The organism is Glutamicibacter sp. 2E12 (assembly GCF_050030965.1).
Classification (GTDB): Bacteria; Actinomycetota; Actinomycetes; order Actinomycetales; family Micrococcaceae; genus Glutamicibacter.
This window is the reverse complement of sequence record NZ_CP188297.1, coordinates 1535480-1650146: the sequence shown is the minus strand read 5'-3', so window position 1 is coordinate 1650146 and position 114667 is coordinate 1535480. Positions and strand designations below refer to the sequence as shown.

Below are 114667 nucleotides of genomic sequence, written 5' to 3'. Positions count from 1 at the left end.
GCTGCGGCTCATGGCATGACCTCGCGCAGCCGTGCAGCAGTCTGCTCGGCCGGGACGTCGTTGATGAAAGCGCCCATGGCAGCTTCCGATCCGGCCAGGAACTTCAATTTGTCAGCGGCCCGGCGCGGGCTGGTCAGCTGCAGGTGCAGCCGTGAGGCCTTGCGGGCCACGGGCTCCAGCGGAGCCTGGTGCCAGGCGGCGATGTACGGGGTGGGCGTCGGGTACAGCGCGTCGAATCCGCGCAGCAGGTCCCGGTACATCACGGCCAACTCGGCTTTTTCGTCCGCATTGAGCGCGGCGAAGTCCGGCACGTGGCGGTGCGGCACCAGGTGCGCTTCCAGCGGCCAGCGGGCCGCGTAGGGCACGAACACGGAGAAGTGCTGGCCCTGGGCGACCATGCGCGTGCCCTCCTTGCGCTCGAAGTCCAGGATGTCGCCCATCAGGGTGCGCCCGGTCTTCTCCAGGTGCGCGATGCCCTGGCCGGCCATCTTGGCGGCGGTTGGCGCGAGGTACGGGTAGGCGTAGATCTGCCCATGCGGGTGGTGCAGGGTCACGCCGATATCCTGGCCGCGGTTCTCGAACACGAACACCTGCGCAATGCCCTCCATGGCGGACAGGGCGGCGGTGCGCTGCGCCCAGGCCTCGATGACGGTGCGCGCCCGGGCATCATCCAGCGATGCGAAGGAACCGGTGTGCTCGGGGGTGAACACCACGACCTCGCAGCGCCCGTAGGCCGGGGCCGGCTGCTGCACCGGTGCGGCCGCTGGAATCCGGCCCAGTGCCGGGCCCAGGGACGGGAAGCGGTTCTCGAAAACCACCACGTTGAAGTCCTCGGCAGGGATTTCGCTCTGCCGCCCGTGGACGCTGGGGCACAGCGGGCATTCTTCCTTGGGCGGGAGGTAGGTGCGCGACTGGCGGTGGGCCGCTACGGCCACCCAGTCCCCGGTCAGCCGGTCGTAGCGCAGTTCGCCAGGCTCCCCGCGCGGATCCAGCGGCCGGGTGTCGGCCACCGGTTCGGGCACGGCGGCATTGGCGTCGGCGAAGAAGATCGCCTCGCGGCCATCGGCCAGGTGATGGACCCGGTGGGTCGGTTCATGTGCTGCGGAGCCCTGCGGCATTGCAATCTCTCCAGTTGACTCGTGGTGGTTCCAAAGGTGGGTGGCGCCTGGGGTGCTAGCGCGGCTGGACCGGGCCGATCAGCCAGCTGGCTTCGTGGCTGGCGCCCGGTGCCAGGGCGATGACGTCCTGGCCGGAGTTGTAGCCGCCCGGCGGGCAGGTCATCGGCTCGATGGCCAGGCCGGTGCGGTCCAGGGCCGGATCATCGCGGTCGGCGGTGTGTATCTGGACCCACGGGCAGGCTTCGTCCCAGGTGATGTGCGATCCGACGCCCCCGGCGTCGGTGATCTCCGCGCGGAAAGAACCGTCCGCGCGGGCAGCCAGGCCAGTGTAGGCATGGTCGATGAAGAGATCCCCGATGGGCTTCGGGGTGCGGAAATCCAGCTCGGTGCCGGCGGCCTGAACCGTGTCGCGCGGCAGCAGGCGCGGGCCTTCGGTCAGCTGCACCTTGCCAGCTGGCAGGGTGAAGGTCCATTCATCCGCCTTCTTGCCCGGGGCGACCAGGTAGGCGTGCGAACCCCAGCCGAAGGGCGCGGTGCCCGTCCCGAGGTTGGCGGCGGCAGCGACGGTGCGCAGCCCGCCGGCCTCCAGCCGGTAGCCGATCACCAGCTGCACCTCGTACGGATAGCCGGCGCTCGGGGCGATGACGGTGCGCAGCTGGGCGAAGTCGGCACGGTGCTCGATGATCTCGAAGCCGGTATCGATCACCAGGCCGTGCAGGGCATGGCCGCGCTCCGGCTCGGTGATCGGCAGCTGCAGCTCTTGGCCTTCCCAGCTGTAGGCCCCGTCGATCACCCGGTTGGGCCACGGGGCCAGGATGGCGCCGGCGAAAACCGGGCGCGGCCCGTGCGGGTCGAAAGCGCGCACCAGCGGGCGGGAGCCGTACTGGAGGGAAACCAGGGTGGCGCCCACCGTGGCCACTTGCGCGGTGAAGCCATGGGCTTGCAGCGTCAGCACCGTTCCATTGGCGGTGTCCTTCAGGGGCAGTGCGAGGCGGTCCATGTCTTCATCCTTCTTGCTGGGCCATCGAAAACGTCGGGCACGCATGGGCCCTCCCGCAATCGCGTGCGGGAGGGCCCATGGCACCAGCGGCAGGCTAGTTGCCAGCGCCCGCGCGGCGCTTGTTGTAGATGTCGAAGGCGACTGCCAGAAGCAGCACAACGCCCTTGACGATCTGCTGGGTGGAGGCGCCCACGCCCATCAGCTGCATGCCGTTGGAGAGCACCGCCATCACCAGGCCGCCGACGATCGCGCCGGTCACCCGGCCCACGCCGCCGGTGGTCGAAGCGCCGCCGATGAAGCAGGCCGCGATGGCGTCCAGCTCGAACATGTTGCCGGCACCAGGCTGGGCGCCGTTGGAACGCGAGGAGAAGACCACGCCGGCCACGCCCGAAAGCAGGCCCATGTTGATGAAGATCCACATGTTGATCTTCTTCACGTTCACGCCCGAAAGCTTCGCGGCGGACAGGTTGCCGCCGATGGCGTAGACGTGGCGGCCGAAAACGGTCTTGGTGGTCAGCACGTGGTAGCCCAGGATCAGGGCAGCCAGGATGATCAGCACGATCGGCATGCCGCGGCTGGTGGCGATCTGCCAGAAGAACCAGAGGATGATGATGCCCGAGATGATGTTCTTGGCCAGGAACATGGCCATGGATTCAACGCTCTGGCCGTACTTGGCGCGTCCAGCGCGGTTGCGCCACTGCGAAACGAACAGTCCGGCCACGGCGATCACGCCGATGATCACGGTGAACAGGTCGAATCCGTTGCCGCCCAGCAGCCCGTTGAGGAAGCCGCCGGCGATCTGGCCGTATTCGCCGGGGAACGGCGAGAGCGACACGTTGCTCAGCACTTCGTAGGTCAGGCCGCGGAAGAGCAGCATGCCGGCCAGGGTCACGATGAACGCGGGAATGCCCACGTACGCCACCCAGAAGCCCTGCCACAGGCCGCACAGGGCGCCCACGGCGATGCCGGCGAGCATGCCGACCCACCAGGGCAGATCCCCCTTGATGACAATGACCGCGGAGACCGCACCGGTCAGCGCCACGAGGGAGCCGACCGACAGGTCGATGTGCCCGGCGACGATCACCAGGATCATGCCCAGGGCGAGGATCAGCACGTAGGAGTACTGCAAGATGATGTTGGTGATGTTGATCGGGCTGAGCAGCAGCCCGTTGGTCAGGATGGTGAACAGCACCACGATGAGCACGAAGGCAATGTAAATGCCCGAGGTGCGCAGGTTCTTGGTGAAGATATCCTTCAGCTCGCTTGTGATGGTCATCGGGTGCTTTCCTTCTCGATGGTCATGAGTTCCATGAGGCGTTCCTGGGTGGCTTCGCTGCTGGGCAGCTGGCCGGTCATTCGGCCGTAGGCCAGGGTGTAGATGCGGTCGCAGATGCCCAAGAGCTCTGGCAGTTCGGAGGAGATCACCAGCACGGCCTTGCCGGCAGCCGCCAGCTCGTTGATGATGGTGTAGATCTCGTATTTGGCGCCGACGTCGATGCCGCGGGTGGGCTCGTCGAGGATCAGCAGCTCGGGTGCGGTGTGCAGCCATTTGCCCAGCACGACCTTCTGCTGGTTGCCGCCCGAGAGGTTCCCGACCTTCGCCATCACGTTCGGGGTCTTGATGCGCATGGACTTGCGGTAGTGCTCGGCAATCTGGATCTCCTTGTTGCCGTCCACGAAGCCCTTGGAGGAGATCTTGTCCAGGCCGGCCGCGGTGGTGTTCACGCGGATGTCCTCGATCAGGTTCAGCCCGAACTTCTTGCGGTCCTCGGAAACGTAGGCGATGCCGGCCTTGATGGCCTTGCCCACGGTGGAGGTGTCCACCGGCTTGCCGTCCATCTTGACCGTGCCGGTGATGTTCCGGCCATAGCTGTGGCCGAAGATGCTCATCGCCAATTCGGTGCGCCCGGCGCCCATCAGTCCTGCAATGCCGACGATTTCGCCGGCGCGGACCTCCAGGTTGGCGCCTTCCACCACGGTGCGGTCCTGCTGGACCGGGTGCTGGACCGACCAGTCCTGGACCTCGAAGACCACGTCGCCGATCTGCGGTACGCGTTCCGGGTAGCGGGAGGACAGTTCGCGGCCCACCATGCCGCGGATGATGCGGTTCTGGTTGGACTCGGGATCGGCCATGTCCAGCGCCTCGATGGACTGGCCATCGCGGATGATCGTGGTGGTGTTGGCAATGTCCTCGATCTCGCCGAGCTTGTGCGAAATGATGATCGAGGTGATGCCCTGTTCGCGCAGTCCGCGCAGCAGGTTCAGCAGGTGCTCGGAGTCGTCGTCATTCAGCGCGGCGGTCGGTTCGTCAAGGATCAGCAGCTTGACGTTCTTGCTCAGCGCCTTGGCGATTTCCACCAGCTGCTGCTTGCCCACGCCCAGCTGGCCTACCGGGGTGACCGGCAGTTCGTCCAGGCCCACGCGGGCCAGCAGGTCCGCGGCGCGGTGGTTGGTCTCGTTCCAGTCGATGAAGCCGCCGCGCGCGGTTTCGTTGCCGAGGAAGATGTTCTCGGCCACCGACAGGTACGGCACCAGCGCCAGCTCCTGGTGGATGATCACGATGCCCTGGGCTTCGGAGTCCTTGATGTTCGAGGCCTTGAGCTCTTCGCCTTCGAAAATGATCTGGCCCTCGTAGCTGCCGTGCGGGTAGACCCCGGAGAGCACCTTCATGAGGGTGGATTTTCCGGCGCCGTTCTCTCCGCAGATAGCGTGGATTTCGCCCTTGCTAACCGAAAGGTTGACGCCGTCCAGCGCCTTGACTCCGGGAAAAGTCTTGGTGATGTCCTGCATGTGCAGGATCGTGGTGTCCATAGTGCAGACGTCCTTGGTGTGTGCTGTGAGCGGTGCATCCGGTGGGCCGGAGGGCGGCTTGCCCTCCCGCCCACCGGATTGCGGCCTGGGAGACTACTTGGTCTGGCCGGCCTTGACTTCCTCGGCCGTGTAGTACTCGGAGTCGACCAGCAGGGAGGTGATGTTGTCCTTGACGACGATGTCCGAATCCAGCAGGTAGGAAGGAACAACCTTCTTGCCGTTGTCGTAGGTTTCGGTGTCATTGGCTTCCGGCTCGCCGCCGCCTGCGTAGGACTTCACTGCCTCGACAGCCTGGGTAGCCAGCTTGCGGGTGTCCTTGAAGATGGTTGCGTACTGCACGCCATCGTCGATCAGCTTCACCGAAGCGATTTCTGCATCCTGGCCCGAGATGATCGGCAGGCCGGCCTCGATGGTCTTGCCGTAGCCGGCGTTGGACAGTGCGGTGATGATGCCGCGGGAGATGCCGTCGAATGGCGAGAGGATGCCGTCGATCTTGGTCTTGCCGCCCTGGTAGTGGGCGGTGATCAGGTCTTCCATGCGCGACTGGGCTTCTTCCTGGCTCCAGCGCAGGGTAGCTGCCTGCTCGATCTTGGTCTGCCCGGACTTGACCGTCAGGGTGCCGTCATCCAGGTAGGGCTTGAGGGTATCCATGGCGCCCTTCCAGAAGAAGTGCGCGTTGTTGTCGTCGATCGAACCGGCGAAGAGCTCGACGTTGAACTTGCCCTCCTTGCTGGTGCGCTTGCCTTCCTCATCGGCCAGGCCCATGCCGGTCAGCAGCGAGGTTGCCTGCTGGACGCCGACGTTGTAGTTGTCGAAGGTGACGTAGAAGTCGACGTTCTCGGTGCCGTTGATCAAGCGGTCGTAGGAGATGATCGGGATGTCCTGGTCCGCTGCGGCCTGCAGCTGGGTGGACAGCGCGGTGCCGTCGATGGAGGCGACTACCAGGATGTCGCTGCCCTTGGTGATCATCTGGTCGATCTGCTGCTGCTGGGTGGGGATGTCGTCATTCGCGAACTGCAGGTCGACTTCGAAGCCAGCGGCTTCCAGCTGGGACTTGACGGCTTCGCCGTCGGCAATCCAGCGCTCGGAAGTCTCGGTTGGCATTGCCACGCCCACCTGGATGTCCTCAGGTGCAGTCGACTCGCCTTCGCCGGCTCCTGCTCCGCCGCCAGCGCCACCGCCGCTGCACGCTGCCAATGCGCCGACCAGTGCCAGCGATCCCATGGTCGCCGCGGCCTTGCGGGTCCAATTATTCCATGCCATCTTTTCCTCCTTGAAAGGTTGCCATATCTGCGAGTGAGACTGGACTCACACTATGTTAGCGCTAACACAGTGATTTCAGCCACCCTCTATGTAAATAAATTAAGATTCCTTACTCATTGGTAATGCACGCCCCGCAACGGGGCGCGCATTACCTGGGCAAGGGTTGTTCGAACCGCTAGAAACCCTGCGCCAAGCGGTAGTAGCTCTGGTTCACGCGAATCTGCTGCGCGAAGTTCCGGCGGGTGGTTTCCTCATCGATAACCAGCAGCTCGGTGCCTGCGATTTCGGCGAAGATCTCGAAAGCCTCGATCCCCGCGGCCGTGGACATCACCGTGTGGTGCGCACCGCCGGCAGCCAGCCAGGACTCGGCGGAAATATTGAAGTCCGGCCGCGGGCTCCACACCGCGCGCGCCACCGGCAGGTTCGGCAGGTCCGCCGGCGGGGTGACCACATCCACCACATTGGCAGTCAGGCGGAAGCGCTCGCGCATATCGGCCATGGACACGACCACCGCACCTTCGGCAACGTCCGCGTTGAAGACCATGCGCACCGGATCCTCGCGGCCGCCGATGCCCAGCGGGTGGATTTCAACCCGCGGCTTGGAGGTGGTCAGCGACGGGCAGACCTCGAGCATGTGGGCGCCGAGGATCAGCTCCTTGCCGGGAGTCAGGTCGTAGGTGTAGTCCTCCATCAGCGAGGCGCCGCCCGGCAGGCCCTCGCCCATGACCTTGGCGGCACGCACCAGTACCGCGGTCTTCCAGTCGCCTTCGGCGCCGAAGCCGTAGCCCTTGCCCATCAGGCGCTGCACAGCCAGGCCCGGCAGCTGCTTGAGCCCGCCCAGGTCCTCGAAGTTGGTCGTGAACGCCATGGCGCCGGCCTTGGCCAGGAACGCTTCCAGCGCGATTTCCTGGGATGCGGCATAGCGCAGCGACTCGTGGCGGGCACCGCCGGCGCGCAGTTCGGGCACGACGTCGTATTCGCGCTCGTACTCGGCGACCAGCGCATCGATGTCGGCCTCGGCCACGGCCTGGACCGCTTCGACCAGGTCGTTGACGGCCCAGGTGTTCACCGAGACGCCGAAGCGGATCTCCGCCTCGGTCTTGTCCCCCTCGGTCACCGCGACGTTGCGCATGTTGTCGCCGAAGCGGACCAGGTTCAGGTTTTGCACGGCGTTGAAGCCGGCAGCGCCGCGGATCCAGGTGCCCACGCGGCGGGATACGGCAGGGTTGGAGACATGGCCGACCACGGTGGTGCGGGCCGCGCCCAGGCGGGTGGCCAGGTAGGCGTACTCGCGGTCGCCGTGGGCGGCCTGGTTCAGGTTCATGAAGTCGAAGTCGATCGAATCCCAGGGCAGTTCGACATTGGCCTGGGTGTGAAGGTGCAGCAGCGGCTTCTGCAGGGCCTTCAGGCCGTTGATCCACATCTTGGCCGGGCTGAAGGTGTGCATCCAGGTGATGACGCCCAGCACTTTGTCATCCGAGTTTGCTTCCAGCATTGCGCGGCGGATCGATTCGGAGTCCTTCAGGACCGGCTTCCACACGATCCTTGCCGGAACGTCGGCGGACGCATCCAGCGCCTGCGCGACCTCGGTGGACTGCTGCGCCACCTGGCGCAGCGTCTCTTCGCCGTACAGGTCCTGGCTGCCGGTGAAGAACCAGATTTCTTGGGTGTTATATGCCTTGGCCATGATGTCCTTACTGTCCGTAGACGTTCTGGTAGCGCTCGTAGAGCGAGTCGATATGCTTCTGGTCGATCGCGACCGGGTTGCCCAGCTGGCGCGAGATGTGCACGGTTCGAGCCACTTCCTCGCACATCACTGCGGCTTTGACTGCGGCCTTGGCGTCCTTTCCGATCGTGAAAGGACCGTGGTTGCGCATCAGCACGGCCGGGCTGCGGGACTCGCTCAGCGTGGACACGATGCCGCGGCCAATCGAATCATCGCCAATGATGGCGAAGGGGCCTACCGGGATCGGGCCGCCGAATTCGTCGGCCATCATGGTCAGCACGCAGGGAATTTCCTCGCCGCGCGCCGCCCATGCGGTGGCGTAGGTGGAGTGGGTATGCACCACGCCGCCCACCTGCGGCATGTGCTCGTAGGTGTAGGCATGGGCCGCGGTGTCCGAGGACGGGGCGCGGGTGCCATCGAGCAGCTTGCCGTCCAAGGTGCAGACCACCATGGACTGCGCGGTCAGCTCGTCGTAGGCGACGCCCGATGGCTTGATCACGAACAGGTCCGCGGAGCCGTCGGCGATTTCCGGGTGGCGCACGCGCTGCGACACGTTGCCGGCAGTCCAGACCACCAGCTCATAGCGCGGCAATTCGGCGTGCAGGTCGGCAACAATCTGGCGGACCGTGGCCACCTCGTCCTGCATTGACTGCGGGTAATCCGCCAGGATTCGTGGTTGATTCATCGGTTTCTCTTTTCGTCCGAAACTGTGTGCGATGCCTAGATGGCGGTAATGGCGGTGCGCTGAATGGCCAGGCCGGCTTCATAGGTTTCCAGGTAGGCCTCGAAGCCGGCACGGTCATCGGCCTGCGGCTCCGCGAGGCTCAAAGCGGCACCGGCGAAGACTTCGGAATCCAGGAATTCAGGCAGGGACTGCTGCAGGCCATCGAGGACTCGGCGCCGGTACGCTGCCAGGACGGCGATGCCCCATGCACCTCCGTGTCCGGCGCTGTCCCCGACAAGGACGGGAGTGTTGATCGCAGCGGCCAGCAGCCGTTGGGCCACCCCGGCGGTGCGGAAGATGCCGCCATGGGCAAACATCTGCTTGACCTCGACGCCTTCGGCGGCCAGCACGCGCAGTCCGAGGCTCAGCGTGGCGAACATGGCGTACACCTGAACACGCACGAAGTTGGGCAGGTTCAGCGTGGAGTCCGGGGTGCGCAGGATGGCCGGACGGCCTTCGGCAAGACCCGCTACCGGTTCGCCGGAAAGATTGTTGTAGGCCAGGAGCCCCGCACCATCGGCAGCACCCTGAAGGGCCGAACGCAGCAGGGTTTCGAAGACCGCGTTGTCGTCGGCGTCGCTGCCCAGCGCCCGGGCGAACTGCCCGAAGACCTGGGCCCAGGCGGCAAATTCGCTGGCGCCGTTATTGCAGTGGACCATGGCTACCGGATGCCCATCGGGCGTGGTGACCACGTCGATTTCGTGGTGCACTTCCTTGAGCGGCGCGTCGAGGACCACCATCGCGAAAATGGAGGTTCCGGCGGAGATGTTGCCGGTGCGCTGGGCTACCGAATTGGTGGCCACCATGCCGGTTCCGGCGTCTCCTTCCGGTGGGCACAGCGGGCTGCCAGACTGGAGCTGGCCGGTGGGGTCCAGGAGCAAGGCCCCGGCTTCGCTAAGCGTGCCAGCATCTGCACCGGCGGGCAGTGCCGCGGGCAGCATTGAGGAAAGCCCTGCGGTCGCGCCATGCCGGGCAGCAACCGCGTCAAAGGCGGAAAGCATCCGTGCATCGTAGCTGCCGGTGGCTGAATCGATGGGGAACATTCCCGCGGCATCGCCCACGCCAAGCACAAAATTTCCGGTGAGAAGCTCATGCACGAATCCGGCCAGCGTGTTCAGGCGGGAAACTTTCGACACGTGCTCTTCGCCGTTGAGCAGCGCTTGGAAGTAGTGCGCTACGGACCAGCGCTGCGGGATATTGAAGTCCAGTTCCTCGCTGAGCATCGCCGCCGCTTTTGCCGTGGAGGTGTTGCGCCAGGTGCGGAAGGGAACCAGCAGTTCCCGGTCGGCGTCGAAGGCGAGGTAGCCATGCATCATCGCGGAGATTCCAACGGCTCCTAGCTGCGTTGGGCGTACTCCGTGGCGCTCTTGGGCATCTGCCAGCACCTGGGCCATAGAGTCCTGCAGGCCGGCGACGATGGCTTCGCGGGAGTAGGTCCAATTCCTGTTTTCGTACTGGTTCTCCCAGGCGTGGCTGCCGCTGGCAAGCTGCTGGTGGCCGGGGCCGATCAGGCTGGCTTTGATATTCGTTGAACCGAACTCGATGCCCAGCACGGCTTCGCCGTTGCTGATGATCTCGCGGGCGGTTGGCCCGTTGAGCTGTGTTGCCATGAAATCTCCGTTCGCACAGCTCGGTGAGCAGCGCCATAGCCATCGTTTCCTGCTCCACTCGCGAAAAATGCGCTGGCAGAACAAAACCTCGATCCAATGTTAGCGCTAACAATTTGTGATCCGCAATACCGGATCCCGGACTCGGGGAATGAAGCGCTTGGCTAGCGGGCGGTGGGCGGTGCGGTACTCGCCCGGATTACCAGCGTTGGCGCAATCACTTTCGGGACCCTGTCAGCCGTGGCGCCTTCCAGCAATTCCATCAGCGCAGCATGGCCGACATCGCGGAAAGGCTGGCGAACCGTGGTCAGCGAAGGGATCAGGAAATTGGAGATTTGCAGGTCGTCGAAACCGATAACCGAAACGTCATTGGGCACTTCCAGCCCGGCTTCCCAGAAAGCACGCAGAACACCGGTGGCAAGGTAATCATTCGCTGCGAATACTGCCGTAACTTCGCCGGCGCGTATCGGGTCAACCAGACGCTGGCCTGCCTCATAGCCGCTCTGGGCCTGCCAGGATTCAGCTGGCACCTCAACAATCGGGGCCTTGGCTTCCAGCATTTTTTCCCGCCAGCCGACCTGCCGTTCGGTGGCGTCGAACCAGCCGGTCGGCCCGGACACGTGGACGATCTTGCGGTGCCCCAGGGCCAGAAGATGGCCAGTGGCCAAGCGCGCGCCTTCACGCTGGTCGATGTACACGTAATGCGCCGGATCCGCGTCGGGAACCTCCGTGCGAGCGGCCACGACCACCACTGGAATCGTCAGGGCAGCATCATCCAGGGCATCGATCACCTTTTCGAAGGGCGCAACCATCACCACGCCATCAACGCCCTGGTCCACCAGGTGGCTGAGGGCTTCGCTCGCGCTGTGCGCGTCATAGCGATCCAGTGCGGTAACGGTCACGAAATATCCCTGCGCACGGGCAGCGGCCTCGATGGCCAGCACGGTGGATTGCGGTCCGAAGAATTCGCTGCCGATGGTCAGAATGCCGATAGTGCTCGAGTGCGATGTGGCCAGTGCCCGCGCGGCTCGGTTGCGGCGATAACCCAGCTGCCGGATGGCATCCAGCACCTGGTCGCGGGTTCCCGCCCTGACGTTTGGATGGTCGTTGAGCACGCGGGAAACCGTCTGATGGGACACCCCGGCCAAGGCCGCCACATCCGCCATCGACGGGGGCCGGTTTCCTGGGCGCCCTTCACCGGGCTGAGCAATGTTCACAACGGTCATTATTGCAAACACCTTCGAAACAGCCACTGTCGCGGGCGAATATCCAGTCAATCAGCGAGCCGGATTACTGCATTCCCTTGAAGGTATATAACGCACTTTCGCCTTGAACCATTGAAAAACCGGTGATGAACAGACGTATCCTGCACTCGCAGACCAGGCTGGCGGCGGCTCGGAAAAAACTCATGGAGAATTTGCCCGAGCGTATTACTTTCCGGGGAGCAGTGGGCATATGATCTTGGAAGCACCTTTGTACTGACAACTGTACATTTCGTTTCCACGCATGCATTCCACACGCCAAGGAGGACCAATGGCAAAACTGTCCATGAATGTCACAACAAGTTTCTACGGGAATGTTGCCACCGACATTGCAACGGCACGGTCGGCCGGATTCGGCGGCATCGAGCTGCAAAGCCCGAAACTCTATCGCTATCTTGATGCCGGCTTTTCTGTGCACACGCTTCCAGAAATGCTCACGGGCCTTGAAGTGACAGGAATCGGCGCAGTCCTTGACCTTGAACGCCAAGGCACCGCACGTGATGACATGCTCCGGGAAGTCAGGCGGATGGCCGAAATCGCCACAGTGGTCGGCGCACCGATCCTGCAAATGTGCACCGGGCCAGTGGACTGGAATGTGGTCAAGGATTTCAAGTCCGGAAAACTCGCAGCATCTGATGCTCGCTACCGCGGGACACTCGGTCTTTCGGAACCGGAGGCCATGGCCATTGCCGCCGATAATGTATCTGCTGCCGCCGGGATCGCCGCAGAGCACGGGCTGGAGATCTACTTGGAACCGCTGGCTTGGTCGAATATCAATCGGTGTCGACAAGCCCTGGAAATTATTGAGCGTTGCGGCCGCGAGAACGTCGGCATCGCCTTGGACACCTGGCATTTCTGGACTGTCGGGGACACCTTGGAAGAAGTGGCCGCGTTGCCCAAGGAACTGATCAAGGCGGCCCATATTTCCGACGGGTTGGATCTGGATCGGCGCCATGAGGTTCCGGCCCAGGACGTGCACCGCAATGTCGTCATCGGCGGTGGCGCCATCCCATTGCAGCAGTGGGTGGACGCGATCAAGTCCACCGGCTATGACGGCTGGTGGGTTTCCGAGATGTTCTCTGACCGCGCCAATGAGCACGACTTCCACAAGGTTGCCAGCACCATGCGCAATCTTCTGGACATCATGGTCTCCTGACTTCAACCAACTTCACGAGGTGCCTTCAATGCAAAGATTCGCCCTGATCGGCGCCGGCTTCATCGGCTCGGTGCATGCACACAACTTGGCCGCACACCCGGAGATCGACTTTAAACTGGTCTACGACATTGACCCTCAGCGAGCTGCTGCTCTGGCCTCGCGACATGGCGCCAAGGCAGCAGCAACGCTCGACCAGATTTTCGGCAATGACGGCCTGGACGCAGTGTTCATCGCGTCATCAACGGATTCCCACGCCCAGAACCTCCGCCTTGCAGCCGATGCGCGCCTGGCGGCTCTCGTCGAAAAGCCAATCGACCTCGACTTGGAAACGGCAAAGGCGACGGTAGCCTACGTCGAGCGTTCAGGAATCAAGGCCATGGTCAATTTCAACCGGCGCTTCGATCGCGCTCACGCAGAGGTCAAGGAGCTCGTGCACTCCGGGCGAATCGGCGATCTGGCTTTGCTCCAGTTGACTTCGCGTGGCCCAGCATTGCCACCACTGGATTACCTGAAAAATTCTGGCGGCCAGTTCCGCGATCAGGCCGTGCACTTCTATGATTTGGCACGCTGGATATCAGGCCAGGATCCCCTGCAGGTGCACGCCTTCGGCTCGGCCCTGTCCGCCCCGGAGATTGCGGAATTTGGCGATGTGGACACTTCGATCAGTTCGCTGCAGTTCCCTAGTGGAGCGATGGCCCAAATAGATTGTGTGCGCCATACGAATTACGGCTATGACGAACGCATCGAAGCGCTGGGGTCTGAAGCCATGGCCGCATCTGAACGGCAACCCTCGGGGCACGTCAGCCTGTTCCAGGGGCAGCACGCGCAATCCCACGGGCTGCACGGCAACTGGTTCGACAGGGTCCAGCCAACCTATGCCGCCAGCTTGGGAGCCTTCGTTCAGGCACTGGACGAAGACCGGGAAGTACCTGTCACGTTGCGTGAGGGGCTCAAATCCCAGGCCGTCGCCCAGGCCGCGGTGCGTTCCATCGCTACTGGCCATAGTGAAATGATTGACTACTCGCTCTAAGCACTGGGACAGCTAAGGCCTGGGCTTCTTCACCATCGCGAAGAAGCCCAGGCCTTAGCTGCGGTTGGGTCAGGCTGTTGCTTGAGAGTTCGCGCCCGCCTCTGCCTCTGCCAGCTCTTCATCATGTCCACCAAGCTGTTCAAGCTCATGAGCCAGTTCAGCGAGTTCAGCGCCACCGGCCATCTGGGCGGTCAGCTCTTCGACGGTGATTTCCGACTTCGAGTAGTACCCGATGGAGCGGCCGCGTTTCAGCAACAGGAACGAGTCCCCTACCGGATACGCGTGATGCGGGTTGTGCGTAATGAAGATGACACCCAACCCGCGGTCGCGCGCCTGGAGGATGTAGCGCAGCACCACGCCGGACTGCTTGACGCCCAAGGCGGCGGTAGGCTCATCGAGGATCAGGACCTTGGCTCCGAAATATACCGCGCGAGCGATGGCTACGCACTGGCGTTCACCGCCGGACAGCTGGCCGATCGGCTGCTCGACGTCACGCAGATCAATGCCCATGTCGGAGAGCTCCTGCTTGGTGATGTCCTTCATTTTCTGCACATCAAGCTTCTTGAACAGCCCAACCCCGGTGGTCAGTTCCGAGCCGAGGAAGAAGTTGCGCCAGATCGGCATCAAAGGAACGACCGCCAGGTCCTGGTACACCGCGGCGATGCCGGCATCCAGTGCGACGCGGGGACTCTTGAGCTTGATGGCCGAGCCATGCAAACTGAACTCTCCTTCATCGTGCTGGTGCAAGCCGGCGATGATCTTGATCAGCGTGGACTTGCCGGCGCCGTTATCCCCGAGAACGCAGGTGACCTTGCCCGGATCCACCACCATGTCGACACCGCGCAGGGCGATGATGCTTCCGTAGTGCTTGCCAACTCCCTTGAGGGTCAGCAGGTTGTCGCTGATCTTGGGCTCGAGCTTCTCGAGCAGGTCTTCGGTCTTCTTATTCTTGCGAGTCTTCATGATTTTTGTCCTTGGCTTCCTACTTGCTGGATTCCGCACGCTTTTTCACCACGATGTTGACCACCGTAGCCAAGAGCAGCATCAGGCCAAGGAAGAACTTGAACCAGTCCGGATTCCATTCCGCGTACACGATGCCCTTGTTCGCCATGCCGAAAATGAACGCCCCGATAGCGCCGCCAATGGCTGAACCGTAACCGCCGGTGAGCAGGCAGCCGCCGATGACCGCGGCAATGATGTAGAGGAATTCATTGCCGATGCCTTCGCCGGACTGCACCGAGTCAAAGGCGAAGAGGTTGTGCATGCCCAGCACCCAGCCGCAGAATCCAACGGCCATGAAGAGTCCGATCTTGGTGCGGACCACTGGAACGCCGACGGCGCGAGCGGCCTTCTCATCCCCGCCTACGGCGAAGATCCAGTTCCCGATCTTGGTTCGGAGCAAGATCCAGGAAGCGATGATCACCATGGCGATCCAGATGAACACGGTGATCTTGACGTCGATCCCGGCGATATTGACTGAAGAGGCAAAGACCGCCTTTGCGCTCTGGAATCCTTCGATATCCGCAATAGATGGAGAGGACACCGAGCCGCCAATGGCTCGCGTCAGGCCCAGATTCAGGCCGGTGAGCATCAAGAAACTGGCCAGCGTCACGATGAAGGATGGCAGCTTGGTCTTGATCAGGATGATTCCGTTGATGAAACCGATCAGCAGCGAGACGACCAGGGCCAAGGCAATGCCGACCCAGACGTTGAGACCGAAGTACCAGGAGATCATCGATGCACTGAGCGCCGAAGAAATGACGGCCACACCGGTGGATAGATCAAACTCGCCACCGATCATCAGCAGTGACACGCCAACGGCCATGATGCCGATGGTCGAAGCCCCATAGAGGACGGTGGCCAAGGATGCGGGGGCCAGGAAGACCGGAGCGACGACGGCGAAGAATACGAAGAGGGCGATGGCGCCCACGAGAGCACCGATCTCCGGACGGCCCAGAAGGATCGACAATGCGCTTTTCTTGCCGACGCGCTCGTCCAGAGCCGGAGATTTTCTCTTTTGAGAGGGTGAAGCTGTTATAGATGACATGGGATTTCCTCCGTGTCCAGGCTGCGCGCCGGATCGCCGCTACCGGCAGATCAGGCGCGCGCCGAGGGGATGTGGCTAGCGGACGCCTTCTTGGGCGAAACTGGTAATTTGCTCAGCGACGGCTTTGTCTACAACAGCCGGGCCGGTCAACGTCGCCTGTCCACCGCCGATGGTGAAGCCGCCACGGTTGTTCTGCCACAGCGCATCAACTGCCATGTAGCCCTGCAACCAAGGCTGCTGGTCAACGGTGAACATCACATTGCCCTTGGTGATTTCTTCAACCAACTGCGAGTTCATGTCGAAGGAAGCTACCTCGACCTCGGACTTCGCCGTGGCTTTAGCCTTGAGCAGTGTCATCGTGATGGGTGCGCCCAGGCCGATGATCGCGTCGGCTTGCTTATCGGCTTGGAGCTTTGCGGTTGCCGTTGATTCAACCTGGGTCATGTCAGTGCCCTGCACGTAGAGTATTTCGGTGTCTGGGACGATTTTCTTCACGCCGGCGCAACGTGCTTCAAGCCCAACGTGCCCCTGTTCCTGGATGACGCATATCGGCTTCTTGATTCCCGCCTCCTTCAGCTTTTCGCCAGCGGCCTGGCCTGCAAGCTGCTCATTGGAACCGAAGTGGGCAAATGCTCCGAGATCCTTGAATCGGGCTTCACCGGCATTCAAGCTGACAATGGGGATCCCGGCATCGGCAGCCTTGCCTAGCGCTCCAGCCATGGCGTCGGGCTTGGCCAGGGTCACGGCGATGCCGTCGACGCCCTGGTCAATAGCCTGCTCGATCAGCTGGGACTGGCGTCCGCCATCAGGATCACTCAGATACTGGAGTTCTACGTTGTCCTTGGCCGAAGCTTCTTCAGCGCCCTTTCTAAGAATGTCCCAGAAGGTATCTCCTGGAGCCGCGTGGGTGATGACCGCGATTTTGATGCGGTCAGTAGCCGCCACCGCACCGCCACCGGCATTGCTTTCCGGTTCCGGTGCACGCCCGCCAGTGGACGAGCAAGCCGCCAGCCCCAATGCTGGAATGATGGCGAGCGTGATTGCGAGTTTGCGCCAAATTGGCTTTCCCATATTCGTTTCCCCTTCAGGAATCCCCGGCGCACCCCGATTGTCCCCTGGGGCGGGCCGCCTTAACAAGATGTTCCGTGACTTGAATCACAAGATGCCTAAAGTGTGCGTGACGAAAAGCGATCCGTCAAGACTTTGTTAAGACATAAGGATGTGAAGACGAGTAATTTGCCGACCTCGACAAGCACGGCGAAACGCCGCTTTCACAGGGTTCAACGGTGCAGCTGCGACGAGGAGCGCACGATAAGCCGCGGTGGAATCATCAACTGACGTGCAAATTTTCCTTCCGGATTCCGCATCAATTGGAGCAGCAGCCGCACGCTGCTGCGACCGAGATCTTCCGAATCCGAGCCGATGCTGGTCAGCGAAATTCTTCCCAGCGACGATAGGGAAATATTGTCGTAGCCAGTCACCGCCGCAGACACGCCAGCCTCATCCAGAGCCTGCAGCGCCCCAATGGCGGAAAGATCATTGAAACAAGCCAGCGATTCAGGCCGTGCTCCCGAGGCCAGCAACCGCGCTACGGCTTCATGCCCGGCCTGAATCGTTGGCCCGGCTTCCACCACCTGTACATGCTGGCGCAAGCCATGGCGCAGCATCGCCCGATGATAGGCAGCTTCGCGCGTCGCAGAAACCGGACCAGCGCCACCGGCTATATGGGTAATCCGCGCATTTCCGCAATCGACCAAGTGGTCAACCACCATGCCGAAGCCCTGCTCATCATTAACCGAAACCGCGCCAGTGCCTGATTGGGCCTGGCTCCCGCCGCCAACAAATACAGCGGGAGTCTCACCCAAGGCGGCTTCGAAGCTGACTGCGTCATCGGCTGATCCGACGACGAGGATTCCGCTGACCCGCAAATCGCGCAAGGTCTGCAGTTCCGCGGGCCCAACGCCCTGCCCGTCGTGGATCGCGGCCGCACTGAACAGCACGTCAAGCCCTGCTGCTTGCAACTGTTCGCGCACCACTTCCGCGACGCTCAGAACCCAGGGATTATGCAGTTCCCCCAGGACGACGCCAATGGCATGCCGGTTCTCGGCCGAAAGCGAGCGCGCTGCCAGGTTGGGCTGATAGCCCAACTCGCGGATGGAGTCCTCGACCAGCGAACGCCGCATCGAACTGACCTTGCTAGGATCCGAGAGCACCAGGGAGACCAAGGATTTTGAGACCCCGGCATGCTTGGCGACGTCCCGGATCGTGGGGCGGCGGCGCGACGAGTCAGGCATGGCGGTCAGTATTGCACACTCGCAGCGCGCACCGGCTCATCCAGCGCCTGCCACGTGCCGCTTGCGGCAGATGCTTCGGCCGCTTCGACCACTGCGGCTGCCGCCACCGCATCGGCGATGGTGGAGTTCGTTTTCTCGCCACCGGCGACAGCCAGCAGGAACTTCTTGGCCTCGATGGTCTTGAGGTCGTCAAAGCCCATCGCGTTCCCTGGGCCTGGCTGGAACCGGGAGTATTCGCCATGCTTTGGCGAGCCGATCACCGTCGTGAATCCCTGTTCTTCGTTGTCTCGACCGAGCACGACTTCCAGTTCATTCATGCGTTCAAAATCCCACTTGACCGAACCTTCCGTGCCGTAGATTTCCAGCCGGTAACCGCACTGCGGTCCCACAGCCACCCGGGATGCCTCGATAGTTCCGATCGCGCGGTCCGCCACGCCTTCTGGGCTGAAACGCACCAACGCTGCGGCGTAATCCTCATTCTCGACTTCACCTTGGTCACCGCCTTCGATCAGGTCGAAGTGCGTGCCCTGGCCCATGGATAGTTTCGGCCGGGACGGAATCATGACATTGGTGGATGCGGAAATACCCTGGATGGGGCCGACAACATGGCTGCATAGATCAGCTGCATGGCTGAACAGGTCAGCAAGCACCCCGCTGCCGGCCAGCTCCCGGTTGAAGCGCCACGATAAAGCGGCCCGGGGGTCTGCCGCATATCCGGCAAGGAAGCTGGCGCGGACATTCGTGATGGATCCCAGCCGGCCTTCTTGCACCAGCTGGCGGGCGCGTGCGATAGCTGGCGCATGCCGGTAGTTGAACCCGACCGAGGTGACCACGCCATTGCGGATGGCGGCTTGCTCGATAGCCTGCGTTTCGGCAAGGCTTCGACCGGCGGGCTTTTCGATCCAGAAGTGCTTGCCGGCCTCTGCTGCGGCGATCGCCATGTCGGCGTGCAGGAAGTTCGGAGCGCAAATCGAGACGACATCCACCTCGGGATCGGCTAGTACCTGGTGGTAGTCCAGTGTTCCGCGCTCGAAGCCCAGTGTTGAGATCGCGAAGTCGACTCGCGACTGTTCGGTGTCCGCGGCTATGACCAGTCTTGGCTTGATGCCCAGCTCTGGATAAGCATAGGGCACCGAACTGTAGGCGCGAGCGTGCAGCTTGCCCATCCATCCCACCGAGATCAGCCCCACGCCGATGCTGCGCTGTTCATTCATGATGTTCTCCTGTCTGCGGCGTTTAACGCCGTGATTCTCTGTGGCCGCCGCGGCTCGCCTCAAGTCTTGGACCGTTCCAAAAAACCATATGTGCCACTGGAATCCTCGGGCAATGGAATCTGCCGAATTTCTTATCAGGACAATTGGACAATCAAACCTGTTGTCCAATTCCCCTTGTCGGACCTCATCTCTGACTCGAACCCCGCGGTTGGCAACACCGCTGGGGATCACCAACTAGCGTGGAGAATGCTTTGGAATGAATGGATTTCCAGCCAAAGGATGCCCAAATCATGAACTTTCATATATAGTTTGTCCTGTCAAAGCGACATATCATGACAAAGTCGCCGGCAAGGAGCAACTGTGAGCACACCACTGAGCATCAAGATCGACCGATCTTCGCCCATTCCCCTCTACCACCAGGTAGCGCAAGGCATCGAAGGCGCGATCCGCGACGGTTCGCTGGCCTCGGGCACTCGACTGGAAAATGAAATCGAGCTGGCCCAGCGGCTGCGGCTTTCACGGCCCACCATTCGCAAGGCCATGGATGACCTAGTCCAGTCCGGCCTGCTGGTGCGCAAGCGTGGTGTGGGAACGCAGGTTGTTTCCAGCCAGATCCGCCGGCATCTTGAGCTGTCCAGCCTGAATGACGACCTTGAGCGCGCCGGGAAGAAGCCTTCTACCACCCTGCTCAGCTTCGAGCACATTCCCGCTCCGCCGGAGATCCAGGATCTTCTTTCGTTGCCCAAGGACGTCTCTGTCTACCACTTCACCCGGCTGCGTTCTGCCGGAGGCAGCCCGCTGGCCCTCATGGAGAACTGGGTTCGCGACGACATTGTCGAGCTGGACGAAAAGTCCTTGCAGGCCCATGGCCTCTACGAGCTCCTGCGCGAAGCAGGGGTGAACTTCCGCCTGGCCCAGCAGCGCATCGGGGCCACGACCGCAGATGAAGCCCAGGCCAAGACCTTGGACGCAGCGGCCGGTTCGGCCCTGGTGACCATGCAGCGCACCGCGGTGGATGACACTGGGCGCAACGTGGAAACCGGCTCCCATGTTTATCGAGCAGACGCCTACAGTTTTGAAATGACCTTGGTGCAACGCTAGGCACCTGTCCCCCGCCGTCGAAAGGATCGACTGATGACCGATTGGATTTACCCTGCAGGTTCGGCCGCTAACGGAGAATGGAGCATCTCGCTCGGTGCCCATGACTCAGCCGTTTCCATAGACGGCTGGGCACACACCGGACTCAAGGTAGCTGAGCTGGCCCCTGGCCAAACACTTGAACTGGAGGCCTGCGGCGAAGAACGGATCGTGGTCCCGCTCAGCGGCGAATCATTCACTGTCGCCATGGCAGGAACCGAACATGTTCTCAAGGGTCGCGAATCAGTCTTTGCTGGACCTGCTGATGTCCTCTACACCGGCATCAACACGGCGTTGTCCATCAGCTCCGCCAAAGGGGGCCGGGTCGCCGTCGCACTGGCCCCGGCCAAGCAGTCCTACCCGACCCGGCTGATCAGGGCAGAAGAGACCCCTGTGGAGCTGCGCGGCGCAGGAAACTGCTCCCGCCAGGTCCACAACTTCGGCACCCCGGCCGCCCTGGAAGCGGACCGATTCATCGTCTGCGAAGTCATCACTCCGGCGGGCAACTGGTCTTCCTACCCTCCGCATAAGCATGATCAGGAGAAGGAAGGCGAAACCAGCCTCGAGGAAATCTACTACTTCGAGACGCAGCTAGCCCAGGGCATGCCCGCCGAGGCGGCAAGCGATCCCATCGGCTACGCGCGCGTTTATGCCTCGGATGAACGCCCCATCGATGTAAATGCCGAGGTCCGCACCGGGGACGTTGTCCTGGTCCCCTACGGCTGGCATGGTCCGGCCATGGCCGGGCCGGGATACGACCTCTACTACCTGAACGTCATGGCCGGCCCGGGGCGGGTGCGCGATTGGCTGATCAGCGATGATCCCCACCACGGCTGGATCCGCCAGACTTGGGATTCGCAGAACATGGATTCGCGCTTGCCTTTCGGCGCTGGCGCGTAGCTTCTCGGAACGCACGCCAAGTGGCGGCAGCAGGTTTTCCTGCTGCCGCCACTTGGCTTTAGACTCTCATTCCGATGCTCGGTGCATGATGGCTAGCGCGCCACGGGCTTGGACAGCGGTGAAAACGCCTGGGCAAAGGCCGCGATGGCTCCTTCGGAATCTGCGCTGGCGTAGGCCTCCATGCCGATCGGGCCAGAATAACCCAGCTCGGCCAGCACACGGGCGACGGCCAGATAGTTGATCTCCCCGGTGCCCGGCTCGCACCGTCCGGGTACGTCTGCGACCTGGATTTCCCCAATGTGCGGAAGCGCCGAGCGCACCAGTTCGATGAGGTTCCCCTCGCCAATTTGGGCGTGGTACAGGTCCAGCATCATCTTCACGTTCGGGTGCCCGACGGCCTTGACCAGGGACATCGTGTCCTTGGCGCGTCCCAGCGGGATTCCAGGGTGATCCAGGATCGTGTTCAGGTTCTCCAGCATGAAGGTGACCTGGTGCTCTTCGCCGATGCGGCCCAGTGCTTCCAGCGTTCGCGCTGCGGTGAGCCACATCTCTCCGGTAGCCCGGAATTGCGGGCTGGCCGCCTGCCCGTCAACGAGCTGGGCCGGATGCACAACTAGCCGGTGGATGCCCAGCCGCTGGGCTGCCGGGATCAATTCCTTGGCGGTGCGAACAACTTCGCCCGCGCTGTCCGGATCGCAGAGGCTGCCTGCGCTGTAGCCTGTCATGGAGCCGAAACGGGCGCCGGTGGCCGCCAATGCCGGCAGGTCCTTGCCCCGGATATCCCAGAGTTCTATTTCAAAGCCGGCCTCGTCCAGGCGCTTCACCCGGTCGATCAGCGGAAGGTCCAGGAAGACCATTTCGGCACAGACCGCCAGTTGCCCGTTCATGGGTTCACCGCAAGGCGGGTGGCGGATTCCAACTTGACCGGCAGCCCGGATTCTGCGGATTCCAAGGCCGCCAGTGCGATGCGCAGGGCTGCGCGGGCGTCGGCGCCGGTGGGGACCGCCAGGGCCGCATCAGCCGTATCCTCGCGCAAGCCCCGGATCTTGCGGGCGAAGACCGAGAGCTGCTCGCGGTAGGCCTGGGCGAATAGCTCGATGTTCAACCGTTCGGTTGGCGCATGCGCTCCCTGGCTGTCGAAGCTGGCCGCGGCCAGCTGCACCGGATTGCCTGCCTGCACCATGCCCTTTGAACCGAAGACTTCTCCGCGCACGTCATAGCCGTAGCTGGCCGAGAAGTTCGCCTCGGCCACGGCGATTGCCCCATTGGAGTAGCGCAGGCTCACCACGGCGGTATCCAGCAAACCGGAGCCCCGGTGCTCAGGGGCCACCAGCGCATCGGACATGACGTGGACTTCCACTGCTTCGGCTCCCGGGTTCAACCAGTTCAGGGTGTCAAAATCGTGGATCAGGGTTTCAGTGAAAATGACGTGGGAACGGATCTTTGCCGCGTTGGGCAGCCCGCCGGCCACTTCTGGATCCCGGGTCAGCGAGCGCAGCAGTTGCGGGGTGCCAATAACTCCGGAATGCACCTGTTCCGCCACAACGGCGAAGTCCCGGGAGAAGCGCCGGTTGAAACCGATCTGCAGCAGCACTCCGGAAGCCTCCACGGCGTCAAGCGCGGCGTCCAAGTCCGACAACGCGTGCGCTGCCGGCTTTTCGCAGAAGATGTGCTTTCCGGCTGCGGCGGCTTGGGCGATCAAGCCGGCATGGAAGCTCGAAGGCGCCCCGATAACCACGGCGTCCACGCTGTCGTCGGCAAGCACGTCGGCGATGTCTTCGGTGTAATTCGGGCAACCAAGCTCAGCGGCCAGTTCAGCGGCCCGGCCCGGCGCCGGGTCCGCTATGACATGCAATAGCGCATCCGGCAGATGCTGCGCCACGGTGCGGGCGTGGAATGCTCCGATCCACCCGGTACCGATAACGGCCAGGCGCAGCGGCTTTACTGAAGTTTCTGGCAGGGTCTGGTAAGCCATGAAGTCTCTCCTAGAACGTTCTAGATTTAGTGTTCAGGAAAATCATGGCACACTGGATAGCAACTGTCTATAACGTTCTAGAAGAAAGTTCCGCCCATGCCGACACCCCCTGCAAAACGCCCCACACTGGCCGACGTCGCCCGCGCCTCTGGGGTCTCGGTAGCGCTGGCCTCGATTGTCATGCGCGATGCCGAGGGTGCCAGCGAAGAATCCCGGTCCCGAGTCAAGCAGGCGGCCGCGGAGTTGGGCTACCGCCCGGATTCGCGCGCGCGGTCGCTGCGCAGCAGCCGCAGCCGGACCATCGGTCTGGCCCTGGCGCTGGGAGAACCGTTGCATGCGGAGTTGGCCGATGCCCTGTACGAGCAGGCAGACCAGAACGGCTTCGAGATCATCCTGGGCGCTACCGGCAAGCACCGCGATGAACGCCGAGTGCTCAATACGCTGATCGATGCGGGAGTCGAAGCGGTGATCGGCCTGTTCCCGGAACTTCCGCCGGCTCAACTGGTCCACGCCTCCAAGCAGCTTCCCATAATCAGCCTGCTGCGCACGATTGACGGCATCCCATCCGTCATTACCAACGAAGCTGCCGGCGTTGAACAAGCCGTCCGCCATGTGGCCCAGCTCGGCCACACACGGCTGCTGCATCTGGATGGCGGATCTGCCATCGCGGCGCAACAGCGGCGCGATGCCTTTGCCGAATCCGCCGCCCGCGCCAACGCGCACGGCCAAGTGCTCCCAGCTGGCCCCGATGACGCCACCGCTTTCACGGTCCTGCGCGAATACCTGGAAGCGACTACCCCAGCCGAACGCGCCACAGCGGTACTGGCCTTCAATGACCGTGCGGCGCTCGGCGCCCGCCAAGCAATCGACCTTGCCGGCCTGCATGTTCCCGAGCAGATCTGCCTGGTCGGCTATGACGACAGTGAATTCGCCAGGCTGGCGCACGCCGATCTGACCAGCGTTCGGCAAGATGTCGCGGCACTGGCCCAAGCCGCCATGCACGCGGCCCTGAACGCCCCGGGCGCTTCCAGCACCCATGCCCCGCAGCTGGTAGTGCGAGGCAGCACGGCAAGGCCCCGGGCATAGCGGCGAGCCCAGCCCCTTGCCATGCGGCGGGGGCTGGGCTTGCCAGCTCAGCGATGCGCCGGGATTCAGGCGTTGACCACAGGCTTGACGTGGTAGATCGCTCCGGTGGAAACATCCTCTTCCAGCGCTTCCAGCGAGCGTCCACGGGTTTCAGGCACCTGAGTGGCTACGAAGAACAGTGCCAGCACACCGATGCCAGCGAAGATGAAGAAGGATCCGGTAATCCCGATCCCGGAGACCAGCGACGGGAAGAACAGTGCCAGCACGCCGTTGGTCGTCCAGCCGAAGAATACCGAGATGCCAATGCCCAGTCCGCGCATATGCAGCGGGAAGATTTCAGCCAGCCATACCCAGACGGCCACGTTCAGGAATGTCTGCATGGACATCACGAAGGCAACCACCAGGATCAGGATCACCACTGGCCGGATCGGGCTGCCAACTGGCAGCAGCATGCCCGCGATAGCCACCAGCAAGTGGCAGGTGGTGGTCAGCGACAGGCCAATCAGGAACGTCTTGCGGCGGTCCATGCGGTCCATGTTGCGCAGGGCGATAATTCCGCCAATGACAGCAACCACGCCAAAGGCGATATTCGCCAGTACTGCCTGCTGCTCTGACATCCCGGATTCTTCCAGCACGCGCGTGCCGTAGTACATGATCGAGTTGATGCCCGTGAGCTGCTGAGTCATGGAAACGCCGATGCCGATGGCGATGATGCGCATCAGCCATTTGTTCTTCAGCACCGCTTTGATGCCCACCGGCTTGTTAGCCAGCTTTTCCTCGTCGGCGACAATCTCGATCTCGTGGACTTCGGCCAGTGCGCGTTCAGGCGAGCGCACGGTCTTGAGCACCCGCAACGCCTCGGCATAGCGGCGCTTTTCCACGAGCCAGCGAGGGGATTCAGGCATGCGCAGCATGCCGAAGAACAACGCCAATGCCGGCAAGGCGCAAATCGCGAACATGATACGCCAGATGCCATCCACGGTCCCGCCCAGAACGGTTCCAATGATCGCGTTCATGACGAAGGCGGCCAGCTGGCCCGAGACGATGGCCAACTCATTGCGGCCGGTGATCGAGCCGCGAATTTCATACGGTGCCAGTTCAGCCAGGTATACCGGTACGACCGTAGATGCGCCGCCGACGGCCAATCCGAGCATGATGCGTCCGGCAATCAGCATGCTGTAGCCAAAGGGCGAGAACGTTCCCAGTTCCGGTCCAGCAGGCGAAAAGACAACCAGCAGGCTTCCCGCGAAGAAGAGGACTGCCAGCATGATGATGGTTTTCCGCCGGCCCCACACGTCAGCGATCTGCCCACCGACCAGTGCGCCAATTGCGGCGGCGAAGACCAGCGAGCTGATCACCACGCCAATCTGCAGGAGATTCAGGCCCAGCTCGGCGGCCATCGGGCCTTCAGCACCGTTGGCAACACCTGTGTCATAGCCGAAAAGCAGGCCGCCGAAACAGGCAACGATGGAGATTAAACCGAGACGTTTTGCATGGGGGCCCGGACTAAGGGGCGGCAGACTCGACTCTGCAGAAGCACTCTGCGCACTGGACATGGGGACTCCTTTGGATTGCCCGGGTGGAAGCGTGGCTGGCCTGCGGCCATCCATCGGATCAACTGCGATCCGGCTTCCTCCACTCGGTGCGGCGGGGGCCATTGAGCATTATTCCGGCCCCGTCGATAATTGAAAGTGATGGGCTTCACAGCCCTTATGTAAGGACAATACGTCATCAGTGTTTTCCGGGCAAGCATTCTTGGACATTTTGTCCTGGCGGATACTGCTTTTTGGACTGCCGCAGCCTCCCGGTCCGCCACTTCCCGGGACCATGCCCACAGATCATCACGGCATTTTGCGGCTCTTGCTGGATCCGCCTTCTGCGCAGGATGGCCCCTGGCAGGACGACGAAAGCCGAACCCTTGCGGATTCGGCTTTCGTCATGTTGCAATTCGGCTCGGGAAGCCGGTTTGGCTAGGCGCGCACGGCACGGGCAGCGTCAACGCGGCTGCGCATCTGCTCCAACTGGTATTTGGCGACTGCTACGGCGTTCTCGTTCTCGGCAAAAACGCAGGAGACCATCACGCTGTCCTGGCGGTCGGCAAATCCGTTGGCCACGAGGCCGGAGAAGAATTCGTCCCAGTTCACGTCGCCATCGCCAAGCTTCAGATGCTGGTGCACGCGCACCGCATTGCCCGGCGGGTTGGTGATGTAGCGCAACCCGTGCGAGGCATGATGGTTCATGGTGTCCGCCACGTGCACCACGCGCAGCCGCTCTCCCACTGCCTGCATGATATCCAGCGGCTTGTCCTTCATGTGGAAGGAATGCGAAGCAACGTAGACGAAGGACAGATTCGGCGAGTTCACCCCGCGGATCACCCGCCAAGCGGCCAGGCCTTCTTCGACAAAATCATCCGGATGCGGGTCAATGGCCACATTGATGCCCTCGCGCTCAATGATTGGCACGAGCTCTTCCATGGAGCGGTAGAATGCCGCCTCGGACTCCTCGGCGCGTTCCGGCCGCCCGGAGAATTCAGTGTTCATCTGGTTCACGCCGAGATCCACGGCAATCTGGATGGCGCGCTTCCAGTAGCGCACCGCGGCCTGGCGCAAATTCTCATCGGGCGAGGCCCAGCGCAGTACCGGCAGCACCGAAGCGATCTCCACCCCGGAAGCCCGGCAACGGGCCGCGAGCTGCGCGACCAGGTCATCGTCGGCCTTGGGGTGGGTGAAGAACGGAATCATGTCCGCATGCGGTGTCAGCTGGATGCTGTCATAGCCCAGCTCCGCTGCCAGTTCCGGGAACTGGAGCAGCGAATGGGTGGAATGGAACGGGGTCGGGTCCAGTGCGTATTTCATGATGCCCTTAGCTGTAGAGATCCGGCTTGCTGTTCAGCTTGACTGCCACCTTTTCGCCGGTGCGCTGGGCCTCGACTCCAGCCTCGCAGCAGGCCGCAGTGGCGTAGCCGTCCCAGGCGCTGGGCCCGCCCAATTCGCCTCGCAGCGCGGCGTCCACCCATGACTGGATTTCGGTATCGTAGGCGGCGCCGAAACGCTCCTCGAAGCCGGGGGCGACCTTGCCGCCCCACTGCCCGGCGGTACGCACATACGGTCCAGCGTCATTGCCGATGGACACGATGCCCTCCTCGAAGGAAGCCTGGGTCGCCACCTCGTAGCCGAACTTCGCGTTGACGTAGATCTCCACGTCGGCGAGCACTCCGGTCGAGGTTTCCAGCAGCACGTGCTGGGGGTCGTGCTGGCCGTTGGGAGCATTGCGGGTGGCCTTGCCCAAGCGCACCTGCACCGAGGTGATCTCGTCACCGGTGAAGTAGCGGATGGCGTCGAATTCGTGGACCACCGAGTCGTTGATCAGCATCTCATTGGTGAAGCCCTCCGGGGTGGAGGGATTGCGGTGCTGGTGGTGCAGCACCAGCAATTCGCCCAGGCTCTCGTCCTCGATCAGCTGGCGCAGCTGCCGGTACTCGGCGTCGAAGCGCCGCATGAAGCCCACTTGGATGCGCTTGCGGCCCAGCTTGGCCTCGGCCTCGACGATCTCCCAGGAGGAAGCGGCATCGGGGGTCAGCGGCTTTTCGCACAGCACCGGAATATCTGCCTCGAGCACCGCCAGCAGTGCATCGTGGTGCAGGAAGCCGGGGGTCGCCAGCAGTACCGCGTTGACCTCGCCGTCGGCGAGCGCCGCGGACAGGTCGGCGTAGCCCTTGGCACCCGGGATCCCGTCGATGGCCGCAGCGACCCGGTCGGTGTCGATATCGACAACGGCCGCGACTTCGGCTCCGGAAATACGGTGGTGGATCCGCTGTATGTGGTCGGCGCCCATGCGCCCGGCTCCAACGACGGCGACGCGCAGGTTATCTGGCACGATATGTCCTTTCAAGAATTCTTGGCTAGGTGGGGATTGCTTAGACGCGGCTGCGCGAGCCGCAGCTGAGCAGGTAGTCGCGGGTGCGGGTGGCGATGGGCAGCGGCACCGAGAAGTCGGCCACCGGGTACATGTCCTGTTCGACAATTCCGAAAATCGGACGGCCCAGCTTCTCCACTTCCTTCAAGACCTCGTTGAGGTCAGGCAACCCGGAAGGCGGTTCGCACATCACCCCGGCCAAGTTGGCCGCGGCCCAGGTCATGTCCTGTGCGCGGACGGTGGCCAGGATGTCCGGGTTGATCTGCTTCAGGTGCAGGTACCCGATGCGCTCCGGGAAGCGGCGGATCAAGTCCACGCTGGAAGCTCCACCGTATTCGGCATGTCCGGTGTCCAGGCACAGGGTGGTGAATTGCGGGTCGGTGAGCTCAAGGAACTTCTCGATGTCGCCCTGGCCGCAGACGTGGGAGTCGGCGTGGGAATGGAACTGCTGCTTGAGGCCGAATTCCTCCTGCAGGATCCTTCCCAGCCGGTCATGGCCCTTGGCCAGCGAATCCCAGGCCGAACCGTCCAGGGTGCCCGATTCGATGGCCTGGCCGGTGACGTCGTCGCGCCACATGGCAGGGATCACCACAATATGCTCGCCTCCCATGGCGGCGGTCAGCTCGGCCACCTTGCGGGCTGGCTCCCAGGCTTCTTCCCAGGCGCTGGCGCTGCCGTCGATACCGCGGTGGAAGGCGGTGAAGACGGTGCCGGCGCAGACCTTCAGGTCGCGGGCGGCCAGCTCGTCGGCCAGCTGCGCGGGGTCGGTGGGCAGGTACCCGTAGGGACCCAGTTCAATGGTCTTGTAGCCGGCTTCAGCCACTTCGTCGAGGAAGCGCTGCCAGGGTGTCTGCTGGGGATCATCGGGAAACCAGACTCCCCAGGAGTCGGGGGCAGTCCCAATGGTGATGTTCTGTGCCATGGTGCGTACCTTATCTTCTGTTCAAGGTGCCTAGTTGGAGGGGAAGTTGAAGGTGGCGGCCGTGCCCTGGGCCGGCTCCGGCCAGCGCTGCGTGATGGCCTTGCCCCGGGTGTAGAAGCGCACGCCGTCCGGGCCGTAGATGTGGTGCTCGCCGAACAGCGAGTCCTTCCAGCCTCCGAAGGAGTGCCAGGCAACCGGCACCGGCAGCGGCACGTTGACCCCGACCATGCCTACCTGGATGCGGCGGGTGTAGGTGCGGGCGTGGGCGCCGGAGGAGGTGAAGATGGCCGTGCCGTTGCCGTAGGGGTTCGCGTTGACCACTTCGATGGCTTCTTCCAGGCTGTCTACGCGCAGCACCACCAGTACCGGGCCGAAGATCTCCTCGGTGTAGGCGCTCATCTCGCGGCTGACTTTGTCGATGATGGTCGGGCCGACAAAGAACCCGTTCTCGTGGTCCTTGACCACCAGGTCGCGTCCGTCGATGACCAGCGCGGCGCCAGCTTCCTGCGCCTCGCCAACGATCTTCTGCAGGCGGGACTTCGAGGCCGGGGTGATCACCGGTCCCATATCCGCCGTCTCATCGAAGCCGTTCGAGACGTTGACGTTGCGGGCATGCTCGGCGAGCTTGTCCACCAGGCCGTCGGCGGCATCGCCCACGGCGACGGCCACGGAGATGGCCATGCAGCGCTGGCCCGCGGAGCCGAAAGCGGCGGCGTTGATGTGGTCGGCGGCCAAGTCCATATCGGCATCGGGCATGATCACCGCGTGGTTCTTCGCTCCGCCCAGGGCCTGCACGCGCTTGCCGTGCTTGGTGGCGGTTTCGTGCACGTACTTGGCGATCGGAGTGGAACCGACAAAGGAGATGCCATCCACATCCGGGTGGGTGAGCAGCCCGTCCACGGTTTCCTTGCCGCCGTGCAGCACCTGGAAAACGCCGTCGGGCAGGCCGGCTTCCTTGAACAGCTCGGCGATCAGCAAGGCGGCCGAAGGGTCGCGCTCGGAAGGCTTGAGGATGAAGGCGTTGCCGGTGGCAATGGCCACCGGTGCCATCCACAGCGGCACCATCACCGGGAAGTTGAACGGGGTGATGCCGGCGACCACGCCCAACGGCTGGCGGAAGGAGAACACGTCGATGCCGGTGGAGACCTGGTCGGAGTATTCGCCCTTCAGCGCCTGGGAGATGCCGCAGGCATACTCCACCACTTCGATGCCGCGGCTGATCTCGCCGGCGGCGTCGGAGAGGACCTTGCCGTGCTCGGAGGTGACGATGCGGGCCAGCTCGCCGGTGTGCTCGGTGAGCAGCTGCTGGAAGCGGAAGAGGATCTTGCTGCGCTTGGCGATCGATACTTCGCCCCAGGTTTCGGAGGCGGCCTTGGCCACGGCCACAGCCTGCTGCAGGTCCTCGCCGCTGGCCAGGTGCAGCTGGCCGGTGATTTCTCCGGTTGCCGGGTTGTAGACCGGCTGGGTGGCGGTGCCGGTGCCGGCGCTGGGCTTGCCGTTGATGTAGTGCAGGATTTCGGTGACTTCGGTAGCGGTAGCAGTCATGGGTTCACGTCTTTCGGTATTCGAGTTGGTCTGGTGCGGTGCGCCTAGCCCAGCAGGGGCTTCTGGCGGGATTTGTGCTCGGCGTAGGTCTTGCGGGCCTGGGTGGTCGAGTCCAGCTCGGCGACCTCGCTGACCGGCACATCCCACCAGGACTCGCTGGAGGGAGCATCGGCGTAGAGGTCGGATTCGATGTGGATCAGGATCGGTCCCGAACCCTCGGGCGCGGCCTTGGCCTGGGCGATGGCCGCCGAGAGCTCATCGATGGCTTGGGGCCCGGGCTCGATCCGGATGACCTTCACGCCCAGCGACTCGGCGTTGGCAGCCAGGTCCACTGGCAAGGTCGCACCATCATCGAAGCTGTGGCGCTGGGCATCGAGCGTGCGGTACTTGGTGCCGAAACGCTGGGAGCCCAGTGATTCGGACAGGGCTCCGATGGAGGCGTAGCCATGGTTCTGTATCAGCACGGTGATCAGCTTCAGGCCTTCGGCCACGGCGGTGACCAGCTCGGTGTGCATCATCAGGTAGGAGCCGTCACCCACCATCACCACGACGTCGCGGGACTCTTCGGAACCTCGCGCGGTTTCAGCAAGGGCGGCGCGCTTGATGCCCAGCCCGCCGGCGATCTCGTATCCCATGCAGGAGAAGCCGTATTCCACGTGGTAGCCGAACGGGTCGGAGACCCGCCACATCTTGTGCAGGTCCCCGGGCAGCGAGCCGGCGGCGCAGACCACCACATCGCGCGGATCCATGGCCTGGTTCACCGCTCCGATGATGGCGTTCTGGCTGACCAGCGGGCTCAGCCGCTCGGCGAAGGCCGCATCAACGGTCGCGTCCCAGCGCTGCTTCTCGGTGGCGGCCTGGACTTCCAGGGCCCCCTCGACCCGGTACCCGGTCAGCGCCTCGCGCAGCGCGATCAGCGCTTTGCGGGCATCGGCGACCACCGGCAGCACGGTGCCGTGCTTATAGGCGTCCAGCGCGGCGACGTTGATGTTCACGAACTTCACCTCCGGGTTCTGGAATGCGGTGCGGCTGGCGGTGGTGAAGTCCTCATAGCGGGTGCCGATGCCGATGACCAGGTCCGCTTGCTCGGCCAGCGCATTGGCCGCGGTGGTGCCGGTGGAGCCAATGGCGCCCAGGGAGTACTTGGAATCCCACGGCAGCACGCCCACCCCGGCCTGGGTATTGCCCACGGGGATGCCGGTGGCTTCGCAGAAGGCGGCCAGCTCCTCGGTGGCGTAGGCGTACAGCACGCCGCCGCCTGCGACGATCAATGGGCGCTTGGCTTCGCGGATCATGGCCGCGGCGGCCGCGATGTCCTCGGATTCCGGTGCCGGGCGGCGGATCTTCCACTCGCGCTCGGCAAAGAGCTCTTCCGGGAAGTCGAAGGCCTCGGCCTGCACGTCCTGCGGCAAGGAGATGGTCACCGCACCGGTTTCGGCGGGGTCGGTGAGCACCCGCAACCCGTGGTGCAAGGCACTGGCCAGCTGCTCGGGTCGCGTGACCCGGTCGAAGTACTTGGACAGCGGGCGGAAGGCGTCGTTGACGGTGATGTCGTAGCCGTGCGGCATTTCCAGCTGCTGGAGTACCGGGTCCGCGGCGCGGGTGGCGAAGGTGTCCGAAGGCAGCAGCAGCACCGGCAGGCGGTTGGCGGTGGCCAGCGCCGCACCGGTGAGCAAGTTGGAGGACCCGGGGCCGATGGAGGTGGAGACCGCGTAGGTGGCGCGCCGGCGGGTGTGCCGCGCGTAGGCGACGGCCTGGTGCGACTGGGCCTGCTCATTGCGGCCCTGGTAGTACGGCATGAGGCTCGGGTCCTTGGCCTGCCACTGCTTCAGCGCCTGGCCCACCCCGGCAACATTTCCGTGGCCGAAAATCCCGAACATGCCCGGAATCAGCCGTTCGCGGTAGTGCGTGCCGCCGGTGGAATCCACCGTGTACTGGCGGCCCAGGAATTCCACGACCGCCTGGGCAACGGTCATTGTGCGTGTAGTCATCGAGCTTCGTCCTTCTCAGCTGCGTACGGTTGCGGTGGTGTCCAGTAGCGATGCGGCGGTTGCCACGGCGGCGGCCACATCCCCGTCCTCGGGATACAGCAGGGTCCGGCCTACGGTCAGCCCCTGCACCGAAGGCAGGGCCAGCGCCGCCTGCCACGAGGCGAAGACCTCGTCGGGACTGCCCGATGGATCCCCGCCGAGCAGGACCGTGGGCAGGGTGGTCGCGGCCATGACCCGTTCCATCTCTTGGACCACGGGAATCTTCAGCCAGGTGTAGGCGCTGGTTTCGCCCAGTCCCGAGGCGATGCCCATGGACTTGATCACTGCCTCCGGGCGCAGGTCGTTGACTACCTTGCCCTCGGCCCGCTTGGAGATGAACGGCTCAACCATGGCCACCAGCTGGTGCCGGGCCAGATCCGACACGGCGTCGGCGGTAGCGGCCAGGGTTTTCACGGTGTCCGGATCCTCGTAGCTGATCCGGGTGAGCATCTTGCCGCCGTCGGCGCCCAGGGCAGCCAGGGCGGCCGCGCTGTGCCCGGTAAAGCGGTCGTCGATCTCGTTGACCAAGCCGGTGAGCCCGCCGCGGTTCATCGATCCGAAGACCAGCTTGCCTTCCAGCGCGCCCAGCAGCAGCAGGTCATCGAGGATATCGGGCGAGGCCAGCACCCCGTCGCAGGCGGGGTTCTGCAAGGCGATCTGCAGCCGGTCCAGCAGCTGGCGGCGGTCGGCCATGGCCGTGGCGCGCTTGCCCACGGACAGGGCGCCGCGGGCCGGGTGGTCGGCGGCGATGATGAAGTTCTGCCGTCCCAGCACCGGGCCGGCGTGCTTCCGGCGCAGCGAAGCGGCGCGCTGCACCGAGGCCGGGTCTTCCAGCCGCTGGCGGGTGATGGATTCGTAGCGGCGCGGGTCTTCCCGGTCCACTGGCAGCTCTGATGCCTGTTTCATATCTAGACCAGGTCTTTCTGGGAGTCGGGTACGGTGCGGCCGCGCTCGGCCAGCAGGGCATTGACTTCTTCCGGGTCCGGCATGGCGTCGGAGCAGGCAACCTTCGAGGCCACAATGGCTCCGGCGGCATTGGCGTAGTCAAGCACCTGTTCCAGCGGCCAGCCGGAGAGCAGTCCGTGGCAGAAGGCGCCGCCGAAGGAATCTCCGGCACCCAGTCCGTTAGCGGTCTGCACCGGGACCGGCGCGGAAACCACGCGCTCGGTGCGGGTTTTGGCCATGACCCCTTCGGGGCCGAGCTTGACCACGGCAATCTGCACACCGGCCTCCAGCAGGCGGTCGGCCTGCTCATCCGGGGTGCCTTCGCCGACGGCTACCGAGCATTCGGTGTCGTTGCCGATGGCCACGGTGGCCGATGGCAGGGCACGCGATACCTGTTCGCGGGCCTGTTCCACGGTGTCCCAGAACATCGGGCGGTAGTCCAAATCCAGAATGGTGAACTGACCCTGGGCCAGGGAATCTGCTGGGCGGGCGGCATAGGCCGCCAATTGCGCGGTGCGCGAAGGTTCGCGGCTCAAGCCGGTGACGGTGCTCCAGAAGATCCTGGAGTCCTTGACGGCTTGGAGGTCGATGTCGCTGCTGTCGATGTTCCAGTCCGGCGCCATCGGGAAGCGTCCGTAGAAGTACAGCGGGAAGTCGTCCGGCGGCATGATGGCGCAGAAGGTGACCGGCGTCTGCAACGTGGCGTCGCGGGCTACCTGGGTGCGGTCCACGCCGAAGCGGTCCAATTCGCGTTCCAGGAATGTGCCGAAGTCGTCGTCGCCGATTTTGGTGATCACACCGGCTGCTCGGCCGTGCCGGGCGGCCGCCACGGCGACGTTGGTGGCGGAGCCGCCGAGGTACTTGCTGAATGTGTTCACATCCGCGAGGGAAACGCCGATGTCATTCGGATACACGTCGACGCTGATGCGTCCGAGGGTGAGTACGTCGTAAGTCACGCAGATCGACGTCCTTTCGAGTCAGAAGTTCAGGGATCGGCCAACTGCCGAAGATGTGAACGGTGCCACAAGAAATACTTTGCACCATGAATTCGGCACTGTCAAAGGTTTGTACTGACATATTTACAACATGAGTAACATGGTGTGGACAAATCCGCGGAATTCCGGGGTATTCCATCTGTTTCGGACGTTGAAAATAAAAAAATTTCCACATGCCATGTCTTGGCTTCATGGCGTGGCCCGCGAAGTTCGACGAGCAGAATCCACCCCCTCACGGCCGTGCGCTCGAGCAAAACGCTAGGCTCTTAACGAGAACAACCGACACCCCCAGGAGGAACTGTGGCCGCAGCACGCCGTCGAGCGACCATCTACGACGTTGCCCAGGCCGCAGGTGTTTCCAAGTCGCTGGTGTCCCTGGTGCTGCGCGGCTCCCCCAGCGTCTCGGAAGCACGTCGCGCGGCAGTACTGGCCGCCATCAAGGAACTGGATTACCGCCCCAGCCAGGCCGCCACGGCACTTGCCGGCGGCACGAGCCAGACAGTCGGCGTAGTCATCGACGACTACACCAACGTCTGGTTCGTGGAACTTCTTCGCGGGCTCCAAGAAGGACTGGCCAGCGCAGGATTGCGCATCGCAGTTTCCGACCGGGCACTCAACACCCACGTCGAGTCGGACCCGCTCGATGGATTCCTCAGCACCCGGGTAGAGGCTTTGGTACTGGCCACCGAACCGACTCCTGCCATGCGCTTTTCCGCGCAGGTTCCGGTCATTGTGGCCGGCAATCGCGCCACCCAGGTTCGCGGCGCGGATATTTCGTCCAGTGACGACAGGCTCGGGGCACGCCAAGCCATCGAGTACCTGGTTTCGCTGGGCCACCGGAATATTGGCCACATCGCCGGTGGCGGCGGAGCCTCGATGCTGCGCCTGGCCGGGTACCAGGAGGCAATGAAGGCCGCGGGACTCGAAGAGCGCATAGTTTCGGTCAGCGAACTGACCACCGAAGACACCGGCTACCAGTGCGCACGGCAGCTTTTGGGCGAAGCCCCGGAAACAACGGCCATCTTGGCCGGCAACGACTCAATGGCCATGGGAGCCATGGCAGCCGCCCGGGAAGCCGGCCTGTCGACACCTGGGGATTTGTCAATCATCGGCTACGACAACTCGCCGCTCTCCGGCACCCACCTGCTGCGCCTGACAACCGTGGATAGCCGCAACCACGAGCTTGGATTGCACGTGGCCCAGCAGGTGCTCTCCCGGCTCGCCAATCCCGAACGCGAAGCCCAGCGCGTGCTGATGGAGCCGCTGCTCATCGAGCGCGGCACCTGCGCGGCACCACGCCGGCCATGATTCCTTCCAGTTCCAAACCTTCTCCTGCAGACCCCTTGACCGCGATCTGAAATAGGTTCTAGACTCTTTTGGAGCGCTCCAAAATATTCCATGAACAGCTTTCACCCAGGAGAATTCCATGACAAAAACCATCGGCATTGCCGTCATTGGCGCCGGCATGGCCGGGCTGTCCCACATCGCTGGGTACCGCACAGCACCCACCCTCTACAGCTCCGACTTGCCACCGCTTCGCTACGTTGCCGTGGCTGACGTGAACACCGAGCTCGCAGCCAAGGTCGCCAAGCGCTACGGCTACGAAAAGGCGCTCGGTTCCTGGCAAGAGGTGGCCGCAGATCCAGATATCGACGTGGTCTCGGTAGTTATTGCCAACCGTTTCCACCGTGAAGCAGTCGAGGGCCTGCTGGCTGCCGGCAAGCACGTTTTGTGCGAAAAGCCGCTGGCTGACACCCTTCAAGAAGCTGAAGCGATGGCCACCGCGGCCCGCAACGCCGACTCCGTGGCCCGCGTTGGCTTCACCTTCCGCCGTACCCCGGGCATCGCCACGATCCAGAACCTGATCGCCGATGGCACCCTGGGCAAGGTGCTGCATTTCTCCGGACGCTACTGGACCGACTACGGCCACAACCCGCAGGCCCCGATGAGCTGGCGCTTCAAGGGCCAGCCAGGCTCGGGCGCACTGGCCGATGTGGGAAGCCACCTGGCCTACGTTGCCGAATTCCTGGCCGGCGAGATTCTTTCGGTCAGCGGCGGCCAGCTGAGCACCAGCATCACCGAACGCTTCCTGCCAGCCGGCGCCGTCACCGGCCACGATCTGGTGGAACTGAGCGACAAGTCCGAGCCGGTAGAAAACGACGACTACGCGGCGTTCAACGTACAGTTCGCCGGGGCCGCAGGCAGCCTGGAAGTTTCCCGCGTGGCAGCCGGCCACCCCAATACGCTGACCTTCGAGGTCTTTTGCGAGAAGGGCGCCGCACGCTTCAGCCAGCTGCGTCCAGCGGAAATCGAAATCATGCTCACCGAGGGCCCTTCGGCAACCAACGGCTACCGCACGGTAAATCTCGGCTCGGAACACGCCTACCTCAGTGGCGGACTGCCCATGGATGCGCCAGGTGTCGGCTTCGGCCAGAATGATGCCTTCGGCTACCAGGCGCGCGCCTTCCTCGACGAGGTCTGCGGCCTGGGCAATGCACTTCCCAGCAACGCAACATTCGACGAGGGCGTGCACAATATGCAGGTCCTCCAGGCGGTCGTGCAGTCCGCTGCCAATGACGGAAAGAAGGTTTCACTGTGAAACTCGGAGTCTACAACGCAATCCTCCACAACCGCCCGCTGGCCGAAGCCCTGGAGATCATTGCCGCCCAGGGGCTGACCGGCATCGAATTGAATACCGGCGGCTTCTTGCCCCCAGTGCACGTGCCGAACATCGACGAGATCCTGGAATCCGACATCGCTCGCGATGCTTTCCTCGCCCAATTCGAAGGCACCGGCGTGGAAATCTATGGGCTGAACTGCAACGGCAACCCGTTGCACCCCAATCGCGAAATCGGCCAGAAGCACGCCGAGGACATTCGCCGCTCCATCAAGCTGGCCGCGCGCCTAGGCCAGACCCGCGTGGTCACCATGTCCGGACTGCCCGCTGGAGACCCCAATGCTTCGACCCCGAATTGGGTAGTCAATGCCTGGAATTCGGCAGCCCTGGACCAGCTGGACTATCAATTCGGGATTGCCGCGGAATTCTGGAAAGAAATCGATGAGCTGGCTGTCGAACACGGAGTCAAGGTCGCTCTGGAGCTGCACCCGCAGAACCTGGTCTTCAACCCTGCAAGCTTTCGAGAGCTGTTGAAGCGGGCCGGTACCAGCAACATCGGAGTTGAACTGGATGCTTCGCACCTCTTCTGGCAGCAGATGGATCCGGTGGCCGTTGTCCGCGACCTGGGCCCATGGGTCTTCCACGCAGCAGCCAAGGATGTGCGCGTCAATCCGAATGCGGCCATCCAGGGCGTATTGGATAACAGCTTCCGCAAACTGGGCGAAGACGAACCACGCACCAACCTCGGCGGGGATGAATGGGCGAACGAGTGGCCGAAGAATTCAGCCTGGGACTTCGTGGCTTTGGGCAAGGGACATGGCACCGCATTCTGGACCGAGTTCTTGCGCGCATTGCACGAGGTGGATCCGGAAATGATGGTGAACATCGAACACGAGGACACCGAGCTAGGTGCCGTTGAGGGCCTGGAAGTCGCCGCCAAGGTACTCATTGAGGCCGACGCGGCCCTGGAAACTTCATTGGCCGCAACCTCCTAGGATCCTCCCGCTGGCGTGCAGAAGCCCGGAATTCACCGTGTGAATTCCGGGCTTCTGGCGCATGCCGTTTTCGAAGTACTCGATGCACCTAGACGGTGCGGACAACTGCTTCGTAGCCGAAGCGTGCTTTTGGCGAGCCGATCTCGCTTGCGGCTGGCTGGCCGATATTCACGACCAGGAAGCTCTTCTGATCGCCTTCCGGGAAGAACGATGCGTCGATGGCGGAGAAGTCTGCGCCGGTCATTGGACCCACCGCGAAGCCCAAGCTGCGCGCGGCGAGCATGAAGTAGCCTGCCTGCAGGTGTGCGTTGTTGTTGCCGGTGGATGCGGTGAAGTCCGCATCAGCATCGTACATGGCCTTGGGCGCGTTGTAGCCGGGCAGGAAGTTGTCCCACTGTTCGTGCCATGCGGTGTCATAGCTGAGGATCGCTACCAGCGGAGCTGCGGCGGTCTTGGCTTTGTTGCCGTTGGAGAGCGCGTCGACCAGGGTGGCGCGGGCTTCGCCTGACCGCACGTAGGTGACGCGCAGCGGCTGGGAATTGAACGCGGTTGGACCGAACTTGGCCAGTTCGTAGATTTCCTGGGCCTGCTCCTCGGTAACCTCTCCGGTGAACGCGTTAGCGGTGCGCGCCTCGCCAAAAATGGCGTTGAGCGTTGCTGTGTCGGCCTGGATTTCCTGGGATGCAACTGTCATTGATTGCCTTTCAGATCTGTCCGAGGCCACTGGTTCGGGCCATTGCCGGATACGGTTTTCTTCTATCAATGCCCAACGAGGATCGGCTGCACCTCATTCCGGCAAGCCACGTGTTCTCTGCCACACGCAGGCCGGGGCTCGTCTGGAGCTCGGCTGTCCTGCCAGCAATGCCCGCCGCACGCAGGCCTAGGGTCCGGCAGGGATTCGCGAGTTTGCAGAATCGTCCCAGCGGCGATGAAGCCTGGCGCACCCGATTGCGCACAGTGCGATGATTGCGCCGAAGCAGGTCACTGCCATCGATTCGCCGCTGATCTGCCCTACCCAGTCCAGCCCCAGCGCCCCAAGTGCGGTCAGGGCGTAGCCCAGTACCCAGAAGGCGGAGCTGGCGCTGCCTCGATGCCGCAGCTCGATGCGCCGCAGTACGATGCCCAGTCCCACCGGGAACAGCGCACCATGGCTCAGTCCAGCAACCACCAGGCCAACCAGGTACACCGTGACCGCCAGGCCCCCGCCCAACCTCGGGGCAATAGCTATCAGCACCGCGCCCACCGCCAGCCCGGCATAGCCCAGCTGCACTTTTTCGCTGACCAGCTTCCCGCCCGCTTTCTGGCCCACGGCAGTGGCGGCGAAAATCAGCGAACCGATGAGCCCCAGCAGGCGCAGGTCGGTAATCCCAAAGGCGCGGACCACCAGGATGGACGTCATGGCTGTACAGCCGCCCATGACCGCAAAGCCCAGGGTCATCAGTCCGCCCACGCAGAAGTCCCGTCGTGCCAAACGCGGCACCAGCGGACGGCTGAGTTTCCATCCGCCCCGGCGGTGCGCAACACTGTCGGGGATCATGGCCAGCAGCACGATGCACAGGCCCGAAAGCACCGCGTGCACGCTGAAAGCGATCATGGGGGTAGCCGGGAAGAAGAAAGTCAGAAATGCCGCCAAGGCCGGACCGCTGCCTAGTCCCGCCATATTCGCCAGGCTGGAAATGGCGGCACCGCGTCCGGAGCTGGAGACCAGATCCGCCAAATAGGCTGTGGCCGTTCCGGTGACCAGCCCGGCGCACACCCCGGACAGGGTCCGGGCAATGAACAGCATGGGCGCGTCGGTGGCCACGGCATAAAGCACCCCGCTGGCGGCCGAGGCGAGCAGCCCGAGAATCATGACGGGTTTGCGGCCAATGGCGTCAGAGAGGGAACCGAAGATGCACAGCACCGTGAGCACCACCAGGGCGTAGATCGCAAAAAGCTGGGTCGAGTCGGCGGTGCTCAGGCCGTATTCATCCTGGAGCATTGGATACAGCGCGGTCGGCATGGTGGTACCGCACATGGCGACCGCGTAGGTTCCCAAAACGACTGCTAGCGGCCCGCCACGGGTCTGCGGCGGCTTCTCTGGCAGGACCATGCCGGAACCTCGCTCTCGTGTTGAATAACAACCTGAGCCTAGATAAGACCTAATGTCCTGTCAATGTTTATTGCTGTTGATTGAACCTCGCCAAATCAGCAGCCCCGATCAGGCCTGCCACCGGACCCAATTCGGCTTGGCTGATCTTCGCAAAGGGACGGTAGCCCCTGCCGGAGAGGGTGCGGCGGTAAGTCTCCTCCGCGGTGGCCACCAGTTGCTTCGACGCCGCGCCCAAGCCGCCGCCGATAACGATGGTCCCCGGATCCAGAACCGAGACCAGATTCGAAATGCCCAACCCGAGCCATTCGCCCATATCCGCAATGAGGTCGGCGCACGCCGGGTCGCCCTCTGCGGCAAGTCGAGTTACCTCCGCCCCGGTAACGGCGTCCGGATCATCGCCCACGGCCTCGCGCAGGCGGAAGGCCACCGGTGATTTGCTGCGCACAAGTTCGGCTCCTTCCCGGCCCAGGGCATTGCCAGAGGCGTACTGCTCCCAGCAACCGCGGTTTCCGCAGGCGCACCGATGGCCGCCGGGAACGATCACCTGGTGCCCGAATTCGCCAGCAATCCCGGACTTGCCACGGTGGATTTGCCCTCCGAGGATGACCGCCCCGCCGATCCCCGTTCCGAGGGTCAGGCACACCATGTCGCTTTCGCCCCGGCCCGCGCCAAAACGATGCTCGGCCCAGCCGGCCGCATCAGCGTCGTTGACCAGAGTCACTTCATGTCCTACCAGCTGCATCAGACGGTCGCGCACCGGTTCATTGCGCCAAGACAGGTGGGGGCTGAACAGCACGTTCTGCCCCTTGCGGTCCATCCATCCCGCGGCTCCAATGCCCACCGGAAGACCTTCGTTGCCCTTCGAGAGCTCGCGGATCATCTCAGCCAGGGCACGTTCGGTCCCCGCCACGTCATGGTCAGGTGTCTCGCGGCGGATTTGTCCGAAGGCGTTCCCCTCTTGATCCACAAGGGCTGCAAGGATTTTGGTGCCACCGATGTCAACGCCGATGGAAAGATTTGCTGAACTCACAGTCATCTAGCTTAGACCCTCGCAAAACGCCGATGCTCCCGCTGCCGCACAGGAGCCCCTGACTGGTCCGGTGCCTGCACGGAACTTCCAACGCAGTCCAGCACTTGGGCCAGCCCTGCGCAAGGTGCCCGGAAAACTCGTCCGGCGGTGCTCCCTGGCTGTTCGCGCTGTGAAGTGCAACTGCTCGAGCTCGCGCAAAATGCCCGAAAACCGGAGTTTGCGAGCATTTCGCGCTAGCTGCTACTTCTCGTCATCGAGCTCGTCGTAGACGTCGGGTTCGGACGGGGCCGATTCCTCAGTGCCCTGATGTCTCGGCAGGCCTGGGTACAGGCATCTGGATGGCTCCGGTCTGGATCTGCTCGAATTCATCGGGTGTGACCACCGGAATTTCGTAGCCTTCCTTGTCGATGAGCTTGCCGCCCACGTAGTGGTCGCCATCGAGCAATCCGCAGATCTCCTCGGTCTTGACCATGCGCGGCGGAGCCGCCGAGAAGACCGATGCATCCTTTGTATTCCCGAACTTGAGTTCGTTGAACAGCAGGTTCAGCAGCACGGCCATCACGGCCGCCGAGGAAATCCCGGAGTGGAAGATCGTCTCGAACCACGTGGGGAATCCAGCGTAGAAGTCCGGCTTCACAATCGGGATGCAGCCAAAGGCAATCGATGCCGCGACGATCACCAGGTTCATGCCGTCGTACTTCACCTTGGACAGGGTCCGGATCCCGGAAGCGGCGACGGTGCCGAAGAGCACGATGCCTGCGCCGCCGAGCACCGGAGTCGGGATGGCAGCGACCACTCGTCCGAGGATCGGCAGCAAGCCGAGCACGACGAGGATGCCGCCACCGGCCGCGACAACGAAGCGGCTGGTGATGCCCGTGATGGCCACCAGGCCGACATTCTGCGCAAAGGCCGACTGGGTGAAGGTATTGAAAATCGGCGCCACTGCGGAAGAGGCCATGTCGGCACGCAGGCCGTCGGCAATGCGCTTGGAATCCACCTTCGATCCGGCGATCTCGCCCACAGCGAGGATGTCTGCGGTGGTTTCGGTGAGGATCACCAGCACCACGATGGTCATCGAGATGATGCCGCCGATTTCGAAGACCGGCATGCCGAAGGCCAGTGGCTGCGGGAAGGCGAAGATCGCGCCGTGCCCGACCTGCGAGAAATCGGCCATGCCCAGCAGCGCTGCGGCGACGGTGCCCAGCACGATGGCCAGCAGGATCGACATGCGGGAAATCGCTGCATTGCCGACCTTGGACAGCAGCAGGACCACCAGCAGTGTTCCGGCGGCCAGGCCGATGTTGGCCAGCGACCCGTAGTCATCGGCCTTGGCGTCCCCGCCCATGGCCCAGTTGGCCGCGACCGGGGTCAGCGAGATGCCGATCATCGTAATGACCACGCCGGTGACCACCGGCGGGAAGTACCTGACAATGCGGGCGAAGAACGGCGCTATGAGGAAGCCGATCAGCGCTGCGACGAGCACGGCCCCGAAGACCGCCTGGATTCCGCCTCCCCCGTTGACGATGGCCACCATGGTAGCCACGGATGCGAAGGACGTGCCCTGGACCAGCGGCAGCTGCGCCCCGAAGAACGGGATGCCCACGGTTTGCAGGATGGTGGCCAGCCCGCCGACAAACAGGCAGCAGGCGACCAGCAGGCCCACCTCGTCCGGGGCCAAGCCGGCAGCGTTTCCGATGATCAGCGGCGGGGCGATAATGCCGCCGTACATCGTCAGGACATGCTGCAGGCCATAGGCAAAGGACTTCCCCAGAGGGAGCTTCGCGTCCTCGGGACGATTGCCTTTGATAGATTCATCTTGTGTAGCGCTCAAGGCTGACCTCCTACGTCAGTCGCTGCCAAAGGTGTGCCGGCGTGCCAGCGCCGGCACACCTTCAACGCCGTTCAGTTAGATAAATGCCGGAATATTGGCCCAGATGGGGTGATTCGCCTCGGTGCCTTCGCGGGTGATCGTCGCTTCGATCAGGCCGTATGGGCGATCCGCGGCGAAGAAGACCTCATTGGGGTTGTCTTGGCCGAAGACTTCCAGGTCAACCAGGAAGTGGTGCTTGTTCGGCAGGGACATCTTGATTTCGGCGATTTCCGGATGCGCTTCGAGCACTGCCTGCCCCATCTGGAACATGGTCTGCTGCAACGCGTACGAGTGGGTGTCGGCGAAGCGGGTCAGCAGCAGGTGGCGCACCGAGGTGTAGACCGCGTCGAAGTCGATGCCCTGGGCGATGGCCTGGCCGGTGTAGCGCCAGCGCGCAGTCACGTCGGTGGCCAGGATGCGGTCGGTGGTTTCCTTCAGGGTCGTGTACTTGTCCACCGGGAAACCGTGGAACTCGCTGCCCGTGGACTTCAGGACGGTGAGGTCCTCCAGGCCGGCAACGATGGACTTCTTGCCTTCGGCGTCGATTTCCAGCACGGCGGTGCGCACTTCGGACTTGTTCTGCGAGAAGGCGTGGTCATGGTCGTTGATGCGGTCCCAGAAGAACTGCTGGGCTGCCCAGCGGCCGCCGGTGATCCAATCGAATTCGCCAGTGAAGTGGTTTCCCAGCTGCACCAGGAACTCCTCGATGGCGCCCACGCCGTTGCGGGCCAGGCCATAGACGGTGTTCTTCTGGGTGTCAGTGGCGACGACGCGGCCGTTGTCGCCGTCCTGGTGCGCGGCGGTGAAGTCGCCGTGCAGCTGGCTGGTGACGTTCAGGTCCTGGATCTGGTGGCGCACGGTGTCGCGGGTGATCTTGACCAGGCGGACTTCGGCCTTGCCGTACTGGTTGGAGCCCAGCACGATCTTGGTATCTGCTGGGGCGGTGATTTCGGTAGTCATTGTTCTAACTCCCTCGGTACGTGGAATATGCAAACGGGCTGATAAGAAGAGGTACGTGGTAGTGCTCGTCGACGTCGTTGACGAAGAAATCGATGCTTACCGCGGGGAAGAAGCTTTCCGTTCCCTGCTTCCCGAAGTAGCCGCCGGTTTCAAAGGAAATCCGGTAGCGGCCGGCTCCAACCTGTATCGGTCCGAGGTTCTTGATGCGGCCATCGGCATCCGTGGAACCCGAGCCGATTTCTTGCCAGCCGGATGCCGTCTTGGCTTCCAGCGTGGCCTTGACACCGGAGGCAGGCCTCCCGGTCCCGGTGTCGAGTATGTGGGTGGTGATGTGGCTGCGTTCGCCATTTCCATCTGCCATGTTCATCTCCTGGCTGTCGGAGGGATTGGTATCGATAAATGCGCAGGGGTTCGCCCCGGGCATGGGCTTAGTTGTCCACCGAGTTCTCCAGCCGCAGCAGCGCAATCTGGCGCAGCTGCTCGGCTACTTCAAGCAGTTCGGCCTGTTCTGCGTTGGCCAGCCGGCGTTCGCATTCGGCAAGGATTTCTTCGGTGCTGCGGCCGGCGGCGCGGATGAGGAATACCCTGTTGAAGCGCTGCTCATAGGCCCGGTTGGCTGCTGCCAGGCGGCCGGCGACATCGTCATCAAGGTCCAGGCCTGCCTGTTCGCCGCGGGAGAGGTCCGCTTCCTTGCTGCTTCCCTGCGCCTGTTCGCCGATGCGCGGATGGTGGGCCAGGGCGGCGGCAATTTCCTCGCGGCTGAAGGGAGCGACGTCCTGGAGCGCAAAGCTGGAAAGCGCATCGAAGCTGCTGAAAGGACGGGCGGAAACAAGGGCATCGATCCAGCGGTCGACATCGACGCAGGGGCGCAGGAAATCAGCGGCCTCGGCTGCGGGCAATTGGTTGAATACGTCTAAACGCATCGGGTGATCAGCTCTTTTCAAACGGTCGTTCTTTCCACGGACCTTGGCTGAACACCCTTACCACCGAAGGAGACTTCGGCTTCGACTCGATGCTGGTTTCGTGGAACCTTGTGTGACCACTGTAATCCACCTCACAGCGTCGCAGTCAAGCGAAAGCTGGAAAAACTTTAACAAGTGTGACTTTTTGCCAGTTTCCATATTGTGGATAGATAATTTTGCGCCCAGCTATTGCAAACGCTCGGACCTAGCCCACATAATGGTTTCACAACACAGAAGATAATTTCCATATTATGGAAATACGAAATCGTGAAGGAGGGTCGCAATGACCGCTATCAACCCAAGCAAGATCAACTGCACACCGGAGGACCAGCGCCTCATTGCCACCACCGACGCCTTGCGCACCGGACTGTTCCAGCCCATCGAGAACCTGGATCCGGATATTGCCCGCCAGCCGCGGATCACCCGCGAGGCTCCCTCGCTGTGGAGCCGCCTGTTCGGCCAGCACCCGGGACGCTAGGCGTCCACCCAAGACCACGCAGAGGCCAACCCCTGAGGCGTCGGGACCTGGCCTCTGCGTTTTTTTAATTCCAGCTGCAGCGCCTCGCGCCAGCCCGGCTAGTCCTCGCCGAATCCCATGAAGTCGGCCGCAGCGGTGCTTGGCGCCGCCAGCATGCCGACCATGGAATCGACCAGGAAGTAGCCCAGCGATTCCCAGTTGCCCTGCTGCTTGCCTTCATTGACCGTGCGCTCGTACTGCGCGCACAGCCCCAGGAACATCGGACCGAGAATCAGCGCACGCGACCTGACCACGACCTCCGGAATGCCCTCGAATTCCTTGCGAGCACGTCCTGGGCCCGCCACGCTCAGCACCTCGTCGCGCAGGCTGTCGCCCACAATCGCCGGCAGTCCTGGATGCAGCCGTGCCTGGTAGAGGAATTGCGCCCGCCAGGAGGGCCGCGGCAGCGCGTCAAAGGAATAGATCCAGGGAAGGGTTCGCACGGTGACCACCTCGCGCAGACTCGCCTCCGGTCCGCCAGCAAGGGATGGCAGGCGATTGCGGCAGCTGCGCATGTCGTCCAGCGCCCGCTGGAGCATGGCCTGCAACAGGTCCTCGCGGCTCCCGAAATGGTATTTGATCGCCGAATGGTTGGCAGTACCGGCATGCTCGGTAATTTTCCGATTCGATACGGCGTCTATGCCGTGGCTCGCGAAGAGCTCTTCTGCCGCATCGAGCAAGACCTCCCGCGCCTTATCGCCGTGTCGGCTCACCATTCCCGCCTTTCCTCGCATCATCTCGTCCCGGCGTCCAGGAAGTGAACCTCGGCACAGTTGCTGACAATTTTACGCCACATGGCGTAAATTAGTTGTCAGTATTCAACTAAAGACCTTGGCGGGTTGCCTCGCACCCCGCTGCAGACCGAGAATCCAAGGAGCATGCGCAGTTGAGCAACGACGCCGCAGTCACTGAAAACCCGCCGCCCTCCCGCAGGGCCAAGCACGAGAAGCAGCCTCTTTCCGAGCAGGAAGCGGCCGCCAAACGCGCCAAGGCCGAAAAGATCGGCAGGACTGTCGCAGTCTTCATCATGCCATTGATGATCGTGGGCATGATGATCTGGGGCTACCTGGGAGCCATGCACCACCAGTCAGCCGCGAACATGCCGGTGGCCATTTCGGCCACCAGCAGCGCAGCGGCCGGTGACTTTGCCCGGGCGCTGGAGGACAGCAATGCTGAGGCCGTGGACCTGCGCATCGTGGACTCGGCCCGCGAAGCCCGCGAGCTGGTCTACGACCGCGAAGTCACCGCTGCGGTGGACCTCGATGGCGATACGGCCACGCTGTACACCGCCAGCGGCGCCGGCATGTCAGCCACCTCGGCCATCACGGCCGTGCTCACGCCGGTCATCATGGAGCAGTCGCTGGAACTGGCTTCCCAGGATCTGGTGCCGCTTCCGGAGAACGACTCCATGGGCATGGGCGCCATGCTGCTGGCCACCGCGATGATCACTGCCGGCTACATGCCTTGGTCGATGGCCTTCTCGAACTCCCCGGAACTGCTCAAGCGCCGCCGCGCGCTGCCGCTGCTGGGCGGATGGTCGATCCTGCTCTCCGGGCTGGGCATCCTCGTCGGCGGCCCGATCCTGGGCGTCATTCCTGCCGCGAGCATCCTGCCCGCGTGGTCGACCCTGGCCTTGGGCGTCTTCGCCGTGGGCGCCGGGCAGCTGCTGCTGACCCGCATATTCGGCGCCATGGCCGTCATCCCCGGAATGTTCCTGTTCATGGTGCTGGGCCAGCCGGCCTCCAATATGGGCATGTCGGTCTACACCCTGCCGAAGATCTTCCCGTTCCTGCACCAGTTCCTGCCGATGCCGGCCCTGGGCGAAGCCATGCGCTCGGTGCTGTACTTCAACGGCGACGGAGCGGCCCGGCATATCCTGATTCTCGCCGGCGGTGCCGTCGCGGCGCTGCTGCTGGTCGCCCTGCTCGATGCCCTGCGCATCGCCAAGGGCAAGAGCGATATCCCCACCCAGATCAATGTCGCTTCCCTGCATGGCGGCCCGCGCCCCAAGAACAAGGCGTGGCGCTACATCACCTTGGCCGCGCTGCCCTTCGGCATGATCGCCATCATGCTCAGCTCGATGCTCGGCGCCATGCAGACCCCGGTGCCACGCGACATGCCGGTAGCCGTCGTGGGCTCCTCCGTGGAGCAGGCCCAGCAGACCGTGGATTCGCTGAACGAATCCATGGAGGGCATGTTCGAGTTAACCGCCATGGACAATGCCGCTGACGCCCGGTACCTGGTCGAGTCCCAGGAGCTGACAGGGGCCTTCGTGCTGCCTTCGGAGCAGAGCCCGGAAGCTGCCGTCTATACCGCCCAGGCTTCCGGCAACGCCGCATCGCAGCTGGTGGTCCAGGTGTTCACGCAGATCGGCCAAGCGCAGCAGATGGACGTGGACCACCAGGAGCTGGCCCCGCTTCCGGAGCACGACAATATGGGCACCGTGGCCATGTACCTGGGCATGGGCTGGGTGATGGCAGGCTTCATGGTCATCATGGTCGGCGCCACCGCGGCACCGCACATGGCCCCGCTGCAGAAACTGGTCCCGCTGGTGGCCGTGTACTCGGCCTTCATGTCCGCCGTGCTCTGCCTGATCGCCGGCCCGTTCACCGGGGCAGTGGAGGGCCACTTCGGGCAGCTGTTCAGCGTCGGCATGCTCGCGATTTTCGCGGTGGCCATGCTCACCACGGTATTCAACCGCCTGCTGGGCATGGTCTGCCTGGTCCCGACCATGCTGATCGTGATGTTCCTGGGCGTCCCCGCCTCCAATGGCGGGCTGTCCATCTACATGGAACCGCGCATCTTCACCATCCTGCACGACATCCTGCCGATGCCGGCTGCCGTCGAAGCAATCCGCGCGATCGTCTACTTCGACGGGGTCGGGCTCGGCTCCCACCTGGTGGTCCTGGCCATTTGGGCCTTGGCCTGCCTGGCCGTGACCATGGTCATCGACCAGCTCAAGCCGGTGCAGACCTCCAGCCACCCGGTTTCCGCCGAGGAGCTCGCCGCGCTGCAAGGCCGGGCGCTTGATGCCAAGGCGAGCGAAGCCGCGGCATCCGCCGACGCCATCGACGCTGAAGCCGGGGACTTGGCAGACGCCGAAGCCGCGGCCGGCGAAAGCGGCACTGGAGACCGGGAGAAGGACGCGGTCAGCGTCTAATCAGTCCTTCTCCCCTGCAGATGCGGGCCGGTTCATGGATGTGAACTGGCCCGCATTTTTGGTGTCCCCTAGCGATCGATCTTGGCTACGGTGAGCAGCACGCTGGAATCCTGCGTGGCGCTGATTTTCAGCCTCCCCTCGGGAAGCACAATGAGATCCTGGCTGCGCCCCTCCCACTGGTTGCCCATGGATGAAACGGTGACCCTGCCCTGGAGGACCAGCAGTGTCGCTTCGCCGGGATTCACATGTTCTTGCAGCTCGGTGCCGGCCGTGAGCCCAATGACGGTTTGGCGCAGGGTGTGCTCATGTCCGCCGAAAACCGTGCTGGCAGCTCGGCCATTGGTTGCATCCGCGGCTTCCCTCAGCTGGGTTCGGGCGATGGCGGCCAGCGAAAACTTCTTCATCAAATCCCTGCATCTCATCTCTCGGGCTGGATACTCCGGGCCGATTAGCCTGTGCTGCTACAAGACTGTCCCCGCACCGGGGCAAAGGTCAAGGAAAGCGCGGGGACTACTTCAGTACCAATTGAGCCAGCACCGGCAAGGCAATGACCGACAGGACGCAGGTGATGACGATGGCCACCGCGGTCGGCTCGCCATCCCCGGTGTCGTTCTGGGCCATGATGTAGGCGGTCGCGCTGACCGGCATGGCCGCCATGAGCACCGCGGCATTGAACCAGATGCGCTCCAGATCCGGGGCGAAAACGAGCAGCATGGCCACCGTCAGCAATGGCATTGCCACGAGTTTGCCCAGCACCATGGCCGCGATGGAGGTTCTCGCCCGACTGGCGGCAGCCGCAGTGCCATCCGGAGCAACCGGTGCATGCCTCCTGGCACGTGAACGGTCCATGGTCCGCTTCAGCGACATGCCGATGACGAAGAGCGCTCCCGGGGCGGCCGCGGCGGATATCAGGTCGACGGTGTCGTCCACCGGCCGCGGCACGGGCACACCGAGGATTGCTACCGTGCCGCCAAGGGCCATGGCCCAGGTGACCGGGCTGCAAGCCAGGGCATTGCGGATGGTCCGGGCGATACGCGCTGCGCTTGCCGGATGCTGGCCTCCTTTGCCGTTGGACAGGAGAATTTGGGCAAGGATGGGGAATCCGACCATGAAGATGATGTTGTGGACCAGTTGCCCCATGCCCGCGGCGAACCCGGCTTCTGTGCCCATGACGCCGAGGATAATCGGGATTCCCAAGTACGACACGTTGCCGAAGCTGGTGGTGAGCATGCCGGCGAGCGCCCGCGCCCGGTTTGCGCGCAGCAGATAGCGGAAAGCCAGCCAGCTGAGCAGGGCGAAAAGCAGCGCGGAGACAATGCTGATCCACAGGAATGCGAGCGGCACGCCTTCACTGATATCCGCCCGGGCTACCACCTTGTAGAGCAGCGCCGGCAAGGCGACATAGAAGACGAACACATTCAGTGCCGGTTCCACGCTGGCCGGGAATTTGGGTGCATGGCTGGCGCCGTAGCCGATGAGCATGACGAAGAACAGCGGCAGCACGCCATAGAGCACGTCGAGGAACACAAGCCTCCTTAGGGGATGTTCGGCCGGGGTTGCGGGGACCGAGCACTTCAAGGTTAGTTGCTTGCCAGGCTGATCCGGGAAATGCGCTCGGGGGCGCTTCGCAACATGCAGGTGAAAACTGGGGTTTGGCGGCGCAAATTCCTAGGATGAGACCACGCGCCTCGTCCCATCACTGTTGAGCTTTCTGCAAGGAGAATTGATGTCCCACGCATCTGGAGTCCCGCATGCCCCGCGCACGATTGCCATCACCGGCGCAGGATCAGGCATTGGCCGCGCCACCGCCCGCCTGCTGCTGGCGCAGGGATGGAATGTGGTGCTCGCCGGGCGCACCGCGGCTAACCTGCATGAGACGGCGCAAGGCCACGGTTCCGCCTTGGTGGTTCCCACGGATGTTAGTGATCCGCAGGCTGTGGAACACCTGTTTGCCGAAGCGGCGCAGCGTTTCGGCACGGTCAATGCGCTGTTCAATAATGCCGGGATTTTCGGTCCCTCGGCAGCCATCGATGAGCTGAGTCCGGCCCAGTGGGATGAGGTTTGCCGGATCAACCTCACCGGGGCCATCAACGCGGCCCGCACGGCCTTTGCCCATTTCAAGGCCAACGACGGGGGACGCATCATCAACAATGGATCGATTTCAGCGCAGGTTCCGCGCGTGAACTCCGTTGCCTATACCGTCACCAAGCACGGCATCGCCGGCTTGACCAAATGCCTTGAACTTGATGGACGGGAGCACCGGATCAGGGCCACGCAGCTCGATATCGGCAACACCGCCAGTGACCTGCTCGATGATTTCGGTGCCACCCAGGGTGCCTTGCAACCGGGCGGCCAGCGGCTCGTCGAGCCGACATTCCCGCTGGTCCAAGCCGCTGAGGCCGTTGCGTACATCGCCGGGGTTCCGCTCGGTACCTCCATCAACCAATTCACCATCACCGCTGGCGGAATGCCCTACATCGGGCGAGGCTAGGCCGCAGGCAACCGGAGGAAGGAATCGGCGTGCAAGTCGATGCTCCGGTTGCGTGCGGCAATGCTCCGCGCCATCAGATCATCATGGGATTCTGGTTGCGCTACACGGCAAGAACCTGCCAGAACTGCGCCAGCGGCGGCAAGGAAACGCCTTTCAGTCACATGCCACGCTTTGACTCCGCCGGCATGAGCGCGAAACTGGCAAGCGTTCGCAGCTGCTGTGCTGGTTCTTCCCCTGCCGTACTAAAGGCCTAGAAGAATTCCGCCAGCAGCGCTTCGAGCTTCGCAAAAGCGGAATTCCATGCCTTGGTGCTGGATTCGAGAACCTCATAAGGCAATGGGGTTTGGGTCAGCGTCAGCATCGTCTGCCCGGCGAATTCCTTGAATTCGATACGGGTTTCGATCACGAGGTCCAAGGTCATTTCGTGCGGGCCGTCGGCACTGACCAGGCATTCGTACTCGTCGAAAGACGTCAGGACCGCCTTGAGCGGCACCTTGGCATCCGGGTTATCAGCCTGCACCATATTCAGCTCATGCCGGCCGCCGACCTTGGCTTCGAATACGACGGAATCTTCCTCGACAAGCCAGCCATCGGGACCCCACCACTGGGCGATGATTTCCGGCTCGACGAAGGCAGCCCAAACGGCGTTCTTCGGTGCGGAAAATTGCCGGGCGACTACGAGTTCAGTCATCGATTCCATAAGGTCAATATTATCGCGGCCCGCCATCAGGTTCACCCGCAGGGGCAACTACCCCTGCGGACGGCGAGGCTCCATGCGGCTCGCGGTGTACAGCGTTTGCTCATCCGGCGAGGTTCCGGCAGCTTCATGGGCGCGCATGACCTTCATTGCGCGGTCCCATTTGATGCGTTCGCGAGGGCTGGCGAGGACACGGCGCTCGGCCGGACCGAAGATGGACAATCCCAAGTACTTCAGACGCCAGAATATGCGGTAGCCGACGCTTAGTCCGGTGGTATCGGAAATGATCGGCAGGGGTGATTCATCCATGATCGTCGTCCTCTTCGGTCATTGGGTTTGCGAGTACTGGCACTTCAATCATACGTCATTAGTTGGTGCACCAACTAAATGGGGTTCTAGCTTTTCGGAGCGTTCGAACCTGCAGCAATAATGCGGTCCAGGATGCCGCGCAGCTCCAGCACATCCTTGTCGGTCAGGGCAAGCCGGGCCATCATTTCGCGCGGCACCTCCACCGCTTCAGCACGCAGCGCGGCACCCTTCTCGGTGGGCTGAATGATGACGGCCCGCTCATCGTCCGGGTTCTTCGTCTTTGCCACCAAACCGGCAGTTTCGAGGCGCTTGACCAACGGGGAAAGCGTTCCCGGATCCAGGTGCAGATGCCCGCTGAGGGCACGGGCGCTGATCGGCCCCAAGTCCCAAAGGGCCAGCATCACCAGGTACTGGGGATGCGTCAGCCCCAGCGGATCCAGCACGGGCTTGTATGCCGAGATCACCGAGCGCGAGGCTACGGCCAGGCCGAAGCACACCTGCTTTTCCAGCTTGAGAAGATCTTCGTCGCGAAGAATAGCACTGTCCACGTTGTCGCAAGCTCCTTGAAAGATGCCTAATACCACTGCATTGATCGTACCGCGGTCGAGAATACCGTGCCCGGGCCGAAAGCTGCCCCGGGTCGCAGCGCCAATTCCAGTTGCGTTCGAATCGGTGGCGCAAGTAGTCAAAGCGGGCCACAGTGAATAGCCTTGGCATATGAGCAATCTTGAGCACCGGCCTGAGGAGATCGGCTGCAGTGCAGTGCGTTCCCAGGCAGAGGTTGAAATCCTGGAACCACGCGAAGTGCCCTTGGGCGGTCCGCGGGCAATGACGGTCTTCCGGACACTGCCGCAAAAGCAGCGCAGCCTGATCGGCGCTTGGTGCTTCCTGGACCATTACGGTCCTGACGATGTCGCAGTCACCGGCGGGATGAACGTGCCTCGTCACCCGCACACCGGACTGCAGACTGTCTCTTGGCTCTTCACCGGAGAGATCAACCATATGGATTCGGCCGGGTTCAAGGCGACCGTGCGACCCGGCGAGGTCAATCTGATGACCGCCGGGCACGGAATCAGCCATTCGGAGATCCTCACCGAAGACACCACCATCCTTCACGGCGCCCAGTTATGGACCGCGCTGCCGGATCATGCACGGGATATGGAACATACTTTTGAGAACTACCGCCCGGAAGCGCTCACCGCTCCCGGCTGGTCGCTGTCGGTCTTCCTTGGCACCTACGGGGTGTCGGGCAAGTCGTCCACCTCCCCGGTGAAGACGCACACCGAGCTCGGTGGCGCCGAACTGCGCCTTGAACCGAACACCGAGATCGAAGTGGTTGTCCCCGGGCACCATGAGCACGGGATCCTCCTGGACTCCGGCAATCTTGAAGTCAACGGCCATGAACTCGCTCCACGCGATCTCGGGTTCGTGCGTGCGGGATGCACGACCCTGCGCCTGAAGTCCGGGGACCAGCCGGTTCTGGCGCTGCTCATCGGCGGAGAGCCGCTGAAGGAAGACATCCTGATGTGGTGGAACTTCGTAGGCCGCACCCATGAGGAAGTCCTCGCGTTCCGCGCGCAATGGCAGGCCGAGATCGGGGCCGAGCCCGGGGATGCCTCCGAGGATCGCTTCGGGCCTTTCCCGCCTAATACTCCGGCAGCCTTGCCGGCTCCAGCACTTCCCACCGTTCGCCTGCGCCCGCGCGTGAACCCCGCCTAACCAGTAAGGAACTCCCAATGAGCGACATCAGACCAGTATTCCTGCCCGAGCGCCAGCGCTTCGCCCTCGACGATGACGGCAAGATCATCGGAGCGGCGCACTACCGCGATTTTGATGGGGCCCAAGGCGTCGAGCGGATCTTCTTCCACACCACCGTGGATGAGGAATACGGCGGACAGGGCCTAGCCAGCGTCATGGTGAAATTCGCGCTGGAGAACACCATCGCCAGCGGTGCCAGGATCGTTCCGGTCTGCCCGTACGTGAAGGCCTACGTTGCCAAGCACACCGAGTATGCGCAGCATATCGTGGAACCGGACAAGGACCACCTGGGCATCCTGCCGCGCGGCTAAACCGGAGATCTCAGGGGTTCATCTTGAGGCCGCGTGCGGCCAGCTCGTCGCGGAGGATGCGGATGGCTTTCGGGCCGACGCCGTGCAGCGCGAGCAGCGCCGCGGTGCCGGCTTGCCCCGCCTGCTCGAGACTGGTGATGCCGGCCTGCTCGAAAGCCCTGGCGGCGGGGTTGCTCGTCTTGGGAAGCTCTGTGTCCATGATCCCAGCGTAGTCAGGCTGCTGGCTGCGCAACAGGTTTGGTGCGCGGCGAGATCGCGATCAGGACCAGAATCAGCAAGAGGCTGAAGCTGAAGACCGAGATGAACTCCATCCCGGTGGCGGCCATCGCGAAGATGACGCCACCGATGGCGGTGGTTCCGGCGTTGCCCAGGGAGTCGGCCACGGTCATTGCCGATGAGTTGAATCCCTGTTCATCCTTGGCAGACAGGGCCAGCATGTTCACGTTTTGCCGCGGGAAGATCATCCCCATGCCGAAGCCGCCCACGGCCCATCCGCAGACCAGCACGAGGACCGGCGGATGGAAGATCGCGGTGGCCAATGCGGTTGAAATCGCTACGCTGCCGGCGATCGCACCCACGGTGATGCAGGTGGAGGATTCCACCTTATCCCCCAGCTTTCCTTGCAGCCATGAACCCACCGACCAGCACAATGCCGAGGCCGTCAGGATCAGGCCCGCCCGGTCGGGACCCAGCTGGTAATCCTCGCGCAGCAGGTACGGCAGATAGACTTCCACGCCGAAGAAGGCCCCGGCCACGAAGATGCGGGTCATGATGGTGGACGGCAGCCCCTTGGCCAAGCTGAACGTGCCCTTGGGCAGCAGCGGGCGAATCGCCGCAAGGGCTACCGCCAATGCCAAGACCAGTCCCAGAAGGGACCAGCTGCCCTGCGCATTGCCGAGCAAGTTCATGCAGATGACAGCCAGTCCAGCCAGGCCGGCCAGCATCAGCCGCTTCTTGGAAATCGGCCCCAGGTCCGGATTGCGCTGGGAGCTCAGCGACTTCAACGCCGGCACGATCCCGCAGAACGCGAGAACCACCAGCACCGCCACGCCGGAGAACACCCAGCGCCAACCGAGGTGCACGGCCATCAAGCCGGCCAGCCAGGGGCCGATCATCGCCGGGACCACCCAGGCGGTAGCGAACAGGGCGAAGATCTTGGAATGCAGATGCGCAGGATACGCGCGGGCAATGAGCACGTAGATGGCGACGGTGATCGCGCCACCGCCAATTCCCTGCAAGATGCGCCCGGCAATCAGGACCTGCATGTTCTCGGCTGAACCGCAGATCAGCAGCCCAATGCAGAAAACGGCCACGGCGATGGACAGCGGGTGCTTGGGCCCCCACCGGTCGGTGACTTCTCCGGCGGCAACCATCCCCAGCATCCCGCTGGCGATTGGCGCGGCAAAGGCCAGGGCGAAGTAGCGTTCGCCCTCCAGCAGCTCGCTGACCAGTGGCATTACCGTGGTCACGGCCATGGATTCGAAAGCGACCAGGAAGACGAGCACGAACATGCCAAGGGTGGTGGCAAGATACTGCGGAGCATAGATCGTTGACTCGGCGCGCTCGGCTGATTGGCTGCTGCGGTTCAGGGGCATGCATCCATGATCTCAGGTTTCCCCTAGCCGCCGATCACGTGCAGGCTGAAGGCCGCCAGGAAGCCCGAGGTCACCAGCAACCCTGTGTAGTCGAGCTCCACCTTGTAGGCTTCCGGAATCATGGTGTCGGCGATCATCGTCAAGATGCCTCCGGCAGCGACCGCGGTGGCGAAGGCCAGCACTTCACCGGGCATGGATTCCAGCAGCAGCGCTCCGAGGAAGGCAGCGATGCCGCAGGAAATGGCTATCGATCCCCAGAGCAAAACGATCGAGGACCCCTTGCGCCCGGACGCTTTCATCTGTGCGGTACTCGCCAGCCCCTCGGGGACATTGGAGATGAATATGGCGATGAGCATCGCCGGATTAATGCTCGCGGTGGCGACCACGGAAAGTCCAAGGGCCACGGACTCGGGAATGCCGTCGATGAGTGCACCGACCGCGAGCGCGGTTCCCGATGACTCCTGCTCTCCTGCGCGCTGCGCCTGCCGCTTTGAGGTTCTCCAGGCCAGCAGCCGGTTCGCGCCGAAATACAAGGCAGCGCCCACGATCACGCCGCCCAGCGTCGCAACGAGGCCGCCGGTTTCATAGGCTTCGAGCACCAGCTCGAAGGCCAGTGCGCTGACCAGGACCCCGGCACCGAAGGCCATGATGGCGCTGACCCAGACCTTGGGGATCTTCAGCCACCAGGCCGCGCCAGATCCCAGCAGCAGGGCCGAGCCGGCCACAGTGCCCCACAGCAAAGCCTGCATCGAAGCGAACATGGCACCCACTATAGCCAGCAATTCGCTGGCTTAGTAGGTGCCATATGAGTTCTGACTGGGACTAACCCTCGGTGGACATGTTGTTGAAGCGCGAGTAGTGGCCCTGGAAGGCCACGGTGATGGTCTTGGTCGGACCGGCACGGTGCTTCGCGATAATCACGTCAGCTTCGCCCGGACGGTTTTCCTTGTCGTAGACGTCATCACGGTGCAGCAAAATCACCATGTCGGCGTCCTGCTCAATCGAGCCCGATTCGCGCAGGTCCGAAACCATTGGCTTCTTGTCGGTACGCTGCTCGGAACCACGGTTCAGCTGCGACAGCGCAATCAACGGAACGTCGAGTTCCTTGGCGAGCAGCTTGAGGTTACGCGAGAACTCGGAAACTTCCTGCTGGCGCGATTCCACACGCTTGCCCGAGCTCATCAGCTGCAGGTAGTCCAGGATGATCATGCGCAGCTCGTTGCGCTGCTTGAGGCGACGGCACTTGGCACGGATTTCCATCATGGACATGTTCGGCGAATCATCAATGAACAACGGGGCTTCGTTCAGCCGGCCCATGGTCGTGGCGATCTTGGTCCACTGCGCGTCTTCCACCGAGCCCTTGCGCAGATCCTGGAGCTGGATGGATGCTTCGGCCGAGAGCAGGCGCATCGCAATTTCATTGCGGCCCATTTCCAAGGAGAAGAACACGGTGGCCATATTGTGCTTGATGGCAGCAGAACGGGCGAAGTCCAGCGCGAAGGTTGACTTGCCCACCGCAGGACGGGCGGCGATGATGATCATCTGGCCGCCCTTCAGGCCCTGGGTCAGCTCGTCGAATTCATAGAATCCGGTGGGCACACCGGTAATGCCATCGCCCGCGTTGGCCGCGTTCTCGATTTCATCAACGGTGTCTTCGATGATGTCCGAAAGGCGCACGTAGTCTTCACTGCTGCGGTTCTCGGCCACCTTGTAGACCTCTGCCTGGGCTTCGTTGACGATCGCATCAACTTCACCATCTGGAGAGTAGCCCATCTGGACAATACGCGTTCCGGCGTCAACCAATCGGCGCAGCACGGCGCGTTCGCGCACGATTTCTGCGTAGTACCCGGCGTTGGCTGCAGTTGGAACCTGCTGGATGAGATTGTGAAGGTAGGCGGCGCCACCAATGCGCGAGATCTCGCCGCGCTTGGTCAGCAAGTCGGCTACGGTGACCGCATCGGCTGGTTCGCCACGACCGTAGAGGTCGACAATCGCCTCGTAAATTGATTCGTGGGAGGGACGGTAGAAGTCGGTGCCGCGAATGGATTCAACGACGTCAGCAATGGCGTCCTTGGAGAGCATCATGCCACCGAGGACCGACATCTCGGCCTCGATATCCTGTGGCGGCTTGCGCCCTGCGTCGGAATCTCGTCCTTCGTAAACCGGCTCAGCACTCATTGCAGACACTTCCATCCCCTATTGACCCGCTGGGAAAAATTATCCTTGCCTCATGGCAACGCTTCATCGTGTCAGTCGATACGGACATTTGGATGTCAGGCGCCTGTGGATATTTCTCTCCCGAACCCAACACTAGGGCTGTTATTAACAGGCGTAAACCTCATTATCCACAGAATATGTGGATAACACTCCTCTACCTGTGGAGTTCCCTGTTCACAGTCTGGGGAGAACTCTGTGGATTACCCCACTCTACGTATCATTAATATCTGTTGACTTGGTTGTTTGTATTCGCACACCTGTGGACAGAAACTTAATTCATTGAAGCTCACGCCAACCGGCCCAAGGTTATCAACACCCTTAATCGCCCAGTTCCCGGGGTTTTTCACCCTTTGCACACATTTGCCCATGTCTTGTCCACAGTTTTGTGGATAACCTTGTGGATACTGGTGAATTTACAAAACCCTAAGTCACCGTGGATTAAATTCGCCAGCAAGGCCGGATCTTTCAGTAGTCCACAATCGGCGAGGGTTTCTGCGTTCGGGGGCGGTGGATAACTTAATGTGTGCAACGACTCGGCGGGCGAACCTGGATCAGCGACTGGGCTGCCGGCGCACTCTCGCCACTTCGCGTCCGCGACGCGCGCCAGTGAAGACCCCATAAAGCGCCGGTTTCATTTGTGATGCGCAGCCTTTGCATGGCTCGGAAACCCCATCCGAGGGTTGCCGGCAATTCGCTGCCACTCTGCGTTTATCAAAAGATGGTCGATGCCTACCTGCAGGTTCACGGACTTAACTTTAAGATATGTTGGTAAACCTTTGCCGAACGATCCCCGCTATCAACAGCGCCAAAGTCCAGGCAGCCATCACGGTACCGCCTAGTACGGGGGACAGCGCAACGCCTTCCCGAGCGATTAACATTTGTGATCCCGCGACGTCAGGAAAATACGGCACGAGAATGGAAGTTTCAGGCCAACGCGAAAAAATTGGGGCACCAAAAAGGGAGAAACCAAAGATTACCGCCATGGACAGTATGTTTCCCTGGAACAGTGCAGAAACGCTCATGGCTATGATTGACACCATCGCAAAATAGAGGGCTGCTCCAAACACTGGATAAGACAAGCCATCTTGTATCGGCGATATATCAGGTGAGACCAGAGCCATTGAGAATGCGCTGATGATGGTAGCGAGCAAACCGGAACAGAAAGCTATCGCGCCCACGGTAACAGCTTTGTGCAGTACAAACACCGCGCGTCGCGAAATGATACAGAATGAAGCAGTAGCATGTGGCCCGGTGCAATCCGTGCAGTAGGCCTGTACGCCGAGCACCACGGCTGCTACTTGACCGATACTTACACCGGCGGTTTGGAAATCGTGGGTTTGCAGGTCGTTTCCTACCTCGTTGCTACCCATCATGAGAAGGGAAGCAGCCCAGGCTGATCCGCAAGAGATGACGGCGGTCAGGACGACGATGAACAGTGCAGCACCCATTGTCGATCTACAGGTAAGTATCTTGAAGAGCTCGGAGTACAAAAGGTTTCTTGAATCAGCTATCGACCAGTCGGTCCGCGGCCGATTCTTCTTGGCCGCTTGCCTGGTAGTAGGCTTTGGATAAGTCGGCTCGGCCCCGATGTTTAGCTTAGACGGATGCATTGTGCATGCCCGTGGTTAAAGAGAAATAGGCCTGCTCAAGAGAGGGCTCGGTCCAGCAGATTTCATACATTGGGATGGATGCCTCCGCAGCTAACCGCGCGACCTGTTTTATGTCCACCATCTGTATCAGAGTAGTCTCACTTTCCAGCTCCTTCCATCCAATGTTTAGGCCGTCCAACATTGTCCTCAACCTCTTTGATTCCTCGGAACGTAATATGAAACCTGGCTCGCCGGCGACTCTGTTCAAAGACTTGACGGAGCCCTGGAAAACAATTGCACCGTCTTTGATGACAGCGACCTTATCTACTATGGGCGAAAGTTCACTCATCAAATGGCTCGAAATGAGTACCGTCCGCCCCTCGCTCCTCCATTGATTCACGAGATCCCTAAACCATCTGATGCCCTCAGGATCCAGCCCATTAAGCGGCTCATCGAGGATCAAAATACGCGGGGACGCCACGAAAGCCACACCCAAGGACAGCCTTTGCCGCATTCCCAAGGAAAGATGTTTAATTTTAGTATTTCTGGCTGCCAGCAGGCCGACTTCTTCAAGCACAGCCAAGACCCTAGAGCGTCGAAGCCCAGATGCCAAGGCAGACGCATATAGATGCTCGAACGCGGTCCTGCCCGGGAAAGGTGCAGCGGCATCGATGAGGACACCTACACTTTTAAGGGGCGAAGTCATCCGTGGCACCGGCACACCGTTGAGTAGAGCAGAGCCGGCATCCGGCCGGCAAAGTCCTACCAACATGCGAAGAGTTGTTGTCTTTCCGGAACCGTTGGGTCCAATGAATCCTAGTACCTGACCCGAATCTACATTTAGGTCAACTTCCCGAACGACATTTTTCCCACCGAAACTTTTTGTCAAACCTGATGCGGTGATCATTTTGCCTGGAATTCTGCAGTAGACAGCGGCCCATTGAAAGGTCTCGGAACGTCATCCAGTACCCGCCCGGATTCCAAGACAATTTGCCGATCCAGCAAGTCGAGGATCGGACTTGGGTCATGGGCGGTCATCACGACAGTTCTTCCCCGTTCCTTAGCCAGACGCAGATCGCGGGCAACCAGCTTAACGGTTTCTGCATCCAAACCGTTAAAGGGTTCATCGAGTATGAAAAGAGGACCTTTTTTTAAAGTCGATAGCACGTAACCCATCTTTTTTCTGGTGCCCAAAGAAAGGTTTTTTACCAACGTTTCAAAATCGCTCTGCACACCGAATAAGAGAAGTCTATTTAGTGTTTCTGATACATCCTCACCCCAAATTGAACAAGCAAACCCTACGTTCTCCCTGATGCTTAGATAATCGTATAGGGCGGGGCTGTCTTGAATAAAGACGGCATGGCTTTTCAGAATATTTTGAGACATTTCCTGTTGATTCACAAGAATGCTTCCAGAGGTGGACCTCTCAAGTCCGGAGATAACTTTGAGTAAGGTGCTTTTCCCAGATCCATTATGCCCAAAAATACCGATAAAATCACCCGGTTCGAACGCTGCCGTCACGTCATCTATGGCAAGATTTTCACCGTAACGGACGCTGATGTTTTTTAGGCTAAACATACACTTTGACATCTTCCCTATTGTTTTTGAAAAATAGTGTTACTACAAAGACCACAGTCAAAGCCAGAGGAACCAAGCCAACGAGTCCCTGTAGTGCTGGTGACGGCATAAGTGCGACACACGAAATTACTACGGCAGCACCAGAAGAAATAAGTATTGGTTGTACTAGATCCGCCACGGGTGATCGTTCAATAACGCGCATGGAGTTGGCTTCGGTGAGGGGGGACAGAACCTGCGTCAAAACCGAACTGAGCCCTGCTAAAAGACTGATGGAAGTAGAGATTGCCAAAAGAATCCACATCTGACTTGTCTGGCCTGATGTGAGTAAGACAATTCCGACCACTCCCGGCATTGAAATAATGATTGTAACCATTGCAAAGGAGCAGATTTTCGTAGCCCGCAGATGGCGTGTTGTCAGTGGCATCAAACACAGCATCTGCCAATTGTTTCGTTCAGCCTCGATACTTGAAATCTGCACGGATCCATCGGCCGCGAGGACCATGAATGCCGTTATAAGAGTGCCACTCAGAATCAATGGAGCATCCAGAACAGCCCTGCCATCAAGGGACAGATAAGCCCCGATGCCGGACCCCAAGAGTGCCAGGCCTCCGAGAAAGGTCAGATAGGCCTTTCTGAGCGCGAGCCGATCTTGGCGGAAACAAGCTAATACGTCCTTGGTAATGACGCTGGCAAGCACTCGGAATGCCATGGACCGACGCAGAGCAATGTTTTTGAACATTTTGGACATCGCAAGGGAAACGTGAGATGAGGCTCGTTGGTCATCATCTACTTTAAATCCAGCTTGAGACTCAGGGCCTTTGAGCAGCGACAGCGCCACACCGCCAAGAAGAAGGATCGAAAGGCCGGTTAGAACAATGCAGTATGTTGTTACAGCAACTGGCGAAGTCTGGAAAAGATCTTCCCACCAGTCTGGTCGGGATGACGCGATGATTTCAGCCAATACGGTGTAGCCTGATTCGACTATGTTTCTGGTCTCCGAGAATTGTCTGACGCTGGGTCCAAGCCAAGTACCAAGAAGCATTGCCAGAATGGGCGTCATTATTATGTGTCTGACCGAAATGGTTGACGCCTTGCCCCATCGAGTCAACAACAAAGTTGCTGCCATTCCAATACAATTTCCGCCTACTATGGTGCTCAATAGCACTGCAAAAACAATAGGGAGCATTTCAACCCCTGCGTTGGAAGATGCCAACCACGGGCCAAAGGCTAAGCAGGAGAATAAGCTCATCCCCAGCACTCTGGCCATCATGGGGATCAAGAGGCGGGACCATATCAAATGTCGGCGTAGAACTTCGAAGGAACTCAGCACTGCCGCATCAGTTGGTTCATTAACTGCTCTTGCTGATTCTGGATCTATACTCCCAGCAAGCGCGACAAGAAGAATCACCCACACGAACCACGATATGAGAAGAAACGTGGGCTGTGTGGTGCTGTTTAAAGGGGCAAATCTACCAACTTGAGTGGAAACAGTGAAAACGACTGCTCCGGCAAGAACGATACAGAGGATGATGAGCACAACGCCCGCGATCTGAACCCGGAATGGAAGTGAACGTCCATTCAACATATTAAGTTGCCGTCGCCGATCAGAGACCAGCACTGCGGCAATTATTGGGAATTTTCTGATGCGACGCATAGTCGGTTCTCGTTGTTTCCTACTCGGAACTTCGCTGGGCATTTCCCGAGCTAATGATTTTATCCGCTTTGGCTACCACGAGATAAACGACGGTTATCAGTGCAACCAGGAATAGTGCAGCCAGAATTTTCGACGAGATCGTTGTTGGAAAGAAAACTCCGATAGCGAAGAGGACGGCGCCAATAACTCCGTTAATTCCAATGAGCACTAGATGCCCAATTCCAAGGAACAGCGGCACCAGGGCCAATACTGTAACAATGACTGGAGCTGCGATCCAAGCAATGTTGGCAGGGTCCTGAATAGAGATAACGAAGTCGCGGTTATTATTTGCAACAACTGGACTCAATCGCGACATTTCTTGGATAGCTTCACGGTTTGTATAATATATTGCGGCTCGTCCCCATGCAGTTAGGAAAAGTGCTATCAGCGCTCCGTAAAAAATATTACGAGTTCTATTTTTTTTGATTACGTTATTCATATTTAAAACCCTAATGGTTTTTGTTCAGATGATTTATTATTTTTATAGTACGGAAAAAGCGATCGCAAACAAGGCGGTTGGAACCAGGGGTACGATGAACACTGATTTTCTCGATCCGCCTTCGCGCGCCAGTAGCAGAACTCCACCAAAATAGACCACCAGCACCGAGATATCAGCCTCAAAGAATGAATCCATTATCGTCGGCACGACGACTCCGAAGACTGAGGCTAGGTACCATCCGAGACTTCTGAAAGCTACATACAGACCAACCATTACCGAAATGGAGCGGCGGGTTGTGCGGGTTGTTTCAGCGCCGTCAAGACGCGCATTGAGTCGAGCTGTGAGGAAACCGGCAAATGCAGTTAGTAAAACAAGGATTACGGAGTTTAGCAGGGCGCTGGTGATAAGTGCGGTGACGGCCCCAAGTCGAATTTCAGCAGGCTGTGCTTCAGGTAGCTTCAGCGACACTTCATGTTCGTAGACCCCGACGAACCTGCCCATCAGCATGAAAACACTGACCCCGATCAGAAGCATAGTCAAAGGCCAAGCAAACCTGCTGTTGAGAAGTGAGGTTTTGCTGGAAAGGTCGTTCTGTGTCATAGGAGAGTAACCCAAGTTTCTATAGTTGCGGCTATAACGATCATGAGGAGGGAGATGCAAAGTAGGGAGACCGCATCAAGGATTACGCCCTGTGCGGCCTGAAACAGGTTTTCTCTAGGTTCTTTTCTGCCTCCGAGAGCAGTCCGTAGAAAATAAGCCAGAGGCGAGATCCCTGCTGAAATCGCGATAATAATGGCCGGAAATTCAACTATCCCGTGTGGTCCAACCCCTCGAATAACGCCGAGCAAGCCAGCGAGGTTGACTGCCTGTGCCAGAAAATGGCCAAAAAGCAAGCCCGACGCAAGGGCATACAACACCGTGATGATGCCGAAGGTCAAAATTCCTGCAAAGGCCAGCAGAGCAATGATTGCATTGTTCGATAATATGCTCCACCATAGGGCCCATGAAGGTGATGCCGGAACCAAACCTGAATGACTCTCTTGTTCAAGAGGTACCGTTGCAATACCGGCTGCTACGGCGCCCAGCCACAGCAACGCTCCAATGCATAATGCTAAGCGCTGCCTTGCAAAAAGACCCTTTAAATAATGTGTCATAGGTTCGAAGGCGGACCGACAGCTTGTCGGTCCGCCCATCGTTTCTACTTAACCAGAGCCTTCTTGCCAATAGCGCGGCGGAGCATAGCCAAGGCAGCACCACCGATAACAGTGGCACCACCGAAGAGCGAGACCGCGGTCGCAACATCCATGCCAGCGAGAATTGCTGTTGCCGCTGCCGTTGCATTGGCCGTGGTAAAGCCAAAGAAGGCAACTAGTGCCTCTGGCATTACAGCGGATGCTACCAGAAGGATGGTGAGTGACGCCGTGACTGCCGCAAGTACGATGATCCCTTTTCCTGCCGAGATCGCTTGGACCGTGCTCTTTTCTGAGGTAACGCTTGACATATTTTTCCTTTTGATTGAGGCCCTGTGGAAACACGAAGAATCGCATTTTCACATGCCCTGAGTTATTGCTCCTAACTTCCAAGTTCCATTCGCCAAATGAGATTTGGCGCTGAAAATTGATGCGCAGGAGCTTTGCACGACCGAAGTCAAGATCGACTACAAGATCCGTCTCTGATCAGTCGTAGTTACTATATCAAAGAAACTTACCCACTAGAATAAATATTTTTTTGGAGGTTCAACAACTGGAAGGTGGATTTGACGTTGGTCAGGGAACAAGCCCTCCGGCGGCGCTGCATAAGGCAACGGCTGCCCTTTTTTGGACTTGTTTTCGTCGGTGTCCGCTGCCGAGGAAAACGGCCCATCCGGGTCCAGCAAGACCGCCATATGGTGGTCCGCGTGGTCACGCCACCACACGCTCATGCCGGTGCTGGGGTCCATGCGCAGATGTTCCCAGGAACGCCACAGCGCTTCCAGACGGATCACTGCCTCGTCATATTCCCACCACCGGGCAGCCCAGACCCGCGACCGGCCGTTGATCGCCCGGCGATAGACATTGCGCAGGTACTCACGGACAAACTCATCAACGGAACCGTAGTAAAGGGTTTCCTCCGGTTCAGCCTCGCCCTCGTCGTCTTGGGCTTCTTCGGCTGCCTCGTTGGCCTCCACCTGTTCGGTCACGGCGGCCACGGCCGCCTGGACAGCTCGCTGCCTGAGGGATTCCAAGAGCTCCTCAGTTAGGGCTTCATCAACCGCGGCCGTGGCCACGTTATTGATTTGCTTACGAACCGAGGCCGGTCCAGCGTGCAGCGAGGATCCATGAGCTACCTGCGCGGTTCTGTTCGACAGCCCAGGCGGGTGGCGGATATGGCGAGTTCAAGGTTTCTCGCGACAGATACTTTGATGACGAGGTTATCGCCAAATGCCTGGGGCAGCTGGCCCAAGATGGCAGGCCATGAGATTGCCAGCCATCTTGCCACGTCTTCAGGGTGGCGAGAGAGAACGGGCATTGCCGGTGTCGAGGGCTGCGGGGAACGGCTCAACCCGCCTAACCGGAATTCAAAAAGCTCCGGCCAGATCGATGATTTGATCTGGCCGGAGCTTTGGAAGATGCGAAGCGCTTATACGAGCTCAGGAATCGGCAGCGAATGGAACCGCGAATCATGGAAGATCTGTGGCGAGTGCTCGGAGGTGCGGTGCCCGTGGACTTCCATCAGGACTACCCAGTGATCCCCCGCTTCGACCTCGTTGTAGATCGAAGTCTCCAGCCACAACGTGGAGTCGTTGACGAAGAGCGCGCCCTGATCCGAGGAATAGGTATCGATTCCGCGGAACCGGTCGCCATTTTTCGACGCAATCTGAGCGCAGACACCATCATTGCGTTCGCTCAGCACTGAGACGCCAATGCGGCCAGCTTCGCGCAGCTTTGGCCAAGTGTTCGAGGACTTCTGCACGGCGAACATCACCAGTGCAGGTTCAAGGGAAACTCCCACGGTAAACGATGAAGCGACAATTCCGGTCTTCACGCCATCCAGTTCTGCACAGAGGGCGGCTACCCCTGATGGATGCTGAGCGAAAACCTTGCGCAGGGTCAACGGGTCAAGTTCAAGATTCAATGACATGGCTCGATTCCTTTGGGTCTTGCCCACCGCGCAGTAGCCTGCAAGCATTGGCTTCTCGTTACTCGAAGCCGCTTGGGCTGAAGTTCCGCGCCGTGTGCGGTACTTGTTCCAGCACATTTTGTGTGGAACCGAATCCTCACCTGGAGCACCCCACTACCGTTGAGAGGGTTGCCGATCAGCAAGCCAGGGCTTATAGCTGATGCTCTTGATTCTGTTTAAAACGATATGGCTCATGACGAACAGCCGTCAAACATTTCACTTCGCAAATCGCAATATTCGACGCAATATTCGATCCAAGGCCCCGCCAGAAGTCCTTGGGCAGTCTTTTATTCGCCATACGCCGCGCTTCTTGAACGCTTCGGCCCCATGATCGCAGCAGGCTTCCGCCGCTCTTGATTCGGCAGAACACTAACTCCTCCCCTGGGCTCGGGGCCCTGGCGCGAATTCCCTACCGCCCACCGTAATGAAACTTGGTTTCCCGGCATGACGCTGAGGTTCATGCCACTATTGGTCATGGAGTGCATTGAGTCACACTCCTGCTTATTGTTCTCCGTAACCATCGATGACGATTGAGGAATAGCCACACCATGGTAGAGATTCAGGCAAACCATTCAGAATTGACCCCACTGCGTTTCTTGGAACGCACAGCCGAGGCCTATCCGAAGAAGACCGCCGTCATCCATGGAACTCGCAGCTTCTCCTATGAAGAATTCGAAGCACGGGTGCACCGCTTTGCCCAGGCGCTGAAGGCTCGCATTGAGCCGGGCGACCGCGTGGCCGTGCTGGCACCGAATACTCCCGAAATGCTCATGGCGCATTACGCCGTACCGCTGGCAGGCGCAGTCCTCGTTGCCCTGAACACCCGACTCTCGGCCCACGAGCTGCAATACATCATTGATCATTCTGCTGCCAAGCTGATGCTTGCCGACACAGAGCTGTTGGAGAACACGAAGACCCTGCGCCGCGAGAACCCAACGCTGGAGGCGCTCATCGAGATCGCCGATGACCAGTACGCCGGAGAACGTCCGGACGTGCCCGTGGACGCCACCTTGGACGAGCTAATCGCACAAGCCTCGGATGAAAGACTTCCCTACGCCATCGCCGATGAGCGGGCTCCGATCACTCTCAATTACACGTCGGGCACCACCGGCAAGCCGAAGGGCGTGCTCTACTCGCACCGCGGCAGCTACCTGAACTCGTTGGGCGAAGCGCACCACCAGGGCTTCACCGCCAAGACCCGCTACTTGTGGACCCTGCCGATGTTCCACTGCAACGGCTGGTGCACTCCATGGGCCGTCACCGCAGCGGGAGGAACGCACCTGTGCCTGCGCGGCGTGCGCGAAGATTCCGTTTGGGATGCCATCGAGGATCTTGGAACCACCCACTTGTGCGGCGCTCCGACCGTCTGCTCCATCATCGCCGACTCCACCCGCGCCCACCAGCTCGATGCGCCACTGCGCATCACCACCGCAGGAGCTCCCCCGTCCCCGGCAATCATCTCCAAGCTGCAGAAGCTGGGCATCGAGGTAGTCCATGTATATGGCCTCACCGAGGTATACGGACCGTACACGGTGTGCGAGTACCAGGATGAGTGGGATGCCCTCGATGGCCCGGACCGGGCCGCGAAGCTCGCCCGCCAAGGCGTTGGCATGATTACCGCCGAGTCCGCACGCATTGTTGACGAGAACATGAACGATGTCCCGGCGGATGGACAGACCATGGGCGAAATCGTGCTGCGCGGCAATAACGTCATGATCGGCTACTACCGCGATGAAGCGGCCACTACCCAAGCTTTCCATGGCGGCTGGTTCCACACCGGCGATCTGGGTGTCATGCACCCGGATGGCTACATCCAGGTGCGCGACCGGGCCAAGGACATCATCATTTCCGGCGGCGAGAACATCTCCACCATCGAGGTGGAGCAAGCCCTCGCCTCGCACCCAGAGGTGCTGGACCTGGCCGTCATCGGCATCGCGGACGAGAAATGGGGCGAGCGTCCGGTGGCATATGTCATCCGCGCCAGCGGATCCTCCCTGGACGCGCAAACGCTGATTGAATTCGCCCGCGAAAAGCTTGCCGGTTTCAAGGTGCCGCGCACCATCGTCTTCCCGCAGGATCTGCCGCGCACCTCCACTGGTAAGGTGCAGAAGAATGTCCTGCGCGCCCAGGCGCTCGAAGCCAGCACACCGAACTAGCCTGAGGATCACCAATTGGAAAACACTGCACCGCGGATTCCCAACAAGACCAGCCGCTTCACCGAAAGCATCGGACTGGAATTCGACGAAATCACGGCCACGGAAGTACGCGGCCACGCGCAGCTGGACGAGAACCACCACACCCCTTGGGGCGTGGTGCATGGCGGCGTTTACACCTCGATCATCGAGAGCGCAGGATCAGTGGGCGCCAGCTACGCGGTGGCCGAACGCGGGCAATTCGCCGTGGGCGTGCACAACGCCACCGACTTCCTGCGCCCTTCCACCGGAGCACGGGTTCAGGTAATCGCCACCGCGCTATTCCAAGGGCGCACCCAGCAGCTCTGGGAGGTCATCATCACCGATGAATCCACCGGCAAGCAGCTATCCCGCGGCCAGTTGCGCACCCAGAATGTGGATTTGCCTGAGAATCCGGCCTAGCTGGTTTTCACACCGCGAGCACGGGCGTACGGTAGGTGGCATCTAACGCTCAAGCTCCAGGAGATTCGCCATGAGTGCGACCTATACCTTCGATGTGTTCAGCAGCCTCGATGGCTTCGGCAGCGCCGCCGGCGATTGGGGCGGCTACTGGGGAAAACAGGGGCCAGAGCTGTTAGCCCACCGCCTCGCGCTCTACACTCCGGCTTGCCGCATGGTTTTCGGGGCCAACACCTTCCGTCTCTTCAGCCGCTTCTGGGCAGAAATCGAGGCGAATCCCGAGGTTGAAGACGCGTGGGGTGTGGCCCTGCACGACAAGCCCGCCACCGTCATCTCCACCACCCTGGAAGAGCCGCTGTCCTGGCCAAACCCCACGCTGGAGCGCGCTGATGCACTGGAAGTCGTCGCACAGCTCAAGGAAGCTTCAGATGTGCCGCTGCGCTCCCACGGCTGCTTAGCGATGAACCATTCCCTGCTGGCGGCAGGTCTTGTGGACTTCATCCAGGTGACCATCTTCCCGGTACTGACCGGGCATAGCGGTTCTGCCCCGGTACTTGGCGGGGTCGATGACTACGATCTGGAACTTGTCGAGTCCAAGCTGCTGGACGGACGGATCCAGGAACTGACTTATCGCCCGACGCGCCATCAACCAGCCCATGCATAGCAGCTCGATGAAGCGCATTCTGGGTACCTGCCTAGTGCTCGGCGCAGTGTTCCTCGCCGGATGCTCCGCGCCAACCCCGCCTTCAGCTCCAGCTACCGAATCGCAAGCTGTTCCAGCACCACTGGCCACCGGCTTGGACGCCCCATGGTCCATGGTTTACGCCCAAGACAGCCTGCTGGTCAGCGAACGCGATTCTGGGCGGATCGTGGAGATCTCAGGATCCGGACCAGGCCGCGAAGTGGCTCGGCTCGATGATCTGGTGGCGACCGGAGAAGGCGGACTGCTGGGCTTGGCCTTCCTCTCCCCAGACCAGCTTTTTGCGTATTCCACCGCTGAATCCGGCAACCGCATCCAGCGGTTCACGGTGCAAGGCAGCGCCAGGAATCTTTCACTGTCGGCCCCGCGCACCTTGATTGACGGGTTGCCCTCGGCCAGCATCCACAACGGCGGGCGGTTGGCCATCGGTCAGGACGGGATGCTCTATGCCACCGTGGGCGATGCGGGCAATCCCCAGCAAGCCCAGGACCTGCAGCAGCTGGGCGGAAAGATCCTGCGCATGGCACCTGACGGCAGCGTCCCGGACGACAACCCGTTCGAGAATTCCCTCGTCTACAGCTACGGGCACCGCAATGTGCAGGGCTTGGCGTGGGGTGCTGATGGCACCATGTTCGCCAGCGAGTTCGGGCAGAACACCTTCGACGAGCTGAACATCATCGAAGCCGGGGGAAACTACGGCTGGCCCGAAGCCGAGGGAAAAAGCGGCGGAAATCCGTCGTACACCGATCCGATTGCGCAGTGGTCCCCGTCCGAAGCCAGCCCCAGCGGCATCGCGATCCTCGATGGCACCCTCTACCTGGCGAATCTGCGCGGAGAAGTGCTGCGCGCGGTGGAACTGGACGAGCCGGCCACCGAGCATGAACTGCTCGATGGCCGGCTCGGCCGGCTACGCGACGTGCTAGTGGATCCTGACGGCGCACTGCTGGTGCTGACCAACAATACCGACGGGCGCGGCCAGCCAAGGGCGGGCGATGACCGCATCCTGCGCATCGATCCCCGCCTGGCCGGCGACTAGCTGGCCGGGCGCATGTCTCCGGTCTCCTGGAAGCGCTGGTGCCAGGACAGGGCCTCGCCTAGCAGATGCGGGGTGTGCTTGCCGTAGCTGTCCTTGCACGCACGGTCGAAGTAGTCCTGCAGCATCGGGCGGTACTCCGGGTGGGCGCAGTTATCGATGACCAGCTGCGCACGCTGCTTTGGCGAGTGGCCGCGCAGGTCGGCCAGGCCCTGTTCGGTAATCAGGATCATGGTGTCGTGCTCGGTGTGGTCCACATGCGAAGCAAAAGGAACGATGCCCGAGATCTTGCCGCCCTTGGCGGTCGACGGGGACATGAACACCGACAGGTAGCCGTTGCGGGCGAAGTCGCCCGAGCCGCCGATGCCGTTCATCACGTGCGATCCCAGCACGTTGGTGGAATTCACGTTGCCGTAGATGTCGGCTTCGATCATGCCGTTCAGCGCAATGCAGCCCAGCCGGCGGATGATCTCCGGGTGGTTCGAGATCTCCTGGGCGCGCAGCAGGATGCGCTCGCGGTAGTGGTCGACGTTGCGGTTGAATTCCTCGATGCCCTCCGAAGACAGCGAGAAGCTGGTGGCAGAGGCGAACTCGATGGTCCCGTCCTTGATCAGCTCCAGCATTCCGTCCTGGATGACCTCGGTATAGGCGGTCAGGCCCTTGTAGCCGCCACGGGCTAGGCCAGCGAGCACCGCGTTGGCGATATTGCCCACGCCCGACTGCAGCGGGAGCAGCTTCTCGGACAGGCGTCCGGCACGGATCTCGGAATCCAGGAAGGTCAGCAGGTGATCGGCGATCTTCTCGCTGGTCTCGTCCACCGGGGCGAAGGGGCTCAGGCGGTCTGGCGCGTCGGTTTCCACGACGGCGACGATCTTGTTGACGTCGACGTCCATGTACTGCTGGCCGATGCGGTCACGCACGGTTCTCAGGTCGATTGGCTTGCGGTGCGGAGGCAGTGCGGTGCCGTAGTAGACATCGTGCATGCCCTCCATGGCCGCAGACTGCTGGGAATTGACCTCGATGATGATCTTGTCGGCCATCTCCAGCCAGGTCTTGTTGTTGCCCACCGAGCTGGAAGGGATCAAGTCGCCCTCGGCGGTGACGCCGACAACTTCGACGATGGCCAAGTCGATCTTTCCGTAGAAGCCGAACCAGGCGTGCTGGGCGACATGGGACAGGTGGATGTCCATGTATTCCATGTTGCCCTCGTTGATGCGGCGGCGCAGCTCGGGGTCGGACATGTACGGCAGGCGCAGGTTCATGCCTTCGGCCTTGGCCAGCACGCCATCAAGCTCAGGGGCGGTGGAAGCGCCGGTAAGCACGTTGATCTTGAAGTCCTTGCCCGCAGCGTGCTGGCGCTCCATCTGCGCTGCCAGTGCCCCGGGCACGGCCTTCGGGTATCCTGCACCGGTAAAGCCGCTCATGGCGACAGTCATGCCTGGCTTAATGAACTCTGCAGCTTGCTCGGCGCTCATCAAGCGATCAGCAAAGGCCCGGTGGTGAATACGTTCGTGCAAAATAACCCCTTCAGAACTTCCTTGTGACACAGGTCTATAACCCGCGTCTCACCGGAATACTTTAGCTGGTCGGCACAGTGATTCAGGCCTCGCTGTGCGCTCCTGAGCGATGGGTGGCATATTTATCGATGAGGTGCGCTCTATTTGCGCTGACCGGTCGGTCAGGAATGGCAGCTTGGCAGCGACCGCCGGGAGCTCGATCGCTAGCCAAGTTCGGCGTGCGTGCCCTCGCGGATCGCTTTCACTTGCAGGCGGGCGCCCATGGCTTCTGCGTAGCGGCGCAGGGTGGCCAGCTGGACTCGATCAAGGTCCCCGGTCTCCATGCGGGCGATGCGGTCCACGCTCAGCTTCAGCACGGTGGCAAGTTCTACTTGGCTCAGTTCTGCCTCTTCGCGCAGCGCACGCAACGACAGGCGCCGGGACTCGCTTTGCACACGGCGCTGATGCTCTGCCACAGCTTCGCGTTGCGCCTCGGTCAATACTTCAGGATCCGCATACGCAAAACCCATTTGTTCCACCGCTTCTCTCGATCGTGCTGGCTTTGGACGTACTCATCTTCGAGGCTATTGCTGCAAATTGGCCAAGCCAATGATTATGACGCATTGGACGCAAGACGATCTGGTGAAATGTTAGCCACTTCTAAGTGACCATGACCAGTTCCGGCTCGGAATTGAATCGCCGGATGCTGCTAAGCCAAGATCATCCGAACGAAGGATAGAAATGCACCTATGTAGGATTCATACTTAAGTCATGTCACAGAGCAGAGTACTTCCACAGGTGAAGCGTTCCATGCTTCCGGTCGTTCTTCTAAGCTTCCTGGCAGAAAAACCCGAACACGGATACTCCATGCTGGCTAAGCTCGAAGAGCTCGGAGTGCCTGGCATCAAGAGCGGGACTTTATACCCACTGCTTCGAACCATGGAAGAGTCCGGGGACATCGTCTCCGACTGGCAAATCACCGCTCGCGGACCCGCACGCAAAATCTTCGAAATCACCAAGCAGGGTCATCAGACCCTGAAATCAGTCAAAAACTGGTTAGAACAGTTCAATTAGGAGCCTTCCATGGAAAGTAACCTCAAAACCTACATCGACGAACTGCGCTACAGCCTTTCACTACGAAACGTGGATACGGCCACCATCCGCGATATAGCCAGAGAGGTCGAGTCCGAAGCCACCAGCTACGAAGACGCGACAGCCAACTTTGGATCTCCTGCAGAATATGCGGAGTCCTTTCCCGCAACAGCATCTCCAAAGAGCCACTCTGCCTTCATTCTCGTAGGCGTGGCCTTAGGTTTTCTTTGGCCTTTGCTGGCGATATTCCTACGGGATCGCGAAACAATGGTTTTCTCCGGATGGGCGATCACCTGGTTACCTGCATTCGGATTTATCGTGGCAGGAATCATCACAGATTTCTCTCGTTCGCTGATTCGGTCTCGCGCCAGCCGGTAAGCGCCGAAAGCCTGAACGAACTCAAGATTCTGAATTGGCTTTGAGCCTATTCGAAGGTGGAACTTGCTATTCGTTGACCCGGAGGCCCAAAAGAAATCCGGTTAACGCCAAGAGGTGGCGTGCTCTCCTTGCGGAGTGCACGCCACCTCTTGAACAGAAGCTGAGTCTAGAAGACTTACTTCTTGGCAGCAGCTACAACCTGCAGGCGCAGGTTTGCAAGAACGTCAGCGTGAACGCGAACGGTTGCGGTGTAGTTGCCAGTCGACTTGATCTGGTCGTTGACCTCGATGTTGCGCTTGTCGATCTTACCCAGACCGGCAGCCTCTACGGCAGCAGCAATTTCGGTGGTCTTGACGGTGCCGAACAGGCGACCGTTCGAGCCAGCCTTCATGGTGATCTTCACCGGCTGGGACTTCAGCTTAGCTGCAAGTGCCTGAGCATCCTCAAGGTTTGCAACGGCGCGAGCAGCACGTGCAGCCTTGATCGACTCCACCTGCTTCTCACCGCCCTGGGTCCAGACGATTGCGAAGCCGCGTGGCAGCAGGTAGTTACGGGCGTAGCCGTTCTTTACCTCGACAATATCGCCAGCAGCACCGAGACCGGATACTTCGTGAGTCAGAATGATCTTTGCCATTTTGCTATCCCTCTTCCTTAGCCGCGGCCAGCGCCGGAGTAAGGCAACAGGGCTACTTCACGTGCGTTCTTGATTGCCTGTGCGATCTTGCGCTGTTCCTGAACGGAAACGCCAGTTACACGACGAGCGCGGATCTTACCGCGGTCGGAGATGAACTTGCGCAGCAGTGCGGTGTCCTTGTAGTCGATGACAGTGATGTCAGCGGCCTTCAATGGGTTGGACTTTGGTTTGGGCTTACGGATTTCAGCCTTAGCCATCGTGGAGCTCCTTAGCTTTGGAGCCCGCAGAGTGATCTGCGGGATGGTGAATAAATATTGTTTAGAAAGGCGGTTCGTCTGCGCCCGGGTTGCCCCAGCCGCCACCGTTGTTTCCGCCGGTGCTCCATGGGTCTGCGGCTGGAGCATTCCATCCGCCACCCTGCTGAGGCTGCTGCTGACGCGGCGCCTGAGCTGGTGCACTTTGCTGCGGTGCGTTGGAGAAGCCTCCACCACCGTTGCCGAAGCCACCGTTGCCACCACCGGAGCGCTGGGTACGGGTGACCTTGGCGGACGCGAAACGGAGCGATGGGCCGATTTCATCGACTTCAAGCTCCATGACGGTGCGACGTTCGCCTTCCTTGGTGTCGTAAGAACGTGAACGCAACCGGCCCTGGGCGATGACACGCATGCCCTTGGTCAGCGTTTCAGCAACGTTCTCTGCAGCTTCGCGCCACACCGATGCGCGCAAGAACAGGGCTTCCCCGTCCTTCCACTCATTGGACTGGCGGTCAAAGGTGCGAGGAGTCGAAGCGATCGTAAAGTTCGCTACGGCTGAACCGGACGGCGTGAAACGCAGCTCCGGATCGGCAGTCAGGTTTCCGATAACGGTAATAACAGTCTCGCCTGCCATTGACTCTCCTTAAAAAGATTGAACGTTAATTCCTACGACGGAAGGTTTCGCGTAATTAAACGCGTGCCTCTTCCGGACGGGTGACCTTGTGGCGCAGGATCAGTTCGTTGATCTTGAGCTGGCGCTCAAGCTCAGCGGAAGCTGCTGGCTCTGCGGTGTAGTTCACCACTACGTAAGTGGCTTCTGCCTTCTTCTTGATCTCGTAGGACATCTTGCGACGACCCCAGACATCAACCTTTTCGATAGTGCCACCGTTGGAGCGGACAACCTCGAGGTACTTCTCGATGGTTGGCTCTACGGTGCGGTCATCGACCTCTGGATCAATGAGGACCATAAGTTCATAAGCACGCATGTGAACCCACCTCCTTTGGGCTAAACGGTCGCGGTATTTCCGCAACAGGAGGTTCTTGCGTTATCTGTGCACCAGACGCCCAACTTTCGGGCATGCAGTGGCACAGACCTTCCAATCCTACCCGAGAGACTCGAACTTGCATAAGCCTTGGTGTCCTAAATCATGCTGGGCTACTCGGAATCCAAGGCAGCCTCGATCCTATCGCCAAAGATCGGGGCCAAGGTGCGCATGTAGGTATCGCTGATGTGGTGCTTGTCCCGGTAGACCAAGACATTTCCCACCACTGCCGGGCAGGTTCCATCCATGCAGAAGTAATCGCTGAAGTCGAGCACTTCGACGCGCGGCTCCAGTTCGGCGGCCTGCTTGGTGGCATCGCCCACTTCATAGGCTCCCTTTTCCGGGAAGGCGCACTTATCCGGGTTCTGCACGTTTTCTTCCACGCAGTCGCGCGCATAGGAATCCTGCGGCGGCCGCGGGGTGTCCACAATGGCGTAGACCGGCAGGCCCGCGTCTTCAAGGGTGGACCACGTCGAAGCCAGCCCCTGTGCCGCGTCAGTGGTAAAGGTGGCTCCTCCCCAACTCGAGGTGATCACCGCGTTGATGTCATCGCGCGCAGCCAGAGCTTCCATGGTCTGGTCGATGGCTTCTTCGCAGTTGATGCTGCCATCCCGATCCGCCTTGCGCTGGGCCTCGGAGAACGGGCAGGAATTCTTCAGATAGGTCACCACTTTCCAGCCCTTGCTTTGGGCGTATCGGCTGACGGCCTCGAACCAGTGGGCTGCATGGGAATCACCCACCAGGGCCACGGTGTAGCTGGCGTCCTCGCTGCCGAATTCGCATTCCTTGATCTGCGTGGATTTCGGTTCCTGGACGCAATCTCCCAGTTCGGGCTGGTCCTCGGCGGCCGTCGCAGGAAGCGGGACGACCTGGCGATGGCCGGAAAGGTACGCAGGTGCGCCCTGGCCCACGGAGGCCGCGCCAAAACCAGCTGGCGGGTTTTGCATCATCGCGCCCAGCTCACGCTGCTCCTGGCCCACAAGATGCTGCTGCATGGCACCTGGCAATAGCGCGATGGACGCGGCCAGCCCGACCATCGCCGCCCCTGCAATCAAGGAGCGGGCAGGAGAACCGGCTATGGGGCGGAAGTGGCGCATGGGAGTTTCGACCCACTTCAAGCTGGCCCAAGCCAAGAGCAGGGACCCGGCCAGCAAGGCCAGCGACTGCAATGGGTCCGGGTTGCCCCCGGCCAGTTCGATGAAGAATACGATCAGCGGCCAGTGCCACAGATATAGCGAATACGAGGCGAGGCCGACCCATTGAACGGGAGCCCAGTTCACCAGCGGGTGCAGGGAACCAGGTCCTCGCGTACTGCCTGCGGCAATCACCACGGCGCAGCCAAGAACCGGGAGGGCCGCCGCAATCCCCGGGAAGACTGTTGTGGCGTTGTAGCTGAATGCCGCGAAGCAGATCGCCGCCAAAGCCACGAGTACGGCAAGATTTTTGAACTGCCAGCTGGTTGCCCACGGTGGAAGCTTCAAGGCGCCGTTGGCGTGCGCCTGGACTGCCAAGGCCAGCAGTCCGCCGACGGCCAGTTCCCAAATGCGGGTGGTGGTGATGAAGTATCCGGCGCTATTGCCTGAGTAACCGGCATAGGCCGAGTATCCCAGCGACAAAAGTGCGGTGGCTGAGAAAATGATCCAGAGCATGCGGCGCCGCGGGGCAAATCCATCGCCACTGCTAGCGTCCGCATTCGGTTTGGCCAACAGGCACACGGCCAAAACCAGCAACGGCCAGAAAAGGTAGAACTGCTCCTCCACGCCCAGGGACCAGAAGTGCTGCAACGGCCCGGGTGCTTGATCCGAAGCGAGGTAGTCGACGGAGTCGGCGGCGAGAACCCAGTTCTGCACCGAGAAGGCAGAGGCGATGGCCTGGGTGCCCAAGGCACCCCACTGGGTTTTGGGAAAGATCAGCAGGCTTGCCACGACAACTACCAGGATCACCAGCATGGCAGCCGGGAGGATTCTTCGCGCTCGGCCGGCAAAGAAGGCTGCGAGGCTGACCCGGCCGGTGCGTTCGGCTTCACGCAGCAGGTGCGAGGTAATCAGGAAGCCCGAGATGACGAAGAAGATGTCAACCCCGATATAACCGCCTGGAACTGCGGATGGCTCAAGATGATAGGCGACGACCAGCAGAACCGCCAAGGCGCGGAGCGCTTGGATCTCCGGGCGGAAATTCTTGACCTGCAGGGAATTCGAACTCATAGTCATTGATCAGACCAGCAGGGGGTAAACAGCAGGTTATCAATGGGCAACAGTCGGTCTAACGACCCGTGGGAACCTCATGGGCGGTGCCTGGGTTTGCGCTTCGCAGCATGGACCTAGCCCAGCAGTTTCCGATTTGCCGTGGACAGCGGGTATTTGGCGTCGAGTTTGGCATCCAGGCTCAGACGGAAAGCAGCCTCAAGCAGCAGCTGCCCGACGCCCCAGTACACCGGGATCAGCAACCAGATGTACCACCCAAAGTTGCCGGTGGTAGCCAAGATGACCGTGCCGAAAGTGACCAGGATGCCCAGCCCGCGGAACACGGCCAGGATCCCCTTGGTTGCCGAATCCCGACGATCTTGATCTGCTTGGGCCCGCGCTTCAAGCCCATCCACGGCCTCGGAGAACTTCGGAGTCTGGACGCTTTTGAACAGGTCTCCAACCGGCACCTCCAAGGCCTTGGCGACCAGTGAGATAGTCTCCAAGCTCGCATCATTTCCGGCTTCGAGCCGTTGGACCGTTCTGACAGTGATGCCGCTTTCGGCGGCTAGACGTTCTTGCGTCCAGCCCTTGGCACGGCGAAGCTCTGCAATCCGTGATTCATTCATGCCACTTACGCTAGCCAATGGCGCCCCGAAAGCACCACGACATCGACGTGACAGTTACCCGACTGCAACACGACAGCGGCCAAGAACCAAGGCTGGCCTGCGACGAAGAAGTATTCCTGGCGGCGACTACCTCAGCTCCGTTAAGAATTGCGCTGTTGCTTTTCACGGATCAAATCCAGTGCCAGCACCGAGCCGATCACTGCCTGGCGTTGCTGTGCGTTGAGGTTTTCCGCCAAGCGCAGGGCATAGGTTGACTTGCCGAGCAATGCGTTGCCCATCCCGGACCATTCTCGGGTCACGGTTCCCAGAACCCCGCCGGGACCGGTGATCTGGAAGTCGAAGTCCCAGATGCTGCCCAGTAATTCGAGCTCTTCGCCCAGCATCGAGATGGAGACCCTTGTTTTGAAGAAGGTGATCCTCTTGACCAGGCTGGCCAGCGGGGCAGCGTTGCCATCAAGGATTTCAAAACGATCGCGGCCCATGGTCATCGTGTCCTTGACGATGACAACCGGATTGCCTGGTCCATCGAAGACCGTGAGTTCGCGAGCCCCAACGAACATGCGGCCCAGCGCGCTTCCGCCGGTATCCACGTGGGCAATCTGCATCCCGGAAGAATCAAGAATCGCGAAGTCGTTCTTCGAGATGTTCTTCGTCTGCTGGAAGATCAACGTGTTCTGGTTGAGGATCGTCATGGTGCCGATTATGCCATCGATTAGGCACATCGGGCGAAGATCCCCCGGGGAGGCGAAAAGCCAGCCCGCAGGCCGGCTTTTCAGGTTGGACTTGCTAGGCTCCGAAGAACTCGCGAGAGACCTTGGACAGATACCAAGGGTCGTCAACGCCGCACATCTCGCGGGCCGAGTGCATGGACAGCAGCGCGACTCCCACATCCAGGGTGCGAATGCCCAGTCGGGTCGCGGTCAATGGTCCAATGGTGGATCCGCACGGTACGCGGTTATTGGACACGAACTCCTGGTAGGGAACTCCCGCCGACTCGCACCAGTTGGCGAATGCGGCAGCACCCACCGCATCGGTGGCATAACGCTGGTTCGCATTGATCTTCAGCAGCGGGCCGGCATTCAGCTGCGGACGGTTGGCTGGGTCGTGGCGCTCTGGGTAGTTCGGGTGAACCGCGTGGCCAGCATCGGCAGACAGGCATACAGAATTCGACAGGGCGCGAGCGGTGTCTTCAACTGAAGCATCCATGGATGCCTGGATGCGGTTGATCAGCTCTTCCAGGAATGGGCCGCAAGCGCCCGAGCGCGAGGAGGAACCCAGTTCTTCGTGGTCGAAGGCAGCAAGCATGGCAATGCGGTTGCCTGCTGGCTTGCGGGAATGGCCCGTCAGCGCAATCAGGCCTGCGTGCACCGAGGTGAGGTTATCCAGCCGGGCGCTGGCGAAGAAGTTCTTGCCCTCGCCAAAGACCTCGCCGCGCTGCGCGGGCGCGGTCAGGATGTCGTAGCCGGCTACCTGGGCCGGGTCGACACCTGCAGACTTCGCCAGGATCGCCAGGATGTCGGCATCCGCCAGATCGCCGGCGCCAAAGATTGGATTGGTGTGGGTCTGCTTGTCCAGGGTCAGGCCCTCATTGACCTGGCGGTCCAGATGGATCGCTAGTTGCGGGATGCGCAGGATTGGTTCGGTCTTCGCCAGGTGCTCGGAACCGTCCTTGAGTACCAATCGGCCGGCGAGCACCAGTTCGCGGTCCAGCCAGGAGTTCAGCAGCGGTCCGCCGTAGACTTCGACCCCTGCCTGCCACCAGCCGTTGGAACCGGTGGTTGGCTTCGGCTTGAGCTTGAAGCCCGGCGAGTCGGTGTGGGCGCCGAGGATATGGAATCCGCTGGTCGCAGTGGCAGCTTCTGGCTGCACCCAAGCGATGATCGCACCGTCGCGGACCACGTAGTAGGAACCCGGGACCAGGTTCCAAGCCTGCTTTTCGTCCAGACCGGTGAATCCAACAGCGTCCAAGCGCTGCGCGGCCGAGGCCGCGGCGTGGTAGCTCGATGGCGAGGTTGCGACGTATTCGGCCAGATCTGCAATGTGGGCCATTGCTGCGGCTTGTGCCATGGCTGGTTACTCACTTCTTTCTGTCAAGAGATGTTTGTCAGACGGTTCTTCAGGTTTTGGTTCCCGCCTGAAAAGTCGAGTTGCCTCCCAGCTTAGTAGCCTGAACCACATTTGCTGATGTCCTGCTGAGCCTGCCTCCGCCCTGGCAACCTGGCAGACACCCCTATCCGGGTCTTGACTTGGCACCTCGCTCTCGACGAAGCTGAAAGCAGTCCCGGAGACAAGGAAAGCGAGTTCATCATGGCTACGGCTGATCGAACACCAGAGCAAGAGAACATTCCAGCAGAATCACGCGAGGTCGAAGTGGAGACCACCGTACCGATGGATTCCAAGGTCCAACGGGCCAAACCTGCCGGTGCAGATAAGCTCCCAGCGACCAAGTTGGGTCGTATCTGGACCGCTACGATCTTCGGCTTGCTCGTGCTGATCCTGCTGATCATCTTCATTGCCCAGAACCAGGAGCAGGTGACCCTGAACTACTTCGCGTATCAGGGACAGGTCAACCTCGGGCTGGCATTGTTCTTTGCCGCTATTGGTGGCGCCCTAGTGGTCGCGATCGCCGGGGTGGCCCGCGTGATACAGCTGCGCTCTACGGCGAAGAAGCAGCGCAAGGCCAATAAGCGCTAGAAAGCTCCATGGCCGCCGGGCGGAACCCCATGGGGTTTCACCCGGCGGCCATTTTGCTGCCTCAGCGATGCCTAGTAGTCCAGGCCTTGGGATGGAATGACCAGCCCGGTCTCGTAGGCGTACACCACCGCTTGAACACGGTCGCGCAGATGCAATTTGGTCAGGATGCGCCGCACGTGGGTTTTCACCGTTGCTTCGGAAAGGAAGAAACGGTGTGCAATCTCGGCGTTGGATAGTCCCTCGGAAAGCGCACGCAGCACTTCCTGCTCACGCGGGGTGAGATCATCGAGCAGCGGGTCATGCGGAGTTTCGGCCGGCTGGTTCCGGTTCCCGGCGCCAGCGTTGCGCACATAGGTTTCCAGCAGGCGGGCAGTCACCCGGGGTGCCACCACAGCGTCGCCGGAAGCTACCAGGCGCACCGCTTGGACCAGTTCTTCCGGGGCCACGTCCTTGAGCAGGAACGCACTGGCTCCTGCCTGCAGCCCTGAGAAGGCGTACTCGTCCAGGTCAAAGGTCGTCAGGATAATGATCTTGGTTTCCGGATGGTCCTTGGCGATGCGTTCGGTCGCTTCCAAGCCGTCCATCTTGGGCATGCGCACATCCATCAGGACCACATCGGGTTTCAGTGCGGCCGTCTGGGCAAGGGCATCGAGTCCATCGACAGCTTCGCCGGCGATGACGATGTCGTCTTCACCTTCGAGGATGAGGCGGAATCCCATGCGTAAGAGGGGCTGGTCATCGACCAGCAGTACCTTGATTTTGTCTTCCACGCTTATTCCTTCACTGCCTTCTGGTTTTCGTTCTGCAAGCTGCATTCGGGTAGCTTGAGGACCGCTTTCACAATCCATCCGCCACTGGCTACCGGTCCGGCATCAACCGTTCCGCCAAAGAGCGCGGCTCGTTCGCGCATGCCGCGCAGACCGCGTCCGCTGCCGATACTCGGAACTCTCGTTGCATCTCCGTTGTCCATGATTTCCATGCGCAGTTCTTCGCGGCGCCGTTCCAGGCGAACCTGCACATCACTTACGTTACGGGCATAGCGCAAGGAATTAGTCAGGGACTCTTGAATGATACGGAAGACGGTCAGCTGGAAGGTGGTGTCCTCCGGCAGAGGATCGCCCGTATGGGTAAATGAGACCGGCAGACCTGCGGTACGGAATCCTTCGAGCAATTGCTCCACGTTCCCGCCGGTAGGCTGCGGGGCCAGCTCTCCGGATTCTTCTTGGCGAAGCACGCCCAGCATGCGGCGCATATCCGCCAGGGCGGCGCGACCGGTTCCAGAGAGCTCATTGAGCACTTCGTCGGCACGGACCTGATCGCGCTTGGCCACCACTCGTGCCCCCTCTGACAGGGCAATCATCACCGAAAGCGAATGGGCGACAACGTCGTGCATTTCGCGGGCGATGCGGTTGCGCTCTTGCACCTGGGCCAGTCCGGAGACCTGCGAGGCCCAGTGGTTCAGTTCAGCTTCGTGGATGCGCGCGTTGCGCACATTCATGCCCACCGCGGCTGCGGCAATGTAGAAACCGATGACGAAGCTGCCCGAGACGGCGATGATGACGCGCGTGAAGATGGTTTCGTCGATTCCATCTTGCGGGTCGAATTCCATTCCGGCCATGTCGGGGAAGCCCATCAGCACCATCAGGACCGTCTGGAAGCTGCCGGCCAGGATGGCCAGCGGGATGGTGCGTTTGGCCGAATAGCTGGTGGCGACCGTGTACAGGGCGATAATCATGCCTACCCCGCCCAGTCCACCTTGCGGACCAGCAATCACCAGGGCCAGGCATTCGAAAATGAACACCAGGATGATCACCGTCATCGGTGCCCGGCGCCGGTACAACAAGGCAGCGCTGACGGCGAGGGTGACGACCAGCAGGCCGGTGGCGTTTGCTTCTGGCATCGCTGCCATGACCAGGACACCGGGCAGTGTGAGCAGCAGATAGATGACTACCGCACCGATGACCACCAAACGCGGGTGGGTACGCAAATAACGGCGTATCCGGCCCATGCGCTTGGCGGCCAGTTCATCGAAGGAAACCACAGTTTCCTGCAGCGTCGGTTGGCTCATGTTTCCAGTCTAGTTTTCTCGATCAATCCCTGCGCTACTTGATGTCCCGCTTGGTCAGCAGGATTGCACCCAACACCAGTGGAAGCACGATCCAACCCGCCACGCCCAGCAGTTGCTGCCAGGTCTCCAAGTCGGTGACAACACTTGCGGGCGTTGCCAACCCCATGCCCAGCTGGTCAGGGGTGAACTTCGCGATGTTCTGCGCCCAGTCGGTCAAGGCGGTCAGGATGGAAAGGATGATCGGCAGCACGAAGAACAGGGCAGCGAGGCTGGTGATGCCGCCGGCCGAGTTGCGCAGCAGCATCCCCAACGCCAAACCGATCAACGCCGCCATGGTCACCGCCAGCGTCCCGTACCAGAGCACCCGTTGGAAGGCGTCGCTGCTGAATTCCAGATTCATCTGGTAGTTCTCGGCAATCGGCTTGCTGATCGCGAAGGCCAAGAGCGAGCTGATGATCTGGACGACGGCAGTAAGCAGGATGATCAAGATGCCCTTGGCGGCCAGGACACGCAGTCGCCGCGGGCTGGCCAGGAACGTGCTTACCGCTGAACCGGTGGTGAATTCACCGCTGAAGAGCAGGACACCAAGCACGCCAAGGATCAGCTGGCTGAAGACCAGGCCCGAGCCGATGAGCTCAGCGGCGAATCCCGGGGCCGATAGGCCTTCCATGCCCGGCATCTGATCCGTGTCGCCCATGCTGGCACTGAGCGAACCAATGCCCCAAGTGGCCACGGCTGCAATGCCCACATAGAACACGATGGCCAAGAGAACCAGGATGCGGGTGGAGTTCAGGGAGAAGAAACGGATGGACTCACTGCGCAGCACGCCGAAGAGGGTGACCTTGCCATGTGGTGCGGTTGCTAGATGGTTAGACATGTCCTTACTTCCCGCCGCCAGTCTCGGCAACTGTGTTCGAGTGGTATTCGACGGCATCGCGGGTCAATTCCATGTAGGCGTCTTCCAAGGTGCGTTGCAGCGGACGCAATTCGCTGAGCACCACCCCGTATTCCAAGGCACGGCGGCCAATGGTTTCTGAATCGGGGCCGGTAACTTCCAGGCCATGCTCATCAATCCGGCGTAGCTGAATACCTTCACCATTCAACGCATTCATCAAGATCTCAATGTCGGCTGAACGCACAATGGTCTGGTCAAGACCGTTGTCGATGAATTCAGTGATCGGCGCATCGGCCATGATGCGGCCACGGCCAATCACGATCAGGTGATCCGCCGTCTGGGCCATTTCACTCATCAGGTGGGAGGAGATGAAAACGGTTTTGCCATCGGCCGCCTGCTGGCGGGCCAGGTTGCGGACCCAAGCCACGCCTTCGGGATCCAGGCCGTTGACCGGCTCATCGAGGATCAGCACCTGCGGATCTCCAAGCAGGGCCGTGGCAATGCCCAGCCGCTGCCCCATGCCCAGCGAAAAGCCGCCGACCTTCTTGCGCTGCACGCTAGACAAGCCAGTCAGATCGAGCACTTCGTGCACTCGGGACTTCGGGATCCCCGCGGTAGCCGCCATGGCACGCAAATGCGCCAGCGGAGTCAGGGATTTGTGCACCGACTTAGCTTCCAGCAGGGTGCCGACTTCGGTCAACGGGTGACGTGATTTTTTGAAATCGTGCCCGTTGACCAGCACTTCACCGCTGGTAGGTTTGGCCAATCCCACGATCATGCGCATGGTGGTGGACTTGCCGGCACCATTGGGGCCGAGGAACCCAGTCACCATGCCTTCTTGGACCGTGAACGACGCATTATCGACCACGGTTTTTCCACCGTATTTCTTCGTCAACTGCTCTGCCTGGATCATATTTCCAGCCTAAGGAATTCGAGCCCAGCTCTCACCGCCCCCAGTGCTGATTTATGGCTCAACCAAAAGGGTGATGGCAGGGAACCGAAAACTGGGCCCATGCACCAGATGGTGCATGGTCCCAGGGTGCCAAGGAAGTTAGAAGGTCGTCGTGAGCACGAACATCATCCCTGCGACGGCTAATGCGAAGGGCAGGGCCAGCAAAACCATCAGCTTCTTTTGATCCCGCACGATCGCAACGCATTCCCTGAGGAAGGCACTCGGACGGTAGTAGGCCGCCGTTTTCCCGCCGAAGGCACGGGCATCCAAGCCGAGCTTGCGTGACGCCATCGCTGCACGCAGCGCATGATAGTCGCTGGTGACCAACCACAGCTGGCCATCCGGACGCTGGGCACGGACCAAGGCGTCGGAGAACTCCAGGTTCTCAAGGGTGTCCCTGGCCCGGTCTTCAACCAGAATCTGTTCATCGGCAATGCCCTGCTCACGCAGGTAGCGGGCCATGCTTACGCCCTCTGGTTCTTCCTCATCATGGCCCTGTCCCCCGGTCGGAACCATGAAGGGGCGAGCAGATGCCTGCAGTTGATGCAGGTCTATGCCCTTGTCCAAGCGGCCACGCAGCAACGGGGTGACCTTGCCGTTGATTGTGCGGGCACCAAGGACCACCACGGCGGCGGCTTCGCCCTTGGATGGGTATCTGGCGTGCACCCATGCGTACAGCAACAGCATGGCGAACAAGCTCGCCGTGAAGACGGAGGCCATGAACAGGACGAAAGCCAGCGAATAGGTCCACCAGGATTCGATGCGAATCAGCAGCACCGCAATGACTGGCAGGACAAAGACGGATAGCCCGGCTGCCAATGACAGCAGATTCGCAGGTTTGGCTCCTTCGCGCCGGCACATCAGGATCCCGTTGTAGATCAGCGCGGCACCGAAGACAACGACCATCAGCGGGGTCAGCACCAGCACTATGGAGAAGAGGAACCCAAACCCGGGGATCACACTGGTCAACAGGTCGACGACCGCCGAAATGGTGAAGAACACCAGCGGCAAGAGAAGTGCAGCCAGACCCAAGCGGCGTGGGTCCTTGCGGTATTGCCGGATAAACAGCCACCAGAGTGCTGCCAGGAAGACCCAGCCAACGAGCTGCGCGAGCACTGATTCCATTGCCTCTCAGTTCACCGATTTCCAGTTTGCGATTCCGTATTCCCGTTTGAGCATCGATTGCGCTCCGAGGAATCCGCCCATGCCATGCACCGACGGCCCCGGAGGCGCAGCCGAGGATACCAAGTACAGTCCTTTGGACTGCAGGTACCACGGGTCGGCCGAGATCCGAGGCCGCTTGATGCTGCCCAGCAGGTCCATGGTTCCCCCGGAAAGATCGCCACCGACCAGTGCCGAGTTCTGCACTTCCAAGTCCTGGGCGGTGACAACATGGGATTCAATGATTGTCTCGCTGAAACCAGGGGCTGCCTGTTCAATCATTTCCTTCAGTTCCCGGCTCATGTCTACCGGAGAATCCAGTGGCACGTGGCAGTAGGCCCAGATGACGTGCTGGCCCTGCGGTGCCCGCGAATCATCAAATTGCGAGGGCTGGGCAACAATCATGAACGGCTTCGCCGCTCCCCCGCGCACTGCGGCGCGTTCGGCCTTCCCGACCTGCGCCGCGGTGCCGCCCAGGTGCACGGTGCCGGCCTTGCCCAGAGTCTCGTCGCGCCATGGAACCGGTGCCGAAAGGACGTAGTGCACCAGGCAGCTTCCCGGCGAGCGCCGGATGCTGCTCAACGCGTGCGAGAGCCGTTCAGGCAGGTGTCCTGTTGAAAGCTTGGCAGCGTTTTCGGCGGAGGTATCGAAGAGGATGCTCTGCGCAGAAAGCTCATCAACATGGTTGACGCGGGTGCCGGTAAGGATTTTTGCTCCATGAGCCATCGCTTCTTCGGCCAAGGCGTCGCTGATGGCTTGGGAACCTCCACGCGGGATGGCCCATCCCTTGCCGTGCGCTGTTGCTGCAAGGAACAGTCCTGCCCCGGCATTGGCCGGTCCGCGAGAGCCTCCCGCAACGTGGGCGGAACAGCCTGCGTAGAGCGCGGCGGCGCGTTCAAACTTTCCAGAAAAGAGTTCCTTGACGGCCATGCCCGCCACCGTGCTCACGGCAAAGGTCGCCAACGCTGCGGGGTTCGAGGGAACCCTCAGCAGAGGATTGAGCAGTGTCTGGCTGACCCCGTCAATCTGCTTGACCAGCGGGCCCAGGAGCCGGGTGTACATCTCGCCGTCCGCGCCTCCAAGTTCCTGCCCGGTGCGTTCCAGATCCTTGTACGCGTAGGCAGTCCGGCGATCCAGCACATGGGCGAAGGACAGCTCGGGGACGATGAACTCCACCTTGTCGTGGACGCCCAGTTCATGCATGGCTTGGGATTGCATGGCCATCGGATGCACTGCGCTGCCCAAATCGAATTTCGCTGCAGAACCATTCAGCGGCTGCGTTCTGGCGGCCCCGCCGATGGTGTCGTTGGCTTCATATACCGTGACGCTTAATCCAGCACGGGCAGCAACTGCTGCGGCTGCTAGCCCATTGGGTCCCGCACCGACAACGGCAACATCGCTCATGATTTATTTCCCGCCACTTCATTCGTTTTCTTGGATTGAGGCAGCAGTCCGCGCAGGGTCCAGCGGTCCTCCAGTCCGGCGAATGGGCCGGCCAAAGGATCATCCTGGCCCACGGCACGAATCGGGTCGTGGCGTGGATCAAGAATTGAACGTGCCACCAAGAACATCAGGTATCCCAGCATCACCATATGCGCCAGCACCAGCACCGCATAACCGGTCTCAGGGAAGGCCTTCTGCGCTTCTTCCGCAGAGAGGGAATCAAGGTAGAACCAAACAGCGTAGAAGTGCGCGATTTCCACGAGCATCCAGACAACGAATTCGCGCCAGCGCGGCAAGGCGAGGGCGAACAGCGGAATCAGCCAGACGATGAACTGTGGTGAATACACCTTATTGACCATGACAAAGGAAGCAATGATCAAGAAGGCCATGGAGGCCAGGCGCGGGGTGCGTTTAGCAGTCAAGCCCAGCACTGCGACGCCCACGCAGCACAGGAAGAAGAGGACCAGGCCGTAACGGGAAATCTGTTCGGCTTCAAAGAGCGGGACCCCTCCCCTGTTATCGGCGATGACATTCCATGCGTGCCAGAAGCTGGAGAAGCCTGCCCCGCGTTCAGAAGAGAAGTTGAAGAAGTGCATGAACGAGTCGGGGAACGCCAGCGCATAGGGAAGGTTCACCAGTGCCCATGTCGCCGCGGCGGTTCCGCCAGTCACCCAGAAGGTCTTGAGCCTGCCGGTGCGAATGGCCAATATCAGCACCGCGCCGAGGATGAAGAACGGATAGATCTTCATCGCGGCACCTAAGCCGATCAGCACCCCGGCAAGGACGGTGTGCTTTCGTGCGAATGCCAGCATGCCCAGGGCCAGCAAGGCCACAGCCCACATGTCCCAGTTGATGCTGCCGGCCAGGATGATGCCCGGGGCAATAGCCACCATTGCGGCATCCCACGGGCGGCGCCCGGTCATCCGCAGGGTGGCGATCACGGTGACCATCCACAGGATCGCAACGAGCAGCAGGTTGATGTCGAAGTACAGCAGCGAACGGTTTTCGATCCCCGTGGGGATGATCGAGGCAACGGCCGAGGCCACCGTGCTCATCAGTACCGGGTACTCGAACTGGGCGGTCGCGCTGAATGGCGCCCAGGGGTTCTCGGCGAAGCCGCGGGCGGAGAACAGCGGAACCCAGTCGCTGTAGCACGCATAGGCGTACGGGTTGTTGCCAGTCCACCCGTTGACCCGGCAGGGGTTCTTGGCAAGGAGCATCAGCAAGGCGCCCACGGTGGTCATCAGGATAATGACTCGTTCCACGCTGAAGAATCCTGGATCGACTCGGCCTGGATCGCTGTGTCGTCCCAGGCGGCCACCGATCATTGCGGTGAACTGTCGAAGGAACCCGTCAGCGCGTGATGGCACGGTAATCCGCAGGGGGCCACGCGTGGGCTGTGACTGGTTTGGCTCGTGCATACCCTCCAGCCTAAATGTTCTGTGCCTAAGCTCCGCCTTGCACACTCATGTTTCATTAGTCGCTTTGATCTTTTATGCGGTTCTGAGGGCTCGAAATCCCTCTTCCGGATTCACCGAATCGTACGTAAAACGCTTGCTGACCTCGCATTCAGCAAACAAACAGGTGATTACACCGGCACTTCACCGTGCGTTAACCCAGATGCCCCCTCTTAGTTAACTTGTGCCCATAGCGTCTTACTCGTGAGCAAAACCAACCAGCCAAATGCCATGGCGATCATCCCCGCCCGGGGAGGATCCAAGGGCATCCGGCTAAGAACCTGCGTGAGATCGGCGGCAAATCGCTACTGGGCCGCGCAATCGAATCAGCCAGATCCGCGGCGGCAGTCAGCGACGTCGTGGTCAGTACCGACCATGAGCAGATCAAGGCCGAAGCGCTTCGCTACGGGGCGCGAGTCATCGATCGACCGGCAGATATCGCCGGCGACACGGCCAGCAGCGAGTCAGTTCTGCTCCATGCGCTAGCGAATGCGGAATCTCAGCCAGAGATCACCGTGTTCATCCAGTGCACCAGCCCGTTCATCGATCCGGAGGATCTGGACGCAGCCATTGCGGCGGTTTCTTCGAAACGCGCCGACGTCAGCTTCGCAGCTGTTGCGGACCACGGTTTCCATTGGGGCCTGGATCCGCAGGGCGAAGCGGTCGCCGTAGGCCACGACAAGCTGCACCGTCCGCGTCGCCAGGATCGCGAACCGCGCTTCCGCGAAACCGGGGCCTTCTACGTGATGGATACCCGCGGATTCCGCGAGGCAGGGCACCGTTTCTTCGGAAAGGTCCGGGTTCACGAAGTTCCAGCAGAGCACGGCATCGACATCGATACCGAGGCAGACCTGCTGCTCGCTGGGCTGGCCGTTCCGGCCACCCGGGAACCGATCGAAGTCGACGCGGTCATCACGGATTTCGACGGGGTGCATACCCCGGACACCGCGTATGTCGATGAGCACGGAACCGAAACCGTGCGCGTCTCCCGCTCCGATGGAATGGGAGTGGCCCGGTTGCGGGCTGCCGGAGTGAAGTTCCTTATTCTCTCCAAGGAAATCAACCCTGTTGTCGCCGCCCGCGCCGCCAAGCTGAACGTCGAAGTGGCCCACGGAATCGACAACAAGGCCGAATACCTGGCCCGCTGGCTGGCTGACGAATCCATCAATCCGGCTCGTGTTGCCTACGTGGGCAACGACATCAACGATCTGGGCGCGATGGCGTTGGTCGGCTGGCCGATCACCGTGGCCGATGCCCAGGAAGATGTGCACCGGGCAGCACGGTACAAACTGACCCGCAAGGGCGGGCACGGAGCGGTACGGGAACTAGCCGAACTGGTTCTCGCCGCACGCACCGCCACCAAGAGTTCTCCAAGTTTCACCCACTGAAAGGCAATACCCATGACTTCCATGACTACTGACATCAAGCCTGTTGCTATCGGCGACGTCCAGGTTGGCGCAGGCCAGCAGGTCTACGTCATCGGCGAGATCGGCATCAACCACAACGGCGACATCGAGATCGCCAAGCAGCTGATCGATATCTCTGCTGAAGCCGGTGCCAACGCAGTGAAGTTCCAGAAGCGCACCCCGGACATTTCCACCCCGATGGACATGCGCGACAAGATCCGCTCCACCCCATGGGGCGACATGACCTACCTGGACTACCGCTACCGCGTCGAGTTCGACCAGGCGCAGTACAAGGAGCTCATCTCCTACGCAGCCTCCAAGGGCCTGCACGCCTTCGCCTCGCCATGGGATGTTCCATCGGTCGAATTCATGGAAGAGCAGGGTGCAGTCACCCACAAGGTCGCCTCCGCATCGGTCACCGACATCGAGCTGCTCAAGGCCCTGGCGCAGACCGGCAAGCCGATCATCCTGTCCACCGGCATGTCCACCATCGAGCAGATCGACAAGGCCGTCGAGACCCTGGGTACCTCGAACCTGGTCATGATGCACGCTACCTCCACCTACCCGCTGCCTCCTGAAGAGGCCAACCTGCGCATGATCGAGACCCTGCGCGACCGCTACCAGGTCCCAGTGGGCTACTCGGGCCACGAGCGCGGCCTGCAGATCTCGCTGGCTGCTGTTGCCCTGGGCGCAGTGACCGTCGAGCGCCACATCACCCTGGACCGCACCATGTGGGGTTCGGACCAGGCCTCGTCGCTGGAGCCAAAGGGCTTCGAGTCGCTGATCCGCGACATCCGCATCCTGGAGCAGGCCATGGGTGACGGCGTGAAGAAGGTCTTCCCAGGCGAGCTGGCACCGCTCTCGCGCCTGCGCCGCGTCGACGCCTAAGCACGCCTACGTATCCGGCGGTTGGACTCACCGACGGGTCCAACCGCCGTTTATTTTTGTCTGCATGAGGAAGGCCTTGAAGCACAGATGAGTTTGATCCCCGGGCGCATTTCCGTGGTTATCCCCGCCTATAACCAAGAAGCATATATTTGCGATGCCTTGTCATCGCTGGTCCGGCAGAAGCTGGGACGCTGGGAGCTGGAAGTGCTCGTGGTTGATGACGCTTCCGATGACCAGACTGCTGCCCTGGTTCGCAGCTACCAAGACCAATTGCCTGGCCTGAACCTGATCTCGCTGCCTGAGAATGCCGGAGTTTCTGCCGCCCGCAATGCCGGGTTGGAACAGGTCACCGGCGAATACTTCACCTTCCTCGACCCCGACGACTGGTACTCCCCCGAGCATTTGGAAGCCCTGGCGGAATCCTTGACCGAACTGCACGTGGACTTCGTGCGTTGCGATCATGTGCGTGTCACCGGCACCAATCGCGTCATCCACCGCGCCCCGCAGGCGTTGCGCGGCATGCCGCTGAACCCGGCCGATGACATTGAACCTATCGATTCGCCGTCCATGGTGGACTACGCCTTCGTGTGGGCGGGCATGTACCGCACCGACCTGATGCGCGCCCGCGAACTGATGTACTTCGACGCGCAGTTGCACAGCGCCGAAGACCGCCTCTGGCTATGGAAGCTGCATCTGAACACCGAGCGCTATTCCGTCGTTTCCTCCCCCGGGGTGTTCTACCGCCGCGGCCTGCCCGGCTCGCTGACCCAGGTCTTCGACCACCGTCAGCTCGGCTTCATTCCGGCCTACTCGCAGATCCTCACCGAGGTGCGCTTGCACCCGGACGCGGATCGCCACCTGCCCAAGGCGATGCGGCAGTTCTTCGCCATCGTGTGCCACCACGAGAAGCGCGCGAAGAACTACCCGCCGGAAGTCCGCTTGGAGATGAAGCAGAAACTGCGCCAGGTATTCACCACTATTGATGCGCCGATGGCCCGCCAGGTTGCCCTCGAGATGGACGTTGCCCGTCGCCGCCATATTCTCTCCTTCCTCCAGCCAGGTCAGATCGGGGCCGCCAAGTGATCGCACTGATTGAAGCCAGCAGCTATTTCCAGCTTGCTTCTCTGGCCGCGATGGCCGATGCAGGACTGCTCCCCGAGGCAGATGAACGAATTCTCGTCTTGGCTAACGGCTCGCAGGTTCCGGAACTGACTACTGCGTTGGATGAAGTCCCGGGCTTCGAGAAGCTTGCCGCCCGCTTTGACCGCGTGGTGGATTTCGCTGCGCTGACCTCCCCGCGTCGCCCGGCACAGTTCAACCCGCGTGAGGACGAGCTGCATATTTTCGAACGCCTCCTGCGCAGCGCTTGGGATCTGGGCAATGAACCCTTGACCTTGGTTCTGGAATCCATCCAGGTCAATCCGGCGCGTGCGCTGGCGCGTATTTTCTTTGATGCCCAGCTGTGGATCCACTCCGACGGCTTGATGTCCTATGGCCCAACCCGTAATCGATTGCCAATGCCGCTTCGCCAGCGCGTCATGGGCACCATCCATGTGGACTTGGTTCCAGGACTGCAGCCTCACCTGCTCGCAGAGCTCGAGCCGCGGCGCGAGGTCTTGGCCACCGGCGGCCTGGCTGCAATCTTCGGCGAACTGGCCCAGGGGGCAGAATTCGATCTGCCAACCGGCAGTGCGCTGATCCTCGGCCAGTACCTGGGTTCCTTGGGCCTGATGGATGCCGAGGAAGAATTCGAGCTGCATCTGGAAATGCTCAACGAGGTGGCCCGCCGGGAAATTTCCACCGTCCTGTTCAAGGCGCACCCATCGGCCAGCGCCACCTCAGCGGCACGCTTGTCTGCAGCCGCCAGGGACATGGGGCTGGATTTCCGGTTGGTCGGCACCGATCATCTGGCGGAAACCGTCATCGCGGCGGTACGTCCAGCCGTGGTGATCTCCTGCTTCTCCACAGGCTTGGCCACCGCCAAGTACATCCTGGATACCGAGGTCTACGCAGTGGGCACCGGCAGACTGCTCCAGGCGCTGGCTCCCTACGAGAATTCCAACCGCATCCCGTTGTCCATCATCCATGCCTTGTTCGTCCAGGACGTGCCGGTTCCGGCGCACGGTGGCGGCAGCGACCGCCTCACCGAACTGCTGGCTGCCGTGGCCTACTGCATGCAGGCCGCGCAACTGCCTCACCTGCGCGAGCAGGCCGAGTCCTTTTTGTCCGCGCACTACCCGGAGTTCTCGGCTCATTTCAAGCGCCGGCGCATCACCAGGCTGGAGCTGCCTCCACGCTGGGCGCACATCAGCTCGCGCCGCTCGCTGCCTTCCAAAGTCCGCGGGGCCTCGCGCCGTGTGCTGCGCAATGGTTCCAAGCAGCTGGACACGCTTTCCAAATCCCTGAGCCGACTGGCAAAATGACCCTCACCATGATGAAACTGACTCAACATGACACCCACGAGGTGCCACGCCCGCGTTTCGGCACCGCGCACGTTTGGGTGGAGTCGCCACTGCAGCTGCTTTCGGCGGTAGAAACGCATGCCGCAGGGCTGCTGGGCACGGACATCCGGATCATCCCCCGTCAGGGAATGCCCCTGGAAGCCACGACGCAGGCAATGCTGAATCATGCCCCTGCAGGGGTTCATTTTGAACCGGCCGCTCGTAAGCCTCCGCAGCCCAAAGGCGCTGCCGATCGGTATGTCACTGGCGACGCCTACTCGGGCAAGATCCAGCGCACGCTGCTGGCAGGCGTACGGGCCAAGGAAATCGTGATCATCGATGACGGCATGGCTACGCTGGCCCTGATCAAGCAGCTCATTTCCGATGAGCCCACCCCGTTGGTGCGCGCCCGGACCAGGAATTCCGCAGCACGCGTGGCCATGGGATTGGCGACCTGGCATCGTTTGCGCCAGCTGGCCCGTGAAGATCGCCTGTTGATTGTTTCAGCGTTGTATGTCGACCCGGCATCCCGTCAGAAGATGGCTGATCTGGGGATCAAATTCGCGCAGCACAAGTTTGAATGGCTCGCTACCCAGCCGGTAGCCGAGCAGTTCACCGAATCTACCTTGCTGATCGGTTCGGCGATGGTGGCTGATGAGCTGATTTTTGAGCAGCCGTATCTGCGCTGGATTGAGCAGATCGCTTCCGAAGGCCCGGTTGCGTACTTCCCGCATCGCCGTGAAACTCCCGAATTGCTGGAGAAGATCTCGGGGATTGATCAGGTGGTGCTCAAGGAGCACACCGTTCCCATTGAAATGCGTTTGCGTGTCCTGCGACCAGGCCAGGAGATCCGCGCCTTGCCTTCCACGGTGATTCCATCCCTGCGCCTGCTGCTGGGTCCTGATGCCCGCTGCCTCTATCCGCAAGCCGTGATTGACAGCTGGTGGACCCCTGGTACCCCATCCGAGTTGCGCGAGCACCTATCCAGTTCATTGAAGGTGTGAATCAGCCGATGAAGCCATCAATACTTGCCATCGCCGACTCGGATTCCTATCTGAAGCTGGCAACGAGCTTCCTGAACCGCCTAGGTCCCGCATGGGATCGCAAGGTGTATTTGGCGCGGACCCCGGTGATGCCGACCGCCGACCAGATCGCAGCCGCCTTTGAAGGCACGGATCTGGATCCGGATATCCTGCAGGTGATTTCCGTATCCCAATTAGAAGCCGACACCGTAGATGAAGACATTGTTTTCGCTTCGGCCACCGGGCCGGTAGTTGCCGAGATCTACTCTCGCATGCTTCGCACCGAGCCGACTGATGGCCGGTGCACCGCACTGATTTCCGCCCTGCCTGGCGTGGCATTCCCCGCCACGCAGAAGGGGTGGAACTATCGTCGAGCCGGCGATGCGTTCATTTGCCATTCGCATGCCGAAGCCCGTGATTTCTCATTCATGATCGAAGGCCAGGTAGGGCACCAGCCGACCATCATGGTCAGCAAGCTCCCGTTCTTGCACTCGGCAGGATTCCCGCCAGCGCAAAAGCAGGTGGTCGAACGCTTGGTGTTCGCGCCGCAAGCGAAGGTACCTGCCCAAGAGAGCGAACGCGAGTCGATCCTGCTGGCTCTCGAGCAGGCTAGCAAGATGAATCCCGAACTTGAGGTGATCGTCAAGCTCCGCGCCAAGGCCGGTGAGCCCCAAACGCATCTCGAGGCGTTCCCGTACGATTCGCTGTTCGAGAAGTTGCAGTCCGAACGGCGGATCGGGCCCGAGTCGCGGCTTCGCTTCGATACCGGATCGATGAGTGAAGCATTGGCCGATGGCAGCGCCTTGGTAACAGTGTCTTCGACTGCTGCCTTGGAATCCATTGATCGCGGGTTGCCAACGCTGGTCCTTTCCGACTTCGGCGTCAGCGCGCAGATGATCAATACGGTCTTTGTTGCCTCCGGCGTCATCGGCACCTTGGATGACGTCGCCGGCTTGAGCTTCGGTGAACCTACCAAAGCCTGGTTGCGGGAAAACTACTTCCACAGGGTGGACCACAGTTTCGTTCAGTCCCTCGAGATTCTCGCGCAGCGAGCTCGAGCTGGAAAGCTGCACACTGATCCGGAAATGCTGGCGCATATTCGCCGCCAGCCTTTGCGCCACCGCCTCAGAACCACGTTGCCTGCACCGCTAGTCAGGGTTTTGGTGAAGTTGCGGCACCAGTTCGGGCTAGCACGCAAAAATGGCGCCAACTCATGGTCATGACCAACTAGGTCTTAGCCCATGAAGTCACTTTAATGCCTGAATTGATCGTCACTGTCAGTAGTATCCAATCCTTAGGTGCTTTACCTGCTATTGGTGCAGCTTCGCTGAGACAGTGCAGTAATCACCTCGGTTTCGCTAGCCCAGAGAGGCCGCCCCGATAGTTATTCGGTGATACCGGGCACGATTGGGAATGTTTGCACTCCATTAAGACTTAAGATCATTATGGGTCAATTTGCGCAATGCGCTTTTGCGCGCCCTATTGCCCAAAGGTTTTATACATTTCAATAAGGAGTTCATGTGTCGGCGAACCCGATTCGCGTTGCCATCGTAGGCGTAGGCAACTGCGCCACTTCCCTTATCCAAGGTGTTGAGTACTACCGAAACGCCGATGCTGATTCCACGGTTCCAGGTCTCATGCATGTGCAGTTCGGCCAGTACCACGTGGGCGACGTTCAGTTCGTTGCCGCCTTCGATGTCGACGCCAAGAAAGTCGGGCTCGACCTCTCGGAAGCCATCTTGGCCAGCGAGAACAACACCATCAAGATTGCCGACGTTCCAACCACCGGAGTGACCGTTCAGCGCGGCCACACCTTGGATGGCCTGGGCAAGTACTACCGCGAGACCATCGAAGAGTCTGCAGCCGAGCCAGTTGACATCGTCCAGTCCCTGAAGGACAACGAAGTCGATGTCCTGGTTTGCTACCTGCCAGTTGGTTCCGAGCAGGCCGCCAAGTTCTACGCACAGTGCGCCATCGACGCAGGCGTTGCATTCGTCAATGCCCTGCCTGTATTCATCGCCGGCACCCCAGAGTGGGCGCAGAAGTTCACTGACGCCGGTGTGCCAATCGTTGGCGACGACATCAAGAGCCAGATCGGCGCAACCATCACCCACCGCGTGATGGCCAAGTTGTTCGAAGACCGCGGCGTTGTCCTGGACCGCACCTACCAGCTGAACGTTGGCGGCAACATGGACTTCAAGAACATGCTCGAGCGCGATCGCCTGGAATCCAAGAAGATCTCCAAGACCCAGGCAGTCACCTCGAACACCTCCGCCGCCCTGGGCGAAGACGACGTGCACATCGGCCCAAGCGACTACGTTGCATGGCTTGATGACCGCAAGTGGGCTTTCGTCCGCCTCGAGGGCCGCAACTTCGGCGATGCTCCGGTCAACCTGGAATACAAGCTGGAAGTTTGGGACTCGCCAAACTCGGCCGGCGTGATCATCGATGCCGTACGCGCAGCGAAGATCGCCCTGGACCGCGGCATCGGCGGTCCGATCCTGTCGGCTTCGAGCTACTTCATGAAGTCGCCACCAGAGCAGTACGACGATGAGACCGCGCGCAACAAGGTGGAAGCCTTCATTCGCGGCGACATCGAGCGCTAGCCCTCCGCGTTAGCGGAAAGGCAATGGCCAGGACCGTTCGGTCCTGGCCATTGCTGTATTCGACAGTGCTCTGGATGCGGAGAAGCCCGCCGGCTTGCAGGCCGGCGGGCCTCTTGGCGATGCCTTGCGAGTTCATCATGGGTACCTCGGATTCTTGTTAGCGGGCAACGGTAATGGCGTTGCCGGCCTTAGCGAATTCGAAGGTACATTTCTGGTGGCACGTGGTTCTTCAGCTCACGCTGACGCATGCGGCGGTTGAACTCGGTGCTATCAAGGTTGGTGAACTTGCGCTTGTCTTGACGCTTTTTCATTTGCTGTCCCTCCCTTCGGTCAAAGTAGAAGGGGAGGGAAGATCTTGGCGCGTAGTTGAAATGGCGCGAGCTTTCAGGCTTTCTGGTCCTGCGAAGATTAATTCCGAGGTGCGAACTGCCCGTTGAGCGGATGAGGAGAACAGTGGACTAGGCATGAAAAAAGTTCCTAAGGGTGAGAGTCGATTACTGACCTGCAACCTCAGGAACTTATGCGGGATTTACCGTGAGTTAGGAATCCGCTTGTCCGGAGGTTGGGGAAATGAGCTTGCACAGACGAGACATGGGAGAGCCGCCAATAAATCGCGCTCCGCGATGAGTCTCTGTGTACCAATTGGTATTAATCATTTCGCCACCTCCTAAAATCTGCTCTCGGCCGGCCATGGATGCCATGGGGCCTCTTTGAAAAGTTTTCTCGATCCGCAAGTCTCATTGAGACTTCCCAATCACAGTATTCAGCATACATGGATTATCCCCGATGCGCTACAAATTTGCGCAGAAACTTTAAGCACTTTCCCGGGGACGGCAAAAGCACCCGAATCCATGCGGATTTCAGGTGCTTTTCCCTTGGTGCTCAGGTCAGAGGTTACCCCTCGGTAGCCGATTCCTGGGCTTCAGGCTGTTCCTTCCACCAGGCGCGCAAGCGCTCAGTGGCGATTTCCGCGCCCAGCGGGCCTTCGTCCAAACGCAGTTCCAAGAGGAACTTGTATGCGCGGCCAACGACCTTGCTCGGCTTGATTCCCAACAGGTGCATGATCTGCTCGCCGTCAAGATCCGGGCGGATTGACTGGAGCTCTTCTTGCTCGGCGATCTGCGCGATGCGCGCCTCGAGGTCGTCGTAGGCAAAAGCTAGGCGGTCGGCCTTCTTGCGATTGCGGGTGGTGACATCCGAACGGGTCAGGCGGTGCAGGTGCTCGAGCAGGTCTCCAGCATCGGTGACGTAACGGCGCACCGCCGAGTCGGTCCAGCCGGCCTCGCCGTAGCCATAGAAGCGCATGTGCAACTCGACCAGTCGGGCTACGGACTTGGTGGTGTCCTTGTCGAAACGCAGGGCGCGCATACGCGCCTTGACGAGCTTCGAACCCACCATGTCATGGTGGCGGAAGGATACCGCGCCGCTTGGTTCAAATTTGCGGGTCGCCGGCTTACCGATATCGTGCATCAGCGCCGCGAAGCGCAACACGAAGTTCGGGCCGGGAACAGGTCCCTCTTCGTCGGTTTCCAACGCCATGGCTTGTTCCAGCACGGTCAGCGAATGCTGGTAGACATCCTTGTGCCGGTGGTGCTCGTCAATTTCCAGACGCAGTGCCGAGACTTCGGGCAGCACCTTATCGGCCAGGCCAGTTTCCACCAGAAGGTCGATTCCCGCGCGCGGGTCTGCACCGTTGATCAGCTTGACCAGTTCATCGCGAACCCGCTCGGAGGAAATGATGTCGATCCGATCGGTCATTCCGCTCATGGCTTCGCGCACCTCTGGACTGACTTCGATCTTCAGCTGCGAAGCAAAACGGGCAGCACGCATCATGCGCAGCGGATCGTCAGAGAAGGAGATATCAGGTGCACCAGGGGTGCGGATGGACCCGTCTTCCAGCGAGCTTACGCCGTCGAAAGGATCCACCAGCTCGAGCTGCGGCAAGCGCAGAGCCATCGAGTTCATGGTGAAGTCCCGACGGAAGAGATCGTCGTGCAGGTTATCACCGAAGGCAACGATCGGTTTGCGCGACTCCTTGTCATAGGCATCAGCGCGGTAGGTCGTGACCTCTAGCGTGTGTTCGCCCTTCTTGAAGGCAATAGTTCCAAACTCGCGTCCCACATCCCAAACGTTATCGGCCCAGCCGGAAATCACCTTGATGGTTTCTTCCGGGCGAGCGCTGGTGGTGAAATCGAGGTCCGGGGATACGCGTCCCAAGTACAGATCCCGAACCGGCCCACCTACCAGCGACAATTCATGGCCCGCCCGAACAAAACGGTCGGCCAAGTCGAAAATAACCGAGGGCAGGATTTGACGCAGTGCGTCAGGCGAGGGAAGTGCATGCATAGTTACTTAAGCGTGCCAGAAATCCCGGAAGAATGCTTGAAATTCCGACGGATTTGCCTGCGAGATAACTTACTTGTCCACGTCGATCAGGCGGCGAACGGTACTTTCTCGATAGAGTGGTTCCATGAACCGACCGATCCCGTCTGCCCCAAAGCGCACCCCATTGACTGCGTCAATGGCTCGCGCGCAGGCAACTGGCGGTCACACGAGCCTGCCGACCGTGGAAGAAGTCTCTTCCGGCGGCATCGTGATCGACTTCAACGACCCCACCTTCCCAGTGGCCATCATTGCCCGGTACAACCGTGGCGGACGGCTGGAATGGTGCCTGCCCAAGGGCCACCCGGAGGGCGTGGAAACCAATGAGGAAGCGGCTATCCGCGAAATCGAGGAAGAGACCGGCATTGCCGGACGCATCCTCGCCCCGCTGGGTTCGGTCGACTACTGGTTCACCGTGACGAATTACCGTGTGCACAAGACCGTGCACCATTTCCTGCTGGAAGCTACCGGCGGGCATCTGACGATCGAGAATGATCCCGATCATGAAGCCGTCGATGTTGCCTGGGTCCCCATCGGTTCCCTGGGCAAGCGCCTGTCCTTCCCTAATGAGCGCCGGATCGCTGATCTGGCACGCGAGGTCCTTACAAAGCATGTCTCAGGTTCCTAATCCATCTGCGGGCTCCGATCAGCTACACACCGGAGCCATGGACGTAGTCGCCGGACCTCCCCCGCAGCAGGCAGCTCAGCCTGTTGGCTCGCGCTCCAGGATCTATGCCCTGATGGCCTCCGGCACGATGGTCTCCCGCTTGCTGGGCTTCGTGCGCACGGCCTTGCTGGCGATGGCCATTGGTTCGGTCACCTCGGTGGCTGACATCTTTGAAAAAGCCAATATCATCCCGACTATCATCTACATGCTGCTGGCCGGCGGCATTTTCAACGTCGTGCTGATCCCGCAGCTGATCAAGGCCTCCAAGGCGAAGGACCGCGGCGCCGCGTACACGTCGAAATTGGTGACGCTGACCGTCGTGGGCATGGGTATCCTGACGCTGATCCTCACGCTCTGCGCTAGGCCATTGATCACAGTGCTCACCAATAACTGGACCGAGCCGATGATCGCGTTGGGAACGGCCTTTGCCTACTGGTCGCTGCCGCAGATCTTCTTCTATGGGCTCTACGCAGTGCTGGGCCAGGTGCTGAACGCGAATGGCCGCTTTGCCGCATTCATGTGGGCTCCTGCGGTCAACAACATCATCCAGCTGATCGTCATTGGCGCTTTCATCCTGACTTTCGGCGCCTACTCTTCGGGCGACCCGATGCAGGATTGGAGCGGGGTCAAGACCATGTGGCTGGCTGGCGGTGCCACCTTGGGTATCGTATTGCAGTCGGTGGCGCTGTTCTGGCCACTGAAGAAGACCGGGCTGAAACTGACACTGGACTTCCAATGGCGCGGCATGGGACTGCGCCACGTGGGCAAGCTGGCGATCTGGACCCTGGCGGCCATGGTGATCGGCAATCTCTCCTCGCTGGTGTACTCCAAGATCGTGTCCGGAGCTACCGCGGCTCGAGCGCAGCTGCCTCCCGAACAGGCCGCCTCGGTAGCCGGCGAGTACGCGTTGAACACCTCGCAGTTGATCACCGTGCTGCCGCACTCCCTGTTCGCGCTGACCGTCGCCACCGTGCTGTTCAACGACTTCGCCCGGGCTTTCACCGAGAACCGCCGCAAGGATGTTGGCAAGCTGCTCAATCAGGGCATGCGCTCCACCGCAATCCCTATCGTGTTCTGCACGCTGGTCTTCATCGTGCTGGCCGGACCGCTAGGCAGGCTCTTTGCCGGCAACTCCGAGAATGCTGCGCAGGCCGCGGGCGCTCTCGGGCAGCTGCTGGTGCTCACCGCGCTTGGGCTGCCGTTCAAGTCCTTGCAGTTCTTCATGCTGCGTGTCTTCTACGCAGAGGAAGATACCCGCACCCCGATGCTGATCCAGTCGGCCACCGCCGGGCTCGGATTGATCTTGGCGTTCGCCGCTGCCGCCGTGGTCGATCCGCTGCATATCGCCGCCGCCATTGCCTTCATCTACGGCTTGACCAACGTGCTGACCTGCGTCGGCACCCACTATCTGATCAAGCGCCGCTACGGCAACTACGGTGTTTCCTCTGTCATCGACACCTACATTCGAGTCGGTTGGATGGCTACGCTCTCCTCCATCATTGGATGCATCGCGCTCTGGCTGCTGGGTGGATTCAACTTCGGATTCGCCTACGACTCCGTATTCAGCGCCCTGGTTTCGGTGGCTATTGTCGCGCTGGTGATGGGCATCGTCTTCATTGGCTTGCTGTACAAAACCAAGGTCCCGGAGCTCCAGTCGTTCCTGGGTCCGATCCTTCGCAGAATCCCGGGACTCAATCGCTGATGGTCCGCTGAAACTTGCTAGTGATTCTGGGCAAATAGGCACCAAATAGCTTGATCTGACCGGTAACATGGCAGGTGGTGGTCCGTGGACCGCCACCGAACCAAAATCAACCCCTTGGAGATGCACGTGTCGCAGCCAATCGATGTCGGCTCTGTCCTCAGCGGTCGCTACCAAGTAACCGAGAGTGTCCTTTCATCAGCTGAAGGAGACTTGGTACTCGGTGGCGTAGACCAGGTACTGAACCGCTCGGTCAGCATCATGGTGGCTTCCGTGGAGAATTCATCGCAGCTGGCAACGAGCGCACGCGAAATCGCCATGGGCGAGCGCGCTTCGAACGTTCAGGTGCTGGATCTGGGCATCACCGATGCCAACCAGACCTACCTCGTCGCCAACACCGCGCGTTCCTCGGACCTGCTGGACCTGGTATTGGAAACCGACGACGCTCCATATGTTGAGCCGTTCTTCACCGACACCTTGGGCACCGAGATCTTCGGCGAGTCCCGCCAGGCCGTCCCTGAGACCTACGAAGACGACAACGAGTACTACGACCAGCTGCAGTACGAAGACGAACCAGAGCAGCAGGGCAAGATCGGTTCCGCCTTGGCTGGTGGCTTCGCAGGACTGAAGAACCGGTTCGGCAAGAAGAACCAGGAACAGCCTGAAGAAGAACAGTTCGACCAGACTGCGCCTAATGAGCAGGTTCCCGCCACCATGGCTACCCCGGTTGCGCCAGCTGAAAAGCCAGCGGCCGAAGATAAGCCGAAGGTCTCCCGCCTGGAAGACGAAGACGAGCCTAATGTCACCGCAACTGCGGCACTGGCTGCCGCTGCGCAGTCCAAGGGCAAGACGCCGGCCAAGCCTACCCAGAAGCCTGCCGAGGAAGATGAGAAGCCGGCAAAGAAGAAGGCTGCAGCAGCTGGAGCCGTAGCCGGCGCAGGCGCCGCTGCGGGTGCCGCCGCTGCCGCTGCCCCGAAAGCCTCGACCTTCCCCGCAGCTGCCAAGAATGCTTCTGCCCAGGACCCCCAGGTCGGCGAAGAGGAAGAGGAAGAAGGCGGTTCCAAGGGAACTCGCCTGCTGGTTGGCGCCGTCTTGCTCATCGTGCTGATTGTTGCAGTCGTGTTCGCTTTCAACTTCCTTGGTGGGGACAAGAACACCACCGCCGATGGCGAGCAGCCAACTGCCGTGGAGTCCCCGGAAAAGCCATCCGAGACCGAGAAGGAAAAGGACTCAACCGAGGACGCCTTGCCTGCTCCGAAGATCGACGACGTATCCCGCCTGGTTCCCGGCAATCAGCAGCTGAACTCCGAAACCGATGGCAAGCTGGGCCAGATGATCGACGGCAACGCCTCGAGCACCTACTCAACGTACTCGTACACCACCGCTGATTTTGGCGGCTTCGCTTCCAACATGGTCTTCATCCTGGAACTGGACGAGCAGTCCAAGATCTCCGAGGTCAATCTCGAGGGCCTGAACGGCACCGGCGGCAACTACGAAATCCTCGTCGGCGAATCCGAAGACCTGGGCGATGCCAAGTCGGTAGCCAAGGGTTCATTCTCCGGTCCTTCGGTTTCGGTAACTGCCAAGGACGACGACAAGGACTACATGGAAGGAACCCACGTGTTCCTGGACATCACCGACCTGCCTCGCAAGGCATCCGGCGGCAATGATTCACGTCCATTCGGTCTCCAGATCGGTGAATTCTCCGCCAAGTAATAGAAGCGGAATTTTTTACGAAAGCAATGCGTTGAGGTGGATAGTGAGGTTAGACCTTGCTATCCACCTCGCATTATTAGAACGAAAGGGTTCTACCCCCGTGACTTCAGCACAGAACGACGAAATCCGCGACGTCATCATTGTCGGCTCCGGTCCGGCCGGTTACACCGCCGCGGTTTACACCGCCCGTGCGAATCTGAACCCACTAGTCATCGCCGGCTCAGTCACTGCCGGCGGCGAACTGATGAACACCACCGACGTGGAGAACTTCCCAGGCTTCCCCGAGGGCATCATGGGCCCAGACCTGATGGACAACATGCAGAAGCAAGCCGAACGCTTCGGCGCCGAGATCCTCTTCGACGACGTCACCGAAATGAACCTCGAAGGCGAAATCAAGACACTGTCCCTGGCTGACGGCACCATCTACCGTGCTCGTGCTGTCATCGTCTCCACCGGCTCCGCCTACCGCGAGCTGGGCCTGCAGGACGAAAAGCGCCTCTCTGGCCATGGCGTCTCCTGGTGCGCCACTTGCGACGGGTTCTTCTTCCGCGACCAGAGAATCGCCGTGATCGGCGGTGGCGACTCCGCCATGGAAGAAGCCCTGTTCCTGACCAAGTTCGCCTCCAAGGTCATCGTCGTGCACCGCCGCAACGAGCTGCGCGCTTCGAAGATCATGGCCGACCGCGCCCTGGCCCACGAGAAGATCGAATTCATCTGGGACTCCGAAGTCATCGGCATCAACGGTGCCGATAAGGTCGACGGCTTGGTCGTGAAGAACCGCACCAGCGGCGAAGAATCCACCGTGGATGTCACCGGTATCTTCGTGGCCATCGGCAACGACCCACGCGTGGATCTGGTCAAGGACCAGCTGCAGCTGACTTCCGAAGGCACCATCGCCGTTGAAGGCCGCACATCCAAGACCTCGCTGCCAGGTGTCTTCGCCGCCGGCGACGTCATCGATTCCACCTACCGCCAGGCCATTACCGCGGCCGGCTCGGGCTGCGCCGCGGCCCAGGACGTGGAGCACTACCTGGCCAACGTTTCCGAAACCCTCGCTACCGCCTAATAGTTTTCTCAGAAAGGGGTTGTCTCTCATGAGCAACGCAAAAGCAGTAACTGAAGCAACCTTCCAGGCCGATGTCCTGGATGCCGACAAGCCAGTGATCGTCGATTTCTGGGCTGAATGGTGCGGCCCTTGCCGCCAGCTCGGTCCAATCCTGGATCAGATCGCAGAAGAGCACGCTGCGAAGGTCGACGTCGTGAAGGTCAACGTCGATGAGAACCAGGCAATTGCCGCGAAGTACGGCATCACCAGCATCCCAGCCGTATACGTCTTCAAGGGCGGCGAGCATGTCGCTACTTCCATCGGTGCCAAGCCGAAGGCTGTCATCGAAAAGGACTTCGCAGAATACCTGTAAGCCAAGAACATGATTGAAGTGGGGATCAACCGCAAGGTTGGTCCCCACTTCTTATTTAACCGTGGCGCCGCGAGAAGTTCACTTGCTTTCGTTTTCTGGCCGTTTCCGAGCCTTACCCCAGCTCAGGTTGAGCCGGTTCTTCATCTGAAGGCCCTTTTGACATGCTGTTGCGAATATCCAAGGTAAAATATTTGTTTTTATTATTCTGGCTCTGTTCTATGACGCTTTGCACAGTTCTTTGGCACCCGTCAGCCAAGATGCGCATTTCATGCTCAGCAATGGACCCGGCAAGTTCGGGTTCGCATTTGATCGTTTCTCTGGCCACCTAGACAGGTTCCCGAATTCTGAATCTTGATGTCCTATGCAAAATTCAGCGATCCGCGATCGCCGTATTTCTAGCCCTTCAACTTCGGCCCACAATTCCAGACTGCACTGTGAAGGGCCGCGGAAACGCATCCGGATACGCCGCACATGCTAGCTGATTGGATGTGCTTTCTGAGAGGCAGCCAAAACCAATTCCTCATGGGACTATCCGCTTCCGGTCGAAATTGCGTCAAATTCTGTCCATGGATAATCCAGGCCATGCCGACTGCCGCATCCCCGTGTCGCCGCGACACTCAGTTTTCATGGGCGTCTTTAGCTGGAACAGCATCTCTTGGTCTTGATTATTGGGGAGGGTTCAACGCGCAGTGAGAACTGCCAGGGCTAACGGAGTTCCAGGGAATTAGCGGAGCACTCCCCTTCCGCGTATCCACTGGTTGCTCACTGAGCCTACTGTTTCGCCGTCAATCGTCAGAATCCATGATGCTATCTCCTCCAAAGTCCGAACGGTTCAGCAACGAGTTCCTGAGGACGTTCTCTGGCTAAACTGGCACGCAGTAAGCAGAACAGAATCTTTCGGCTTGTGAGTTGTTGTCGTAAGTCAGTTGCTGCGGCCCAAACCATGTTTCGTGCCGATACGTCATCACCCACTGCGCAACTGTCACATGGGCCGCTGGGTAATGATGAGGTGCGACCTGTCGAAGATTGAATGAATCTGAGGTCGATTGCCGTGGAGCGAACGAGCCACATCATCGCTGAATAGCTGTTCATACCCATCGGGGCGAAGCTTGCCGGTAGAACCTGCATCAGGGACAAAGGCCTTAGACTCATGCTCGTTGCCCTACTGTCGACTCGCGAAGAGAAGGCCTGAATCTCCAATCTGCTAGTGATCGGAGGGGTTTCTCTCTGATCAGGTCATTGCAATTCTGCACTAGGTCCTAGTGCAATCAACTAACTCTGAACAGCGCGCTACCTATCTTTCGGGAAGTCGGTTTCCCCGAGGGCCAGTACTAACCCCACATATAAGTTCTTTCATTCACACGCTTCCCTCCTTCAGGTTCTCTTGCCTTTCAATTAATGGAGGTCTTCGCCCAGTTCTCCAACCCTGAGAAATTTAGGTTGATCACTACTACGGGCTTCGGCACCTGGGGCTTCGCACTCCACGGCATCATGCCTACCTATTGCGCGGCTGGTGCATGGACAGCTTGGTCCGAATTCCCGCGCTATTTACCTTGGGGCTTTTTTCTAGTGAATAGTTCCTTCGAACCGGGACAAAAGCAGGAGCGGGTTGAGCCGGGTTTGCGGAGACTCTAGTGAACCTATTTCACCGCTAATCCTCCTACTCTCTTGGATTGAAGGTTGTGATCCTTCTGGATTTCCCTTCGCTCACCTTGCTCATGAGCGGGATCTGGAGCGCTGCCGGGCCGCTCATGCCCGACAGGGCTCCCGGAGACCCATACATCCGCCTAGGACGCGCTTCTGCAGCCTCATAAGTCACTCCTAAGGCTCTCTGGCCATCTGTTGCTCGACCCCTCCCTAGGGCCTTGGCGTCATTTCCTCCTGTCAGCTGCTGGCGTTGAAGTGGTTGGACGATCGTATCCAGGCTTCACCTTCCGCGCGTATGGGACCAAGGGTCAAGTTATCCCTCGGCATCTCGCGACGCTCTTACTTTCCTGCACGCCGTGCGTGCTCGCCGGGTTTTTGGCGCTGGAACGAACTTCCTCATGTCCGCGCCGCAAGCCGCAGGCTGATCACTGTCCTCTCACGTAGGCACCGGCCAGACAGGTCCTCTCCGGCGCTCGTACAGGCCTACGCATGTATTCAGCAAGCTTCTTATGCCTCATCTCAGCAAAGGCTGTCAGCCTGCGGGTAGTGGGTATAGCATCATTAGCTATTCATCTCGGGGGCGGGGTGCCCAGGTCGTGCGTGGCCGCTCCATTCTGTGCAACGTCAACCCTGCATGTGCTTTCAGGTCGTTCTGGTTGTTTCACGTGAAACACCAAGCGCATCGTTGAATTCAGGACAATCAAAGGGCGGTCAGGTTAATGTTTCACGTGAAACACGTTTCGCTTCGCAGACGTCAGCAGGTTCGAAGGGTGGTCTGGATCATGTTTCACGTGAAACGTTGCTTCAAGGCAGCTGCTCTCAGTGTTCATGTTGCGGTTCCGCCCCCCCACCAGTCGCAGTCGCCGATTCAAGAAATTCGAGAGACGGTGACACGATTTCATGACAGCTCGAACTCGGATTTCTAGAGATCTGGATGTCGGTTCGGCAAGGGTGCGCACCAATGTTAATCCCACACCTGCGTCAGGAATCTTAATGGAGTCGTTGCTTCTCATCAGCGTGCCCTGGCTCAGGGTGCGCGTAATGGCTTCGGGAAGGGCTAGTACCACTCCCCCATCGCACGGCATGGCGCATTCGACATAAGAAGTTCCGGTCATGCCCGCAACACCAACTGAAAATCGCCTTCTTATCGTCAAACGGAATCGGACCTGTACCGTCCAATTCTCCCTACGCCAGCTCGGCATTGGTCAGCAAACCCGACGGTTCTTCGCCCGATATGGATGGTTAGGCGAAGACAGCCTCTCCTCAGGGTGAACCAAGCAATCAGTATTCGCCGAGGCATCAACCTCGTCACCATTGGCCTCACCCCAGCGGACAATCGGCGGATTGGACCTGGTTAGCACCGACTTCTGTTAATAACGATCAGCTGCATCAACGGCCGCAGTACCGAATGGAATGTAATCCACCTTGACGATGATCAACAGTTTGTATTGCATAAGACGCAGCAACTCATGAGTCGATTTCCCTCCGTGATGCGCCGCCACCAACCTTTACGCGCAGCCAGAGCTGTTCATCGAAGAGCATTGGATACCACTGCCGGCAGGCTTTGACACCCAGCGCAATACGCGAGTTAGTATTCACCGCCCATGGCGGTCCTCTACAGGTCACGAGCATAGCTGTCGGGATGATCGCCGTCCTGGCCCGGCAGGTTCACGAGTCCATCCCTCATCATGTGCTGGATCAACATGCTACTTGCACGTCCGACAGATTGATGGCATTTTCATGGCTCTCGCCAACTGCTCAATCGTTTCTTCCGAAGTACGCATTACTGGTCATCATGAAAGTCGTGGATGTCCAGGCAAGGGATTCTATTGCCGGCCGATACCTGGCGTGACGCGACCACGCAGCCGTGGTCGTGGCCAAATAACGGTTGTGCGTCGAATCTTGCTCAACGCACAACGCAGTAATCTGCACATGTGCCGGATCGGTAATCATCTGGTGCTTGTGAATATTCGGTGGTTTGAGAGCCACCCAATATTGCGCTTCTGGGCCAGTCGTTATTGTGGTTCAGATCCACCCAATAGTCTCCCTTAGAACCACCTGCCGGATCATCAGTCCGGCAGGCAGTCCTGAACGGGGATTCCATCGAATCAACGCCCCGTGGCTAATGCTCCGGCCGAGAGTACACCTCACACATGTTGCGCCCACCGGTCTCAACCCAAATCGTATCGTGCACGACATGATCCATGATCGCGTCGGCCAACGCACCAGCGTCCAGCCGGGCACGCCAATCCGATTGCTTGTACTGCGTACAGAAAATGGTGGATGCAGCGTCATACCGCCGCCCTATGAGCTCGAAGATGATTCTCAGCAACCCGCCGGCTGGAGGATCCAAAAGCCACTCATCCATCAGCAAGACGCAACCACCGGCGCGCGGACAGAATACTGGGTGGCTCAGAACCGCAATATTGGCGGCTCTCGAAAAGTCCAATATTCAGCTTGTCCAGCACCGCGGAGGATCAGCCACCACCGGCTGGCCGCAGACCCTCTATCCATGGTCACCGTGGAATCAACAATCCGGCCAATGTCTGAAGGATGCACCAATTAATTATTGCGGCCCAGACTCATGCTATAGGTCCTTCTCCATCGTGCCCGATGGCTGAGCCCGGTACTGATGGCATCGAAGGCGAGATGATCATTGTGCCTAGAGCCTACGGCGACCGGTCGATGCTCCGGACCTGGATCGGGCTGAACGGTGTACATTGGCTTTCGGTAGACACCCGTCGAGCTGTTTGCTGAGATTCTGAAGGAAAGAGGATTCAAGCAACTGGTTGCATTCGGTTTGCTCTTTGAACTCAGAATCTCTCGGTGGAGCCAGAATGCTCCTGCTAGCCAGCGGCTCGGCAAGCACTGAATTGACTTCCGTGTCTTTCCTTTTGCTTCCGAATCGCGGATTCACGGTCCCAGATTCTGCTCTTGAGGACCGCGTCATCATCGTCGTTCTAGCTCCACATCCCAACGCTCAGATCCGGGCATTGCCAGCTAGGAATCATCAGCGCTTTGAACACCCTCAAATGCGACAGCCTCATCATCAGCTCCGGCAGCATCAGAGCCTGGTCGGATCCGACAGATGTCCGTGGCTTGGGGAACCACAGATCCACTTGCGCGGCTTGCCCTGATTCGTGGAACATCCGGTCCGCAGGGCCCACGTTCGTGTATTCCGGACATATCAGTGCGACCCGGTTCTTCAACGTGGAGATGGAATTCGTTCATTCGATTCGTTCGTCGATGGCCGTCGCCGGCATGCGCGGATACTCGCAGACCAGCCTGCGGGTTTCTGGTTCGAAAGCGTCAGCGATGGAACCACGCTTCGTCTGCAGGTCATTTGCAGACTCGGTGACTGCCAATGCTGAACATACGGTGTTACGTGCGATGCCAAGTCGCCGCGAGATCGCCGTTATTGGCACGCCTTCTGCTCAATGCAGTCGACGGATCTCTGCGTACTGTTCCACATTGATCCTTCCCTCAGAATGTCTGTTGAATGGATCAGGTGGGGTGAATATTCAAAAGTCGTTCAATGGTTAGCATTCAGTTAGCGTTGGCACCCCTCCGAACTTGCCCCCGGTTGGTCCTGCCATAAGTCCATAGCGGCCTTCCTTGGCCCTTCTCGGCCTTCGTGCGAGCCTTCCTCTCCCCTACCCGACTCCCGGCTCTCGTGGCGTCGCTATACGCCCACCTTGCTGCTCAGAGAGTCATCACGGTATGCCTGACTATCTGATCTTGCTGTTCCAGAACATGCTGTATGCAGTCCTTACTCAACGCCGTTGCATATCTGCCCTAAGCAAGAACGATGAAACGTACCCTTGGAATCGCCCGATACGGCTTCTCGGTCCAAGGTTTTCGGAGTTGTGCTCAGTTGCGGACAGCATCCTGGCTCCCTTGCACATCAGTCCTCGAACAATCTAAGAAGCATGGCTGACACATGCCACTGTGCATTAGATGGAGTAGAGCCAGGCAGGGATAGACCGCGAAAACCATCAGTGTCTCTACTGATCGCACCTTGTGTTCTCCTTCGCACTGGAAGGTAGCCGGAATACTGTGCACCAAATGCGGCACCTATCGCCCCGGATGTCCTACCAAGCAGAATACTGGCTGCCCAAATCCGTATCCGCTGGGGTAGTTCCCGCAGCCAGGCGGGTCGAATCATGCGTTCTATCCTCTTCCCGTTCTCCGTAGAATTCATTAAGTGGAGGCATTTCGGTGACCTAAACTGAATGGCTCGCTGATCCTCAGGAGCAGGCATCGGAGAATGGTTACGAAGCGAGGTGAAGGGCTCGGCTCAGCGATGCGGTGCCAATCCCGAACCTGGTACGGTGTGTCCTGCTTTCTCTACATTTCTGGACAGCGTCGTGGCTACTTCGTGCTCATGCCATCGGCATGTACGTTCCCTCTTTGATAAGCCAACGGCGGATGCCAACAATCAGTTTTATGCTTGCTGTGGTTCATGATCCATTTGATGCGAAAGCTATGCGGGCACACATAAGTATCCGTTTATGGACAGCAGCGGTTTCCTACCCACCAACGATTCGTCTCCATGTGCCGCCCTCATACTTGGTTGGCAGTAACCTCGCATGGAGTATTTGTTTCACGTGAAACACAGGCTCTAGATACAAGAAAGGCGCATGTTTCACGTGAAACATGCGCCAGTTCATGAAATTACGAGTTCATAGTCGGATCAATAACCTGCATGATGCGGTTCAGATCATCCACCGAAGCGAACTCGATGCTGACTTTGCCCTTGCGGCTGCCAAGCTGAATCTTGACGTTAGTGTCCAAGCGGTCCGCGAGCGAAGTTGCCAGGAAGTCCAGGCGTTCATTGCGCTGGGTCTCTCGCGCCTTCTTTGCTGGCTTTCGTGGCTTGTCGTCACTCAGTGCCACTGCTTCTTCGGTCGCGCGCACGGACAAGCCCTCATTGATGATTCGCTGAGCCAGCTGCTCGATGACTTCGCTGTTCGACAGTCCTAGCAACGCGCGCGCATGACCGGCAGAAAGAACGCCAGCCGCAACACGACGCTGAACGAGTGGAGGTAGTTTCATCAAGCGAATCGTATTGGAAATCTGCGAACGGGATCGTCCGATTCGTTCTGAAAGCACTTCCTGGGTGCAATTGAACTCTTCTAGAAGCTGCTGATAAGCAGCGGCCTCTTCCAGTGGATTCAGTTGTGAGCGATGCAGGTTCTCGAGCAAGGCGTCGCGCAACAGATCGGTGTCATGCGTGTCGCGAATAATGGCCGGGATAGTCGCTAGGCCAGCCGCCTGTGTCGCGCGCCAACGGCGTTCACCCATGACCAGCTCATACGGAGCGTCATCTTTCTCGCGGGAAGGGCGGACCACGATAGGTTGAAGCAATCCAATTTCGCGGATCGAATGGATGAGTTCATCCATGTGCTCCTGATCGAAGTTGGTACGCGGCTGCTTGCGATTTGGGTGAATCAGCTGGACGTCGAGTTCAGCGAACTGTGCGCCAGGAACTTCGACAAGATCGGGAGAGTCTGATTTTACAGGTTGCGGCTCGGTCTTCTTAGGTGCTGGTTTCTCAGCTGATGCGTCTTCCTGAGGTGCAGAGGTATTCTTTCCCCCAAGAGTTGTATTCAAGCCAGGCATAGTTGCGCGAGCGCGCTTTGCCGGCTTTGCGGGAGTGGTTGGCGCCTTAGGTGCCGAGGACTTGCGTCCCGGTTCGAAGAACATATCGACAGGACGTGTAGCGCGCGACTTCGACGCTTCCGCGGCCGGATCTACAGGAGCTGTTTCACGTGAAACATTCTGGTTTTCCTCAGGAGCCGCCGTCGCCGGTGAGCTGGAAATAAGGGCACCCAGTCCCCTGCCCAATCCCCGCTTCTTATCTGCCATGTTCTTCGCACGCCCTTTCATCCGAAATTTCAGCCCGAGACTAGTCTACTGTTTTTTGGCTTTGAACCGGGGATGCGCACAGTGCGTCAGCCGTGGCTCTCACCGTACGAATCTCGCATCCGCATCAGATAGATCTGGAAAAACAAACGAAAATCTAAGGGGATGATCTTTTCCAGCGTGAAACGTATTTATAAGGTCTTACGCGCCTCGTTCAGCCATCTCTACGGCTGCTTCGGAGTACGACAATGCACCAGTCGAATTTGGATCATAAGTAATGACGGTCTGCTGGTAGCTCGGCGCTTCAGAGATTCGTACCGAACGAGGGATGACGGCCTTGAGCACCTGCTCTGGGAAGTGCTCACGGACTTCGTTGGCGACCTGCGCGGCCAAATTCGTGCGACCGTCGTACATGGTCAGCAGTATCGTCGAAACCGTCAGCTTGGAGTTCAAATGCTTCTGGATCATTTCAATGTTCTTCAGTAGCTGGCTCAGGCCCTCGAGCGCATAGTACTCGCACTGGATTGGGATGAGAACTTCACGAGCGGCAACGAAGGCGTTAACGGTCAGCAGGCCTAGGCTTGGCGGGCAGTCGATGAAGACGTAGTCCAAGCGAGGCAGCCCCTTGCGCTGGCGGGTACGCGCGTAGTCATCCAGGGCGCGCTGCAGGCGCTGTTCGCGGGCTACTAATGAAACCAACTCGATTTCAGCGCCTGCCAGGTGAATGGTTGCAGGAGCGACCTGCAGGGTTGGCAACTCTGGGCATGTAGCTACTACGTCAGCCAATGGAAGATCATTGATTAACACGTCATAAATGCTGTCTACTTCAGCGTGGTGTTCAATGCCCAGCGCGGTAGAAGCGTTGCCCTGCGGGTCGATATCAATGACCAGGACGTTTAGCCCGCCCTTGGCTAGGGCGGCGGCAAGGTTGACCGTGGTCGTCGTCTTGCCTACGCCACCCTTCTGGTTGGAAATGGTGAAATAGCGGGTCTTCTCAGGCATTGGCACCTTGCGGGCCTCCAAAGCTTCGCGACGACGATGTTCACTAGCTATCTGAGTAGCCAAAGGCGAGGACGAGTCGTTGAAATCAAACGCGCTATCCGATGAATCCTTAGTCTTAGACAAAGGTAAAACTCCTCCTCGTGAATTGATGCACCTAATGCTCATGGCGTGCACCGATAATGTTTCACGTGAAACATTCAAAACAAGTCATTCAGATTGCGAAATGGCTTCATCCTCGAAAACTATGAGGATGAAAGCCATTTCGCTTCTATAACTATTTAACAGACTATCGCGTCAACCTTAGCCAACCTTGATGCGAACCACCGTGGTTGGCTCTGCAAGGATGCTTTCGCCCACAGTGAGCACTTCGGTTTCCCTGCCGCCAAGCTTGCGGATCGCCTTGGTAGCCTTAGCGATCTCTTCGACAGCGGAGCGGCCCTTGATGGCGATGAGCTCGCCCTGTC

The 114667-nt window shown here is 60.5% G+C and carries 110 protein-coding genes and 1 riboswitch (2 of these 111 cut by a window edge); of the genes, 32 read left to right on the top strand and 78 right to left on the bottom strand.

Features of this window, described 5'->3' with window-relative positions; all coding sequences use genetic code 11:
* From galK to ACP3TE_RS07710, 10 genes are all read right to left on the bottom strand, one after another.
* Positions 1–12 carry the 5' portion of a galactokinase gene (gene galK, locus ACP3TE_RS07755; protein ID WP_426735925.1) on the bottom strand. Its footprint begins 1185 nt before the window's first position, so the window shows 12 of its 1197 coding nt (coding positions 1–12); it begins with the start codon at positions 10–12; the stop codon falls past the left edge of the window.
* Entirely contained in the window at positions 9–1118 is a 1110-nt protein-coding gene (gene galT / locus ACP3TE_RS07750; RefSeq protein ID WP_426735923.1) for a galactose-1-phosphate uridylyltransferase, read from the bottom strand. Before galT ends, galK begins: the two co-directional genes overlap by 4 nt.
* Positions 1119–1173: 55 nt before the next feature.
* The gene (locus tag ACP3TE_RS07745) at positions 1174–2118 is read right to left on the bottom strand and encodes an aldose 1-epimerase family protein (protein WP_426735921.1); all 945 of its coding nucleotides are present in this window, start codon (positions 2116–2118) and stop codon (positions 1174–1176) included.
* Positions 2119–2212: 94 nt separating this feature from the next.
* Positions 2213–3394, bottom strand: a complete 1182-nt coding sequence (gene mmsB, locus ACP3TE_RS07740) for a multiple monosaccharide ABC transporter permease (RefSeq protein ID WP_105656523.1) — start codon at positions 3392–3394, stop codon at positions 2213–2215.
* Complete coding sequence (gene mmsA, locus ACP3TE_RS07735) at positions 3391–4929, bottom strand: multiple monosaccharide ABC transporter ATP-binding protein (protein ID WP_105656524.1); 1539 nt, start codon at positions 4927–4929, stop codon at positions 3391–3393. Before mmsA ends, mmsB begins: the two co-directional genes overlap by 4 nt.
* Positions 4930–5022: 93 nt before the next feature.
* Positions 5023–6192 (bottom strand): multiple monosaccharide ABC transporter substrate-binding protein, encoded by a 1170-nt coding sequence (chvE, locus tag ACP3TE_RS07730; RefSeq protein WP_332502731.1) that lies wholly within the window; start codon positions 6190–6192, stop codon positions 5023–5025.
* A 175-nt stretch (positions 6193–6367) separates the two neighbouring features.
* Complete coding sequence (araA, locus tag ACP3TE_RS07725) at positions 6368–7879, bottom strand: L-arabinose isomerase (protein WP_426735918.1); 1512 nt, start codon at positions 7877–7879, stop codon at positions 6368–6370.
* Positions 7880–7886: 7 nt separating this feature from the next.
* A complete protein-coding gene (locus ACP3TE_RS07720; RefSeq protein ID WP_105662251.1) occupies positions 7887–8603 on the bottom strand; it encodes an L-ribulose-5-phosphate 4-epimerase in 717 nt (238 codons plus the stop codon).
* A 35-nt stretch (positions 8604–8638) separates the two neighbouring features.
* Complete coding sequence (locus ACP3TE_RS07715; protein WP_332498178.1) at positions 8639–10252, bottom strand: xylulokinase; 1614 nt, start codon at positions 10250–10252, stop codon at positions 8639–8641.
* Between the two features lie 161 nt (positions 10253–10413).
* The gene (locus ACP3TE_RS07710) at positions 10414–11475 is read right to left on the bottom strand and encodes a substrate-binding domain-containing protein (protein ID WP_426735916.1); all 1062 of its coding nucleotides are present in this window, start codon (positions 11473–11475) and stop codon (positions 10414–10416) included.
* A gap of 307 nt (positions 11476–11782) precedes the next feature.
* On the opposite strand from ACP3TE_RS07710, the gene ACP3TE_RS07705 reads away from it, so the two are divergent.
* Positions 11783–12667 (top strand): sugar phosphate isomerase/epimerase family protein, encoded by an 885-nt coding sequence (locus tag ACP3TE_RS07705; RefSeq protein ID WP_332498181.1) that lies wholly within the window; start codon positions 11783–11785, stop codon positions 12665–12667.
* A 28-nt stretch (positions 12668–12695) separates the two neighbouring features.
* Entirely contained in the window at positions 12696–13697 is a 1002-nt protein-coding gene (locus tag ACP3TE_RS07700) for a Gfo/Idh/MocA family protein (RefSeq protein WP_332730955.1), read from the top strand.
* Positions 13698–13766: 69 nt separating this feature from the next.
* Here ACP3TE_RS07700 and ACP3TE_RS07695 read toward each other — a convergent pair whose 3' ends face one another.
* The 5 genes from ACP3TE_RS07695 to ACP3TE_RS07675 form a co-directional block, all read right to left on the bottom strand.
* A complete protein-coding gene (locus ACP3TE_RS07695) occupies positions 13767–14660 on the bottom strand; it encodes an ATP-binding cassette domain-containing protein (RefSeq protein ID WP_105662247.1) in 894 nt (297 codons plus the stop codon).
* 19 nt (positions 14661–14679) lie between these two features.
* Positions 14680–15744 carry an ABC transporter permease gene (locus tag ACP3TE_RS07690; RefSeq protein WP_105656533.1) on the bottom strand — a complete coding sequence of 355 codons (1065 nt, stop codon included), beginning with the start codon at positions 15742–15744 and terminating at the stop codon, positions 14680–14682.
* Positions 15745–15819: 75 nt separating this feature from the next.
* A complete protein-coding gene (locus tag ACP3TE_RS07685; RefSeq protein WP_105662246.1) occupies positions 15820–16815 on the bottom strand; it encodes a substrate-binding domain-containing protein in 996 nt (331 codons plus the stop codon).
* Positions 16816–17024: 209 nt separating this feature from the next.
* On the bottom strand, positions 17025–18038 hold the full coding sequence (locus ACP3TE_RS07680; RefSeq protein WP_332486358.1) for a LacI family DNA-binding transcriptional regulator: 1014 nt from the start codon (positions 18036–18038) through the stop codon (positions 17025–17027).
* Positions 18039–18043: 5 nt separating this feature from the next.
* Positions 18044–19252 (bottom strand): Gfo/Idh/MocA family protein, encoded by a 1209-nt coding sequence (locus ACP3TE_RS07675; protein ID WP_332486356.1) that lies wholly within the window; start codon positions 19250–19252, stop codon positions 18044–18046.
* 360 nt (positions 19253–19612) lie between these two features.
* On the opposite strand from ACP3TE_RS07675, the gene ACP3TE_RS07670 reads away from it, so the two are divergent.
* Both ACP3TE_RS07670 and iolB read left to right on the top strand, forming a co-directional pair.
* Positions 19613–20353, top strand: a complete 741-nt coding sequence (locus ACP3TE_RS07670) for a GntR family transcriptional regulator (protein WP_332486354.1) — start codon at positions 19613–19615, stop codon at positions 20351–20353.
* Between the two features lie 33 nt (positions 20354–20386).
* On the top strand, positions 20387–21289 hold the full coding sequence (iolB, locus tag ACP3TE_RS07665; RefSeq protein ID WP_332503797.1) for a 5-deoxy-glucuronate isomerase: 903 nt from the start codon (positions 20387–20389) through the stop codon (positions 21287–21289).
* 92 nt (positions 21290–21381) lie between these two features.
* On the opposite strand, the gene ACP3TE_RS07660 is transcribed toward iolB, so the two are convergent.
* Positions 21382–22176, bottom strand: coding sequence for a TIM barrel protein (locus tag ACP3TE_RS07660; protein ID WP_332486350.1), 795 nt, complete (start codon positions 22174–22176; stop codon positions 21382–21384).
* Positions 22173–23264, bottom strand: coding sequence for a Gfo/Idh/MocA family oxidoreductase (locus ACP3TE_RS07655; protein WP_105656540.1), 1092 nt, complete (start codon positions 23262–23264; stop codon positions 22173–22175). Before ACP3TE_RS07655 ends, ACP3TE_RS07660 begins: the two co-directional genes overlap by 4 nt.
* 96 nt (positions 23265–23360) lie before the next feature.
* Here ACP3TE_RS07655 and ACP3TE_RS07650 point away from each other — a divergent pair, with 96 nt between their 5' ends.
* On the top strand, positions 23361–24350 hold the full coding sequence (locus tag ACP3TE_RS07650) for a LacI family DNA-binding transcriptional regulator (RefSeq protein WP_332486346.1): 990 nt from the start codon (positions 23361–23363) through the stop codon (positions 24348–24350).
* A 65-nt stretch (positions 24351–24415) separates the two neighbouring features.
* Here ACP3TE_RS07650 and ACP3TE_RS07645 read toward each other — a convergent pair whose 3' ends face one another.
* The 8 genes from ACP3TE_RS07645 to iolC form a co-directional block, all read right to left on the bottom strand.
* Positions 24416–25906, bottom strand: a complete 1491-nt coding sequence (locus ACP3TE_RS07645; RefSeq protein ID WP_426735909.1) for a sugar porter family MFS transporter — start codon at positions 25904–25906, stop codon at positions 24416–24418.
* Between the two features lie 414 nt (positions 25907–26320).
* Positions 26321–27205 carry a sugar phosphate isomerase/epimerase family protein gene (locus ACP3TE_RS07640; RefSeq protein ID WP_105656543.1) on the bottom strand — a complete coding sequence of 295 codons (885 nt, stop codon included), beginning with the start codon at positions 27203–27205 and terminating at the stop codon, positions 26321–26323.
* 7 nt (positions 27206–27212) lie between these two features.
* Positions 27213–28226 carry a Gfo/Idh/MocA family protein gene (locus tag ACP3TE_RS07635; RefSeq protein WP_426735907.1) on the bottom strand — a complete coding sequence of 338 codons (1014 nt, stop codon included), beginning with the start codon at positions 28224–28226 and terminating at the stop codon, positions 27213–27215.
* Between the two features lie 40 nt (positions 28227–28266).
* On the bottom strand, positions 28267–29187 hold the full coding sequence (locus tag ACP3TE_RS07630) for a sugar phosphate isomerase/epimerase family protein (RefSeq protein WP_105662240.1): 921 nt from the start codon (positions 29185–29187) through the stop codon (positions 28267–28269).
* A 30-nt stretch (positions 29188–29217) separates the two neighbouring features.
* Positions 29218–30732: a CoA-acylating methylmalonate-semialdehyde dehydrogenase gene (locus ACP3TE_RS07625; RefSeq protein ID WP_332486339.1), complete on the bottom strand. Its 1515-nt coding sequence runs from the start codon at positions 30730–30732 to the stop codon at positions 29218–29220.
* 44 nt (positions 30733–30776) lie between these two features.
* Positions 30777–32708 carry a 3D-(3,5/4)-trihydroxycyclohexane-1,2-dione acylhydrolase (decyclizing) gene (iolD, locus tag ACP3TE_RS07620; protein ID WP_426736209.1) on the bottom strand — a complete coding sequence of 644 codons (1932 nt, stop codon included), beginning with the start codon at positions 32706–32708 and terminating at the stop codon, positions 30777–30779.
* 30 nt (positions 32709–32738) lie between these two features.
* Complete coding sequence (locus ACP3TE_RS07615; protein ID WP_105656548.1) at positions 32739–33668, bottom strand: Cgl0159 family (beta/alpha)8-fold protein; 930 nt, start codon at positions 33666–33668, stop codon at positions 32739–32741.
* Between the two features lie 2 nt (positions 33669–33670).
* Positions 33671–34663, bottom strand: a complete 993-nt coding sequence (iolC, locus tag ACP3TE_RS07610) for a 5-dehydro-2-deoxygluconokinase (RefSeq protein WP_332486336.1) — start codon at positions 34661–34663, stop codon at positions 33671–33673.
* A gap of 339 nt (positions 34664–35002) precedes the next feature.
* Here iolC and ACP3TE_RS07605 point away from each other — a divergent pair, with 339 nt between their 5' ends.
* The 3 genes from ACP3TE_RS07605 to ACP3TE_RS07595 all read left to right on the top strand — a co-directional run bounded on the left by ACP3TE_RS07605 (position 35003) and on the right by ACP3TE_RS07595 (position 38314).
* On the top strand, positions 35003–36010 hold the full coding sequence (locus tag ACP3TE_RS07605; RefSeq protein ID WP_332486334.1) for a LacI family DNA-binding transcriptional regulator: 1008 nt from the start codon (positions 35003–35005) through the stop codon (positions 36008–36010).
* A 118-nt stretch (positions 36011–36128) separates the two neighbouring features.
* On the top strand, positions 36129–37301 hold the full coding sequence (locus tag ACP3TE_RS07600; RefSeq protein WP_332486332.1) for a Gfo/Idh/MocA family oxidoreductase: 1173 nt from the start codon (positions 36129–36131) through the stop codon (positions 37299–37301).
* Positions 37298–38314: a sugar phosphate isomerase/epimerase gene (locus ACP3TE_RS07595; RefSeq protein WP_332486330.1), complete on the top strand. Its 1017-nt coding sequence runs from the start codon at positions 37298–37300 to the stop codon at positions 38312–38314. Before ACP3TE_RS07600 ends, ACP3TE_RS07595 begins: the two co-directional genes overlap by 4 nt.
* An 88-nt stretch (positions 38315–38402) precedes the next feature.
* Here the strand turns inward: ACP3TE_RS07595 and ACP3TE_RS07590 are convergent, their stop codons facing one another.
* The 7 genes from ACP3TE_RS07590 to uraD all read right to left on the bottom strand — a co-directional run bounded on the left by ACP3TE_RS07590 (position 38403) and on the right by uraD (position 45189).
* Positions 38403–39008 (bottom strand): malonic semialdehyde reductase, encoded by a 606-nt coding sequence (locus tag ACP3TE_RS07590; protein ID WP_332486328.1) that lies wholly within the window; start codon positions 39006–39008, stop codon positions 38403–38405.
* A 186-nt stretch (positions 39009–39194) separates the two neighbouring features.
* Entirely contained in the window at positions 39195–40406 is a 1212-nt protein-coding gene (locus ACP3TE_RS07585) for an MFS transporter (RefSeq protein WP_426735903.1), read from the bottom strand.
* A gap of 67 nt (positions 40407–40473) precedes the next feature.
* On the bottom strand, positions 40474–41436 hold the full coding sequence (locus tag ACP3TE_RS07580) for an ROK family protein (protein WP_286134082.1): 963 nt from the start codon (positions 41434–41436) through the stop codon (positions 40474–40476).
* 295 nt (positions 41437–41731) lie between these two features.
* Positions 41732–43267: a nucleobase:cation symporter-2 family protein gene (locus tag ACP3TE_RS07575; protein ID WP_105656556.1), complete on the bottom strand. Its 1536-nt coding sequence runs from the start codon at positions 43265–43267 to the stop codon at positions 41732–41734.
* Between the two features lie 75 nt (positions 43268–43342).
* A complete protein-coding gene (pucL, locus tag ACP3TE_RS07570) occupies positions 43343–44266 on the bottom strand; it encodes a factor-independent urate hydroxylase (RefSeq protein ID WP_332486323.1) in 924 nt (307 codons plus the stop codon).
* Positions 44267–44270: 4 nt separating this feature from the next.
* On the bottom strand, positions 44271–44627 hold the full coding sequence (uraH, locus tag ACP3TE_RS07565) for a hydroxyisourate hydrolase (RefSeq protein ID WP_332486321.1): 357 nt from the start codon (positions 44625–44627) through the stop codon (positions 44271–44273).
* Positions 44628–44694: 67 nt separating this feature from the next.
* Entirely contained in the window at positions 44695–45189 is a 495-nt protein-coding gene (uraD, locus tag ACP3TE_RS07560) for a 2-oxo-4-hydroxy-4-carboxy-5-ureidoimidazoline decarboxylase (RefSeq protein WP_105656559.1), read from the bottom strand.
* A gap of 322 nt (positions 45190–45511) precedes the next feature.
* On the opposite strand from uraD, the gene ACP3TE_RS07555 reads away from it, so the two are divergent.
* Positions 45512–45706 (top strand): hypothetical protein, encoded by a 195-nt coding sequence (locus ACP3TE_RS07555; RefSeq protein WP_133833838.1) that lies wholly within the window; start codon positions 45512–45514, stop codon positions 45704–45706.
* A 98-nt stretch (positions 45707–45804) separates the two neighbouring features.
* On the opposite strand, the gene ACP3TE_RS07550 is transcribed toward ACP3TE_RS07555, so the two are convergent.
* Positions 45805–46461 (bottom strand): TetR/AcrR family transcriptional regulator, encoded by a 657-nt coding sequence (locus ACP3TE_RS07550; protein WP_181148786.1) that lies wholly within the window; start codon positions 46459–46461, stop codon positions 45805–45807.
* A gap of 170 nt (positions 46462–46631) precedes the next feature.
* Between ACP3TE_RS07550 and ACP3TE_RS07545 the strand changes: the two genes are divergently transcribed.
* Positions 46632–48905, top strand: coding sequence for an ABC transporter permease (locus tag ACP3TE_RS07545; protein WP_332486317.1), 2274 nt, complete (start codon positions 46632–46634; stop codon positions 48903–48905).
* Positions 48906–48973: 68 nt separating this feature from the next.
* Here the strand turns inward: ACP3TE_RS07545 and ACP3TE_RS07540 are convergent, their stop codons facing one another.
* Together ACP3TE_RS07540 and ACP3TE_RS07535 are read right to left on the bottom strand one after the other, a co-directional pair.
* Positions 48974–49309, bottom strand: coding sequence for a LuxR family transcriptional regulator (locus ACP3TE_RS07540; RefSeq protein WP_133833835.1), 336 nt, complete (start codon positions 49307–49309; stop codon positions 48974–48976).
* Positions 49310–49415: 106 nt separating this feature from the next.
* The gene (locus ACP3TE_RS07535; RefSeq protein ID WP_105656564.1) at positions 49416–50432 is read right to left on the bottom strand and encodes an AEC family transporter; all 1017 of its coding nucleotides are present in this window, start codon (positions 50430–50432) and stop codon (positions 49416–49418) included.
* A 199-nt stretch (positions 50433–50631) separates the two neighbouring features.
* Between ACP3TE_RS07535 and ACP3TE_RS07530 the strand changes: the two genes are divergently transcribed.
* Positions 50632–51396 carry an SDR family oxidoreductase gene (locus ACP3TE_RS07530; protein ID WP_105656565.1) on the top strand — a complete coding sequence of 255 codons (765 nt, stop codon included), beginning with the start codon at positions 50632–50634 and terminating at the stop codon, positions 51394–51396.
* On the opposite strand, the gene ACP3TE_RS07525 is transcribed toward ACP3TE_RS07530, so the two are convergent.
* The 4 genes from ACP3TE_RS07525 to ACP3TE_RS07510 form a co-directional block, all read right to left on the bottom strand.
* A complete protein-coding gene (locus tag ACP3TE_RS07525) occupies positions 51393–51557 on the bottom strand; it encodes a hypothetical protein (protein ID WP_332503211.1) in 165 nt (54 codons plus the stop codon). The genes ACP3TE_RS07530 and ACP3TE_RS07525 overlap by 4 nt on opposite strands.
* Positions 51558–51646: 89 nt before the next feature.
* A complete protein-coding gene (locus ACP3TE_RS07520; protein ID WP_181148787.1) occupies positions 51647–52087 on the bottom strand; it encodes an SRPBCC family protein in 441 nt (146 codons plus the stop codon).
* A 57-nt stretch (positions 52088–52144) separates the two neighbouring features.
* The gene (locus ACP3TE_RS07515; RefSeq protein WP_286134083.1) at positions 52145–52402 is read right to left on the bottom strand and encodes a hypothetical protein; all 258 of its coding nucleotides are present in this window, start codon (positions 52400–52402) and stop codon (positions 52145–52147) included.
* A gap of 86 nt (positions 52403–52488) precedes the next feature.
* Positions 52489–52950, bottom strand: a complete 462-nt coding sequence (locus ACP3TE_RS07510) for a MarR family winged helix-turn-helix transcriptional regulator (protein WP_105656568.1) — start codon at positions 52948–52950, stop codon at positions 52489–52491.
* Positions 52951–53119: 169 nt separating this feature from the next.
* On the opposite strand from ACP3TE_RS07510, the gene ACP3TE_RS07505 reads away from it, so the two are divergent.
* Both ACP3TE_RS07505 and ACP3TE_RS07500 read left to right on the top strand, forming a co-directional pair.
* Positions 53120–54121: a pirin family protein gene (locus ACP3TE_RS07505; RefSeq protein ID WP_105656569.1), complete on the top strand. Its 1002-nt coding sequence runs from the start codon at positions 53120–53122 to the stop codon at positions 54119–54121.
* A 17-nt stretch (positions 54122–54138) separates the two neighbouring features.
* Positions 54139–54471 carry a GNAT family N-acetyltransferase gene (locus tag ACP3TE_RS07500; protein ID WP_105656570.1) on the top strand — a complete coding sequence of 111 codons (333 nt, stop codon included), beginning with the start codon at positions 54139–54141 and terminating at the stop codon, positions 54469–54471.
* 10 nt (positions 54472–54481) lie between these two features.
* Here ACP3TE_RS07500 and ACP3TE_RS07495 read toward each other — a convergent pair whose 3' ends face one another.
* The 14 genes from ACP3TE_RS07495 to ACP3TE_RS07430 form a co-directional block, all read right to left on the bottom strand.
* Complete coding sequence (locus ACP3TE_RS07495; protein ID WP_105656632.1) at positions 54482–54670, bottom strand: hypothetical protein; 189 nt, start codon at positions 54668–54670, stop codon at positions 54482–54484.
* Between the two features lie 13 nt (positions 54671–54683).
* Positions 54684–56066, bottom strand: a complete 1383-nt coding sequence (locus tag ACP3TE_RS07490; RefSeq protein WP_133833832.1) for an MFS transporter — start codon at positions 56064–56066, stop codon at positions 54684–54686.
* Between the two features lie 23 nt (positions 56067–56089).
* Positions 56090–56827 carry a ZIP family metal transporter gene (locus ACP3TE_RS07485; protein WP_105656633.1) on the bottom strand — a complete coding sequence of 246 codons (738 nt, stop codon included), beginning with the start codon at positions 56825–56827 and terminating at the stop codon, positions 56090–56092.
* A 61-nt stretch (positions 56828–56888) separates the two neighbouring features.
* On the bottom strand, positions 56889–58244 hold the full coding sequence (gene dnaB, locus ACP3TE_RS07480; RefSeq protein ID WP_105656572.1) for a replicative DNA helicase: 1356 nt from the start codon (positions 58242–58244) through the stop codon (positions 56889–56891).
* 794 nt (positions 58245–59038) lie between these two features.
* The gene (locus ACP3TE_RS07475; protein WP_146112228.1) at positions 59039–59731 is read right to left on the bottom strand and encodes a hypothetical protein; all 693 of its coding nucleotides are present in this window, start codon (positions 59729–59731) and stop codon (positions 59039–59041) included.
* A 148-nt stretch (positions 59732–59879) separates the two neighbouring features.
* Positions 59880–60779 carry an ABC transporter ATP-binding protein gene (locus ACP3TE_RS07470; protein ID WP_105656574.1) on the bottom strand — a complete coding sequence of 300 codons (900 nt, stop codon included), beginning with the start codon at positions 60777–60779 and terminating at the stop codon, positions 59880–59882.
* Positions 60776–61450 (bottom strand): ABC transporter ATP-binding protein, encoded by a 675-nt coding sequence (locus ACP3TE_RS07465; RefSeq protein WP_181148788.1) that lies wholly within the window; start codon positions 61448–61450, stop codon positions 60776–60778. The genes ACP3TE_RS07470 and ACP3TE_RS07465 overlap by 4 nt, the downstream gene beginning before the upstream one ends.
* Positions 61443–63068, bottom strand: a complete 1626-nt coding sequence (locus ACP3TE_RS07460; protein WP_146112229.1) for a hypothetical protein — start codon at positions 63066–63068, stop codon at positions 61443–61445. The genes ACP3TE_RS07465 and ACP3TE_RS07460 overlap by 8 nt, the downstream gene beginning before the upstream one ends.
* A gap of 55 nt (positions 63069–63123) precedes the next feature.
* Positions 63124–63582: a hypothetical protein gene (locus tag ACP3TE_RS07455; RefSeq protein WP_146112230.1), complete on the bottom strand. Its 459-nt coding sequence runs from the start codon at positions 63580–63582 to the stop codon at positions 63124–63126.
* 42 nt (positions 63583–63624) lie between these two features.
* A complete protein-coding gene (locus ACP3TE_RS07450) occupies positions 63625–64182 on the bottom strand; it encodes a hypothetical protein (protein WP_332503204.1) in 558 nt (185 codons plus the stop codon).
* Positions 64179–64736, bottom strand: coding sequence for a stage II sporulation protein M (locus tag ACP3TE_RS07445; protein ID WP_181148789.1), 558 nt, complete (start codon positions 64734–64736; stop codon positions 64179–64181). The genes ACP3TE_RS07450 and ACP3TE_RS07445 overlap by 4 nt, the downstream gene beginning before the upstream one ends.
* 44 nt (positions 64737–64780) lie before the next feature.
* The gene (locus tag ACP3TE_RS07440; protein WP_105656580.1) at positions 64781–65083 is read right to left on the bottom strand and encodes a hypothetical protein; all 303 of its coding nucleotides are present in this window, start codon (positions 65081–65083) and stop codon (positions 64781–64783) included.
* Between the two features lie 210 nt (positions 65084–65293).
* Positions 65294–65770, bottom strand: coding sequence for a DUF4913 domain-containing protein (locus tag ACP3TE_RS07435; RefSeq protein WP_105656634.1), 477 nt, complete (start codon positions 65768–65770; stop codon positions 65294–65296).
* A 431-nt stretch (positions 65771–66201) separates the two neighbouring features.
* Positions 66202–66702, bottom strand: coding sequence for a flavin reductase family protein (locus ACP3TE_RS07430; RefSeq protein WP_105656581.1), 501 nt, complete (start codon positions 66700–66702; stop codon positions 66202–66204).
* Positions 66703–66796: 94 nt separating this feature from the next.
* A riboswitch (SAM riboswitch) is annotated at positions 66797–66913 on the bottom strand.
* Between the two features lie 376 nt (positions 66914–67289).
* Between ACP3TE_RS07430 and ACP3TE_RS07425 the strand changes: the two genes are divergently transcribed.
* The 4 genes from ACP3TE_RS07425 (at position 67290) to ACP3TE_RS07410 (ending at position 71068) form a co-directional block, all read left to right on the top strand.
* The gene (locus ACP3TE_RS07425) at positions 67290–68897 is read left to right on the top strand and encodes a long-chain-fatty-acid--CoA ligase (RefSeq protein WP_105656582.1); all 1608 of its coding nucleotides are present in this window, start codon (positions 67290–67292) and stop codon (positions 68895–68897) included.
* A gap of 15 nt (positions 68898–68912) precedes the next feature.
* Complete coding sequence (locus tag ACP3TE_RS07420; RefSeq protein ID WP_105656583.1) at positions 68913–69335, top strand: PaaI family thioesterase; 423 nt, start codon at positions 68913–68915, stop codon at positions 69333–69335.
* A 70-nt stretch (positions 69336–69405) separates the two neighbouring features.
* Positions 69406–69996, top strand: a complete 591-nt coding sequence (locus ACP3TE_RS07415) for a dihydrofolate reductase family protein (protein WP_105656584.1) — start codon at positions 69406–69408, stop codon at positions 69994–69996.
* 7 nt (positions 69997–70003) lie between these two features.
* Positions 70004–71068: a PQQ-dependent sugar dehydrogenase gene (locus ACP3TE_RS07410; protein WP_105656635.1), complete on the top strand. Its 1065-nt coding sequence runs from the start codon at positions 70004–70006 to the stop codon at positions 71066–71068.
* Here ACP3TE_RS07410 and ACP3TE_RS07405 read toward each other — a convergent pair.
* Positions 71065–72582 (bottom strand): acetyl-CoA hydrolase/transferase family protein, encoded by a 1518-nt coding sequence (locus ACP3TE_RS07405; protein ID WP_181148790.1) that lies wholly within the window; start codon positions 72580–72582, stop codon positions 71065–71067. The genes ACP3TE_RS07410 and ACP3TE_RS07405 overlap by 4 nt on opposite strands.
* Before the next feature lie 203 nt (positions 72583–72785).
* On the bottom strand, positions 72786–73091 hold the full coding sequence (locus ACP3TE_RS07400) for a helix-turn-helix domain-containing protein (RefSeq protein ID WP_105656585.1): 306 nt from the start codon (positions 73089–73091) through the stop codon (positions 72786–72788).
* Positions 73092–73332: 241 nt separating this feature from the next.
* Between ACP3TE_RS07400 and ACP3TE_RS07395 the strand changes: the two genes are divergently transcribed.
* Together ACP3TE_RS07395 and ACP3TE_RS07390 are read left to right on the top strand one after the other, a co-directional pair.
* Complete coding sequence (locus ACP3TE_RS07395; protein WP_105656586.1) at positions 73333–73635, top strand: PadR family transcriptional regulator; 303 nt, start codon at positions 73333–73335, stop codon at positions 73633–73635.
* 9 nt (positions 73636–73644) lie between these two features.
* Entirely contained in the window at positions 73645–74031 is a 387-nt protein-coding gene (locus ACP3TE_RS07390) for a hypothetical protein (RefSeq protein ID WP_105656587.1), read from the top strand.
* Positions 74032–74206: 175 nt separating this feature from the next.
* On the opposite strand, the gene rplI is transcribed toward ACP3TE_RS07390, so the two are convergent.
* From rplI to ACP3TE_RS07350, 8 genes are all read right to left on the bottom strand, one after another.
* On the bottom strand, positions 74207–74665 hold the full coding sequence (gene rplI / locus ACP3TE_RS07385; RefSeq protein WP_105656588.1) for a 50S ribosomal protein L9: 459 nt from the start codon (positions 74663–74665) through the stop codon (positions 74207–74209).
* Positions 74666–74682: 17 nt separating this feature from the next.
* Positions 74683–74922 carry a 30S ribosomal protein S18 gene (gene rpsR, locus ACP3TE_RS07380; RefSeq protein ID WP_013350683.1) on the bottom strand — a complete coding sequence of 80 codons (240 nt, stop codon included), beginning with the start codon at positions 74920–74922 and terminating at the stop codon, positions 74683–74685.
* Positions 74923–74983: 61 nt separating this feature from the next.
* Positions 74984–75553 (bottom strand): single-stranded DNA-binding protein, encoded by a 570-nt coding sequence (locus tag ACP3TE_RS07375; protein ID WP_013350684.1) that lies wholly within the window; start codon positions 75551–75553, stop codon positions 74984–74986.
* Between the two features lie 55 nt (positions 75554–75608).
* Positions 75609–75905, bottom strand: coding sequence for a 30S ribosomal protein S6 (gene rpsF / locus ACP3TE_RS07370; protein ID WP_060703203.1), 297 nt, complete (start codon positions 75903–75905; stop codon positions 75609–75611).
* A 170-nt stretch (positions 75906–76075) separates the two neighbouring features.
* The gene (locus ACP3TE_RS07365) at positions 76076–78166 is read right to left on the bottom strand and encodes an acyltransferase family protein (RefSeq protein WP_332486902.1); all 2091 of its coding nucleotides are present in this window, start codon (positions 78164–78166) and stop codon (positions 76076–76078) included.
* A 116-nt stretch (positions 78167–78282) separates the two neighbouring features.
* Positions 78283–78774 carry a helix-turn-helix domain-containing protein gene (locus tag ACP3TE_RS07360; protein ID WP_105656590.1) on the bottom strand — a complete coding sequence of 164 codons (492 nt, stop codon included), beginning with the start codon at positions 78772–78774 and terminating at the stop codon, positions 78283–78285.
* A 140-nt stretch (positions 78775–78914) separates the two neighbouring features.
* Positions 78915–79466, bottom strand: coding sequence for an LURP-one-related/scramblase family protein (locus ACP3TE_RS07355; protein WP_166650745.1), 552 nt, complete (start codon positions 79464–79466; stop codon positions 78915–78917).
* A gap of 94 nt (positions 79467–79560) precedes the next feature.
* Positions 79561–80841, bottom strand: a complete 1281-nt coding sequence (locus ACP3TE_RS07350; protein ID WP_105656592.1) for a M18 family aminopeptidase — start codon at positions 80839–80841, stop codon at positions 79561–79563.
* 240 nt (positions 80842–81081) lie between these two features.
* Here ACP3TE_RS07350 and ACP3TE_RS07345 point away from each other — a divergent pair, with 240 nt between their 5' ends.
* Entirely contained in the window at positions 81082–81468 is a 387-nt protein-coding gene (locus ACP3TE_RS07345; protein WP_133833776.1) for a LapA family protein, read from the top strand.
* Between the two features lie 71 nt (positions 81469–81539).
* On the opposite strand, the gene ACP3TE_RS07340 is transcribed toward ACP3TE_RS07345, so the two are convergent.
* The 7 genes from ACP3TE_RS07340 to ACP3TE_RS07310 all read right to left on the bottom strand — a co-directional run bounded on the left by ACP3TE_RS07340 (position 81540) and on the right by ACP3TE_RS07310 (position 89408).
* The gene (locus tag ACP3TE_RS07340) at positions 81540–82283 is read right to left on the bottom strand and encodes a response regulator (protein ID WP_105656594.1); all 744 of its coding nucleotides are present in this window, start codon (positions 82281–82283) and stop codon (positions 81540–81542) included.
* Positions 82241–83536, bottom strand: a complete 1296-nt coding sequence (locus ACP3TE_RS07335) for a sensor histidine kinase (protein WP_105656595.1) — start codon at positions 83534–83536, stop codon at positions 82241–82243. The genes ACP3TE_RS07340 and ACP3TE_RS07335 overlap by 43 nt, the downstream gene beginning before the upstream one ends.
* A 34-nt stretch (positions 83537–83570) precedes the next feature.
* On the bottom strand, positions 83571–84413 hold the full coding sequence (locus ACP3TE_RS07330) for an ABC transporter permease (protein ID WP_332502719.1): 843 nt from the start codon (positions 84411–84413) through the stop codon (positions 83571–83573).
* A gap of 4 nt (positions 84414–84417) precedes the next feature.
* Positions 84418–85344, bottom strand: a complete 927-nt coding sequence (locus ACP3TE_RS07325; RefSeq protein ID WP_105656597.1) for an ABC transporter ATP-binding protein — start codon at positions 85342–85344, stop codon at positions 84418–84420.
* A gap of 138 nt (positions 85345–85482) precedes the next feature.
* Positions 85483–86508 (bottom strand): YdcF family protein, encoded by a 1026-nt coding sequence (locus ACP3TE_RS07320; RefSeq protein ID WP_105656598.1) that lies wholly within the window; start codon positions 86506–86508, stop codon positions 85483–85485.
* 6 nt (positions 86509–86514) lie between these two features.
* Positions 86515–87948, bottom strand: a complete 1434-nt coding sequence (locus tag ACP3TE_RS07315) for a phytoene desaturase family protein (protein WP_105656599.1) — start codon at positions 87946–87948, stop codon at positions 86515–86517.
* Complete coding sequence (locus tag ACP3TE_RS07310) at positions 87945–89408, bottom strand: glycosyltransferase family 87 protein (protein ID WP_105656600.1); 1464 nt, start codon at positions 89406–89408, stop codon at positions 87945–87947. The genes ACP3TE_RS07315 and ACP3TE_RS07310 overlap by 4 nt, the downstream gene beginning before the upstream one ends.
* Before the next feature lie 293 nt (positions 89409–89701).
* Here ACP3TE_RS07310 and ACP3TE_RS07305 point away from each other — a divergent pair, with 293 nt between their 5' ends.
* The 7 genes from ACP3TE_RS07305 (at position 89702) to ACP3TE_RS07275 (ending at position 97807) form a co-directional block, all read left to right on the top strand.
* Positions 89702–90832: a cytidylyltransferase domain-containing protein gene (locus ACP3TE_RS07305; RefSeq protein ID WP_426736207.1), complete on the top strand. Its 1131-nt coding sequence runs from the start codon at positions 89702–89704 to the stop codon at positions 90830–90832.
* 12 nt (positions 90833–90844) lie between these two features.
* The gene (locus tag ACP3TE_RS07300; RefSeq protein ID WP_105656602.1) at positions 90845–91738 is read left to right on the top strand and encodes an N-acetylneuraminate synthase family protein; all 894 of its coding nucleotides are present in this window, start codon (positions 90845–90847) and stop codon (positions 91736–91738) included.
* 87 nt (positions 91739–91825) lie between these two features.
* Entirely contained in the window at positions 91826–92821 is a 996-nt protein-coding gene (locus ACP3TE_RS07295) for a glycosyltransferase family 2 protein (RefSeq protein WP_105656603.1), read from the top strand.
* Positions 92818–94161 (top strand): polysialyltransferase family glycosyltransferase, encoded by a 1344-nt coding sequence (locus ACP3TE_RS07290; protein ID WP_105656604.1) that lies wholly within the window; start codon positions 92818–92820, stop codon positions 94159–94161. The genes ACP3TE_RS07295 and ACP3TE_RS07290 overlap by 4 nt, the downstream gene beginning before the upstream one ends.
* Positions 94158–95183 (top strand): hypothetical protein, encoded by a 1026-nt coding sequence (locus ACP3TE_RS07285; RefSeq protein WP_426735882.1) that lies wholly within the window; start codon positions 94158–94160, stop codon positions 95181–95183. The genes ACP3TE_RS07290 and ACP3TE_RS07285 overlap by 4 nt, the downstream gene beginning before the upstream one ends.
* Before the next feature lie 8 nt (positions 95184–95191).
* Complete coding sequence (locus tag ACP3TE_RS07280) at positions 95192–96424, top strand: DUF6716 putative glycosyltransferase (protein ID WP_286134086.1); 1233 nt, start codon at positions 95192–95194, stop codon at positions 96422–96424.
* 297 nt (positions 96425–96721) lie between these two features.
* Complete coding sequence (locus ACP3TE_RS07275; protein ID WP_105656607.1) at positions 96722–97807, top strand: inositol-3-phosphate synthase; 1086 nt, start codon at positions 96722–96724, stop codon at positions 97805–97807.
* Between the two features lie 188 nt (positions 97808–97995).
* Here ACP3TE_RS07275 and ACP3TE_RS07270 read toward each other — a convergent pair whose 3' ends face one another.
* A complete protein-coding gene (locus ACP3TE_RS07270; protein ID WP_255209577.1) occupies positions 97996–98118 on the bottom strand; it encodes a hypothetical protein in 123 nt (40 codons plus the stop codon).
* A 583-nt stretch (positions 98119–98701) separates the two neighbouring features.
* The gene (locus tag ACP3TE_RS07265) at positions 98702–100153 is read right to left on the bottom strand and encodes a CCA tRNA nucleotidyltransferase (RefSeq protein WP_105656608.1); all 1452 of its coding nucleotides are present in this window, start codon (positions 100151–100153) and stop codon (positions 98702–98704) included.
* Between the two features lie 124 nt (positions 100154–100277).
* Between ACP3TE_RS07265 and ACP3TE_RS07260 the strand changes: the two genes are divergently transcribed.
* The 5 genes from ACP3TE_RS07260 (at position 100278) to trxA (ending at position 105689) form a co-directional block, all read left to right on the top strand.
* Complete coding sequence (locus tag ACP3TE_RS07260; RefSeq protein ID WP_105656609.1) at positions 100278–100817, top strand: NUDIX domain-containing protein; 540 nt, start codon at positions 100278–100280, stop codon at positions 100815–100817.
* Between the two features lie 37 nt (positions 100818–100854).
* On the top strand, positions 100855–102558 hold the full coding sequence (gene murJ / locus ACP3TE_RS07255; RefSeq protein ID WP_332595065.1) for a murein biosynthesis integral membrane protein MurJ: 1704 nt from the start codon (positions 100855–100857) through the stop codon (positions 102556–102558).
* Between the two features lie 126 nt (positions 102559–102684).
* Complete coding sequence (locus ACP3TE_RS07250; RefSeq protein ID WP_400341840.1) at positions 102685–104271, top strand: hypothetical protein; 1587 nt, start codon at positions 102685–102687, stop codon at positions 104269–104271.
* Between the two features lie 100 nt (positions 104272–104371).
* Entirely contained in the window at positions 104372–105337 is a 966-nt protein-coding gene (trxB, locus tag ACP3TE_RS07245) for a thioredoxin-disulfide reductase (RefSeq protein WP_426735879.1), read from the top strand.
* A gap of 28 nt (positions 105338–105365) precedes the next feature.
* Positions 105366–105689, top strand: a complete 324-nt coding sequence (trxA, locus tag ACP3TE_RS07240) for a thioredoxin (RefSeq protein ID WP_105656613.1) — start codon at positions 105366–105368, stop codon at positions 105687–105689.
* Between the two features lie 112 nt (positions 105690–105801).
* On the opposite strand, the gene ACP3TE_RS07235 is transcribed toward trxA, so the two are convergent.
* From ACP3TE_RS07235 to rsmG, 6 genes are all read right to left on the bottom strand, one after another.
* Positions 105802–106014, bottom strand: a complete 213-nt coding sequence (locus tag ACP3TE_RS07235) for a hypothetical protein (RefSeq protein ID WP_133833767.1) — start codon at positions 106012–106014, stop codon at positions 105802–105804.
* A 3444-nt stretch (positions 106015–109458) separates the two neighbouring features.
* The gene (locus tag ACP3TE_RS07230) at positions 109459–109704 is read right to left on the bottom strand and encodes an ATP-binding protein (RefSeq protein WP_332487036.1); all 246 of its coding nucleotides are present in this window, start codon (positions 109702–109704) and stop codon (positions 109459–109461) included.
* Between the two features lie 859 nt (positions 109705–110563).
* Positions 110564–110701 (bottom strand): hypothetical protein, encoded by a 138-nt coding sequence (locus ACP3TE_RS07225; protein WP_402735400.1) that lies wholly within the window; start codon positions 110699–110701, stop codon positions 110564–110566.
* A 1309-nt stretch (positions 110702–112010) separates the two neighbouring features.
* Positions 112011–113204: a ParB/RepB/Spo0J family partition protein gene (locus ACP3TE_RS07220; RefSeq protein ID WP_426735876.1), complete on the bottom strand. Its 1194-nt coding sequence runs from the start codon at positions 113202–113204 to the stop codon at positions 112011–112013.
* A 198-nt stretch (positions 113205–113402) separates the two neighbouring features.
* Positions 113403–114326, bottom strand: coding sequence for a ParA family protein (locus ACP3TE_RS07215; protein ID WP_402735399.1), 924 nt, complete (start codon positions 114324–114326; stop codon positions 113403–113405).
* Positions 114327–114503: 177 nt separating this feature from the next.
* On the bottom strand, positions 114504–114667 hold the 3' end of the coding sequence (rsmG, locus tag ACP3TE_RS07210) for a 16S rRNA (guanine(527)-N(7))-methyltransferase RsmG (protein WP_105662203.1). 478 nt of this gene lie beyond the right edge of the window; 164 of the gene's 642 nt are visible here — the last part of the coding sequence; its start codon lies beyond the right edge, outside the window; the stop codon is at positions 114504–114506.

Coding starts and splice junctions, on each gene's coding strand:
- ACP3TE_RS07500 (WP_105656570.1), top strand. CDS start 54,139: ATGAGCGACATCAGACCAGTATTCCTGCCCGAGCGCCAGCGCTTCGCC.
- ACP3TE_RS07675 (WP_332486356.1), bottom strand. CDS start 19,252: ATGAATGAACAGCGCAGCATCGGCGTGGGGCTGATCTCGGTGGGATGG.
- ACP3TE_RS07495 (WP_105656632.1), bottom strand. CDS start 54,670: ATGGACACAGAGCTTCCCAAGACGAGCAACCCCGCCGCCAGGGCTTTC.
- ACP3TE_RS07660 (WP_332486350.1), bottom strand. CDS start 22,176: ATGAACGGGCAACTGGCGGTCTGTGCCGAAATGGTCTTCCTGGACCTT.
- ACP3TE_RS07715 (WP_332498178.1), bottom strand. CDS start 10,252: ATGGCAACACAGCTCAACGGGCCAACCGCCCGCGAGATCATCAGCAAC.
- rplI (WP_105656588.1), bottom strand. CDS start 74,665: ATGGCAAAGATCATTCTGACTCACGAAGTATCCGGTCTCGGTGCTGCT.
- ACP3TE_RS07655 (WP_105656540.1), bottom strand. CDS start 23,264: ATGGCTTACCAGACCCTGCCAGAAACTTCAGTAAAGCCGCTGCGCCTG.
- ACP3TE_RS07220 (WP_426735876.1), bottom strand. CDS start 113,204: ATGGCAGATAAGAAGCGGGGATTGGGCAGGGGACTGGGTGCCCTTATT.
- ACP3TE_RS07485 (WP_105656633.1), bottom strand. CDS start 56,827: ATGTTCGCTTCGATGCAGGCTTTGCTGTGGGGCACTGTGGCCGGCTCG.
- ACP3TE_RS07520 (WP_181148787.1), bottom strand. CDS start 52,087: ATGACTGAACTCGTAGTCGCCCGGCAATTTTCCGCACCGAAGAACGCC.
- ACP3TE_RS07470 (WP_105656574.1), bottom strand. CDS start 60,779: ATGATCACCGCATCAGGTTTGACAAAAAGTTTCGGTGGGAAAAATGTC.
- ACP3TE_RS07690 (WP_105656533.1), bottom strand. CDS start 15,744: ATGTCATCTATAACAGCTTCACCCTCTCAAAAGAGAAAATCTCCGGCT.
- ACP3TE_RS07455 (WP_146112230.1), bottom strand. CDS start 63,582: ATGAATAACGTAATCAAAAAAAATAGAACTCGTAATATTTTTTACGGA.
- ACP3TE_RS07375 (WP_013350684.1), bottom strand. CDS start 75,553: ATGGCAGGCGAGACTGTTATTACCGTTATCGGAAACCTGACTGCCGAT.
- ACP3TE_RS07640 (WP_105656543.1), bottom strand. CDS start 27,205: ATGAAATACGCACTGGACCCGACCCCGTTCCATTCCACCCATTCGCTG.
- ACP3TE_RS07490 (WP_133833832.1), bottom strand. CDS start 56,066: ATGCCCCTGAACCGCAGCAGCCAATCAGCCGAGCGCGCCGAGTCAACG.
- ACP3TE_RS07450 (WP_332503204.1), bottom strand. CDS start 64,182: ATGACACAGAACGACCTTTCCAGCAAAACCTCACTTCTCAACAGCAGG.
- ACP3TE_RS07320 (WP_105656598.1), bottom strand. CDS start 86,508: ATGGAATCAGTGCTCGCGCAGCTCGTTGGCTGGGTCTTCCTGGCAGCA.
- ACP3TE_RS07300 (WP_105656602.1), top strand. CDS start 90,845: ATGACTTCCATGACTACTGACATCAAGCCTGTTGCTATCGGCGACGTC.
- ACP3TE_RS07390 (WP_105656587.1), top strand. CDS start 73,645: ATGGAAAGTAACCTCAAAACCTACATCGACGAACTGCGCTACAGCCTT.
- ACP3TE_RS07615 (WP_105656548.1), bottom strand. CDS start 33,668: ATGAAACAGGCATCAGAGCTGCCAGTGGACCGGGAAGACCCGCGCCGC.
- ACP3TE_RS07335 (WP_105656595.1), bottom strand. CDS start 83,536: ATGAGCCAACCGACGCTGCAGGAAACTGTGGTTTCCTTCGATGAACTG.
- ACP3TE_RS07400 (WP_105656585.1), bottom strand. CDS start 73,091: ATGGGTTTTGCGTATGCGGATCCTGAAGTATTGACCGAGGCGCAACGC.
- rpsF (WP_060703203.1), bottom strand. CDS start 75,905: ATGCGTGCTTATGAACTTATGGTCCTCATTGATCCAGAGGTCGATGAC.
- ACP3TE_RS07540 (WP_133833835.1), bottom strand. CDS start 49,309: ATGAAGAAGTTTTCGCTGGCCGCCATCGCCCGAACCCAGCTGAGGGAA.
- ACP3TE_RS07585 (WP_426735903.1), bottom strand. CDS start 40,406: ATGGTCCTGCCAGAGAAGCCGCCGCAGACCCGTGGCGGGCCGCTAGCA.
- ACP3TE_RS07465 (WP_181148788.1), bottom strand. CDS start 61,450: ATGTTTAGCCTAAAAAACATCAGCGTCCGTTACGGTGAAAATCTTGCC.
- ACP3TE_RS07410 (WP_105656635.1), top strand. CDS start 70,004: ATGAAGCGCATTCTGGGTACCTGCCTAGTGCTCGGCGCAGTGTTCCTC.
- ACP3TE_RS07475 (WP_146112228.1), bottom strand. CDS start 59,731: ATGGGTGCTGCACTGTTCATCGTCGTCCTGACCGCCGTCATCTCTTGC.
- ACP3TE_RS07550 (WP_181148786.1), bottom strand. CDS start 46,461: ATGGTGAGCCGACACGGCGATAAGGCGCGGGAGGTCTTGCTCGATGCG.
- ACP3TE_RS07310 (WP_105656600.1), bottom strand. CDS start 89,408: ATGCACGAGCCAAACCAGTCACAGCCCACGCGTGGCCCCCTGCGGATT.
- ACP3TE_RS07680 (WP_332486358.1), bottom strand. CDS start 18,038: ATGCCTGACTCGTCGCGCCGCCGCCCCACGATCCGGGACGTCGCCAAG.
- ACP3TE_RS07270 (WP_255209577.1), bottom strand. CDS start 98,118: ATGAAAAAGCGTCAAGACAAGCGCAAGTTCACCAACCTTGATAGCACC.
- ACP3TE_RS07515 (WP_286134083.1), bottom strand. CDS start 52,402: ATGGATGAATCACCCCTGCCGATCATTTCCGATACCACCGGACTAAGC.
- ACP3TE_RS07600 (WP_332486332.1), top strand. CDS start 36,129: ATGACAAAAACCATCGGCATTGCCGTCATTGGCGCCGGCATGGCCGGG.
- ACP3TE_RS07700 (WP_332730955.1), top strand. CDS start 12,696: ATGCAAAGATTCGCCCTGATCGGCGCCGGCTTCATCGGCTCGGTGCAT.
- ACP3TE_RS07425 (WP_105656582.1), top strand. CDS start 67,290: ATGGTAGAGATTCAGGCAAACCATTCAGAATTGACCCCACTGCGTTTC.
- ACP3TE_RS07415 (WP_105656584.1), top strand. CDS start 69,406: ATGAGTGCGACCTATACCTTCGATGTGTTCAGCAGCCTCGATGGCTTC.
- ACP3TE_RS07285 (WP_426735882.1), top strand. CDS start 94,158: ATGACCCTCACCATGATGAAACTGACTCAACATGACACCCACGAGGTG.
- ACP3TE_RS07355 (WP_166650745.1), bottom strand. CDS start 79,466: ATGACGATCCTCAACCAGAACACGTTGATCTTCCAGCAGACGAAGAAC.
- ACP3TE_RS07280 (WP_286134086.1), top strand. CDS start 95,192: ATGAAGCCATCAATACTTGCCATCGCCGACTCGGATTCCTATCTGAAG.
- ACP3TE_RS07345 (WP_133833776.1), top strand. CDS start 81,082: ATGGCTACGGCTGATCGAACACCAGAGCAAGAGAACATTCCAGCAGAA.
- ACP3TE_RS07530 (WP_105656565.1), top strand. CDS start 50,632: ATGTCCCACGCATCTGGAGTCCCGCATGCCCCGCGCACGATTGCCATC.
- ACP3TE_RS07710 (WP_426735916.1), bottom strand. CDS start 11,475: ATGACCGTTGTGAACATTGCTCAGCCCGGTGAAGGGCGCCCAGGAAAC.
- araA (WP_426735918.1), bottom strand. CDS start 7,879: ATGGCCAAGGCATATAACACCCAAGAAATCTGGTTCTTCACCGGCAGC.
- ACP3TE_RS07745 (WP_426735921.1), bottom strand. CDS start 2,118: ATGGACCGCCTCGCACTGCCCCTGAAGGACACCGCCAATGGAACGGTG.
- galT (WP_426735923.1), bottom strand. CDS start 1,118: ATGCCGCAGGGCTCCGCAGCACATGAACCGACCCACCGGGTCCATCAC.
- ACP3TE_RS07650 (WP_332486346.1), top strand. CDS start 23,361: ATGCCGACACCCCCTGCAAAACGCCCCACACTGGCCGACGTCGCCCGC.
- ACP3TE_RS07395 (WP_105656586.1), top strand. CDS start 73,333: ATGTCACAGAGCAGAGTACTTCCACAGGTGAAGCGTTCCATGCTTCCG.
- ACP3TE_RS07645 (WP_426735909.1), bottom strand. CDS start 25,906: ATGTCCAGTGCGCAGAGTGCTTCTGCAGAGTCGAGTCTGCCGCCCCTT.
- ACP3TE_RS07295 (WP_105656603.1), top strand. CDS start 91,826: ATGAGTTTGATCCCCGGGCGCATTTCCGTGGTTATCCCCGCCTATAAC.
- ACP3TE_RS07720 (WP_105662251.1), bottom strand. CDS start 8,603: ATGAATCAACCACGAATCCTGGCGGATTACCCGCAGTCAATGCAGGAC.
- ACP3TE_RS07445 (WP_181148789.1), bottom strand. CDS start 64,736: ATGACACATTATTTAAAGGGTCTTTTTGCAAGGCAGCGCTTAGCATTA.
- trxA (WP_105656613.1), top strand. CDS start 105,366: ATGAGCAACGCAAAAGCAGTAACTGAAGCAACCTTCCAGGCCGATGTC.
- chvE (WP_332502731.1), bottom strand. CDS start 6,192: ATGGCATGGAATAATTGGACCCGCAAGGCCGCGGCGACCATGGGATCG.
- ACP3TE_RS07340 (WP_105656594.1), bottom strand. CDS start 82,283: ATGCAGCTTGCAGAACGAAAACCAGAAGGCAGTGAAGGAATAAGCGTG.
- ACP3TE_RS07330 (WP_332502719.1), bottom strand. CDS start 84,413: ATGTCTAACCATCTAGCAACCGCACCACATGGCAAGGTCACCCTCTTC.
- ACP3TE_RS07705 (WP_332498181.1), top strand. CDS start 11,783: ATGGCAAAACTGTCCATGAATGTCACAACAAGTTTCTACGGGAATGTT.
- mmsB (WP_105656523.1), bottom strand. CDS start 3,394: ATGACCATCACAAGCGAGCTGAAGGATATCTTCACCAAGAACCTGCGC.
- ACP3TE_RS07685 (WP_105662246.1), bottom strand. CDS start 16,815: ATGGGAAAGCCAATTTGGCGCAAACTCGCAATCACGCTCGCCATCATT.
- mmsA (WP_105656524.1), bottom strand. CDS start 4,929: ATGGACACCACGATCCTGCACATGCAGGACATCACCAAGACTTTTCCC.
- iolD (WP_426736209.1), bottom strand. CDS start 32,708: ATGACCGTTGCCCAGGCGGTCGTGGAATTCCTGGGCCGCCAGTACACG.
- iolB (WP_332503797.1), top strand. CDS start 20,387: ATGACCGATTGGATTTACCCTGCAGGTTCGGCCGCTAACGGAGAATGG.
- ACP3TE_RS07265 (WP_105656608.1), bottom strand. CDS start 100,153: ATGCATGCACTTCCCTCGCCTGACGCACTGCGTCAAATCCTGCCCTCG.
- ACP3TE_RS07625 (WP_332486339.1), bottom strand. CDS start 30,732: ATGACTGCTACCGCTACCGAAGTCACCGAAATCCTGCACTACATCAAC.
- rpsR (WP_013350683.1), bottom strand. CDS start 74,922: ATGGCTAAGGCTGAAATCCGTAAGCCCAAACCAAAGTCCAACCCATTG.
- ACP3TE_RS07430 (WP_105656581.1), bottom strand. CDS start 66,702: ATGTCATTGAATCTTGAACTTGACCCGTTGACCCTGCGCAAGGTTTTC.
- ACP3TE_RS07555 (WP_133833838.1), top strand. CDS start 45,512: ATGACCGCTATCAACCCAAGCAAGATCAACTGCACACCGGAGGACCAG.
- ACP3TE_RS07695 (WP_105662247.1), bottom strand. CDS start 14,660: ATGAAGACTCGCAAGAATAAGAAGACCGAAGACCTGCTCGAGAAGCTC.
- ACP3TE_RS07350 (WP_105656592.1), bottom strand. CDS start 80,841: ATGGCACAAGCCGCAGCAATGGCCCACATTGCAGATCTGGCCGAATAC.
- ACP3TE_RS07260 (WP_105656609.1), top strand. CDS start 100,278: ATGAACCGACCGATCCCGTCTGCCCCAAAGCGCACCCCATTGACTGCG.
- ACP3TE_RS07315 (WP_105656599.1), bottom strand. CDS start 87,948: ATGAGCGATGTTGCCGTTGTCGGTGCGGGACCCAATGGGCTAGCAGCC.
- ACP3TE_RS07440 (WP_105656580.1), bottom strand. CDS start 65,083: ATGTCAAGCGTTACCTCAGAAAAGAGCACGGTCCAAGCGATCTCGGCA.
- pucL (WP_332486323.1), bottom strand. CDS start 44,266: ATGACTACCGAAATCACCGCCCCAGCAGATACCAAGATCGTGCTGGGC.
- ACP3TE_RS07230 (WP_332487036.1), bottom strand. CDS start 109,704: ATGGATGAGTGGCTTTTGGATCCTCCAGCCGGCGGGTTGCTGAGAATC.
- ACP3TE_RS07630 (WP_105662240.1), bottom strand. CDS start 29,187: ATGGCACAGAACATCACCATTGGGACTGCCCCCGACTCCTGGGGAGTC.
- murJ (WP_332595065.1), top strand. CDS start 100,855: ATGGACGTAGTCGCCGGACCTCCCCCGCAGCAGGCAGCTCAGCCTGTT.
- ACP3TE_RS07360 (WP_105656590.1), bottom strand. CDS start 78,774: ATGAATGAATCACGGATTGCAGAGCTTCGCCGTGCCAAGGGCTGGACG.
- ACP3TE_RS07365 (WP_332486902.1), bottom strand. CDS start 78,166: ATGAGTTCGAATTCCCTGCAGGTCAAGAATTTCCGCCCGGAGATCCAA.
- dnaB (WP_105656572.1), bottom strand. CDS start 58,244: ATGAGTGCTGAGCCGGTTTACGAAGGACGAGATTCCGACGCAGGGCGC.
- ACP3TE_RS07590 (WP_332486328.1), bottom strand. CDS start 39,008: ATGACAGTTGCATCCCAGGAAATCCAGGCCGACACAGCAACGCTCAAC.
- ACP3TE_RS07505 (WP_105656569.1), top strand. CDS start 53,120: ATGAGCAATCTTGAGCACCGGCCTGAGGAGATCGGCTGCAGTGCAGTG.
- uraH (WP_332486321.1), bottom strand. CDS start 44,627: ATGGCAGATGGAAATGGCGAACGCAGCCACATCACCACCCACATACTC.
- uraD (WP_105656559.1), bottom strand. CDS start 45,189: ATGCGTTTAGACGTATTCAACCAATTGCCCGCAGCCGAGGCCGCTGAT.
- ACP3TE_RS07325 (WP_105656597.1), bottom strand. CDS start 85,344: ATGATCCAGGCAGAGCAGTTGACGAAGAAATACGGTGGAAAAACCGTG.